Here is a 115,343-nt window from a genome sequence, read left to right as displayed (position 1 = left end):
ATCTCCCGCCACGGAACCCGTGGCAAAGAATAAAAAGGTTATTAAGGATTAACAATGAAGAAACGTGTTTATCTTATTGCCGCCGTAGTGAGTGGCGCTCTGGCGGTATCTGGCTGTACAACTAACCCTTACACCGGCGAACGCGAAGCAGGTAAATCTGCTATCGGCGCAGGTCTGGGCTCTCTCGTTGGCGCGGGTATTGGTGCGCTCTCTTCTTCGAAGAAAGATCGCGGTAAAGGCGCGCTCATTGGCGCAGCAGCAGGCGCAGCTCTGGGCGGCGGCGTTGGTTATTACATGGATGTGCAGGAAGCGAAGCTGCGTGACAAAATGCGCGGCACTGGTGTTAGCGTAACCCGCAGCGGGGATAACATTATCCTCAATATGCCGAACAATGTGACCTTCGACAGCAGCAGCGCAACCCTGAAACCGGCGGGCGCTAACACCCTGACCGGCGTGGCAATGGTACTGAAAGAGTATCCGAAAACGGCGGTTAACGTGATTGGTTATACCGACAGCACGGGGGGTCACGACCTGAACATGCGTCTCTCCCAGCAGCGTGCGGATTCCGTTGCCAGCGCGTTGATCACCCAGGGCGTGGACGCCAGCCGCATCCGTACTCAGGGCCTTGGCCCGGCTAACCCAATCGCCAGCAACAGCACCGCAGAAGGTAAGGCGCAAAACCGCCGTGTAGAAATTACCTTAAGCCCACTGTAATCCCTTTCATGTCAGGTGATGCAGAAATCACCTGGCATTCTTCAGTTTTCCTTCATCATATTTCAGGCTAAGGTGATCGCCTTATCAGTGAATGGAGAGAAGCATGAAGCCGTCCGTTATCCTCTACAAAGCCTTACCTGATGATTTACTGCAACGCCTGCAAGAACATTTCACCGTTCACCAGGTGGCAAACCTCAGCCCACAAACCGTCGAACAAAATGCAGCAATTTTTGCCGAAGCTGAAGGCTTGCTGGGTTCAAATGAGAATGTTGATGCCGCATTGCTGGAAAAAATGCCGAAACTGCGTGCCACATCAACGATCTCCGTCGGCTATGACAATTTTGATGTCGATGCGCTTACCGCCCGAAAAATTCTGCTGATGCACACACCAACCGTATTAACAGAAACCGTCGCCGATACGCTGATGGCGCTGGTGTTGTCTACCGCTCGTCGGGTTGTGGAGGTAGCAGAACGGGTAAAAGCAGGCGAATGGACCGCGAGCATAGGCCCGGACTGGTACGGCACTGACGTTCACCATAAAACACTGGGCATTGTCGGGATGGGACGGATCGGTATGGCGCTGGCACAACGTGCGCACTTTGGTTTCAACATGCCCATCCTCTATAACGCGCGCCGCCACCATAAAGAAGCAGAAGAACGCTTCAACGCCCGCTACTGCGATTTGGATACTCTGTTACAAGAGTCAGATTTCGTTTGCCTGATCCTGCCGTTAACGGATGAGACGCATCATCTGTTTGGCGCAGAACAATTCGCCAAAATGAAATCCTCCGCCATTTTCATTAATGCCGGACGTGGCCCGGTGGTTGATGAAAATGCACTGATTGCTGCATTGCAGAAAGGGGAAATTCACGCCGCCGGGCTGGATGTCTTCGAACAAGAGCCACTGTCCGTAGATTCGCCGTTGCTCTCAATGGCCAACGTCGTCGCAGTACCGCATATTGGATCTGCCACCCATGAGACGCGTTATGGCATGGCCGCCTGTGCCGTGGATAATTTGATTGATGCGTTACAAGGAAAGGTTGAAAAGAACTGTGTGAATCCGCACGTCGCGGACTAAGCCGCGACTGCGTGGAGTAAAGCCCGATAATCGCTCGGGCTTTTACTCTTTATTGGGTTGCAGTAACAGCTGTAGTCCAGGCCTGATTAAACGCCTGATGTTGTGCCGGTAATGGCGCAATCAGTTTGTTATATTCACTTGCCTGCTGTGAAGTCGGGAACTGGATGCCATTTGCGACAAAGCTCACCTGAGTACCTTGCTGAGCAATGTAGTCTCCAACCATCACCAGTTGTTGCGTGAAAGTTTGTGCCGCCGGAATCAACGGTTGCAATGCATCAGCTGGCGTCGTTACCACTTTGGTGAATGCCTGATCAAAGACCGGTTTCAGGTCATCACTCTGTTTTAACGCAGAGTGCGCAGCATCGGCCTGCAACTTCGCATTTTGCAGCTGTTGCGCCAGCACACCCAGCGAACCGTTCATTTCACGCAGCGGACCGCTTTGCGTAACGTAATCCTGCGGTACGCGAATTGCGTTAACGCTGTCTACAACCGGGCGCAGACCGGAATCCATCGCCTGATTCACCTGCTGAGAATAACCATACAGAATCGCGTAATCAGAGACAAAAGGACCAAACTGTTTTTTCTGATCGGCAGTCAGGGTTGGTAGACGTTCACCGCTACGCATCACTGTATTCTGCAGGAAGTCGATAAACGCTTTACGCTGATCGCCTTCTTTATCAAAACACCCACTCAGGCTAACTACCATTAATAACGCCGCAAGAGGCGCAAACCAGCGAGAGCAGGACTTTCCTGTCGCCATTTTCTTACTCCTTTCACCCAAAAAAAGCGCACAACGACACACGCGTGTCTGACGTGACAAGGATAGTCCAGGACAGGCTTGCAGGATACCCTTTCTACGTAATCTTCCTGGTAAAATCATGGAGAAAATGAAACAAGGTTAATTTGTTGTTTCATTGTTAAAAAATGATATTGCCGTTGCCTTTTTTGTAGCCAGAGATTTACGCCTTCGCAGAACGTTAGATTTTCGAAATCTTTACAAACCGGGAGTGGTAAGAGATATATCGGCATTTATCAGATCGTTAGGTGGCTATAAGTCACGCTAAATGACTGGCTGAATCGAATCATAGTCAGAGTATGCCCTGACTACACCCCGCTGTGTCTGTTTTTCCCGACTATTCTTAATGAGCTTCGATGCAATTCACGATCCCGCAGTGTGATTTGAGGAGTTTTCAATGGAATATAAAGATCCAATGCATGAGCTGTTGAGCAGCCTGGAACAGATTGTTTTTAAAGATGAAACGCAGAAAATTACCCTGACGCACAGAACAACGTCCTGTACCGAAATTGAGCAGTTACGAAAAGGGACAGGATTAAAAATCGATGATTTTGCCCGGGTTTTGGGCGTATCAGTCGCCATGGTAAAGGAATGGGAATCCAGACGCGTGAAGCCTTCAAGTGCCGAACTAAAACTGATGCGTTTGATTCAAGCCAACCCGGCATTAAGTAAGCAGTTGATGGAATAGACTTTTATCCACTTTATTTCTGTTTACGGTCCTGATAACAGGACCGTTTTCCAACCGATTAATCATAAATATGAAAAATAATTGTTGCATCACCCACCAATGCGTGGCTTAATGCACATCAACGGTTTGACGTACAGACCATTAAAGCAGTGTAGTAAGGCAAGTCCCTTCAAGAGTTATCGTTGATACCCCTCGTAGTGCACATTCCTTTAACGCTTCAAAATCTGTAAAGCACGCCATATCGCCGAAAGGCACAATTAATTATTAAAGGTAATACACTATGTCCGGTAAAATGACTGGTATCGTAAAATGGTTCAACGCTGACAAAGGCTTCGGCTTCATCACTCCTGACGATGGCTCTAAAGACGTGTTCGTACACTTCTCTGCTATCCAGAACGATGGTTACAAATCTCTGGACGAAGGTCAGAAAGTGTCCTTCACCATCGAAAGCGGCGCTAAAGGCCCGGCAGCTGGTAACGTAACCAGCCTGTAATCTCTGCTTAAAAGCACAGAATCTAAGATCCCTGCCATTTGGCGGGGATTTTTTTATTTGTTTTTCAGGAAATAAATAATCGATCGCGTAATAGAATCTAGTGTTATTTTTGTGAAGAATAAATTTGGGTGCAATGAGAATGCGCAACACCGTAAGAAAGGCGGGAATAATTTCCCGCCGAAGACGCTTACTCTTTCAATTTGCAGGCTAAAAACGCCGCCAGCTCATAACTCTCCTGTTTAATATGCAATTCACACAGTGAATCTCTTATCATCCAGGTGAAAAATAAAAGCGTGAAACAAATCACTATTAAAGAAAGTAATCTATATTTCTGCGGCATTCCCAGCCCCCTGTGTTGATTTCCAACGAGTAAGAGGCTAACCTTATGGTGTCTATGCATAGAGGGGCCTCACTTTGATTTATAGTCAGGTGGGGCTTTTCTCTGTCTGCCTTTCGGTGAATACCTGAGACAAACAGTCTCAAGCACCCGCAGCTATTCTAGCTTAATAAGTTCGTTTCTTCTCCTTGATATAATCCTAAAAAAATCTCATGAAATTAATATATGAGACAATCTTTATTCAGCAGAAGATTATTAAAGGTTGCTGTATTATTTAGCGATAAAAAAAGCCTGCCAGATGGCAGGCTATTTAATAACGGCGTTATTACTGCAACAGCGAAATATCCGCAACGCGCAGGAACAGTTCGCGCAGTTTCTCCAGCATGGTCAGACGGTTGAGACGCAATTCTTTGTCATCAACCATGACCATCACTTTATCGAAGAAAGCATCAACTGGCTCACGCAGCTCTGCCAGTTCGACCAGCGCATCCTGGTAACGACCTTCCGCAAAGTACGGCTCCAGCTTGTCACGTAGCACCACAACCTGCATCGCCAGTTTAATTTCTTCCGGCTCTTTCAGGGTAGAAGCATTCACGCGGTCGCTCAGCACTTCGTCAGATTTCGCCAGAATGTTGGATACACGTTTGTTCGCCGCCGCCAGTGCAGCAGCTGCATCCAGGGTACGGAAATGCGATACCGCCTTCATACGGGCATCGAAATCTGCCGGACGCGTCGGACGACGCGCCAGTACCGCCTGGATGGTATCAACGGTGTAACCTTCGTCCTGATACCAGGCGCGGAAGCGACCGAGCATAAAGTCGATAACATCATCAACCACGTTGGCATTAGTCAGCTTATCGCCATACAGACGCACCGCTTCTTCGGTCAGCGTTTGCAGATCAAGGTTGAGGTTCTTCTCAACGATAATACGCAGCACGCCAAGTGCGGCACGACGCAACGCAAACGGGTCTTTGTCGCCTTTCGGATGCTGACCGATACCGAAGATACCCGCCAGGGTATCCATCTTGTCAGCAATCGCCAGCGCACAGGCTACCGGGTTAGACGGCAGGTCATCACCGGCAAAGCGCGGCTGATACTGCTCATTCAGCGCGACAGCTACGTCTTCCGCTTCGCCATCGTGACGCGCGTAGTGCATCCCCATAACGCCCTGGGTGTCGGTGAACTCGAAGACCATGTTGGTCATCAGGTCACACTTAGACAGCAGGCCCGCACGGGTAGCGTGGTTAACGTCAGCGCCAATCTGCTCAGCAATCCAGCCAGCCAGCGCCTGAATGCGGTCAGTTTTGTCGCGCAGCGTCCCCAACTGTTGCTGGAACAACACGGTTTGCAGGCGCGGCAGGTTATCTTCAAGACGTTTTTTACGGTCGGTATTGAAGAAGAACTCGGCATCCGCCAGACGTGGACGAACGACTTTCTCGTTACCGGAGATAATCTGCTGCGGATCTTTCGATTCGATGTTGGCAACGAAGATAAAGTTCGGCAGCAGTTTGCCGTCGTTCGCATACACCGGGAAGTACTTCTGGTCACCTTTCATGGTGTAAACCAGTGCTTCAGACGGCACCGCGAGGAATTTCTCTTCGAATTTCGCGGTCAGAACGACCGGCCACTCCACCAGCGAAGCCACTTCTTCCAGCAGGCTTTCGCTTAAATCAGCGTTACCGCCAATCTTACGTGCTGCTTCTTCAGCATCGGCTTTAATCTTCGCCTTACGTTCTTCGTAATCGGCGATGACTTTCCCGCGCTCACGCAGAATTTCCGGATACTGATCGGCATTGTCGATAGTAAATTCCGGCTCGCCCATAAAGCGGTGGCCGCGAATCACGCGATCGGACTGAATGCCCAGAATGGTTGCCGGAATGACTTTGTCGCCCAGCAGCAGGGTCACGGTGTGCACCGGACGCACGAAGTGCACGTCGCTTGCGCCCCAACGCATCAGTTTCGGGATCGGCAGTTTCGCCAGCGAAGTCGCAACCATATTCGGCAACAGTGCTTCGGTGCTTTCGCCCTTCACATGGGCGCGATACAGCAGCCATTCGCCTTTATCGGTAGTCAGACGCTCAGCCTGGTCAACGGTAATACCGCAACCACGCGCCCAACCTTCTGCCGCTTTGCTCGGTTTGCCTTCAGCGTCGAACGCCTGGGCAATTGCCGGGCCACGTTTTTCGATTTCACGATCCGGTTGCGCCTCCGCCAAGTTAGCGACTTTCAGCGCCAGACGACGCGGAGCAGCAAACCATTGAACGGTGCCGTGTGCGAGGCCAGCGTTATCCAGCTCCGCAGTAAAGTTCGCAGCAAAGGACTCAGCCAGGCTGCGTAGTGCTTTTGGTGGCAGCTCTTCAGTGCCGATTTCCACCAGAAAAGTTTTCTCAGACATAGCCGCCTCTTACTTATCTTTGTTGCACATCGGGAAGCCGAGGGCTTCACGGGAAGCGTAGTATGCTTCTGCCACTGCTTTGGTCAGGGTGCGAATGCGCAGAATATAGCGCTGACGCTCGGTGACGGAGATGGCTTTACGCGCATCCAGCAGGTTGAAGCTGTGGGCGGCTTTCAGAATACGCTCGTAGGCTGGCAGCGGCAGCGGATTTTCCAGCGCCAGCAGCTGCTGCGCTTCTTTCTCGTACTGCTCGAAGCAGGTGAACAGGAAGTCCACATCCGCGTATTCGAAGTTGTAAGTGGACTGCTCCACTTCGTTCTGATGGAACACGTCGCCGTAGGTGGTTTTACCCAGCGGGCCGTCGCTCCAGACCAGGTCGTAAACGCTGTCTACGCCCTGAATGTACATGGCCAGACGTTCCAGACCGTAGGTGATCTCACCGGTAACCGGTTTACATTCCAGACCACCAACCTGCTGGAAGTAAGTGAACTGCGTCACTTCCATGCCGTTTAGCCACACTTCCCAGCCCAGCCCCCAGGCACCCAGCGTCGGGTTTTCCCAGTTATCTTCCACGAAACGGATGTCGTGGATGGTCGGGTCCATGCCCAGCTCTTTCAGAGAACCGAGGTACAGCTCCTGAATATTGTCCGGCGATGGCTTAATGACCACCTGGAACTGATAGTAGTGCTGTAAACGGTTGGGGTTTTCGCCGTAGCGACCATCGGTCGGGCGACGAGAAGGCTGAACATAAGCAGCCGCCATCGGTTCTGGCCCCAGCGCGCGCAGACAGGTCATTGGGTGAGAGGTTCCCGCGCCGACTTCCATGTCCAATGGTTGAACAATGGTGCAGCCCTGGCGAGCCCAGTAATCCTGTAAGGTCAGGATCAAGCCCTGGAAGGTCCTGGTATCAAACTTTTGCATATTATTTCGTGCTGGATACGTGTGGATTTAAAGGAAGGGATCAGTATACCCGCTGGATGGAAGATATACAGTACGAAACGGGAAAAAGCAGGGCTTAACGCATGGAAAGATGCAAAAAATGGCCATCCGCGTCAAAAGAACAGACAAACTGCTCTTTCCGGAAGGTATAACCGCGCATTTCATAGCTTCCCTGGAACTGTTCGAAGGCGGTGACGTCGATTTTTTGCTCGCCGGTGTTATAACGTTTTGCCGCCTGATCCTTGCATAACGCTTCCATATTCAACGAACGCAGAGGATCAACCTTTACCCGTTGTGCTTTCTGCACGGGTGGCGGTGTAGAACAACCCACTAGCACAATAAGCGCCATTGCCGGAAAGAAAGCGTTCATCATCATTAAATTACCGTCTGGTTTGCAGGTGAGTCTTATTATTTATATCGGTATAGTGGCTGATATCTTACGAATTTCCTTAAGCCTCTATAAGCTGTAGTGATAAAACTCAGATTATTCCAGTGCGCCAACTGAATGATTTATCGGTCAGACTTTTTTTAACCAGATACAGAGACACAGATGCAGCCCAAAATTTACTGGATTGATAACCTGCGAGGGATAGCGTGTTTAATGGTGGTGATGATTCACACCACTACCTGGTATGTGACCAATGCTCATAGTGTTAGCCCCATCACCTGGGATATCGCCAATGTTCTGAATTCTGCCTCTCGTGTCAGCGTGCCGCTATTTTTCATGATTTCCGGCTATCTCTTTTTTGGCGAACGCAGCGCCCAGTCGCGCCATTTCTTGCGTATCGGCTTATGCCTGTTTTTTTATAGCGCAATCGCGCTGCTCTACATTGCGCTGTTTACCTCCATCAATGTGGAGTTAGCGCTGAAAAACCTGCTGCAAAAGCCAGTGTTTTACCATTTATGGTTTTTCTTCGCGATTGCAGTGATTTATCTGGTTTCACCGCTGATTCAGGTGAAGAACGTCGGCGGAAAAATGTTGCTGGTGCTAATGGTGGTGATTGGTATCATCGCTAACCCAAATACTGTGCCGCAGGAAATCGACGGTTTTGAATGGCTGCCAATTAACTTATATATCAATGGCGATACTTTTTACTACATCCTTTATGGCATGTTGGGCCGCGCTATAGGGATGATGGACACACAGCATAAAGCACTGTCGTGGGTGAGCGCCGCACTGTTTGCGACGGGGGTTTTTATTATCTCTCGCGGGACATTATATGAATTACAGTGGCGCGGAAATTTTGCCGATACCTGGTATCTTTACTGTGGGCCGATGGTTTTTATCTGCGCAATCGCGTTATTGACTCTGGTTAAAAACACGCTGTATACGCGTACCATTTGCGGACTTGGCTTAATCTCCCGCCATTCGTTAGGTATATACGGGTTCCATGCATTGATTATCCATGCACTGCGCACCCGGGGGATTGAGCTTAAAAACTGGCCAATACTCGATATTATTTGGATCTTTTGCGCGACGTTGGCAGCGAGTTTGTTACTTTCTATGCTGGTACAACGAATCGACAGAAACAGATTAGTGAGTTAGTAAAAGCCCGGTTACATTGGACTAACCGGGCTTATGTGAATTATTCGCTGTATTCTTCCTGGGTAACCTGTGTTTCTTTTGGTGGGTTTATTCCGGCATCACGAATATTCTTCTGCACCGCTACTGCACCAAACAAGCTTAAGAAGAAAGCCAGCCCATAAAAGCCTTTTTCGCTGAGTAATAACGTTGCATTCCATAGACCTACCAGCAACAACGCAACAGAGATAATAAAGACCGTCAGGCAAGTCATATAATAAATGGGGGTGGTAGGTATGCCTTCATACTTGTCCCGAACGGTCTTTTGATAAGACGCCGCGGAAAACAAACCTAATACCAGTACGGCAAAATAATACCCTTTTTCATTTAACTGCATCTCTGCATTCCATAGTCCTAACAGATAGGTAACAATACCGCCAATAAGGGCTACCCATGAAACAATACTAAATGCCGGAGAATAGGTTGATATTTTGTTGTCCATCACAGTATTCCTTTCATTCCTGAATGTGTAAGAACTTTATGTTGCTCATGCCGAGCGAAACAAACGCATTTGACCAAACAAGCAGACAAAAAAGGCGATGGGATAGATCACCATTTCATAAGCATTGATAGGTGCGTTTAAAACACCGATAAACAAGAGACCGATAGTGATTAACGCTACCAACTGACAGACGTGGATAAAAAAATCATCCAGTTGCCCAAGTTTTTCTGCGCGAAGATATGCATAGTTGCCAAAAGTTGCCGTCATTAACACGCCAAGAAAATAACCTTTTCCACTTAACAATGGGCATGAGATCCATAGCCCAACCAGATAAACCAGCGCCCCGACAACAAATAATAGTTTTGCCACAGTCTTTGAGGTTTTCATAACGATCTCCATATCTACCAGCGATACATTACGAGTAACCAACGAAAGACAAAACTGAAAAATGCCATTAACAAATGATTTTCAGAATAAATTCATACTAAATATTAATTAATTACTGAGATATATAGATGTGAATTATCCCCCACCCGGTCAGGCAGGGGATAACGTTTACGCCATTAATGGCAGAAGTTGCTGATAGAGGCGACGGAACGTTTCTCGTCGTGGCTGATAAGCGGCATAACGCTGCGCATCTGGTAGATGCGACTGTTCTAATGGTAGTTGCGGCAACAACTCAATGAGCGATTTCTCTGGATTCGCCGCAATCTGCGCCAGCCTTGCTGCGCCCAGTGCTGGCCCCACATCGCCACCCGTGCGGTAATCCAGTTGCTGACCGCTGATGTCCGCCAGCATTTGACGCCAGTACTCACTACGCGCCCCGCCACCAATCAACGTAACACTTTGCGGTTTAATGCCGCAGGCATGCACGACATCCATGCCATCTGCCAGCGCATAACCCACGCCTTCCAGCACTGCTCGCGCCAGTTCATTGGGGCCATGTTGATGAGTCAAACCAAAGAAAACCCCTTTCGCCTGGGGATTATTGTGTGGTGTACGCTCGCCGGAAAGATAAGGCAGAAACCAAACTGGCTCGGCACTTTCATCAGCCTGTCGAGCTGCAGTGATTAAAGCAGGGACATTGCTCAGGCCGGTTAATTTCGCGGCCCAATCCAGACACGAAGCCGCACTCAGCATTACAGACATTAAATGCCAACGTTGCGGTAACGCATGGCAAAAGCTATGTACGGCGCTTTCTGGCTTGCTTAAGACCCCTTCGCTGACAGCAAAATAGACCCCCGACGTCCCCAGCGATAACATTGCCTGATTAGCATCAACCATTCCCACACCAACCGCACCAGCTGCATTGTCGCCACCGCCTGCGATAACTGGCACCGCCGCCATACCCCACGCTTTCGCAACTTCAGGTAACAAAGCACCAGTAATTTCGCTGCCTTCGTATAATGCGGGCATCTGGTCACGAGATAAGTGGCAAGCCTGCAGCATGAGATCGCTCCAGTCACGCTTTGCGACATCCAGCCACATAGTGCCAGCTGCGTCAGACATATCGCTGGCAAACTCCCCCGTCATACGCAGACGCAAGTAATCTTTCGGTAATAATACTTTATCGATTTGACGGAATATCTCCGGCTCATGCCGCTGAACCCATAGCAATTTAGGCGCAGTAAATCCGGGCATCATCAGGTTGCCGGTAATCACCCGCGATTGCGGAACTCGCGCTTCCAGCAAAGTGCACTCTTGCGCACAGCGCCCGTCGTTCCACAAAATGGCAGGGCGTAACACCCGTTGCTGAGCATCCAGTAAGGTTGCACCGTGCATCTGTCCGGCAATACCTAATGCTTTAACGTCTTGCAGAGAATGCTGAACGCCCAGAGCTTGCATTGCGCGATCAGTTGCCTGCCACCACTGTTCCGGGTCTTGTTCCGACCAGAGTGGATGCGGGCGCGAAACGGTCAGCTTTTCCGTTTGCGCAGCAACCACCTCACCCTGCTCGTTGAGCAAAATAACTTTTACGCCCGAGGTGCCAAGATCTATCCCGATATACATATCGATCGTTCCTTAAAAAAATGCCCGGTATAGCTACTGATAACCGGGCCAACGGACTGCACAGTTAGCCGTTATTTGTCGAACAGATAATGATTTACCAGATTTTCCAGTTGCTCCTGGCGACCACTCTGATGCACCGGAGACAAATTATGTTCCTGAGCATATTTGGCTAAATCTGCCAGTGACATTTGGCCTTTCAGGATTTGCTGGCCTAATTCACTATTCCAGCCGGAATAACGCTGCGCGATGCGTTTATCCAGCTCGCCATCTTCAATCATGCGCGCTGCAATTTTCAGCGCCAACGCCATTGTATCCATCGCGCCGATATGACCGTAAAACAGATCATATTTATCAGTACTTTGACGACGTACTTTGGCATCGAAGTTCAGACCACCGGTGGTGAAACCGCCTGCTTTGAGAATTTCATACATCACCAGCGCATTCTCTTCCACACTGTTCGGGAACTGGTCGGTGTCCCAGCCCAGTTGCGCATCGCCACGGTTGGCGTCGACAGAACCGAACAGGCCAAGCGCAATGGCGGTGGCTATTTCATGATGGAAAGAGTGACCTGCCAGCGTCGCGTGGTTAGCTTCAATGTTCAGTTTAATCTCTTTTTCCAGACCAAACTGTTTCAGGAAGCCATAGACCGTCGCAGCATCGTAATCATATTGATGTTTTGTCGGTTCTTGCGGTTTCGGTTCGATAAGCAACGTGCCCTGGAAACCGATTTTATGTTTATGCTCAACCACCATCTGCATAAAGCGGCCCAACTGTTCACGCTCCTGACGCAAGTCGGTATTTAACAGCGTTTCGTAACCTTCACGACCGCCCCACAGGACATAGTTTTCACCGCCCAATTTATGGGTTGCTTCCATCGCTGTAACAACTTGCGTTGCCGCCCAACTGAAGACTTCAGGATCTGGGTTCGTCGCCGCACCCGCGCCATAACGAGGGTTTGTAAAGCAGTTAGCGGTTCCCCACAGCAGCTTCACGCCGCTCTCTTCTTGCTTGCCTGCCAGGACATCAACCATTTGCGCAAAATTATTGATGTACTCTTTTAACGACGCGCCCTCAGGGGAAACATCCACATCGTGGAAGCAATAAAATGGCACATGTAACTTGTGGAAAAACTCAAATGCGACATCTGCTTTACGCTTCGCCAACGCCAGTGCCTCACCAGGCTGCTGCCACGGACGATTAAACGCCCCCACACCAAACATATCCGCCCCGTTCCAGCAGAAGGTGTGCCAGTAGCAGGCGGCAAAACGCAAGTGCTCTTCCATACGCTTGCCCAACACCAGTTCGTCGGGATTGTAGTGACGGAATGCTAACGGGTTTGAGGATTTTGAGCCTTCATAACGAACGCGATCGAGCTGGTCAAAATAGGCTTGCATATTGAACTCCATAATCAGGTAATGCCGCGGGTGATGGATGATGTCGTAATATTGGGCACTCCCTTTCAGTTGCTCAATTATGTTATTTCACACTGCTATTGAGATAATTCACAAGTGTGCGCTCGCTCGCAAAATAAAATGGGATGATGAAACTGGGTAATTCCTCAAAGAGAAAAATGCAATAAGTACAATTGCGCAACAAAAGTAAGATCTCGGTCATAAATCAAGAAATAAACCAAAAATCGTAATCGAAAGATAAAAATCTGTAATTGTTTTCCCCTGTTTAGTTGCTAAAAATTGGTTACGTTTATCGCGGTGATTGTTACTTATTAAAGCTGTCCTCTAACTACAGAAGGCCCTACACCATGAAAATAAAGAACATTCTACTCACCCTTTGCACCTCACTTCTGCTTACCAACGTTGCGGCACACGCCAAAGAAGTCAAAATAGGTATGGCGATTGATGATCTCCGTCTTGAACGCTGGCAAAAAGATCGAGATATTTTTGTGAAAAAAGCAGAATCTCTCGGCGCGAAAGTATTTGTACAGTCTGCAAATGGCAATGAAGAAACACAAATGTCGCAGATTGAAAACATGATTAACCGGGGTGTCGATGTTCTTGTCATTATTCCTTATAACGGTCAGGTATTAAGTAACGTTGTAAAAGAAGCCAAACAAGAAGGTATTAAAGTATTAGCTTACGACCGTATGATTAACGATGCGGATATCGATTTTTATATTTCTTTCGATAACGAAAAAGTCGGTGAACTGCAGGCAAAAGCCCTGGTAGATATTGTTCCGCAAGGTAATTACTTCCTGATGGGCGGCTCGCCGGTAGATAACAACGCCAAGCTGTTCCGCGCCGGGCAAATGAAAGTATTAAAACCTTATGTTGATTCCGGAAAAATTAAAGTCGTTGGTGACCAATGGGTTGATGGCTGGTTACCGGAAAACGCATTGAAAATTATGGAAAACGCGCTAACCGCCAATAATAACAAAATTGATGCTGTAGTTGCCTCAAATGATGCCACCGCAGGAGGGGCAATTCAGGCATTAAGCGCGCAAGGTTTATCAGGGAAAGTAGCAATTTCCGGCCAGGATGCGGATCTTGCAGGTATTAAACGTATTGCTGCCGGTACGCAAACTATGACGGTGTATAAACCTATTACATTGTTGGCAAATACTGCCGCAGAAATTGCCGTTGAGTTGGGCAATGGTCAGGAGCCAAAAGCGGATACCACACTGAATAATGGCCTGAAAGATGTTCCCTCCCGCCTGCTGACACCGATCGATGTGAATAAAAACAACATCAAAGATACGGTAGTTAAAGACGGATTCCACAAAGAGAGCGAGCTGTAAGCGTTACGCCCCGGCGCGGAGCGGGGGCGTGATTTCTCTCCATGCCGCGTGAATTAATTGGCTTAGGTGGAGTCGTTATGCCTTATCTACTTGAAATGAAAAATATTACCAAAACCTTCGGCAGTGTGAAGGCGATTGATAACGTCAGCTTGCGGTTGAATGCTGGCGAAATCGTCTCACTCTGTGGGGAAAATGGGTCAGGTAAATCAACGCTGATGAAAGTGCTGTGTGGTATTTATCCCCATGATTCCTACGAAGGCGAAATTATTTTTGCGGGAGAAGAGATTCAGGCGAGTCACATCCGCGATACCGAACGCAAAGGTATCGCCATTATTCACCAGGAATTGGCGCTGGTGAAAGAACTGACCGTGCTGGAAAATATCTTCCTGGGTAACGAAATAACCCATAATGGCATTATGGATTATGACCTGATGACGCTACGCTGTCAGAAGCTGCTCGCACAGGTCAGTTTATCCATTTCACCTGATACCCGCGTTGGCGATTTAGGACTTGGGCAACAACAACTGGTTGAAATTGCCAAGGCACTTAATAAACAGGTGCGTTTGTTAATTCTCGATGAGCCGACAGCCTCATTAACTGAGCAGGAAACGTCGGTTTTACTGGATATTATTCGCGATCTACAACAGCACGGTATCGCCTGTATTTATATTTCGCACAAACTCAACGAAGTCAAAGCGATTTCCGATACGATTTGCGTTATTCGCGACGGTCAGCACATTGGCACGCGTGATGCTGCTGGAATGAGTGAAGACGATATTATCACCATGATGGTCGGGCGAGAGTTAACCGCGCTTTACCCTAATGAACCACATACCACCGGAGATGAAATATTACGTATTGAACATCTGACGGCATGGCATCCGGTTAATCGTCATATTAAACGAGTTAATGATGTCTCGTTTTCCCTGAAACGTGGCGAAATACTGGGTATCGCCGGACTCGTTGGTGCCGGACGTACCGAGACTATTCAGTGCCTGTTTGGTGTGTGGCCCGGACAATGGGAAGGGAAAATTTATATTGATGGCAAACAGGTAGATATTCGTAACTGTCAGCAAGCCATCGCCCAGGGGATTGCGATGGTACCCGAAGACAGAAAGCGCGACGGCATCGTTCCGGTAATGGCGGTTGGTAAAAATATTACCCTCGCCGCACTCAAAAAATTTACCGGTGGCATTAGCCAGCTTGATGACGCGGCAGAGCAAAAATGTATTCTGGAATCAATCCAGCAACTCAAAGTTAAAACGTCGTCCCCCGACCTTGCTATTGGACGTTTGAGCGGCGGCAATCAGCAAAAAGCGATCCTCGCTCGCTGTCTGTTACTTAACCCGCGCATTCTCATTCTTGATGAACCCACCAGGGGTATCGATATTGGCGCGAAATACGAGATCTACAAATTAATTAACCAACTCGTCCAGCAGGGTATTGCCGTTATTGTCATCTCTTCCGAATTACCTGAAGTGCTCGGCCTTAGCGATCGTGTACTGGTGATGCATGAAGGGAAACTAAAAGCCAACCTGATAAATCATAACCTGACTCAGGAGCAGGTGATGGAAGCCGCATTGAGGAGCGAACATCATGTCGAAAAGCAATCCGTCTGAAGTGAAATTAGCCGTACCGACATCCGGTGGCTTTTCCGGGCTGAAATCACTGAATTTGCAGGTCTTCGTGATGATTGCAGCTATCATCGCAATCATGCTGTTCTTTACCTGGACCACCGATGGTGCCTACTTAAGCGCCCGTAACGTCTCCAACCTGTTACGCCAAACCGCGATTACCGGCATCCTCGCGGTAGGAATGGTGTTCGTCATAATTTCTGCTGAAATCGACCTTTCCGTCGGCTCAATGATGGGGCTGTTAGGTGGCGTCGCGGCGATTTGTGACGTCTGGCTAGGCTGGCCTTTGCCACTTACCATCATTGTGACGTTGGTTCTGGGACTGCTTCTCGGAGCCTGGAACGGATGGTGGGTCGCGTACCGCAAAGTCCCTTCATTTATTGTCACCCTCGCGGGCATGTTGGCATTTCGTGGCATACTCATTGGCATCACCAACGGCACGACTGTTTCCCCCACCAGCGCCGCGATGTCACAAATTGGGCAAAGCTATCTACCTGCCAGCACCGGCTTCATCATTGGCACGCTTGGCTTAATGGCTTTTGTTGGCTGGCAATGGCGCGGAAGAATGCGCCGTCAGGCTTTGGGTTTGCAGTCTCCGGCCTCTACCGCAGTAGTCGGTCGCCAGGCTTTAACCGCTATCATCGTATTAGGCGCAATCTGGCTATTGAATGATTACCGTGGTGTTCCCACTCCTGTTCTGCTGCTGACGTTGCTGTTACTCGGCGGAATGTTTATGGCAACGCGGACGGCATTTGGACGACGCATTTATGCCATCGGCGGCAATCTGGAAGCGGCACGTCTCTCCGGGATTAACGTTGAACGCACCAAACTTGCCGTGTTCGCTATTAACGGATTAATGGTAGCCATCGCCGGATTAATCCTCAGTTCTCGACTCGGCGCTGGTTCACCTTCTGCGGGAAATATCGCCGAACTGGACGCAATTGCAGCATGTGTGATTGGCGGCACCAGTCTGGCAGGCGGCGTCGGGAGCGTGGCTGGAGCGGTAATGGGGGCATTCATCATGGCTTCACTGGATAACGGCATGAGTATGATGGATGTACCGACCTTCTGGCAGTATATCGTTAAAGGTGCGATTCTGTTGCTGGCTGTATGGATGGACTCCGCAACCAAACGCCGTTCTTGATTTTGATAAAAATTTTCTCAAAGCCGGTAACGTATTACCGGTTTTGAGTTTTTGCATGATTCAGCAGGAAAAGAACCATGTTTACTAAACGTCACCGCATCACATTACTGTTCAATGCCAATAAAGCCTATGACCGGCAGGTAGTAGAAGGCGTAGGGGAATATTTACAGGCGTCACAATCGGAATGGGATATTTTCATTGAAGAAGATTTCCGCGCCCGCATTGATAAAATCAAGGACTGGTTAGGAGATGGCGTCATTGCCGACTTCGACGACAAACAAATCGAGCAAGCGCTGGCTGATGTCGACGTCCCCATTGTTGGGGTTGGTGGCTCGTATCACCTTGCCGAAAGTTACCCACCCGTTCATTACATTGCCACCGATAACTATGCGCTGGTTGAAAGCGCATTTTTGCATTTAAAAGAGAAAGGCGTTAACCGCTTTGCTTTTTATGGTCTTCCGGAATCAAGCGGTAAACGTTGGGCCACTGAACGCGAATATGCATTTCGTCAGCTTGTCGCCGAAGAAAAGTATCGCGGAGTGGTTTATCAGGGGTTAGAAACCGCGCCAGAGAACTGGCAACACGCGCAAAATCGGCTGGCAGACTGGCTACAAACGCTGCCACCGCAAACCGGGATTATTGCCGTTACTGACGCCCGGGCGCGGCATATTCTGCAAGTATGTGAACATCTACACATCCCCGTACCGGAAAAATTATGCGTGATTGGCATCGATAACGAAGAACTGACCCGCTATCTGTCGCGTGTCGCCCTTTCTTCGGTCGCTCAGGGCGCGCGGCAAATGGGCTATCAGGCGGCAAAACTGTTGCATCGATTATTAGATAAAGAAGAAATGCCGCTACAGCGGATTTTGGTCCCACCAGTTCGCGTCATTGAACGGCGCTCAACAGATTACCGCTCGCTGACCGATCCCGCCGTTATTCAGGCCATGCATTACATTCGTAATCACGCCTGTAAAGGGATTAAAGTGGATCAGGTACTGGATGCGGTGGGCATATCACGCTCCAATCTTGAGAAGCGTTTTAAAGAAGAGGTGGGCGAAACCATTCACGCCATGATTCATGCCGAAAAGCTGGAGAAAGCGCGCAGCCTGCTGATTTCTACTACCTTGTCAATTAACGAGATATCGCAAATGTGCGGTTATCCATCGCTGCAATATTTCTACTCTGTTTTTAAAAAAGCATATGACACAACGCCAAAAGAGTATCGCGATGTAAATAGCGAGGTCATGTTGTAGCGATGATGAGAATTATCGGCGTCGCATCAGGTAACTCAGCACAACCACCTGATACGAGCAAAAGCCTTATCCGCCTGACAAGTCGGATAAGGCTCGAGGAAATGCAATTACATATGCGCCGCGATTAACCGTTGGTTATCCTGGTACATTGCGAACAGGTAGTTGTTATAACTCTTCCCTTTGGTCGAGTAGCCCTTCAGCTTGTGAATCATCGCTGTGGCAGTCACTTCCTGATCCGCTTTACGCAGTTGTGCACGCGATTTACGGAACGAAGAGTAAGCCGGGTGCGTATTGAGGTTAGTGACATAGGCGCTCACCGATTCTTTGACAGAACTAAACTGTGAGTACCCTTTCACTTTACCCGGCGCATTGGTACAACGTCCTTTCATGCATTTCATGCCGAACAGGTTGTTGTTGTTGCGCGCCAGCTTTGACGTTCCCCAACCGCTTTCTGCTGCAGCCATCGTCGCCACCATACTGGTAGGGATAATGTCTACGCGTTCAAGCAAGGTATTCCACGGGATTTTTCGCGTATTACCAGACCACTTCACCTTGTAGCGTTTGGCGATGTCTTTCAGACGCGCACGCTCAGCAGGTGACCATTGGCCCTGATACTGTTTTGAAATCAGCCAGTTACGTTCCGCAGTAATGGCCGCATTTTGGCTGGTAATGTAAGGCATTACAGTCCGGAGAAACGCCTTTTTCCTTGGTGTTCCGGAAGGGTATTTTCGCAAATCAGGAAGTGAACTACTCTTTGCACTATTGCGAGAATACTCTTGTTTACTGCTTACCTGTTTATTACTAGCTTTAGTTAAGTGGGACTTTTGACTCGCTGTTGTTGTGTGCGTCTTCGCTAACACCTCACTCGAAAACACCAGAGTGAGTAACATAAGAATCATCGCCCCATATCGTCGTATGGGAGTCAAAATCATCAGGTCTCCTGGTCGGATTTAATCATTCCAACACCTTATATTTTTCACAAATTTGAGAGTTGAATCCCAAATCATATCAAAAATAGCTGTCAAGAGCACCCCAAGGAATAGTCCAAATCTGAAACTATGTCACGAGTTAACGATTCAGATTGGCGCTAAATCGCAGAAAATGTGGGGTTTATCGCAAAATTCAGCCGTTTTTTGCGCGCGATCGCTCACCCTTGCTTCTCATCCTGTGGACTTACCGCTCAGGGATGAGTTTTGTCTGGCTTATCGCTGGCAAACTGTCTGAAATCGCAGCAATAAGGACTCATCCGCCATGAAACTCGCCGCCTGTTTTCTGACACTCCTTCCTGGCTTCGCCGTTGCCGCCAGCTGGACTTCTCCGGGGTTCCCTGCCTTTAGCGAACAGGGGACGGGAACATTTGTCAGCCACGCGCAGTTGCCCAAAGGTACGCGTCCACTAATGCTAAATTTTGACCAACAGTGCTGGCAGCCTGCGGATGCGATAAAACTCAATCAGATGCTTTCCCTGCAACCTTGTAGCAACACGCCGCCTCAATGGCGATTGTTCAGGGACGGCGAATATACGCTGCAACTAGACACCCGCTCCGGTACGCCAACATTGATGATTTCCATCCAGAACGCCGTCGAACCGGTAGCAAGCCTGGTCCGTGAATGCCCGAAATGGGATGGATTACCGCTCACACTGGATGTCAGCGCCACTTTTCCGGAGGGAGCCGCAGTCCGGGATTATTACAGCCAGCAAATTGCGATAGTGAAGAATGGTCAAATAACGTTACAACCCGCTGCCACCAGCAACGGTTTACTCCTGCTGGAACGGGCAGAAACTGACACATCCGCCCCTTTCGACTGGCATAACGCCACGGTTTACTTTGTGCTGACAGATCGTTTCGAAAACGGCGATCCCAGTAATGACCAGAGTTACGGACGTCATAAAGACGGTATAGCGGAAATTGGCACTTTTCACGGCGGCGATTTACGCGGCCTGACCAACAAACTGGATTACCTCCAGCAACTGGGCGTCAATGCTTTATGGATAAGCGCCCCATTTGAGCAAATTCACGGCTGGGTCGGCGGCGGTACAAAAGGTGATTTCCCGCATTATGCCTATCATGGTTATTACACACAGGACTGGACGAATCTTGATGCCAATATGGGCAGTGAAGCCGATCTACGGACGCTGGTTGATAGCGCGCATCAGCGCGGTATTCGTATTCTCTTTGATGTCGTGATGAACCACACTGGCTATGCCACGCTGGCGGATATGCAGGAGTATCAGTTTGGCGCGTTATATCTTTCTGGTGACGAGCTGAAAAAAACGCTGGGTGAACGCTGGAGCGACTGGAAACCTGCCGCCGGGCAAACCTGGCATAGCTTTAACGATTACATTAATTTCAGCGACAAAACAGGCTGGGATAAATGGTGGGGAAAAAACTGGATCAGAACGGATATCGGCGATTACGACAATCCTGGATTCGACGATCTCACTATGTCGCTGGCCTTTTTGCCGGATATCAAAACCGAATCAACTACCGCTTCTGGTCTGCCAGTGTTCTATAAAAACAAAACGGATACCCACGCTAAAGTCATCGACGGCTTTACCCCTCGCGATTACTTAACCCACTGGTTAAGTCAGTGGGTCCGCGACTATGGGATTGATGGTTTTCGGGTCGATACCGCCAAACATGTTGAGTTGCCCGCCTGGCAGCAACTGAAAACCGAAGCCAGCGCTGCACTTCGCGAATGGAAAAAAGCTAACCCCGACAAAGCATTAGATGACAAACCTTTCTGGATGACCGGTGAAGCCTGGGGCCACGGCGTGATGCAAAGTGACTACTATCGCCACGGCTTCGATGCGATGATCAATTTCGATTATCAGGAGCAGGCGGCGAAAGCAGTCGATTGTCTGGCGCAGATGGATACGACCTGGCAGCAAATGGCGGAGAAATTGCAGGATTTCAACGTGTTGAGCTACCTCTCGTCGCATGATACCCGCCTGTTCCGTGAAGGGGGCGACAAAGCAGCAGAGTTATTATTATTAGCGCCAGGCGCGGTACAAATCTTTTATGGCGATGAATCCTCGCGTCCGTTCGGTCCTACCGGTTCTGATCCGCTGCAAGGTACGCGTTCGGATATGAACTGGCAGGATGTTAGCGGTAAATCTGCCGCCAGCGTCGCGCACTGGCAAAAAATCAGCCAGTTCCGCGCCCGCCATCCCGCAATTGGCGTGGGCAAACAAACGACACTTTCGCTGAAGCAGGGCTACGGCTTTGTTCGTGAGCATGGCGACGATAAAGTGCTGGTCATCTGGGCTGGGCAACAGTGACTTTTCCGGCTTCCCGTTCGTCAGTACCTCGGGAAGCCGCCAACCAGGATAAAATGTCAGCCCTAATCAGCATTGCAGGATAAAGCCCCGCTCACTCTTCAACAGACCGATTTGCACCCCAGCAAATGTAGCGTTATTGTTACCTTCCTTGCTACAGAGTTCGACAGATATCCCGCTATGACATTCTCCCTTTTTGGTGACAAATTTACCCGCCACTCCGGCATTACGCTGCTGATGGAAGATCTGAACGACGGTTTACGCACGCCTGGCGCGATTATGCTCGGCGGCGGTAATCCAGCGCAGATCCCGGAAATGCAGGACTACTTCCAGACGCTACTGACCGACATGCTGGAAAGTGGCAAAGCGACTGATGCACTGTGCAATTACGACGGTCCACAGGGGAAAACGGAGCTACTCACACTGCTTGCCGGAATGCTACGCGAGAAGTTGGGTTGGGATATCGAACCACAGAATATTGCACTAACAAACGGCAGCCAGAGCGCGTTTTTCTACTTATTTAATCTGTTTGCCGGACGCCGTGCCGATGGTCGGGTCAAAAAAGTGCTGTTCCCGCTGGCACCGGAATACATTGGCTACGCTGACGCCGGACTGGAAGAAGATCTGTTTGTCTCTGCGCGTCCGAATATTGAACTGCTGCCGGAAGGCCAGTTTAAATACCACGTCGATTTTGAGCATCTGCATATTGGCGAAGAAACCGGGATGATTTGCGTCTCCCGGCCGACGAATCCAACAGGCAATGTGATTACTGACGAAGAGTTGCTGAAGCTTGACGCGCTGGCGAATCAACACGGCATTCCGCTGGTGATTGATAACGCTTATGGCGTCCCGTTCCCGGGTATCATCTTCAGCGAAGCGCGCCCGCTATGGAATCCGAATATCGTGCTGTGCATGAGTCTTTCCAAGCTGGGGCTACCTGGCTCCCGCTGCGGCATTATCATCGCCAATGAAAAAATCATCACCGCCATCACCAATATGAACGGCATTATCAGCCTGGCACCTGGCGGTATTGGTCCGGCGATGATGTGTGAAATGATTAAGCGTAACGATCTGCTGCGCCTGTCTGAAACAGTCATCAAACCGTTTTACTACCAGCGTGTTCAGGAAACTATCGCCATCATTCGCCGCTATTTACCGGAAGATCGCTGCCTGATTCATAAACCGGAAGGAGCCATTTTCCTCTGGCTATGGTTTAAGGATTTGCCCATTACGACCGAGCAGCTCTACCAGCGCCTGAAAGCACGCGGCGTGCTGATGGTGCCGGGGCACAACTTCTTCCCGGGACTGGATAAACCGTGGCCACATACACATCAATGTATGCGCATGAACTACGTACCAGAGCCGGAGAAAATTGAGGCGGGTGTGAAGATTCTGGCAGAAGAGATAGAAAGAGCCTGGGCTGAAAGTCACTAAAAATTGCCTGATGCGCTACGCTTATCAGGCCTACATGATTTCTGCAATATATTGAATTTGGTAGAATTTGTAGGCCGGATAAGGCGTTTTATCCGCATCCGGCATAAACAAAGCGCACTATCCCTGCGTTGAGAAACGCCGGAAAAACGTTTCAAACAGGCTGCTGCCGTAGCCGATGTCGCTGCACTTTCTCGACATCCATGCACTGCAACGCCTTTGTCGGGCAGGCTTCAACACAGGCCGGCCCCGTCGCCCGATGCCAGCACAGATCGCACTTAATCGCCCTCGCCTTTTTGCGCGAAGAAACGACCTCCATCGCACCAAACGGGCAAGCCAGCATACAGCTTTTACAGCCAATGCAACGTGATTGTTCAACGAAAATATGCCCATGTTCGCGGCTTATCGCGTCAACAGGGCAGACATTCGCGCACGGTGCATCTTCACACTGATGACAGGCTACTGCCGTGGTCCAGCTGTGGTCTTTAATGACACGAATACGGGAAATAAACTCGTCTGGTGACAACGCAGCGCAATCCTGATTCTCCTGATGCGACACTGCGCAAGCCACTTCACAGGTACGGCAACCGATACATTTCGTCGCATCCGCAATAATAAACCGGTTCATGATCACTCCTTTGCACTAAAACAGCAGAGTGCCAGAGAGCGCGTCCCTACTGCTTTGATCCAACGAAGGAAATGTTAAAGTTTTGGCACTTGTCCAAAGGGTTATGTGATCGCGCCCTGGTCGTCCCTGACAGTAAATCCCAGTTCATTAGAAATAGCCTGCGCGGTTTCACGCAGTGGTTTCAGGAGATTTTTCTCTCCCACCTGTTTCAGACGTGATGTCGAAAGCGAAATCGACACGGCGTACGGCACCCGCCCATGAATATCAAACACCGGAACAGCAATACAGGAGACGCCGAGTTCGTTTTCTTCTCTGTCCATCGCCGCTCCACTTTCACGAATGTGCGCCAGTTCGTCGAACATCGCGGGCAGCTCGGTAATGGTATTGCGGGTTAACGGCTGGATCTCATGCTGATGGCTTTCCCAGTATGACTTCACGTAGTCCGGGTGACCAAACGCCATGTAGATCTTGCCCATTGCGGAACAGTAGAGCGGCATATGCTGGCCTATATAGGCACGGGTTCGCAGCATCCCGGTTGTGGGTTCCAGCTTATAAATCAAAATAGCGTGATCGTCTTCGCGGCTGGAGAAGTTAATAGTTTCACCAGTGGCGATGTTCAGAGCCTCAAGATGCGGAGCGGCGATATGAATGATATTCAGCGAAGATAGCGCCTTCTGCCCGACGGCAATAAATTTGGTGGTCAGGCGATAACTCCCTGCGGCGGGCGCGGTGGTCACATAGCCGCAGGACTGTAATCCCTGCAATAAGCGATGGACGGTACTCTTATTTAAACCAGCCAGCTCCGAAAGATGCGCCAACGGACAACCGTTTGGATAGTTGCTCAAAATCTCAATCAGCATCAACCCACGAAACAGACTCTGGCTTCCGGCTGGGCGCTCTTTTTCCTGCGCCATCTCGTTCTCTTTTTTTCCCATCACTTCTTTCCCCATTTTGTCGCGTCCTGATGGTAGCGCAAAGTGTGCCGTAGTTCACGATCTCGACAGATAATTTATAACCACTTGATTTTTAAGTTTTTTGAAATTCATCAATCAGATTGCTTTGTTAAAAAGTGATCGATATATTTGAAATCAAGTTTCGTATATTGAAATTTTAAGCCAAAAAAGCGATCAAAAAAACAAGGAAGCCTGGGATGAAAGTGACATTTGAGCAGTTAAAAGCAGCCTTTAATCGGGTCTTAATTTCACGCGGCGTTGACAACGAAACGGCTGACGCCTGTGCAGAGATGTTCGCCCGCACCACCGAATCCGGCGTTTATTCTCACGGCGTTAATCGTTTCCCTCGTTTCATTCAACAACTGGAAAACGGCGATATCATTCCTGATGCCCAACCCAAACGTATAACCAGCCTCGGCGCAATTGAACAGTGGGACGCCCAGCGTTCGATCGGTAACCTGACAGCGAAAAAGATGATGGATCGCGCCATTGAACTGGCTGCCGATCACGGTATTGGTCTGGTGGCACTACGTAATGCCAACCACTGGATGCGCGGCGGCAGCTACGGCTGGCAGGCGGCGGAAAAAGGCTATATTGGCATTTGCTGGACCAACTCCATCGCCGTAATGCCACCGTGGGGCGCAAAAGAGTGTCGCATCGGCACCAACCCGCTGATCGTCGCCATTCCTTCCACGCCGATCACCATGGTCGATATGTCGATGTCGATGTTCTCTTACGGCATGTTAGAAGTTAATCGCCTGGCAGGTCGTCAGCTCCCGGTAGATGGTGGCTTTGATGATGAGGGCAATTTGACCAAAGAACCTGGCGTTATTGAGAAAAATCGCCGCATTTTGCCGATGGGCTACTGGAAAGGTTCGGGCATGTCGATTGTGCTGGATATGATCGCTACCCTCCTTTCTGACGGCGCATCGGTTGCCGAAGTCACCGAGGACAACAGCGACGAATACGGCATTTCACAAATTTTTATTGCCATTGAAGTGGACAAGCTTATCGACAGTCCCACCCGCGATGCCAAACTGCAACGCATTATGGATTACGTTACCAGTGCCGAGCGTGCTGACGAAAACCAGGCTATTCGTTTACCCGGCCACGAATTTACTACCCTGCTGGCAGAAAACCGCCGTAACGGTATTACCGTTGATGACAGCGTGTGGGCAAAAATCCAGGCGTTATAAGGAGATAAGCCATGATTTTTGGACATATCGCGCAGCCTAATCCGTGCCGTTTGCCCGCCGCCATTGAAAAGGCGCTCGATTTTCTGCGCACCACCGACTTCAACGCCCTGGAACCGGGCGTTGTCGAAATCGACGGCAAGAATATTTATGCGCAAATTATCGATTTAACCACACGCGAGGCGGTAGAAAACCGTCCGGAAGTGCATCGTCGGTATATCGATATTCAGTTTCTGGCGTGGGGTGAAGAGAAAATCGGCATTGCCATTGATACGGGAAACAATAAAGTCAGCGAATCACTATTAGAGCAGCGCGATATTATTTTTTATCACGATAGTGAACATGAATCATTTATAGAAATGATACCGGGTAGTTACGCTATTTTCTTCCCGCAGGATGTACATCGCCCGGCATGTAATAAAAATGCCACTACGGCAATACGCAAGATCGTGGTTAAAGTGGCCCTCGCTGCTTTATAAAAAATGATTACTGGAGCACATAATGAAAACGAATAATGCCGGTTATATTATCGGCGCGTATCCCTGTGCACCTTCTTTTCACCAAAGAAGTGAAGAGGAAGAGAAGGATTTCTGGCGACAATTATCTGAGACTCCAGACATTTTGGGGCTGGAACAACCTTGCCTGGAAAATTTTCACCCGCTGGGCGATCAATGGTTACTCCGTCATACGCCAGAGAGCTGGAAATTTGTCGTCACCGCAGTGATGGAAACCATGCGTCGCCGCAGCGAAAACAGCGGGTTTGGTCTCGCCTCCAGTGATGAAGAACAGCGCCAGGCCTGCGTGGCGTACTATCGCCACCTGTTCAATAAAATCAACGCATTGCAGGCTAATAAAGTGCTCGCACTGGAGCTCCAGGCTGCACCGTTAGCAACGAATCCTAATGTTATGCAGGCGACGGACGCTTTTGCCCACTCATTGAAAGAAATCGCCAGTTGGGACTGGCCGTGCAAGCTGGTGCTGGAACACTGCGACGCCATGACATCTTCTTCCCCCCGAAAAGGCTTTTTGCCTTTAGAAAATGTGCTGGAAGTTATTACCGATTATGACATCAGCATCTGTATCAACTGGGCGCGCTCTGCCATTGAAGGGCGCAATACAACGCTGCCGCTGACCCACACCCAAATGGCGAAACAAGCCGGAAAACTCGGCGCGTTGATGTTCTCTGGTACGACGCTAAACGGGGCATACGGCGAATGGCAGGATTTACACGCACCGTTTGCACCATTCTGCGCAGAAAGCCTGATGACCACAGATCATGTTCGCGAGTTATTTAATGTAGCAGAATCGTCAACATTGCATTTTGCTGGCATCAAGCTACTGGAAATAAATGCGACGGCTGATGTGCACCATCGCATCGAAATATTACGTAACGGCATTCACTCTCTGAATGAATCTCGTTAAATAGTTCCGCTTATATATCACTTTGAATATCTAATTAGCCGTTTTCTGATAATTATTACGAATATTAACAACATTAGCGCATAAAAAATATTGCATAACCAGAAGGACTCGTTATGAAACGGATACTCGAAGGCATTCTTGCGATCATCATCGCAATACTGTCTTGTATTATTTTTATTAATATCATTCTTCGATATGGATTCCACACAAGTATATTATCGATTGATGAATTATCCCGACTTTTATTTGTCTGGTTAACCTTTATTGGCGCAATCGTTGCTTATATGGACAACAGCCATGTGCAGGTTACTTTTTTAGTCGAAAAACTCTCACCGGCTAATCAACAACGTGTTTCGCTGCTAACCCATACGCTCATTTTATTGCTGTGTCTGGGGCTGGCCTGGGGCGCTATAGAAAAAACAGCGCAAGACTGGAGCAACTTATCGCCCATTCTTGGCGTCCCCGTTGGCTTAATGTACGCCGCCGCTATCCCCACCAGTCTGATTATCGCATTGCTGGAATTGCGTCACTTATACCGGCAGTTCACAAATACACCCAGCCGAAACCAACAAGGAGCCTGACGATGACAATCCTTATATTTATTGTCAGTTTGTTAGGGGCTATCGCAATTGGCGTTCCCATCGCCTGGGCATTATTACTGTGCGGCATTTCATTGATGTTCTGGATGGATATCTTTGATGTGCAAATTCTGGCACAAACGTTGGTAAATGGCGCAGACAGCTTCTCCCTGTTAGCCATCCCCTTCTTTGTACTGGCGGGTGAGATCATGAACGCGGGCGGCCTGTCGCAACGTATCGTCGACTTGCCAATGAAACTGGTAGGCCACAGGCCAGGCGGTCTGGGTTACGTGGGCGTGCTGGCAGCGATGATCATGGCAAGCCTGTCCGGTTCTGCGGTTGCTGATACCGCAGCTGTCGCGGCGCTGCTGGTGCCGATGATGCGCCAGGCCAACTATCCGGTAAACCGCGCCGCCGGGCTTATCGGTTCCGGGGGGATTATTGCGGCCATTATCCCGCCTTCCATACCACTCATTATCTTCGGCGTCTCCAGCGGACTCTCCATCAGCAAACTGTTTATGGCGGGCATCGCACCGGGCATCATGATGGGCGTCACGCTGATGGTTACCTGGTGGTGGCAGGCAAAACGACTGAATTTACCTTGTCAGCCGAAAGCCTCACTACGAGAAGTCTGGCAATCCTTAGTTTCCGGTATTTGGGCGCTCTTTTTACCGATAATTATTATTGGCGGTTTCCGTTCGGGGTTATTTACACCGACCGAAGCAGGCGCGGTTGCCGCCTTCTACGCTCTGTTCGTCTCGGTGGTGGTCTATCGCGAGATGACCTTCTCCACGCTTTATCATGTGCTGATTAACGCGGCAAAAACCACATCCGTGGTGATGTTCCTGGTGGCCTCTGCTGCGGTATCTGCATGGCTTATTACGATCGCCGAATTACCCATGATGGTATCGGAGCTATTACAACCGTTGGTTGATTCGCCTCGCTTATTATTCATCGTCATTATGCTCGCTATTATGGTGATCAGTACGGTCATGGACTTAACGCCTACCGTATTAATTCTTACACCAGTATTAATGCCATTAGTGAAAGAAGCGGGAATAGATCCGGTCTATTTCGGCATCATGTTTATTATCAACTGTTCAATATCACTGATTACGCCTCCAGTCGGTAATGTTCTTAACGTGGTATGCGGCGTGGCGAAACTTAAATTTGACGATGCGGTAAAAGGCGTTGCGCCTTACGTCATGGTTTTATTCATGTTGTTAGCATTATTTATTTTTATCCCGGAGCTCATTACCGCTCCTCTTAAATGGATGAGTTAAAAGGAAATCATAATGAAATTACGTTCTGTAACCTACGCTTTATTAATTGCCGGAGTGGCGACGTTCAGCACATCTTCTCTGGCGGCACAATCATTACGTTTCGGTTATGAAACCTCACAAACCGATTCACAACATATTGCGGCGAAAAAATTTAATGAATTACTGCAGGAAAAAACCAAAGGCGAACTGAAATTAAAACTGTTCCCGGATAGCACCCTTGGTAATGCGCAGGCGATGATCAGCGGCGTGCGTGGCGGCACTATTGATATGGAGATGTCTGGCTCTAACAACTTTACGGGACTCTCGCCCGTCATCAACCTGCTCGATGTCCCGTTCCTGTTCCGCGATACCGCTCACGCGCATAAAACGCTCGACGGCAAAGTCGGTGATGACCTGAAAGTCTCCCTTGAAGGTAAGGGGCTGAAAGTACTGGCCTACTGGGAAAACGGCTGGCGCGATGTCACCAACTCGCGTGCACCGGTCAAAACGCCTGCCGACCTGAAAGGGTTGAAAATCCGCACCAACAACAGCCCGATGAATATCGCTGCATTTAAAGTTTTTGGCGCTAACCCGATCCCGATGCCGTTTGCCGAAGTCTATACCGGGCTGGAAACCCGCACTATCGACGCTCAGGAACACCCGATCAACGTCGTCTGGTCAGCAAAATTTTATGAAGTGCAGAAGTACCTTTCCCTGACCCATCACGCCTATTCCCCGCTTCTGGTGGTGATCAACAAAGCGAAGTTTGATGGCTTAACGCCTGAGTTCCAGCAGGCACTGATCTCATCTGCGCAGGAAGCGGGTAGCTATCAGCGCAAACTGGTCGCCGAAGATCAGCAAAAAATCATCGACGGTATGAAAGAAGCGGGCGTGGAAGTCATCACCGATCTCGACCGCAAAGCCTTTAGCGATGCGCTGGGTACCCAGGTCCGTGACATGTTTGTTAAAGATGTTCCGCAGGGTGCTGATCTGCTGAAAGCCGTGGATGAGGTGCAATAAACCATGACGCAATACTGGCTGGGGTTAGATTGTGGCGGTAGCTGGCTGAAAGCCGGGCTGTATGACCGAGAAGGCCGGGAGGCGGGCGTGCAGCGCCTGCCGCTGTGCGCATTAAGTCCACAGCCAGGCTGGGCAGAGCGCGACATGGCAGAACTGTGGCAATGTTGCACTGCTGTCATTCGCGCCCTGCTTACCCATTCTGGCGTCAGCGGGGAACAAATTGTCGGTATCGGCATCTCCGCGCAGGGAAAGGGCTTATTTCTACTTGATAAAAACGACAAACCGCTCGGTAACGCCATTTTGTCCTCGGATCGCCGGGCGATGGAAATCGTTCGTCGCTGGCAGGAAGATGGCATCCCGGAAAAACTCTATCCGCTGACCCGACAAACCTTATGGACCGGGCATCCGGTGTCGCTGTTACGCTGGCTGAAAGAGCACGAACCAGAACGCTACGCGCAAATTGGCTGCGTGATGATGACGCACGACTACCTGCGCTGGTGTTTAACCGGCGTCAAAGGTTGCGAAGAGAGCAATATTTCTGAATCCAATCTCTACAACATGAGTCGCGGGGAATATGACCCGTGCCTTACCGACTGGCTGGGGATTGCTGAAATCAATCACGCCCTGCCGCCTGTTGTCGGATCTGCCGAAATCTGCGGGGAAATCACCGCTCAGACAGCCGTACTGACCGGTCTGAAAGCGGGTACCCCCGTTGTCGGCGGCCTGTTTGATGTGGTTTCCACCGCACTCTGCGCCGGGCTCGAAGACGAATTCACCCTCAATGCGGTGATGGGGACCTGGGCGGTGACCAGCGGCATAACCCACGGTTTACGTGACGGTGAAGCGCATCCGTATGTCTATGGTCGCTACGTTAACGATGGTCAATTTATCGTTCACGAAGCCAGCCCCACCTCTTCCGGCAATCTCGAATGGTTTACCGCACAGTGGGGAGAAATCTCATTTGCTGAGATTAATCAGGCCGTTGCCAGTTTGCCGAAAGCCGGTGGCGATCTCTTTTTCCTGCCGTTCCTGTACGGCAGCAACGCCGGACTCGAAATGACCAGCGGTTTCTACGGGATGCAGGCCATTCACACCCGTGCACACCTCTTACAGGCTATCTATGAAGGGGTGGTGTTCAGCCATATGACCCATCTCAACCGGATGCGCGAACGTTTTACTGATGTGCACACCCTGCGCGTCACTGGCGGCCCGGCGCACTCCGATGTCTGGATGCAAATGCTGGCGGACGTCAGCGGTCTGCGTATCGAGCTGCCGCAGGTGGAAGAAACCGGCTGCTTTGGTGCGGCACTTGCCGCCCGCGTCGGTACCGGGGTTTATCGCGATTTCAGCGAAGCCCAACGTGACTTACAGCACCCGGTACGCACCCTGCTGCCGGATATGGCCGCGCATCAGCTTTACCAACAAAAATACCAACGCTATCAACATCTCATTGCCGCACTTCAGGGTTATCACGCCCACATCAAGGAGCACACATTATGAGTCGACCACTTCTGCAACTGGCCCTCGACCACTCATCACTTGAAGCCGCGCAGCGCGACGTGACGCTGTTAAAAGACAGCGTCGATATTGTCGAAGCAGGCACCATTCTCTGTTTAAACGAAGGGCTTGGCGCAGTGAAAGCCTTGCGCGAACAGTGCCCTGACAAAATCATCGTTGCCGACTGGAAGGTCGCCGACGCGGGTGAAACGCTCGCGCAACAGGCATTTGGCGCAGGCGCTAACTGGATGACCATCATCTGCGCCGCGCCGCTCGCCACGGTGGAAAAAGGCCACGCGATGGCACAGAACTGCGGCGGTGAAATTCAGATCGAGCTATTCGGCAACTGGACGCTGGACGATGCCCGTGACTGGCATCGTATTGGTGTACGACAGGCGATTTATCATCGTGGTCGTGACGCGCAGGCCAGCGGGCAACAGTGGGGCGAGGCCGATCTGGCACGCATGAAGGCGCTTTCCGATATCGGCCTTGAGCTTTCCATTACTGGCGGGATTACCCCTGCTGACCTGCCGCTGTTTAAAGAGATCCGCGTGAAAGCGTTTATTGCCGGACGGGCGCTGGCAGGCGCAGCAAATCCGGCGCAAGTGGCTGGCGATTTCCATGCGCAAATCGACTCCATCTGGGGAGGCAAGCGTGCGTAATCATCCGTTAGGCATTTATGAAAAAGCGCTGGCGAAAGATCTCTCCTGGCCGGAGCGGCTGGTGCTGGCAAAAAGCTGTGGCTTTGATTTTGTCGAAATGTCGGTGGATGAAACCGACGAACGGTTGTCACGTCTTGACTGGAGCGCCGCACAACGTGCTTCGCTGGTCACTGCGATGATCGAAACGGGTGTTGCTATTCCGTCAATGTGCCTGTCCGCACATCGTCGTTTTCCTTTTGGTAGCCGGGACGACGCCGTGCGCCAGCGGGCGCGGGAGATTATGAGTAAAGCGATTCGCCTGGCGCGCGATCTCGGCATTCGTACTATTCAACTGGCAGGTTACGACGTCTATTACGAGGATCATGACGAAGGCACCCAGCAACGGTTTGCTGAAGGGCTGGCGTGGGCGGTTGAACAGGCAGCGGCATCACAAGTCATGCTGGCGGTGGAGATTATGGACACCGCGTTTATGAACTCTATCAGCAAATGGAAAAAGTGGGACGAAATGCTTGCGTCACCGTGGTTCACCGTTTACCCGGACGTAGGCAACCTCAGCGCCTGGGGCAATGATGTTCCCGCCGAACTGAAACTGGGCATCGACCGTATCGCCGCCATCCACCTGAAAGACACTCAACCCGTTACCGAACATAGCCCCGGACAGTTCCGCGATGTGCCGTTTGGCGAAGGCTGTGTCGATTTTGTTGGCATCTTCAAAACGCTGCATGAGCTGAACTATCGCGGATCATTTCTGATTGAAATGTGGACCGAAAAAGCCAAAGAGCCGGTGCTGGAGATTATTCAGGCGCGGCGCTGGATTGAAGCGCGTATGCAGGAGGCCGGATTTATATGTTAGAGCAACTGAAAGCTGACGTGCTGGCGGCAAACCTGGCGCTTCCCGTTCATCATCTGGTGACGTTCACCTGGGGCAATGTCAGCGCGATAGACGAAACGCGGCAATGGATGGTGATTAAGCCTTCCGGCGTTGAGTATGAGGTAATGACCGCCGACGATATGGTGGTGGTTGAGATAGCCAGCGGCAAGGTGGTGGAAGGCAGCAAAAAGCCCTCTTCCGACACGCCAACGCATCTGGCGCTTTACCGTCGCTTTGCGGAGATTGGCGGCATAGTGCATACCCACTCGCGCCACGCCACCATCTGGTCGCAGGCCGGACTTGATCTCCCCGCCTGGGGCACTACTCACGCCGATTATTTTTACGGAGCCATCCCCTGCACGCGCCTGATGACCGCAGAAGAGATCAACGGCGAGTATGAATACCAGACCGGAGAAGTGATCATTAAAACCTTCGAAGAGCGTGGGTTGAACCCGGCACAAATCCCTGCGGTGCTGGTGCATTCTCACGGCCCGTTCGCCTGGGGAAAAAATGCCGCCGATGCGGTGCATAACGCCGTGGTACTGGAAGAGTGCGCCTATATGGGTCTGTTCTCGCGCCAGCTTGCGCCACAGCTCCCTGCGATGCAAAACGAACTGCTGGATAAGCACTACCTGCGTAAGCATGGGGCCAATGCCTATTACGGGCAGTAGCCATGCCTGAGAGTGCCCGGCAATACACGCCGGGCAGCCTTTCACATCAGAACAGCCCCAACGGTTTATCCGAGTAGCTCACCAGCAGGCACTTGGTTTGCTGGTAATGCTCAAGCATCATTTTGTGGGTTTCGCGGCCAATGCCTGATTGTTTGTAGCCGCCAAACGCCGCATGTGCCGGGTAAGCGTGATAACAGTTGGTCCACACGCGCCCAGCCTGAATGCCGCGCCCCATCTTATAGGCCAGATTACCGTTGCGGCTCCAGACGCCCGCGCCCAGGCCATATTGCGTATCGTTCGCCAGCTCCAGCGCTTCTTCTATCGTTTTGAAGGTGGTTACCGCCAGCACCGGGCCAAAAATCTCCTCCTGGAACACGCGCATATTGTTCTGACCAAACAAAATCGTCGGTTCGAGGTAGTAGCCGTCTTTCAGTTCGCCTTCCAGCAGCTTGCGCCGCCCGCCGGTGAGCACATCAGCGCCCTCTTTTTTACCGATATCAATGTAGTTGAGGATGGTTTCCAGTTGCCCGTGAGAAACCTGCGCGCCCATTTGCGTCACGCTGTCGAGCGGGTTACCGCTGCGAATGCTTTCGACACGGCGGATGGCGCGTTCCATAAAGCGTTCGTAGATAGACTCCTGCACTAAAGCACGGCTTGGACAGGTGCAAACTTCGCCCTGGTTAAAGGCAAACAGTGCAAAGCCTTCCAGCGCTTTATCGAAAAAGGCATCTTCTTCATCCATCACATCAGCAAAGAAGATATTTGGCGATTTGCCGCCCAGCTCCAGCGTCACCGGAATAATGTTTTGCGTGGCGTATTGCATAATTTGTTGGCCCACTTCCGTTGAGCCGGTAAACGCCACTTTGGCGATGCGTTTCGAGGTCGCCAGATATTCGCCAATTTCCCCACCTGCGCCGTTGACCACGTTCACCACCCCTGGCGGCAGTAAATCACCGACGATTTCCATTAGCAGCAGTACAGAAAGCGGAGTAAGACGTGCGGGTTTCAGCACCACACAGTTGCCCGCCGCCAGAGCGGGAGCCATTTTCCAGCTCGCCATCAGCAGCGGGAAGTTCCACGGGATAATCTGCCCCACCACGCCTAACGGTTCATGGAAATGATAGGCCACGGTTTCGCTATCCACTTCACTGATCCCACCTTCCTGCGCCCGAATACACGAGGCGAAATAGCGAAAATGATCAATCGCCAGCGGCACGTCGGCAGCACTGGTTTCGCGAATGGGTTTGCCGTTATCCCAGGTTTCTGCCGTCGCTAAAAGTTCAAGGTTTTGTTCCATTCGATCGGCAATCTTAAACAGAATCGCCGCGCGATCCTGCACCGAGGTGTGCGCCCATTTATCTTTCACTTTATGCGCAGCATCCAGCGCCAGATCGATGTCTCGTTTGCCCGAAGACGCCACTTCGCACAGTAGCTGCCCGGTCACCGGCGTCAGGTTCTGGTAATACTCGCCATCGGCAGGCGCTACCCATTCGCCACCGATAAAGTTGTCGTAGCGGGCTTTTAATTTGAGGGGGAAACCATACTCGCCGGGCTTAATCTGTGCTGAAGGGGGATTATTGGTCATGATCGTCTCCTTGCTGTGTGAGGTATAACAAGGGTAGACGTGACTGGCGAAATCTTCGCCAGTCGGTAACAGCTTTACGACGGCTATCACGAATTTACGGGCAAAAGCTACAGCGGGTAGTGTGCGACGTACACTGCTTGCTGGTTATTAATTCTTTTCTCTTGCGCGAATCCTTCTTTAACAATTGTCCGTAAATCGGTCCGCGCCGTATTATCCGAGACGCTCAGACTCACACTAATTTCAGCAACTGTGTACTCTTTCCCCGGATTGGCGAGCATCACATTCAGGAGCGTTACCTGGCGCGGATTCAGGCGTTTAAGCACACCAGAGCTAAACAGCACACTATCGAGTTTTGCGCTTCGTTGTGTAATTTCATCGATATGCTGCTGCCAGTTTTGCAGAGCACGTTTAATGACACCCGCCTGATATTCAAGGAAATAAGTCAGATCCATACCATCTGATTCAGTGTACTGGTAGCTGGCGGCATATTTTACTGGCGCTGCATGAAGCAAACGGCTGATGGAAATATATTTAAAAACATCGTAGCCCGATTTCAGCATATACCAGTAAAACAGCGCCCGACTGGTGCGCCCGTTGCCATCCCGAAACGGATGTTCATGGGCCAGCATAAAATGCAGAATGCAGGCACGGACCAACGGATGAATATACCCTTCATGGCTGTTTAACCACTGGCAAACTTTTTCCAGCCGTTCCGGTAACAATGCCGCAGCGGGCGGTTGATGCACTATATTGCCATCATAGTCGGCGATCACAACATCATCTGTTTCACGAAATTCTCCCGGACGATATTTCGCGTCATTGATTCCACCCATACCAATGGCATGTAACTGGCGAATAAGCGCAGGTGTCAGCGGTTCTGCGAGTAAGTGCGGAATTTCCGCCATCAGCCGGGCATTTCCCGCAATCATATGCTCGTCTTCAGTGCGTGGCGACCGCCCTGTTTCCAGCATTTTTCTCGCCACCAGCGTTGTAGTATTCGCACCTTCCAGCTGGGAGCTGGTGATCGGCTCTTCCAGGCGTAACTGGCTTAACTCGGCTCCGGCCCCGCGTAACCGTTCAGTCTGATCTTTCAGCGCCAGCGCGGTAGCACGTTTGTCGACAAGCTCGCACGCTTCTGCAATCACCGGGGTAATGTTGAATCCGGCCTGTTCACCCGCTTCATTGCAATAATTAATTCGTTGGATCGCCGCGTTGCGCGCCAGACGGGTAAGCGTCCACGCCACATCGACGTTTTCTCCTTTTTTGATGCGGTACTGCAACTCATCAAAAGGCAGATAACGTCCTTTTTCATCGGTGACCCGGTTAAAGCGCAGGTGGGCCAGGAGTTCCTCACCCGATAAGTGTGATAAAGGAATAAGTCCGGGAGGTGATTTGATAGCCATGTGCTTATCTCAAAAAAGCGCAATATTGAGATAGTGTATAGCAGGAAAGAGAAACTATCTCAAAAAAAGCAAGTTTTGAGATAGTTGAAAAAGCGGCTGACAACTCGCCAGCCGTTGTGGGAATGATGATTACATCGCTGCGCGATAAATCGCCACAATTTCTTCGTGAGTTGCCTGGATCGGGTTAGTAAAGCCGCAGGCATCTTTCAGGGCATTAGTCGCCAGAACCGCGAAATCTTCTTCTTTCACGTTCAGGTCGCGTAGGCCTGCCGGGATATCCACTTTCTTCGCCAGTTCACGGATGGCGTTAATGCAGGCTTCAGCACCTTCCGCGTCGTTTTTACCTGTCACGTTCACGCCCATTGCAGCGGCACAATCACGCAGACGTGCAGCGGCGACTTTGCTGTTGAATACCTGAACATGCGGCAGCAAAACGGCGTTACATACACCGTGTGGCAGGTTGTAGAAACCGCCCAGCTGGTGCGCCATCGCATGAACATAACCCAGAGAAGCATTATTGAACGCCATACCGGCGAGGAACTGGGCATAAGCCATTGCTTCACGCGCTTTCGCATTGCTGCCATCTTCAACGGCTAACGGCAGGTTTTCGGCAATCATGGTCACGGCTTTCAGTGCACAAGCGTCAGTGATCGGCGTGGCGGCAATAGAAACATACGCTTCGATAGCGTGCGTTAAGGCATCCATACCCGTTGCAGCGGTCAGTGACTTCGGCATACCGATCATCAGAGAGGAGTCATTGACAGAAAGCAGCGGAGTTACATGTTTATCCACAATCGCCATTTTGATGTGACGCGCTTCGTCAGTGATGATGCAGAAACGGGTCATTTCAGAGGCCGTACCCGCCGTGGTGTTGATGGCGATCATCGGCAGCTGCGGTTTTGCAGAGCGGTCAACGCCTTCGTAATCGCGAATATCGCCGCCATTGGCTGCCACCAGCGCAATACCTTTTGCGCAGTCGTGCGGAGAACCACCGCCTAAGGAGATCACGCTATCGCAATTATTTTCTTTAAGTAATTTCAAACCTGCGGCGACGTTTTCCGTGGTTGGGTTAGGTTGGGTGCCATCATAAATAACGCTAAAAATATTGCGTTCTTCCAGTGCTTTTTGCACATCACCCGCCATACCTAATTTCGTTAACATATTGTCAGTGACAATTAAGGTACGGGTAAATCCATAATCTGCCATCATATTCATTGCATCATTCAATGAATCAGCACCAATAACATTCACGGAAGGAATAAAAAAGGTTGAAGCTGCCATAACACACTCCTGAAAGTGTAAAAAAGGGCGGGCAGCTTACTGAGGATTTTCATTTGAAAATATGATCAACATTACCGTTTATTAAAATATTTTTAATAAAAAGCACGTTACATTCATCAAATAACGTGCCTTCTTAACATTAATAAGAAATTTTGTATTAATTCATATTTATTATGAATTAATCATTTCCTTATTTTTCCGGAAATAATAATGCGTCGCGCAATAAATGATCATTTCCACGACGACGCGTAAAGCCAATGCGGTCAAAATATTCCAAAATCTGAATTGCCAGCTTGCGGCCTACACCTAAGCGATCGCGGAAATCCGCCGCGCAGGTTGAACCACACTCCTGATCGAGATCGCGGATCATATTGGCAAACTCGACAATCCGATCGTTACGGTAATAACGATCTTTAACGATCGCGGTAATTATCCCCTGCTGCGCCGCCTGGCGTAGCGTCAGGCGCATTGCCTGCTCGTCGGTTCCCGTCTCTTTTGCCAGATCACGCACCCACCACGGCTCGTCACCAAACAGCGGCTCTGCTTTTTGCCAGATGGCCTGCTGCTCTTCGCTGAAGCCCGCTTTGTGATCTGGCAGATGCAGCCAACCGTGATGACTGAGGATGTCGCCGCTTTCGCGCATCTTTTCAATCAGCAACAGTACCAGCGCTTCATCTTCCATTGGCAACGCCATACGTCGCAGACGTTCGCGCCCAGGACCAGGTTCATCGCGATGTTGCTCATGATAAGTCGCTAATGTGTCGAGAATTTTCCGTTGCCAGCGAGCGGCAACCGGCGCATTCAACAAGCTATAACCAGCCTGAATATAGCCAGGCTGTTGCAGCAGTTCGCGCATCCCTTCACCGTTGAGCTGCCGTGCCCAGGCGAAATCCGCAAGGTTAACCGCGCCGCGTTCCAGATGAACAGATAACGCATCGGCATCGCTCTGCGCCCGTGCAAGAGACGCCAGCCATTGCAGATATTCCGGCTTACGCTTACCGCGACGCGGCGGGTTAAGCATCACCACACGCGCCCCCGCCAGCGTGTTGCGGGCCGAGATATCGCGCAGCACTAAGCGATCGTTATCCGCCAGCCACAGCGGCGTGTCGAACACCAGCTCGGCAAGGTTATCTTCCAGCAGCGAAACGCGTCCCGTAACGTGGCTGGCGGCGTGGTGAATATGCAGCGGCTGCCACTGGGTCAGCGGTGTATGGGTTTGAAGTTCGACGATCACCCGTGTGAACGGCTCCGGCGGCACATCGGCAAGCAGCCAGTCGCCACGGTTAATCTGCTCTTTTTCCGCATCACCCGCGATGTTAAGCGCGATACGCTGCCCGGCATGGGCAGTTTCTGTTGGCTGATTTTGCGCATGCAGCGCACGCACGCGCATCGGTTTATTTACACCAGTCAGCCAGAGTGAATCGCCTACTTTCACTTCCCCGCTTAACGCCGTACCGGTGACGACCAGCCCGGCACCTTTTACGGTAAATGCGCGGTCGATCGCGAGGCGGAAACTATGTTGGCTGGCGTGTTCACGTTCTGGTAACTGAAGCAGATGCTCGCGCAGGGCATCAATTCCCCGACCTTCGGTTGCTGCGGTGATAAACAGTTTTGCCTCAGCAAAACCGTATTCCCGCAGCACCTCCTTTACCTGGCGTTCAACCTCATCAACACGCGCTTCGTCCACGCGATCGGCTTTGGTCAGCGCCACTGTCAGCATCGGGTTACCGGTCAGCTGCAAAATCGCCAGATGCTCACGGGTCTGTGCCATCACACCGTCATCGCACGCCACCACCAACAGCGCGTGATCGATACCACCAACGCCCGCCAGCATGTTGGAAAGAAACTTTTCATGACCGGGTACGTCGATAAAACCAGGCACGCGACCATCCGGCTGCGGCCAGTAGGCATAGCCGAGATCGATGGTCATGCCGCGCTTTTTTTCTTCCGGCAGACGGTCGGCATTTACGCCCGTAATCGCCTGCAACAAGGTTGTTTTGCCGTGGTCAACGTGTCCGGCAGTCGCAATAATCATTTCAACAACATCTCCAAAAAACGTTGCTCATCTTCAAGGCAGCGTAAATCCAGCCACAATCGTCCGTCATAAATACGACCAATCACCGGCACTGGCAATTCACGCCAGCGGGCGGCTAATGACTCAAGGTGGCTACCGCGTCCATCATGGGGGGTAAACGTTAATGCCGCGCTCGGCAGGCGATCAACCGGCAGCGAACCACTGCCGATCTGCGAAAGACATGGCATAACCTGTACCGCAAACTCCGCGCCGTAATGTGCGGCAAGGGGAGCCTGTAAACGTTGTGCCTGGATTTGAATGGCCTCTGCGCTGCGGGTAAGCAGGCGCAGGGTCGGTAATTTTTCACTCAGAGCTTCAGGGTGTAAATAAAGACGCAACGTGGCTTCCAGCGCCGCGAGGGTCATTTTATCCGCGCGTAATGCACGCTTCAGCGGGTGGCTTTGCAGGCGGGCGATCATCTCTTTTTTACCAACAATAATTCCTGCCTGCGGCCCGCCTAACAGCTTGTCGCCGGAGAAGCTCACCAGACTGACGCCCGCCGCAATCAACTCCTGCGGCATTGGCTCTTTCGGCAAACCGTACTGGCTAAGATCGACCAGCGAGCCACTGCCTAAATCAGTCACCACTGGAACATCCAGTTCTTTGCCGAGCGCCACCAGTTCCGCTTCATCTATCGCTTTGGTGAACCCCTGAATGCTGTAGTTACTGGTATGTACTTTCATCAACAGTGCGGTATTTTCATTCACCGCCTGACGATAATCATTCGCGTGCGTGCGGTTGGTGGTCCCTACTTCGTGTAGGGTGCATCCTGCCTGACGCATAACATCGGGAATACGAAACGCGCCGCCAATCTCCACCAGTTCGCCGCGAGAAACCACCACCTCTTTCCCGCTGGCAGTGGCCGCCAACATCAATAACACCGCCGCCGCATTGTTATTAACGATACAGGCATCTTCCGCCCCCGTAATACGGCACAGCAGCTGCGCCAGCGCCCGATCGCGATGTCCGCGTCCGGCGTCGTCCAGATCGTACTCGAGGGTCACTGGCGAACGCATAGCCTTCGTAACGGCTTCCACCGCGGCTTCCGCCTGTAAAGCTCGCCCAAGGTTGGTATGCAGCACGGTTCCCGTCAGGTTGATTACCGGACGCAGCGCGCTTTGCGCCTCTTTCGTCAACCGGGCATCGACTTCTTGCGCCCAGTTTTCACACCACGCGGGCAGCGTCTGGCTGTCTCGAATCACTTCTCGCGCTTCGTCAAGCATCTGACGCAGCAATTCCACCACGCGGGTGTGACCATAAGTATCACGCAAAGAAAGGAAGGAGCTATCGCGCAATAAGCGATCAATAGCCGGAAGTTGACTATAGAGGGAACGCGTTTCGGTTGTCATAGGAAACCTGGCTGATCAAGGCCCTCTCACACGGAGAAGGGCGTTTAACATAACCACGGATTGTAACGTGAGATGGGTCAGGAGGACATATCGCGCATCAAGCCTTTGGCGGTTCGGTGCGAGCAAAACTTTCGCGGCTAAACAGGTTTTCGACCAGTTTGACTAAGTGTGGGCGGTCGACACACCAGCCTGGCGCAACGCGGCGGAAATTGAGATATCCGACGGCACAGGCAATGGCGATAGTCGCCAGATTGACCGTATCGGTTTTGAGTGTGCCATCGACCAGATATCCTTCCAGCACATCCAGACTGCGGTTGATTTTCTCACGCTGACGTAACAATTCATCTTCAGACTGCTGCGCCGCCGGACGCGCCTGTTCACGCACCGATACCAGCCCGGCATCCATAATGCCATCCGCCAGCGCCTCAATTTTGCGCACCCGCAACGACTCCAGCGGATCACGCGGCAACATCGCCGGAGCAACATTCATTAATTCAATATATTCAGCGATGATCGGCGAATCAAACCAGCATTCGCCCTCTTCGGTCACCAGCACCGGCACTTTTCCTAACGGGTTAAATTGCGCCACGCCGTTATCCGCGTTATAGGGCAGTTCATTAATAAATTCGAACGTTATGCCCTTTTCTAACAACAGAATAGAAAGTTTGCGTACAAACGGGCTGGTGTAGCTACCGACGAGTTTCATGCCGAGTCCTTTGTGCGAGGAAAAATATCAGTATGGCTCAGGCTCGCGCAAAACACAGGTGATACAAGTCTCAATGATCCAAATAAAGATAATGCATCCAACTGGTCATTCTTAGCAGCACTTTCCGCATCACCGAAACATGGCTGAAATGGTCGGAGTAAACTGCCACCTGGGCGTAGATGCCGTCGGGTAAGGCATCGATATCAGCGTTAGGGTCCAGTTCAATGGTTCCCAGCACACCGTCCGTGCCGGGCACGACCGTTAATGATTGCAATACCCCCTGCGCCTGATAAGAACCGCCTGGCACGACAGGTAAAATACTGGTCAGTTTGCCGTGAAACACCTGCCCAGGTAGCGCGTTAAACACCACTTCCGCATCATCGCCGGGTTTCAGACGTAACAGCGAGTTTTGCCGAAATTGGGCGACAATTTGCCGTTTTTGCTCGGGGATGAAGACCATCACCGGACGCAGCGGCAAGGCAGCTGCGTATGTACCTGGGCGGATCAGTACCTGAGTGACGTAGCCATTGCTCGGTGCGCGAATGACAGTCTGCTCAAGGTTATATTTTGCTTCAGTAAGTTGCGCTCTTAAGCTCACAATCTGCGATTGCTCGCCGTTAACCATACTGTCGAGCTGGCTCTGGATCTGCGCCTGCTCCGCCACCGAGCCTTTCACCAGCGCATCCTGCGCGAGGAAATTTTGCCGCGCATCGTCGATGTCACGTTCCGAGAACGGATTCACCGCCGCCTGGCTGCCTTTCAGGTAACGTTGATAATTTTTAAACAGACGGTCGCGCTCCGCTGAAACCTGGGTGGTGTTGGCCTGCGCTTCAGTGAGCTGCGCGCGCAGCGTCTTTATATTATGCGTCGCCGTCATCAGGTCTGCCTGAAGCCTGTCAACTCGCGCCTGGTAACGAACCGGGTCGAGCTTAAAAAGCACCTCGCCCTTCTGAATAAGCTGATTATTTTTGTCGGTGACTTCAGTAACAATTCCCGTCACCTGTGGCGTGATGGGGATCGCTATCACTGCCTTTTGCGCGGTAAAAGTGTAAGGGTGGTTGTAGTTCATCAACAAAATCAAACCACTCACCAGAAACACGCCTCCCAGCGCCGCCGTCGCCAGCGTCCACTGATTCACCGGAATGCGGAAGATTTTAAAGACCGCCCACGCCAGCGCCACGTAAGTTAAAACAATCAATAGATCCATAATTAGATCTCCGGGAACGTGGAATAGTCAGTCTTTTTCTCGGCGGCGAGTTGGTGCTCCAGCCGGGAAATCCGGTCAGAAAGTGCGGCGATTTCCGGGTCTGGCACGTCGCCTTGCGGCGCAACATGTGACTGCATGCCCCAGCCGCGCTCCGGTTGATAGAGCGTCGCCCAGATCCACAGGAACGGCCAGATAACATGCAGAGTAAACAGGCTCACCCAGCCCGCCGTATGAATAGCGTCGGCATGGGGATGGTTGCGCTTTTTGGCAATCAGATAAGGGATGTCATGTATCGCGATGATTCCATAAAAAATCACCAGAAAGACGAAGATCAGCACTCCCAACGCGAAATAGTTTAGAAACATATCTGCCTCGGATTCACGTTTATCAGTGTTGTTTTTTGGCTGGCAGCCAGAAGGGAGTCAGGCTGATATTTTGACAATAATCCGGATTCGCGATTCTCGCCATAACACCAAAGAATAATTTTAAGAGGTGATGAGTTGCTTAGTTACATAACGATTTCATGACGAAGGCATAACATGCTGTAGATCACATCAGGTGAACGCCGTAAGAAAATATCTTGTGATTCAGATCACAAAGATTCAACAAACCATCAAAATAAAAATGTGACATAACTCACATTTAAATGCCATTTTTAGCGAAAATCGCCGCCTTGTTGCTTTTTTACACAAGCATTTTGTGATGAGCATCACGTCAATTACCTCTCTACCCCCTATATTTATGTGATTCATATCACACAAAAAGCCGTCGACTGGACAGTTAACCGATTCAGTGCCAGATTTCGCAGTATCTACAAGGTCCGGCTACCTCTGCCGCCACATTAACAAAAAACCTCGGGCTTCCAGCCTGCGCGACAGCAAACATAAGAAGGGGTGTTTTTATGTCATCCGATATTAAGATCAAAGTGCAAAGCTTTGGTCGTTTCCTCAGCAACATGGTGATGCCAAATATCGGCGCGTTTATCGCGTGGGGTATCATCACCGCGTTATTTATTCCAACAGGGTGGTTACCGAACGAAACGCTGGCGAAGCTGGTCGGGCCGATGATCACTTATCTCCTGCCGCTGCTGATCGGTTATACCGGTGGTAAGCTGGTAGGCGGCGAACGTGGCGGCGTAGTCGGTGCCATCACCACCATGGGCGTTATCGTCGGCGCAGACATGCCGATGTTCCTCGGCTCTATGATTGCAGGTCCGCTGGGCGGCTGGTGCATTAAGCACTTCGACCGCTGGGTAGACGGTAAGATCAAATCCGGTTTTGAAATGCTGGTGAATAACTTCTCCGCAGGCATCATCGGGATGATCCTCGCTATTCTGGCATTTCTCGGCATTGGCCCGGTTGTTGAAGCCCTGTCTAAAATGCTGGCGGCGGGCGTTAACTTCATGGTTGTCCATGACATGCTGCCGCTGGCGTCTATCTTTGTTGAACCGGCGAAAATCCTGTTCCTCAACAACGCCATTAACCACGGTATCTTCTCGCCGCTGGGTATTCAGCAGTCCCATGAACTGGGTAAATCCATCTTCTTCCTGATTGAAGCTAACCCAGGTCCGGGTATGGGCGTGCTGCTGGCGTACATGTTCTTTGGTCGTGGTAGCGCTAAACAGTCTGCGGGCGGTGCGGCAATCATCCACTTCCTGGGCGGTATCCACGAAATCTACTTCCCGTATGTGCTGATGAATCCGCGTCTGATTCTGGCCGTTATCCTCGGTGGTATGACTGGCGTGTTTACGCTGACTATCCTGGGCGGTGGTCTGGTTTCTCCGGCATCTCCGGGTTCTATCCTTGCTGTACTGGCGATGACGCCAAAAGGTGCTTACTTCGCTAACATCGCGGGTGTGTGTGCGGCGATGGCAGTCTCCTTCGTTGTCTCTGCCATTCTGCTGAAAACCAGCAAAGTGAAAGAAGAAGATGATATTGAAGCTGCTGCACGTCGCGTTCAGGAAATGAAAGCTGAGTCTAAAGGCGCATCTCCGCTGTCTGCGGGCGATGTGACTAACGACCTGAGCCACGTACGTAAAATCATCGTTGCCTGTGATGCCGGTATGGGTTCCAGTGCGATGGGCGCAGGCGTGCTGCGTAAGAAAATTCAGGATGCAGGTCTGTCGCAGATTTCGGTCACTAACAGCGCGATCAACAACCTGCCGCCAGATGTGGACCTGGTCATCACTCACCGTGACCTGACCGAACGCGCTATGCGCCAGGTTCCGCAGGCACAGCATATTTCGCTGACCAACTTCCTCGACAGCGGCCTGTACACCAGCCTGACCGAACGTCTGGTTGCTGCCCAGCGCCATACTGAAAACGAAGTGAAAGTGAAAGACAGTCTGAAAGACAGCTTTGACGATTCCAGTGCTAACCTGTTCAAACTGGGCGCGGAGAACATCTTCCTCGGTCGCAAAGCGGCCACCAAAGAAGAAGCGATTCGTTTTGCTGGCGAGCAGCTGGTGAAAGGCGGTTACGTTGAGCCGGAATACGTTCAGGCGATGTTGGATCGTGAAAAACTGACCCCGACTTATCTGGGTGAGTCTATCGCGGTGCCACACGGTACGGTTGAAGCAAAAGATCGCGTGCTGAAAACGGGTGTGGTGTTCTGCCAGTATCCGGAAGGCGTGCGCTTCGGTGAAGAAGAAGATGACATTGCCCGTCTGGTGATTGGTATTGCTGCCCGTAACAACGAGCACATTCAGGTGATCACCAGCCTGACCAACGCACTGGATGATGAGTCCGTTATCGAGCGTCTGGCGCACACCACCAGTGTGGATGAAGTGCTGGAACTGCTGGCAGGTCGTAAGTAATCCATTCCCACCCTCTCCGCATGAAGAAGGTGGGGCTAATTGCCTGATGCGCTTCGCTTATCAGGCCTACAACATAAAGCACAATTTGTTTTGTCGGTCGGATAAGGTGTTTACGCCGCATCCGGCAGTCGGTACACAATGCCTGATGCGACGCTGACGCGTCTTATCAGGCCTACAGGTCGGTGCCAAACACGTAGGCCGGATAAGGCGTTTACGCCGCATCCGGCAAAAAGCCCCTCTCCTCACGGAGAGGGTTTGGGTGAGGGAAAAGCCTCACCCCAGCCCTCTCGGGTAAAAACATTGATGAAGGTTAATACTATGAAAGCATTACATTTTGGCGCAGGTAATATCGGTCGTGGCTTTATCGGTAAACTGCTGGCGGACGCGGGTATCCAACTGACGTTTGCCGATGTAAATCAGGTGGTACTTGATGCCCTGAATGCCCGTCATAGCTATCAGGTTCATGTGGTCGGCGAAACCGAGCAGGTGGATACCGTTTCTGGCGTCGATGCCGTCAGCAGCATTGGCGATGATGTCGTTGATCTGATTGCTCAGGTCGATTTAGTCACTACCGCCGTTGGCCCTGTCGTGCTGGAACGTATTGCTCCGGCCATCGCCAAAGGGCTGGTGAAACGTAAAGAACAAGGTAATGAATCCCCACTGAACATCATCGCCTGTGAAAACATGGTCCGCGGCACCACGCAGCTGAAAGGCCATGTGATGAACGCCCTGCCGGAAGATGCCAAAGCGTGGGTAGAAGAACACGTTGGCTTTGTTGATTCCGCCGTTGACCGCATCGTACCGCCTTCGGCTTCGGCAACTAACGATCCGCTGGAAGTGACGGTAGAAACCTTCAGCGAATGGATTGTCGATAAAACGCAGTTCAAAGGCACGCTGCCAAACATCCCTGGCATGGAATTAACCGACAATCTGATGGCATTTGTCGAACGTAAACTCTTCACCCTGAATACAGGTCATGCTATAACCGCGTACCTCGGAAAACTGGCCGGTCATCAGACCATTCGTGACGCAATTCTCGACGAGAAAATCCGCGCGGTGGTAAAAGGGGCAATGGAAGAAAGCGGCGCGGTACTGATCAAGCGCTACGGCTTTGATGCTGACAAACATGCGGCATACATCCAGAAAATCCTCGGTCGTTTCGAGAACCCGTACCTGAAAGATGATGTAGAACGCGTAGGCCGTCAGCCGCTGCGTAAACTGAGTGCTGGCGACCGTCTGATCAAGCCACTGCTTGGAACCCTGGAATATGGTCTGCCACATAAAAACCTGATTGAAGGTATTGCCGCTGCAATGCACTTCCGCAGTGAAGATGACCCGCAGGCTCAGGAACTGGCAGCGCTGATTGCCGACAAAGGCCCACAAGCCGCGCTGGCACAGATTTCCGGTCTTGATGCCAACAGCGAGGTTGTATCCGAGGCGGTAACCGCTTATAAAGCAATGCAATAATGGTGGACCAGGCGCAGGATACCCTGCGCCCGAATAACAGATTGTCAGATATGCAGGCAACAATGGAACAAACCCAGGCCTTTGAAAACCGTGTGCTTGAGCGTCTGAATGCTGGCAAAACCGTGCGAAGCTTTCTGATCACCGCCGTCGAGCTTTTGACCGAGGCGGTAAATCTTCTGGTGCTTCAGGTATTCCGCAAAGACGATTACGCGGTGAAGTATGCTGTAGAACCGTTACTCGACGGCGATGGTCCGCTGGGCGATCTTTCTGTGCGTTTAAAACTCATTTACGGGTTGGGCGTCATTAACCGCCAGGAATACGAAGATGCGGAACTGCTGATGGCATTGCGTGAAGAGCTAAATCACGACGGCAACGAGTACGCTTTTACCGACGACGAAATACTTGGACCCTTTGGTGAACTGCATTGCGTGGCGGCGTTACCACCGCCGCCACAGTTTGAACCTGCAGACTCCAGTTTGTATGCAATGCAAATTCAGCGTTACCAACAGGCTGTGCGATCAACAATGGTCCTTTCACTGACAGAGCTGATTTCCAAAATCAGCTTAAAAAAAGCCTTTCAAAAGTAAGTACTTTCGCTTACTTCTCCTCTACCTGTTTCGGACGATAAAGCTGACGATAATACTCCAGACGTTGTAGATATAACGGCACGCTTTCATCAGGTATTCCGGACGGAATCGCGTTACGGGGAGGTAGTTTTTTCAGATACTCCCGGAACGCCTGGCTGGATGCCATGAAATCTACGGCTTTATCGATAAGAAGCGGAACGTTTTCACCTAATTTGCCCATGATGATATCTCCGTATTACCCCGCGCCGGGAATGCGCGGCCGCCAATTTTAGTTTAGATCCCGGTATAAATGACATTAAGGAAAACGTGCTCAATCCTCAATAATCACCTGCTTCTGTTGACTATCTTTTTTCTTTAAATTTCTTAACTAATCAATGTATTGGGTGATTTTTTAACGCATAAATGGTTACAATCTGGAACTATTACAATGCCATCAGTTGTGAACAAAGCACCTGGTCGCGCATACTAGAGGCTATAAATTTATCTCTATCAGAAGTCATCACATGAAAGAAGTCGAAAAAAACGAAATCAAACGTCTCAGCGATCGTCTGGACGCCATCCGTCACCAGCAGGCCGATCTATCGCTGGTTGAAGCCGCAGACAAATATGTCGAACTGGAAAAAGAGAAAGCCACGCTGGAAGCAGAAATTGCTCGCCTGCGCGAAGTTCACAGCCAGAAACTCAGCAAAGAAGCGCAGAAACTGATGAAGATGCCGTTCCAGCGTGCAATCACCAAAAAAGAGCAGGCTGATATGGGCAAACTGAAAAAAAGTGTTCGCGGACTGGTGGTTGTGCACCCAATGACCGCGCTGGGCCGCGAAATGGGCCTGCAAGAGATGACAGGGTTCTCAAAGACTGCGTTTTAAGTTCCTTTCTCGTCGCTGTAATCACAGCCTCTCACCATTTACTCGCTCCTGCTGGCACATGCAGGAGCCTGTTTCAGAGATCGAATATTTATAACGTTCTTAACATTATATATTCAATCTCCTCTATTCTTTTTAGCGCACATGCCAGGCTAAATTCTGAAAATCAGGTACAAATTAAAGAACGATGTATCAATATTAACAATGAATTTCCGCATATCAATGCTTGAAACATAATTAATTATTTAAATTTTTCAATCAGCTTCGCAAATTCCACAATAAAACATCACTCAACTGAATATTTATCTTTCCCCGCCCTGTGCCTTTATCCGGTGAAACATTTGACATCGATTGACACCGATCATTAAAATCCGCGCGATTAATATTATTGGCTACAAACTGAAATCGTTTGACATTTAATAAAATATTCGCACAACCAATTAATACAAAAACTCTCTAACAAATTTATTTTGCGGATATGCCCCACTCCAATCATTCATAAAAAAAATGATTGTGCCGTAATTATCAACTGTATCGGGATTATGAAAAGGAATTCATCCTATGAACCTAAAGAAAACACTGTTAAGCGTGTTAATGATATTGCAACTTTGCTTATTGGTAGGGTGTGACTATATTGAAAAAGCGAGTAAGGTCGACGATCTCGTTACACAGCAAGAGTTACAAAAAAGCAAAATTGAGGCGCTTGAAAAACAACAAGAACTCGACAAGCGCAAGATAGAACACTTTGAAAAACAACAAATTACCATCATAAACAGTACCAAAACGCTCGCTGGCGTGGTGAAGGCAGTTAAAGACAAACAGGACGAATTTGTCTTTACAGAATTTAACCCGGCACAAACCCAATACTTCATTTTAAATAACGGTTCTGTTGGTTTGGCAGGGAAAATACTGTCTATTGACGCAGTAGAAAACGGCAGCGTTATTCGTATTTCACTGGTTAACTTATTAAGTGTTCCTGTATCAAATATGGGTTTCTACGCGACATGGGGGGGAGAAAAACCCACCGACATCAACGCATTAGCAAAATGGCAGCAATTGCTATTTAGTACCTCAATGAACTCCTCCCTGAAATTATTACCAGGTCAATGGCAAGACATTAATTTGACGCTAAAAGGTGTCTCGCCCAACAACCTCAAATATCTGAAATTAGCCATCAACATGGCAAATATTCAGTTCGACCGTCTTCAACCTGCTGAATCTCCACAGCGGAAAAACAAAAAATAAATGCAGCTTCTGCGCTTATATCAAGGAATAGAGAGCATCAATAATGAACAAAATATTTAAAGTTATCTGGAATCCGGCGACAGGCAGTTACACCGTTGCCAGTGAAACAGCAAAAAGTCGTGGTAAAAAAAGCGGGCGCAGTAAGCTGTTAATTTCTGCACTGGTTGCGGGTGGGTTGCTGTCTTCTTTTAGCGTATGGGCAAACGCCGGGAATGACGACGGTCAGGGTATTGGAACAGGCACAGGCTGGGTTGCTATTGGTGAAAGCGCAAAGGCAACCGCCTATACAGATAGTAATGGTGCCAGTACTGCGGTCGGTTATAAATCTAACGCCCAGGGAGTCTGGAGTTCCGCTATTGGTGCACTTACCAGTGCACTTGGTGATTCTTCAATGGCCTTCGGTGTTAATGCCGTTTCAACCGGTCAACGAAGTATTGCTATGGGTGCATCATCAAGCTCACTCGGTGAGTATTCAATAGCGCTTGGACGATATGCAAGTTCGGGTGGTATGTTTTCGCTCGCGCAAGGGGACAGATCCAATGCAGCTGGTTTGAACGCCACTGCAGTGGGGAGTAACAGTAATGCGGCGGGCGCGAAAGCTATTGCGCTAGGAAATGCAGCTAAAGCTACTGAAATTATGAGCATTGCTCTTGGTGACACTGCCAATGCCTCGAAAGAATATTCTATGGCGCTGGGAGTAAGTAGCGCCGCATCTGCGGCTAACGCGATTGCCGTAGGCCGCAACAGTGCTGCGGCAGGCGTAGACAGCCTTGCCTTAGGTAGACTATCCGTAGCCAGCGCAGCAAACGCCATTGCTATGGGTGCAGAGAGCGAAGCTGCTGAAAATGCGACGGCTATTGGCAATAACGCGCATGCAAAAGGGGTGAATAGCATCGCGATGGGCTCCGGGAGCATTGCCGATAAAGTCAATACTATCGCGTTGGGTAATGGCAGCCAGTCTCTGGCAGATAACGCAATTGCTATTGGTCAGGGCAACAAGGCTAATGGCACTGATGCTATCGCTCTGGGTAATGCTAGCCTGTCGAGCGGCTTAAACTCGATTGCCCTGGGCAAGACCAGTGTTGTCACTGGCGATAATAGTCTTGCGCTTGGTAGTAATACCAATGCCAATGGTATTAACTCTGTCGCGCTAGGTGCAGATTCCATTGCGGATCAAGACAATTCCGTTTCTGTCGGCAGTAGCTCATTACAACGCAAGATCGTTAATGTAAAAAATGGCGCGATCAAGGCTGACAGCCACGACGCCATTAATGGCTCACAGCTTTATGCCATCAGCGACTCAATAGCCAAAAGGCTTGGAGGAGGCTCATCGGTAAACCCTGACGACGGTACAGTTAACGCACCAACCTACAATTTAAAAAATGGTAACAAAAATAACGTTGGCAGTGCGCTCACTGTACTTGATGAAAACACCCTGCAATGGGACCAAATCAAAGGCAAATACAGCGCCGTTCATGGTAGCTCAACGACCAGCGTAATCACTGATGTGGCGAACGGTACGATTTCAGCAGCCAGTAAAGATGCGGTTAACGGCTCTCAGTTGTATGACCTGCAGCAGGATGCTCTGTTGTGGAACGGCACAGCATTCAGTGCCGCGCACGGCACCGAAGCCACCAGCAAAATCACTAACGTCACCGCTGGCAACCTGACTGCCAGCAGCACTGACGCCGTTAACGGCTCTCAGCTCAAAACCACCAACGACAACGTGACGACCAACACCACCAACATCGCCACTAACACCACCAACATCACCAACCTGACTGACGCTGTTAACGGTCTCGGTGACGACTCCCTGCTGTGGAACAAAACAGCTGGCGCATTCAGCGCCGCTCACGGCACTGACGCCACCAGCAAGATCACCAATGTCAAAGCCGGTGACCTGACAGCTGGCAGCACTGACGCCGTTAACGGCTCCCAGCTCAAAACCACCAACGATAACGTGACGACCAACACCACCAACATCACCAACCTGACTGACGCTGTTGACAGTCTCGGTGACGACTCCCTGCTGTGGAACAAAACAGCTGGCGCATTCAGCGCCGCGCACGGCACTGACGCCACCAGCAAGATCACCAATGTCAAAGCCGGTGACCTGACAGCTGGCAGCACTGACGCCGTTAACGGCTCTCAGCTCAAAACCACCAACGATAACGTGTCGACCAACACCACCAACATCGCCACTAACACCACCAACATCACCAACCTGACTGACGCTGTTAACGGTCTCGGTGACGACTCCCTGCTGTGGAACAAAACAGCTGGCGCATTCAGCGCCGCTCACGGCACTGACGCCACCAGCAAGATCACCAATGTCAAAGCCGGTGACCTGACAGCTGGCAGCACTGACGCCGTTAACGGCTCCCAGCTCAAAACCACCAACGATAACGTGTCGACCAACACCACCAACATCGCCACTAACACCACCAACATCACCAACCTGACGGATTCCGTTGGCGACCTTAAGGACGACTCTCTGCTGTGGAACAAAGCGGCTGGCGCATTCAGCGCCGCGCACGGTACCGAAGCTACCAGCAAGATCACCAACTTACTGGCTGGCAAGATATCTTCTAACAGCACTGATGCCATTAATGGCTCACAACTTTATGGCGTAGCGGATTCATTTACGTCATATCTTGGTGGTGGTGCTGATATCAGCGATACGGGTGTATTAAGTGGGCCAACCTACACTATTGGTGGTACTGACTACACTAACGTCGGTGATGCTCTGGCAGCCATTAACACATCATTTAGCACATCACTCGGCGACGCCCTACTTTGGGATGCAACCGCAGGCAAATTCAGCGCCAAACACGGCATTAATAATGCTCCCAGTGTAATCACTGATGTTGCAAACGGTGCAGTCTCGTCCACCAGCAGCGACGCCATTAACGGTTCACAACTTTATGGTGTTAGTGACTACATTGCCGATGCTCTGGGCGGGAATGCTGTGGTGAACACTGACGGCAGTATCACTACACCGACTTATGCCATCGCTGGCGGCAGTTACAACAACGTCGGTGACGCGCTGGAAGCGATCGATACCACGCTGGATGATGCTCTGCTGTGGGATACAACAGCCAATGGCGGTAACGGTGCATTTAGCGCCGCTCACGGGAAAGATAAAACTGCCAGTGTAATCACTAACGTCGCTAACGGTGCAGTCTCTGCCACCAGCAGCGATGCCATTAATGGCTCACAGCTCTATAGCACCAATAAGTACATCGCTGATGCGCTGGGTGGTGATGCAGAAGTCAACGCTGACGGAACTATCACTGCACCGACTTACACCATTGCAAATACCGATTACAACAACGTCGGTGAAGCCCTGGATGCGCTCGATAATAACGCTCTGCTGTGGGATGCAACAGCCAATAACGGCGCAGGTGCTTACAGCGCCAGTCATGACGGCAAGGCCAGCATTATCACAAACGTTGCTGATGGTAACATTGGTGAAGATAGCACCGACGCTATCAACGGTTCTCAGTTGAATGCAACCAACATGATGATCCAGCAGAACAGCGAAATCATCAATCAGCTTGCCGGTGACACCAGTAAAAACTACATCGCAGATAACGGTGCAGGTATTAACTATGTGCGTACCAATGACACCGGTTTAACCTTCACAGATGCCAGCGCAGCAGGTATTGGCTCTACCGCTGTGGGTTATAACTCTGTTGCCGAAGGCGATAGCAGCGTGGCCATCGGTCAGAACAGCTACAGCAAAGTTGAGACGAGTATTGCGCTGGGTAGCGAATCAGTCTCCAGCCGCGTGATTGTTAAAGGTTCTCGTAACACCCGCGTATAGGAAGAAGGTGTTGTGATTGGTTATGACACCACGGATGGCGAACTGCTTGGTGCGTTGTCAATTGGTGATGATGGTAAATATCGTCAAATCATCAACGTCGCGGATGGTTCTGAAGCCCATGACGCTGTTACGGTTCGCCAGTTGCAGAACGCCATTGGTGCAGTCGCAACCACACCAACCAAATACTATCACGCCAACTCAACGGCTGAAGACTCACTGGCAGTCGGTGAAGACTCGCTGGCAATGGGCGCGAAAACCATCGTTAATGGTAATGCGGGTATTGGTATCGGCCTGAACACTTTAGTTCTGGCTGATGCGATCAACGGTATTGCTATCGGTTCTAACGCACGCGCAAATCATGCCGACAGCATTGCAATGGGTAATGGTTCTCAGACTACCCGTGGTGCACAGACCAACTACACTGCCTACAACATGGATGCACCGCAGAACTCTGTGGGTGAGTTCTCTGTCGGCAGTGAAGACGGTCAACGTCAGATCACCAACGTCGCAGCAGGTTCGGCGGATACCGATGCGGTTAACGTGGGTCAGTTGAAAGTAACGGACGCGCAGGTTTCCCAGAATACCCAGAGCATTACTAACCTGAACACTCAGGTCACTAATCTGGATACTCGCGTGACCAATATCGAAAACGGCATTGGCGATATCGTAACCACCGGTAGCACTAAGTACTTCAAGACCAACACCGATGGCGCAGATGCCAACGCGCAGGGTAAAGACAGTGTTGCGATTGGTTCTGGTTCCATTGCTGCCGCTGACAACAGCGTCGCACTGGGCACGGGTTCCGTAGCAGACGAAGAAAACACCATCTCTGTGGGTTCTTCTACCAACCAGCGTCGTATCACCAACGTTGCTGCCGGTGTTAATGCCACCGATGCGGTTAACGTTTCGCAACTGAAGTCTTCTGAAGCAGGCGGCGTTCGCTACGACACCAAAGCTGATGGCTCTATCGACTACAGCAACATCACTCTCGGTGGCGGCAATAGCGGTACGACTCGCATCAGCAACGTTTCTGCTGGCGTGAACAACAACGACGCAGTGAACTATGCGCAGTTGAAGCAAAGTGTGCAGGAAACGAAGCAATACACCGATCAGCGCATGGTTGAGATGGATAACAAACTGTCCAAAACTGAAAGCAAGCTGAGTGGTGGTATCGCTTCTGCAATGGCAATGACCGGTCTGCCGCAGGCTTACACGCCGGGTGCCAGCATGGCGTCTATTGGTGGCGGTACTTACAACGGTGAATCGGCAGTTGCTTTAGGTGTGTCGATGGTGAGCGCCAATGGTCGTTGGGTCTACAAATTACAAGGTAGTACCAATAGCCAGGGTGAATACTCCGCCGCACTCGGTGCCGGTATTCAGTGGTAATGATCCATTAACGAATGGGTAAACGCCACATTGCCTGATGCGCTACGCTTATCAGGCCTACGGGGTGATTCAGCACTACCCTGTAGGCCGGATAAGGCGTTCACGCCGCATCCGGCAAGATAAGGCGCACCAGATCAACAATCTGAGGGCAATTCTCTGATGGGAATTGCCCTTTTCTTCATTACCTCTCTCCCAGAATTGGCCCTACCAATTCTTCGCTTATCTGACCTCTGGTTCACAATTCCCCAATTAAAACTCACATCAATGTTGCCAATGCATAACATTTAGTTAACTATTTATTGTCATTATCCCTACACAACACAATTGGCAGTGCCACTTTTACACAGCGTGTGACAAGGAGATGAGCAACAGACTCATTACACGATGTGGGTGGACTGCAGGAGACCTGCAATGAATCTCTGGCAACAAAACTATGATCCCGCCGGGAATATCTGGCTTTCCAGCCTGATAGCATCGCTTCCCATCCTGTTTTTCTTCTTTGCGCTGATTAAGCTCAAACTGAAAGGATACGTCGCCGCCTCATGGACGGTGGCAATCGCCCTTGCCGTGGCTTTGCTGTTCTATAAAATGCCGGTCGCTAACGCGCTGGCCTCGGTGGTTTATGGCTTCTTCTACGGGTTGTGGCCCATCGCGTGGATCATTATTGCAGCGGTGTTCGTCTATAAGATCTCGGTGAAAACCGGGCAGTTTGACATCATTCGCTCGTCTATTCTTTCGATAACCCCTGACCAGCGCCTGCAAATGCTGATCGTCGGTTTCTGTTTCGGCGCTTTCCTTGAAGGAGCCGCAGGCTTTGGCGCACCGGTAGCAATTACCGCCGCATTGCTGGTCGGCCTGGGCTTTAAACCGCTGTACGCCGCCGGGCTGTGCCTGATTGTTAACACCGCGCCAGTGGCATTTGGTGCGATGGGTATTCCGATTCTGGTCGCCGGGCAGGTAACAGGCATCGACAGCTTTGAGATTGGTCAGATGGTGGGGCGTCAGCTGCCGTTTATGACCATTATCGTGCTGTTCTGGATCATGGCGATTATGGACGGCTGGCGCGGTATCAAAGAAACCTGGCCTGCGGTCGTGGTTGCGGGCGGCTCATTTGCCATCGCTCAATACCTCAGCTCTAACTTTATTGGGCCGGAACTGCCAGACATTATCTCTTCGCTGGTATCGCTGCTCTGTCTGACACTGTTCCTCAAACGCTGGCAACCAGTTCGCGTATTCCGCTTCGGTGACTTAGGGGCGTCACAGGTTGATATGACGCTGGCTCACACCGGTTACACGGCAGGTCAGGTGCTGCGCGCCTGGACACCGTTCCTGTTCCTGACCGCCACCGTAACGCTGTGGAGTATCCCGCCGTTTAAAGCCCTGTTCGCTTCAGGCGGTGCGCTGTATGAGTGGGTGATCAACATTCCGGTGCCGTACCTCGATAAACTGGTTGCCCGTATGCCGCCAGTGGTCAGCGAAGCGACAGCGTATGCCGCCGTGTTTAAGTTCGACTGGTTCTCTGCCACCGGTACCGCCATTCTGTTTGCTGCCCTGCTCTCGATTGTCTGGCTGAAGATGAAACCATCTGACGCTATCAGCACCTTCGGCAGCACGCTGAAAGAACTGGCTCTGCCTATCTACTCCATCGGCATGGTGCTGGCGTTCGCCTTTATCTCGAACTATTCAGGACTGTCATCAACACTGGCGCTGGCACTGGCGCACACCGGTCATGCATTCACCTTCTTCTCGCCGTTCCTCGGCTGGCTTGGGGTATTCCTGACCGGGTCGGATACGTCATCTAATGCTTTGTTTGCCGCTTTGCAGGCTACCGCCGCACAACAAATTGGCGTTTCTGACCTGTTGCTGGTTGCTGCCAACACCACCGGTGGTGTCACCGGCAAAATGATCTCTCCGCAATCTATCGCTATCGCCTGTGCGGCGGTAGGTCTGGTGGGCAAAGAGTCTGATTTGTTCCGCTTTACTGTCAAACACAGCCTGATCTTCACCTGTATGGTGGGCGTGATCACCACGCTTCAGGCCTATGTCTTAACGTGGATGATTCCTTAATGATTGTTTTACCCAGACGCCTGTCAGACGAGGTTGCCGATCGTGTGCGGGCGCTGATTGATGAAAAAAACCTGGAAGCGGGCATGAAGTTGCCCGCTGAACGTCAACTGGCGATGCAACTCGGCGTGTCGAGAAATTCACTGCGCGAGGCGCTGGCGAAACTGGTAAGCGAAGGTGTGCTGCTCAGTCGACGTGGCGGCGGGACGTTTATTCGCTGGCGTCATGACACATGGTCGGAGCAAAACATCGTCCAGCCGCTGAAAACGCTGATGGCCGATGATCCGGATTACAGTTTCGATATTCTGGAAGCCCGCTACGCCATTGAAGCCAGCACCGCATGGCATGCAGCAATGCGTGCCACGCCTGGCGAAAAAGAAAAGATTCAGCTTTGTTTTGAAGCAACGCTCAGCGAAGACCCGGATCTCGCCTCACAAGCGGACGTTCGTTTTCATCTGGCGATTGCCGAAGCCTCACATAACATCGTGCTGCTGCAAACCATGCGCGGTTTCTTCGATGTCCTGCAATCCTCTGTGAAGCATAGCCGCCAGCGGATGTACCTGGTACCCCCAGTTTTTTCACAGCTGACCGAACAACATCAGGCGGTCATTGACGCCATTTTTGCCGGTGATGCTGACGGGGCGCGTAAAGCAATGATGGCGCACCTTAGCTTTGTTCACACCACCATGAAACGATTCGATGAAGATCAGGCTCGCCATGCACGCATTACCCGCCTGCCTGGTGACCATAATGAGCATTCGAGGGAGAAAAACGCATGATTATTTCCGCAGCCAGCGATTATCGCGCCGCAGCGCAACGCATTCTGCCGCCGTTCCTGTTCCACTATATGGATGGGGGGGCATATTCTGAATACACGCTGCGCCGCAACGTGGAAGATTTGTCAGAAGTGGCGCTGCGCCAGCGTATTCTGAAAAACATGTCTGACTTAAGCCTGGAAACGACGCTGTTTAATGAGAAACTGTCGATGCCGGTGGCGCTAGGTCCGGTAGGTTTGTGTGGCATGTATGCGCGACGCGGCGAAGTTCAGGCTGCCAAAGCCGCGGATGCGCATGGCATTCCGTTTACTCTCTCGACGGTTTCCGTTTGCCCGATTGAAGAAGTCGCTCCAGCTATCAAACGTCCGATGTGGTTCCAGCTTTATGTGCTGCGCGATCGCGGCTTTATGCGTAACGCACTGGAGCGAGCAAAAGCAGCGGGTTGTTCGACACTGGTTTTCACCGTGGATATGCCAACACCGGGAGCGCGTTATCGTGATGCGCATTCTGGGATGAGCGGCCCGAACGCGGCAATGCGCCGCTATTTACAGGCGGTGACGCATCCGCAATGGGCGTGGGATGTGGGCCTGAACGGTCGTCCGCATGATTTAGGTAATATCTCGGCTTACCTCGGCAAACCGACCGGACTGGAAGATTACATCGGTTGGCTGGCCAATAACTTCGATCCGTCCATCTCATGGAAAGACCTTGAGTGGATCCGCGACTTCTGGGATGGCCCGATGGTAATCAAAGGGATACTTGATCCGGAAGATGCGCGGGATGCAGTACGCTTTGGCGCTGACGGAATTGTGGTTTCTAACCACGGCGGTCGTCAGTTGGACGGCGTGCTCTCTTCTGCGCGTGCCCTGCCTGCTATTGCAGATGCCGTGAAAGGTGATATCGCCATTCTGGCAGATAGCGGGATTCGTAACGGGCTGGACGTTGTGCGTATGATCGCGCTCGGTGCTGATACCGTACTGCTGGGCCGCGCTTTCCTGTATGCGCTGGCAACAGCGGGCCAGGCGGGTGTAGCTAATCTGCTAAATCTGATCGAAAAAGAGATGAAAGTGGCGATGACGCTGACTGGCGCGAAATCGATTAGCGAAATTACGCAAGATTCGCTGGTGCAGGTGCTGGGTAAAGAGTTGCCGGCGGCATTGGCTCCGATGGCGAAAGGGAATGCAGCTTAAGGGTTAGACGAATATCTGCTATCCTGCCCCCGCACTAAGGGGGCAGTATGCTAAACATCGTACTTTACGAACCAGAAATTCCGCCAAATACTGGCAACATCATCCGTCTTTGCGCTAATACCGGCTTTCGTCTGCATATCATCGAACCGATGGGATTTGCCTGGGACGATAAGCGCCTGCGCCGCGCGGGGCTGGACTATCACGAGTTTACCGCCGTTACGCGTCATCATGACTATCGCGCGTTTCTCGAAGCAGAAAATCCCCAGCGCCTGTTTGCCCTCACCACGAAAGGTACGCCTGCTCACAGCGCCGTAAGCTATCAGGATGGCGACTATCTAATGTTTGGCCCGGAAACGCGCGGCCTGCCAGCGAGCATTCTTGATGCCCTGCCCGCTGAACAAAAAATTCGTATTCCAATGGTGCCGGACAGCCGCAGCATGAACCTGTCCAATGCGGTGTCGGTGGTGGTGTATGAAGCCTGGCGCCAGCTGGGGTATCCGGGAGCGGTGTTGAGAGATTAAGATGCGGTAGGCCGGATAAGGCGTTCACGCCGCATCCGGCACGATCACAGAATGTCAGATCCCATCACCATACTCAAACGTATGGTTAATGCCGTTGAAATGCTGATCCATATCCATTGACGGTTTATCGCTATCCGGCTTGCCGACAATGCGTGCCGGAACGCCAGCGGCAGTAGTGTGCGGCGGCACCGGTTGCAGCACCACGGAACCTGCGCCAATCTTCGCGCCGCGCCCAACTTCAATATTACCGAGAATTTTCGCGCCTGCGCCAATCATCACGCCTTCACGAATTTTCGGGTGACGGTCTCCGCCAGATTTACCCGTACCGCCAAGGGTAACGGATTGCAGAATCGACACGTCGTTTTCAATCACCGCCGTTTCACCCACAACGATGCCCGTCGCGTGGTCGAGCATGATACCGCGACCAATTTTTGCTGCCGGGTGTATATCAACCTGGAACGTCACAGAGACCTGGTTTTGCAGAAAAATAGCCAGTGCGCGACGGCCCTGATTCCACAGCCAGTGACCGATGCGATAGGCCTGCAAGGCATGAAAACCTTTCAGATATAACAATGGGGTTGAGTATTTATCGACTGCCGGGTCGCGGGTACGCACTGCCTGAATATCACAGGCCGCAGAAGCAATCATTTCCGGGTCGGCGGCGTAGGCTTCTTCCACCACTTCACGGATAGCAATAGCAGGCATAATTGGCGATGACAGCTTGTTCGCCAGCATGTAGCTCAATGCACTGCCAAGGTTTTCATGCTTGAGTAGCGTTGCGTGGTAAAAACTGGCCAGCATTGGCTCACAGTCCGCCAGCGTTCTGGCTTCCGCTTTAATATTGTTCCAGACAATTTCCAGTTCTTCACACGACATTGCTTACTCCACACGATGAGATAATGACCGGCTCGTTCTGCGCGAGCCGGGTCATAGCGGTAACAAAGGTTCCCTGGGTTTAGTGGCTACTGCGCTCGTCCTTGCGTGCACGACCTAATAAAGTCAATGCTGCCTCGCGCGCGTTTTTTCCGCAATATAATACTTGATAAATTTCCTCGGTTATTGGCATTTCAACGCCGAAGCGATGCGCCAGTTCGCGGACTTCTTTCGTATTGCGGTAGCCTTCCACCACTTGACCAATTTTCTCCTGCGCGCTTTGTACATCCATGCCCTGACCGAGCATCATGCCAAAACGGCGGTTACGCGACTGGTTGTCGGTACAGGTCAGCACCAGATCGCCCAGCCCCGCCATGCCCATAAAGGTGGCAGGATCGGCACCCAGCGCCGCGCCAAGACGCGACATCTCAGCCAGCCCACGGGTGATCAGCGCCGTACGCGCATTCGCGCCAAAACCGATACCGTCGGACATCCCCGCGCCAATGGCAATGACGTTTTTCACCGCACCGCCAAGCTGCACACCGATGAAATCCGGGTTGCTGTAAACGCGGAAACTTTTGCCACAGTGCAGCAATTGCTGGAGGTCATCGGCAAAGGTCTGGTCCGTCGAGGCCAGCGAAATGGCCGTCGGTAAACCTGCCGCCAGTTCTTTCGCAAACGTTGGGCCAGAGATAACCGCCAGCGGAATTTGATCGCCTAAGGCCTCACGCGCCACGTCCTGTAACAGACGTCCGGTTTCTGCTTCCAGCCCTTTGGTCGCCCACACCAGACGCGCATCAGGACGCATCAGCGGTTTAATCTGGCGCAGCACTTCACCAAAGACATGGCTGGGTACGACGACGAGAATATTACGGCTGGCTGCCAGCGCAGTGGCGAGATCGCTTTCAAGATGGAGCGTATCGGGAAAAGGCACATCGGGGAGAAACGCGGCGTTACAGCGGTCGCGTTCAAGCGTTGCGATATGTTCAGGGTCATGGCCCCAGAGGACAACCTCGTGGCCATTTCTTGCCAGGGTGATGGCAAGAGCGGTGCCGTACGAGCCGGCACCGATCACAGTCATTGAAGCATTACGTTGGTTCATCAGGCATCCTGATGTTCTTCAGTACCTTCGCCAGCCTGCTGCTGCAAATAGTTCATGAACAGCGCATCGAAGTTAACCGGCGCAAGGTTCAGTTGCGGGAATGTACCGCGGGATACCATGCTGGTGATGCACTCACGAGCATACGGGAACAGAATGTTCGGGCAGTATGCGCCCAGGCAATGTGCCATCTGGGTGCCTTCGATACCCGCGATGGAGAAAATACCGCCCTGCTGAACTTCACACAGGAACGCGGTTTCTTCGCCCAGGGAGGCCGTTACGGTAACACGCAGTACCACTTCGTAAACGTCATCTGCCAGTTGAGTAGATGCCGTATCCAGATCAAGTTTAACTTCTGGTTGCCAATCTTTCTGGAAAACGTGCGGCGCGTTCGGCGCTTCGAAAGAAATATCCTTGGTATAAATACGTTGGATCTGGAAAGTCATTTCGGTGTTGTTTTGTTCTGACATGTGTAGAAAACCCTTAAGTGTTGTCCTTAAAATACTGCGCAATGTAATGCCAACGTTCACACGTTATTTCAGCAGGGGATCCAGTCCACCACGTGCATCCAATGCATACAAGTCATCACAGCCACCAATGTGCTGTGCGTCAATAAAAATCTGTGGAACCGTGGTGCGACCGCTGCGTTTGATCATCTCTTCACGCTTAGCGGCATTGCCATCGATCGGCAACTCCTGAAAACTCACGCCCTTGCTGCTCAGCAGTGCTTTTGCACGATGGCAATACGGGCAGGTTTCTTTGGTATAGATTTCAACATTGGCCATAAATTAGCTCCTGTTTTTTACCCTGAAATTTCATGTTGCAGGGCGGCAGCAAAATGGAGTGTCCCCAGAAGCTTATAACAATAAGTCGCTGGGGGCCTAATTGCAGCTAACGGCCTGCATCATGAAAAACGGCAGGTAAATTATTTGCCGCGCACCAAAGGCAAGTTTTCGCCAGCCCAGCCAGCGACGCCTTCTTTCAGTACGAATACTTGCGCAAAACCAGCTTTCGTCAGCGCGTTTGCAGGCTCCTGGCACTGCATGCCAGAACCATCTACCACGATAACCGGTTTGTCTTTGTGCTTCTCAAGCTCACCAACATTGTTGGCTTTGATTTCGCTCGGCAACAGGTTGATAGAACCTGCGATATGGCCTTTACGGAAGTCATCACGCTGACGTAAATCCACAACCACAGCGTCTTCTTTGTTGATCAGACGCGTAGCTTCACCACGAGTAATCACCTTCACTTTCGAGGTCAGGCTCTTAAACGTAGTCACAAGAACCGCCACCAGTAACGCGATCCAGGCGATACTCAGTATGGGATGACGGCCAACAAATTGCATAATTTCTTGCATGGGGGGTAACAACTCCCGACGTAGTGATTAAAAAACCAGGAAAGGAGTATACCTGCGCGTTGCGGCAAATACAGCCAGCGCGTTAACTGGAATGCAATTTTGCGGGGCGCTACGAAAAAAAAGCGTAAATCTGGCATCTGCTTGCCGCGAGCGGTCGTATATTTTGATCTTCAGAGGCTATTTTATCGATTCAGCTGTAGTAAAATTACGCAAATTTTGACTCTTGAGTATGAGGTTGTCGCAATGTCGGTTTCTAAAAAACCTATGGTACTGGTGATTCTGGATGGCTATGGCTATCGCGAAGAACAGCAGGATAACGCCATTTTTAGTGCTAAAACCCCGGTAATGGATGCACTGTGGGCCAATCGTCCGCATACCCTGATCGACGCTTCCGGTCTGGAAGTCGGTCTGCCTGACCGTCAGATGGGTAACTCCGAAGTAGGCCACGTTAACCTGGGTGCCGGCCGCATCGTGTATCAGGACCTGACTCGTCTGGACGTTGAAATCAAAGATCGCACTTTCTTTGCTAATCCGGTGTTGACTGGTGCGGTAGATAAAGCGAAAAACGCAGGCAAAGCAGTACACATTATGGGTCTGCTCTCCGCAGGTGGTGTACACAGCCACGAAGATCACATCATGGCGATGGTAGAACTGGCAGCTGAACGCGGCGCAGAAAAAATCTACCTACACGCATTCCTTGACGGTCGCGACACTCCGCCGCGCAGTGCTGAATCCTCGCTGAAAAAATTCGAAGAGAAATTTGCCGCGCTGGGTAAAGGCCGCGTAGCGTCCATCATTGGTCGTTACTACGCGATGGACCGCGATAACCGTTGGGATCGCGTTGAAAAAGCTTATGACCTGCTGACTCTGGCGCAAGGTGAGTTCCAGGCCGATACCGCCGTTGCCGGTTTGCAGGCTGCTTATGCTCGCGACGAAAACGACGAGTTCGTGAAAGCGACCGTTATTCGTGCAGAAGGTCAGCCAGATGCGGCAATGGAAGACGGCGATGCGCTGATTTTCATGAACTTCCGTGCTGACCGCGCACGTGAAATCACTCGTGCATTCGTAAATGCCGATTTTGACGGCTTCGCGCGTAAGAAAGTGGTTAACGTCGATTTCGTGATGCTGACCGAATACGCTGCCGACATCAAAACCGCAGTGGCTTACCCACCCGCTTCCCTGGTTAACACCTTCGGCGAGTGGATGGCGAAAAACGACAAAACTCAGCTGCGTATTTCCGAAACCGAAAAATATGCCCACGTTACTTTCTTCTTCAACGGTGGCGTAGAAGAGTCGTTCAAAGGCGAAGATCGCATTCTGATCAACTCACCGAAAGTGGCTACCTACGATCTGCAACCGGAAATGAGCTCCGCAGAGCTGACCGAAAAACTGGTTGCGGCAATCAAGAGCGGCAAATACGACACCATTATCTGTAACTATCCGAACGGCGACATGGTAGGTCACACCGGGGTGATGGAAGCGGCGGTTAAAGCGGTTGAAGCGCTGGATCACTGCGTGGAAGAAGTCGCGAAAGCGGTTGAGTCCGTGGGTGGACAACTGCTGATCACCGCTGACCACGGTAACGCTGAACAGATGCGCGATCCGGCAACGGGTCAGGCACACACAGCACACACCAACCTGCCAGTTCCGCTGATTTACGTTGGTGATAAGAACGTGAAAGCGGTTGAAGGCGGCAAACTTTCTGACATCGCGCCGACCATGTTGTCGCTGATGGGTATGGAAATCCCGCAAGAGATGACTGGTAAGCCGCTGTTCATCGTGGAATAATCCCTCCCCATGAGGGGAAAGGCGATTAATACTATGACACGGGCCGTGAAACCGCGCAGGTTTGCAATCAGGCCCATCATCTACGCCAGCGTTCTGAGCGCTGGCGTATTGTTGTGCGCCTTTTCCGCCCACGCGGATGAGCGTGACCAACTCAAATCCATTCAGGCTGACATCGCCGCGAAAGAGCGCGCGGTACGCCAAAAGCAACAACAACGCGCAAGCCTGCTCGCACAATTGAAAAAGCAGGAAGAAGCGATCTCTGAAGCCACCCGTAAACTGCGCGAAACGCAAAACACGCTTAATCAACTGAATAAACAGATTGATGAGATGAACGCGTCGATTGCCAAACTGGAGCAGCAAAAAGCCGCCCAGGAGCGCAGCCTCGCCGCGCAACTGGATGCCGCGTTTCGTCAGGGTGAACATACCGGTATTCAGCTGATTCTCAGCGGTGAAGAAAGCCAGCGTGGGCAGCGGTTACAGGCTTATTTCGGCTATCTCAACCAGGCGCGACAAGAAACCATTGCTCAGTTGAAACAAACGCGTGAAGAAGTCGCTATGCAGCGTGCCGAACTGGAAGAGAAACAGAGCGAGCAACAAACGCTTTTATATGAGCAGCGCGCCCAACAGGCGAAGCTGACCCAGGCGTTGAGCGAGCGTAAAAAGACGCTGGCAGGGCTGGAGTCTTCCATCCAGCAAGGTCAGCAACAGTTGAGCGAGCTGCGCGCCAACGAATCCCGCCTGCGTAACAGCATTGCCCGTGCGGAAGCTGCGGCGAAAGCGCGTGCTGAACGTGAAGCGCGCGAAGCCCAGGCGGTTCGCGACCGCCAGAAAGAAGCGACGCGCAAAGGCACCACCTACAAGCCGACCGAAAGCGAAAAATCGCTGATGTCCCGTACCGGTGGTCTGGGCGCACCGCGCGGTCAGGCATTCTGGCCAGTTCGCGGGCCAACGCTGCATCGCTATGGCGAACAGCTACAGGGTGAATTACGCTGGAAAGGGATGGTGATTGGTGCCTCTGAAGGTACTGAGGTTAAAGCGATTGCCGACGGTCGGGTGATTCTGGCTGACTGGCTGCAAGGCTACGGTCTGGTGGTGGTGGTTGAGCATGGTAAAGGCGACATGAGTCTTTACGGCTATAATCAGAGCGCACTGGTGAGCGTTGGTTCGCAGGTTCGCGCGGGCCAGCCAATTGCACTGGTGGGCAGCAGTGGCGGTCAGGGTCGGCCTTCACTCTATTTCGAAATTCGCCGCCAGGGTCAGGCGGTCAATCCACAGCCGTGGTTGGGAAGATAAGTTTTGTTTCCATTTCGTCGTAACGTTCTTGCATTTGCCGCCCTGTTGGCGCTCTCCTCCCCCGTAATTGCTGGCAAACTTGCCATCGTCATTGATGATTTTGGGTATCGCCCGCACAACGAAAACCAGGTGCTGGCGATGCCTTCCGCTATCTCCGTCGCTGTATTACCCGATTCACCGCACGCCAGAGAGATGGCGACCAAAGCACATAACAGCGGTCACGAAGTGTTGATTCATCTACCGATGGCACCACTGAGTAAACAGCCGCTGGAGAAAAATACGCTACGCCCGGAGATGAGCAGCGACGAAATTGAGCGCATTATTCGTAGTGCGGTCAATAACGTGCCCTATGCCGTGGGGATCAACAACCACATGGGCAGCAAGATGACCTCTAACCTGTTTGGTATGCAGAAAGTGATGCAGGCGCTGGAGCGTTACAATCTTTACTTCCTCGACAGCGTAACCATCGGTAATACCCAGGCGATGCGCGCCGCGCAAGGCACTGGCGTGAAGGTGATCAAACGGAAGGTGTTCCTCGACGATTCGCAAAATGAAGCGGACATCCGTATGCAATTTAATCGCGCAATTGACCTGGCACGTCGCAACGGTTCAACCATTGCCATTGGACATCCTCACCCTTCAACGGTACGCGTGCTACAACAGATGGTTTATAACCTGCCGCCAGACATTACGCTGGTGAAAGCCAGCAGCTTGTTGAATGAACCGCAGGTTGATACGTCTACACCGCCGAAAAACACTGTGCCCGACACACCGCGTAATCCATTCCGTGGCGTGAAGCTGTGCAAACCGAAGAAGCCGATAGAACCTGTTTATGCTAATCGCTTCTTTGAAGTATTAAGCGAAAGCATCAGACAGAGCACGCTGATCGTTTACTTCCAGCATCAGTGGCAAGGCTGGGGCAAACAGCCCGAAGCGGCAAAACTTAACGCTAGCGCAAATTAAAGGCGCTACGCGTAATGCGATGGTGCGACCGCGTTTTGTCGCGCCATTGCCATAAGCGGAAAGACCACAGTAACGCCTGGTAACCCACCTTCACGCTGCGCACATTGGTAATCAGGCGCTTATACATACCGGAAGTAAATATCTCAGCAATCATCCGTTGGCGGGTAATAATATCCGGCTCTTTGCGCACCGCATGGCAAACACGCAATGCTTCGTAGGTTATTTGCTGATGAAATTCCGGATAAATCGTAATTTTGTCAGCATAATTTCGATTTAATTTCTCCAGCAGGCGGGTAATCTTAATATAGTGACGTTGATAATTAAGGTTTTTGTTCCCTTGTCTATGCAACCGACTCACTGACGTATTATGCAGATAATATTTATATAATGATTGCTCGGTATATCGCGCACGCAGCGCGTTAAACATAAATTCTGTTGTCCAGACAATATCCTGATGATGTAATCCGGCAATAAATCTAATGTTATTTTTAACAATAACATCGCGGCGATAAACCCCCATCCAGACCACGTGTGTCCAACGGCGGGAAGAAAGTCCCATCCGCAGCCAGTCCGGACCAGTTAATACACCGGTTGAGCGAAGGCGATCGGTAGGGATGGATTGCCAGGTTTCACCCGTTTCACGAAAACACCAATCAGCGTTGCACTGCGCCACGTCGAGGTCGTCCTCTAACGCCATGGTCATCAGCGTTTCGTACATGGTGGGATAGACCTCATCGTCAGCATCGACAAAAGCGACATATTTTCCCGTTGCCACTTCAATCCCACGATTACGCGCCACCGATGCGCCAGCATTCGCCTGATGCAACAAACGAACGTGCGGATAGTTTTCTGCGTAATGCTTTGCTATTTCAACAGAATTATCCGTTGAACCATCGTTAATAATAATGATTTCCAGAGCAGTCCATGTTTGCGTAATTAAAGATTCCATACAAGTGCGGAAATCATTGCCCGCATTATATAACGGAATAATAACACTAAGTTTATTGGTGCTGTTCATCATAAATTACCGACGATCTCTGAAGTTATCCTGACGTTTTACAGGCTTTGTATTAAGAAACTATTAAGCCTGTGAGATATTATTTTTACCGGTGAGAGAGTCACGTCAGGGTAGAGAGATAATGAGAGCAGCTATATAAGAGATCAGCGCAATTACGATATCTTGATTACACTGACAGGATTTTACATATTTAACGGATTATCCTCAGGCAAAAGGGCTGGAATACCAGCCCTTGTTCGTGTTAATCCCAGCTCAGAATAACTTTCCCGGACTGGCCCGAACGCATGGCATCAAAGCCCTTCTGGAAATCATCGATAGAGAAACGATGGGTAATGATCGGCGAGAGATCGAGGCCAGACTGAATCAGCGCCGCCATCTTGTACCAGGTTTCAAACATCTCACGACCGTAAATACCTTTAATGAACAAGCCTTTAAAGATTACTTTGGTCCAGTCGATAGACATATCGGACGGTGGAATACCCAGCATCGCAATACGACCGCCGTGGTTCATGGTGTCGAGCATGGTACGAAACGCTGGCGGCGCACCGGACATTTCCAGACCGACATCAAAGCCTTCGGTCATGCCCAGTTCTGTCATCACATCATTAAGGTTTTCTTTAGCGACGTTAACCGCACGGGTGATACCCATTTTGCGTGCCAGCTCAAGGCGGTATTCGTTAACATCAGTGATCACCACATTGCGTGCACCAACGTGTTTCGCCACCGCCGCAGCCATAATACCTATCGGACCTGCACCAGAGACCAGCACATCCTCGCCAACCAGATCGAACGACAGCGCGGTATGCACAGCGTTACCGAAGGGATCAAAAATGGAAGCCAGGTCGTCGGAGATATTGTCCGGAATTTTGAAGGCGTTGAACGCCGGAATCACCAGATACTCGGCGAAGCAGCCCGGACGGTTAACACCGACGCCGATCGTGTTGCGGCACAGATGGGTACGACCGCCACGACAGTTGCGACAGTGACCGCAGGTGATATGGCCTTCGCCAGAAACGCGATCGCCAATCTTGAAGCCTTTCACTTCCTGACCAATACCTACCACTTCACCGACATATTCATGGCCCACGACCATCGGCACCGGGATGGTTTTTTGCGACCACTCATCCCAGTTATAGATGTGAACGTCAGTCCCGCAGATGGCTGTTTTACGGATTTTAATCAGCAGATCGTTATGCCCGAGTTCCGGTACAGGAACGTCGGTCATCCAGATGCCCTCTTCCGCTTTCAGTTTGGATAACGCTTTCATCTCACACCCTCAGGCGATAACGCCCAGTTGTTTACCAATACGCGTGAATGCTTCTACTGCACGCGTAATTTGCTCAGGGGTATGCGCCGCAGACATCTGGGTACGAATACGCGCCTGACCTTTAGGAACGACCGGATAGAAGAAACCGGTGACGTAAATGCCCTCTTTTTGCAGCTCACGGGCAAATTTCTGCGCCACTACCGCATCGCCAAGCATGACGGGAATAATGGCGTGATCGGCTCCCGCCAGGGTAAAGCCCGCCGCCGACATTTGCTCACGGAACTGACGCGCGTTCGCCCACAGACGGTCACGCAGCTCGCTACCCGCTTCAACCATCTCCAGCACTTTGATGGAAGCGGCAACAATGGCCGGTGCCAGCGAGTTGGAGAACAGGTACGGACGAGAACGCTGGCGCAGCCACTCAACCACTTCTTTGCGCGCCGCCGTGTAGCCGCCAGAAGCGCCACCCAGCGCTTTACCGAGCGTGCCGGTGATAATATCGACCCGGCCCATCACATCGCAGTATTCATGGGAACCACGACCGTTTTCACCGACAAAACCGACCGCGTGGGAGTCGTCTACCATCACCAGGGCATCGTATTTATCTGCCAGATCGCAAACGCCCTTCAGGTTGGCAATCACACCGTCCATCGAGAACACACCATCGGTGGCAATCAGCACATGACGCGCACCGGCTTCACGCGCTTCTTTCAGACGTGCTTCCAGCTCCTGCATATCGTTGTTGGCATAACGATAGCGTTTGGCTTTACACAGACGCACACCATCAATAATAGACGCGTGGTTCAGTGCGTCGGAGATAATGGCGTCCTCCGCGCTCAGCAGCGTTTCAAACAGGCCGCCGTTAGCATCAAAGCAGGAAGAGTAGAGAATCGCATCTTCCATCCCCAGAAACGCCGCCAGTTTTTGTTCAAGCTCTTTATGGCTGTCCTGAGTGCCGCAAATAAAACGCACCGAAGCCATGCCGAAACCGTGAGAATCCATTCCCGCCTTTGCCGCCGCAATCAGATCCGGATGATTCGCCAGTCCGAGATAGTTGTTGGCACAAAAGTTAATGACGTGGCTTCCATCAGCCACAGTGATATCTGCTTGCTGCGCAGACGTAATAATGCGCTCTTCTTTAAACAACCCTTCCGCCCGTGCGGTTTCCAGATCGTTGGTTAACTGCTGATAAAATTCTCCACGCATTGCGATTCTCCAGACAGGGCAAATTCCAGCACATATTACCCAAACTTATAGGTCGCGACGAGATGACGCGTTAACACTTCTGCAAAATTCAGGATAAATAACGTCCAGCCCCCTCACTTTTGGTGAATGGCTGAAGCCAACGTCATGTAGTGATATGATAGAAGTATTCGTGTCTGAGATTGTCTCTGACTCCATAATTCGAAGGTTACAGTTATGATCATCGTTACCGGCGGCGCGGGCTTTATCGGAAGCAACATCGTTAAAGCCCTGAATGATAAAGGCATCACCGATATTCTGGTGGTGGACAACCTGAAAGACGGCACCAAGTTTGTGAACCTGGTGGATCTGGATATCGCGGACTATATGGATAAGGAAGACTTCCTGATCCAGATTATGGCTGGCGAAGAGTTCGGCGATGTCGAAGCGATTTTCCACGAAGGCGCGTGCTCTTCCACCACCGAGTGGGACGGCAAGTATATGATGGATAACAACTATCAATACTCCAAAGAGCTGCTGCACTACTGTCTGGAGCGCGAAATCCCGTTCCTGTATGCCTCTTCCGCAGCCACTTACGGTGGACGCACCTCCGACTTTATTGAATCCCGCGAATATGAAAAACCGTTGAATGTCTACGGTTACTCAAAATTCCTGTTTGATGAATATGTTCGCCAAATCCTGCCTGAAGCGAACTCACAGATTGTTGGCTTCCGTTATTTCAACGTTTATGGACCGCGTGAAGGCCATAAAGGCAGCATGGCGAGCGTCGCTTTCCATCTCAACACCCAGCTTAATAACGGTGAATCACCGAAGCTGTTCGAAGGTAGCGAGAACTTTAAACGTGACTTCGTCTATGTGGGCGACGTGGCAGATGTAAACCTGTGGTTCCTGGAAAATGGCGTTTCCGGCATCTTCAACCTCGGCACCGGTCATGCGGAATCCTTCCAGGCAGTAGCAGATGCTACGCTTGCTTATCACAAGAAAGGCCAAATCGAATACATTCCGTTCCCGGATAAACTGAAAGGCCGCTACCAGGCGTTCACTCAGGCAGATCTGACGAATCTGCGCGCGGCGGGTTACGATAAACCGTTCAAAACCGTTGCCGAAGGCGTAACGGAATACATGGCCTGGCTGAATCGTGACGCATAAGAGCTCTGCATGAAAATACTGGTGATCGGCCCGTCTTGGGTTGGCGACATGATGATGTCGCAAAGTCTCTATCGCACGCTCCAGGCGCGCTATCCCCAGGCGATAATCGACGTGATGGCACCGGCATGGTGCCGTCCATTATTATCGCGGATGCCGGAAGTTAACGAAGCGATCCCTATGCCTCTCGGTCACGGAGCGCTGGAAATCGGCGAACGCCGCAAACTGGGTCATAGTCTGCGTGAAAAGCGCTACGACCGCGCCTACGTCTTACCTAACTCCTTCAAATCCGCATTAGTGCCTTTCTTCGCAGGTATTCCTCATCGCACCGGCTGGCGCGGCGAGATGCGCTACGGTTTACTCAACGATGTACGCGTGCTCGATAAAGAAGCCTGGCCGCTAATGGTGGAACGCTATGTCGCGCTGGCCTATGACAAAGGTATTATGCGTACCGCACAAGATCTGCCGCAGCCATTGTTATGGCCGCAGTTGCAGGTGAGCGAAGGTGAAAAATCATATACCTGTAATCAATTTTCGCTTTCATCAGAACGTCCGATGATTGGTTTTTGCCCGGGTGCGGAGTTTGGTCCGGCAAAACGCTGGCCACACTACCACTATGCGGAGCTGGCAAAGCAGCTGATTGATGAAGGTTATCAGGTGGTTCTGTTTGGCTCGGCGAAAGATCATGAGGCGGGCAATGAGATTCTTGCCGCTTTGAATACAGAGCAGCAGGCATGGTGTCGGAATCTGGCGGGAGAAACACAGCTTGATCAAGCGGTTATCCTGATTGCAGCCTGTAAAGCCATTGTTACTAACGATTCTGGTCTGATGCACGTTGCGGCGGCGCTCAATCGTCCGCTGGTTGCCCTGTATGGACCAAGCAGCCCGGACTTCACACCACCGCTATCCCATAAAGCACGCGTGATCCGCCTGATTACCGGCTATCACAAAGTGCGTAAAGGTGACGCTGCGGAGGGTTATCACCAGAGCTTGATCGACATTACTCCCCAGCGCGTACTGGAAGAACTCAACGCGCTATTGTTACAAGAGGAAGCCTGACGGATGCGGGTTCTGATCGTTAAAACATCGTCGATGGGCGATGTTCTCCACACGCTGCCCGCACTCACTGATGCCCAGCAGGCAATCCCAGGGATTAAGTTTGACTGGGTGGTGGAAGAAGGGTTCGCACAGATTCCTTCCTGGCACGCTGCCGTTGAGCGAGTTATTCCTGTGGCAATACGTCGCTGGCGTAAAGCCTGGTTCTCGGCTCCCATAAAAGCTGAACGCAAAGCGTTTCGTGAAGCGCTACAAGCAAAGAACTATGACGCAGTTATCGACGCCCAGGGGCTGGTAAAAAGCGCGGCGCTGGTGACGCGTCTGGCGCATGGCGTAAAGCATGGAATGGACTGGCAAACCGCTCGCGAACCGTTAGCCAGCCTGTTTTACAATCGTAAACATCATATTGCAAAACAGCAGCACGCCGTAGAACGCACCCGCGAACTGTTTGCCAAAAGTCTGGGCTATAGCAAACCACAAACCCAGGGCGATTATGCTATCGCACAGCATTTCCTGACGAACCTGCCTACAGATGCTGGCGAATATGCCGTATTTCTTCATGCAACAACCCGAGATGATAAACACTGGCCGGAAGAACACTGGCGAGAATTGATTGGTTTACTGGCTGATTCAGGAATACGGATTAAACTTCCGTGGGGCGCGCCGCATGAGGAAGAACGGGCGAAACGACTGGCGGAAGGATTTGCTTATGTTGAAGTATTGCCGAAGATGAGTCTGGAAGGCGTTGCCCGCGTACTGGCTGGGGCTAAATTTGTAGTGTCGGTGGATACGGGGTTAAGCCATTTAACGGCGGCACTGGATAGACCCAATATCACGGTTTATGGACCTACCGATCCGGGATTAATTGGTGGGTATGGGAAGAATCAGATGGTTTGTAGGGCTCCGGGGAATGAGTTGTCTCAATTGACAGCAAATGCTGTTAAGCAATTCATTGAAGAAAACGCTGAAAAAGCTGCCATGATTTAAATTACAACTCTTTAATAGATAATTTTGAAATAAAATCAGCTTCCTTGCTGATTTTATTTCACATATTCATTACTTATCTAATAAACATTGGTCCGATTGTGCTTTAAAATAAGCACAAAGCAATATTATGGTGACAAACACAGCAGTCGGAACCGGTTTAGAAAAGAGTATTACATCACTTAGGCCTACTACCAGTAGTGAAAAAAGCAAGATTAAAATATAAGGTTCTTTAGCAGTTCTTAAGGCATATATGAATATTGCTGAAAAGGCTAAAATTGTTAATACTACTCCAGGAATACCACGCGTTGATAACGTATCTATGAGATCGTTATGCAAATGAGAATCTACAAAGGGTAAAGCGCCACTTAATCTAGGCTCTTTCTCTTCTAGTTCATGTATTTTTTCCGCGCGTTTTTCCAGTGATTGTCCTATTGGAGAATATGTTTTTAAACCAACTTCATACATTGCCAGACGGGCACCGACTGAAGTTCTGGTGTTATCATGCGAATAATTAACTAAATCCCTATTTAAGTCATTCATTCTCGTAAGTAATGTATCTTTAAAAGAAAATACACCTGCTAATAATGCAATCGCAATAAAACAGTATAACTTATAATTAATTCGCTTATTAATATAACTATCCATTACGATTAATAGTAACGCAAAGAATGGAAACACTAATATGGCTGCACGCGTTTCAGTTACTATAACAGCACATAAGCTAAGCATGAAGTTAATTGTATATAATGTTGTTTTATGTCTAAAGTCGGATTTTAAAATGAGAATTGATGCCAGTAAAGAAGGGAAAAGGATGATGTAGCCTGCTGTTGTAGCGTGGGAAGCTGATAATGCAACACGGTCGACGTTTAAATAGAAATGTTGCCACATGGCATGCGCAAAAAAAAGTAACTGCGTTGCCAAGGATGCGAACAGAATTAGTTTCCCAAATTTTATTTTGGTTCTCATCTCATCTTTAGCAAAAAGAACTAAGAAAATAAAAGCACTACACAAGGCAATTTTTCCAGTTTCCATCGGGCCACGATATGCATTGGTATAAACCGAGCCTGAAACTTTATAATGTGAATACCAGATGATATTAACGATACCCAAAAGACATAATGAGATGAAAATTAACAAAGTAGGATTATTAGTTATTGTTTTTTTTGGTGACGCTAGAAAATATAATGCAGATATAATTCCAGCTGCATGAAGAAACTTTGTTGCAACATCATCCCACAAAGACAAAGTCATTAAAGACAACATACATAATATGAGAATTAAAGACTTGACACCAGAGTTAATTTCATTCCAACAAAACGACATATAATTTCAACCTATGTTACGAGGATGGGTTATTTAATGCAAGACCTAACGTTTATTCTTTTTTCTATTTACCAGTCTTACCATCCCCCAGAGAATATAGTTTTTTGATGCTAATATTTTTGCTCGCCTCTTATCTCTCTTGCCAAGAAGATTACAATCTTTCAATTCTTTTTCATTGCTTTCAACTAATTGATTTAATAATTCAAAATCGCCATTAAGTAGAACATTCCATAAATAACGAGTTTTATGATAAGTTCTATTTTTACTCAATAATGTATGAATTTCTTCTTTCCGGTTACCTTTGTATAACTGCATCACAGAAGAGTAGATTCTTTCGTGCGCAAATGACTCATGTCGATAATGAGTGATGGTTCTACATGAGTTCATTAAGGAATTCTCTCTATAGTTATGCTTATACATATAATATGGAACCGCATACATATCGCATGTAATTAGCAGTCGATAGATAAAATCCAGATCTTCTCCTAGTCGTAAATCTTCATCAAAAAAAAGATTATTATCTTCCAGGAGTTGTTTTCTTATAAACAAGCACCCTATATGGAATCTGACCTTTTTATAAAAAAAATCGAAAAGTAAAGACCCTTCATTAAAATCTGTATTTATAGGTGAGTAAGTAACACCTTTTTTTATATGATGGCCATAAAGCCCACAATAAATCGCATCCCCTCCCGTCTCATGTTGTCTGGAATACATCTTCAGCAGATAGTTAGGATCTATCTCATCATCATCATCCATAAAACATATAAACTGTCCTTGCGCCTTGCGGATACCTGTATTCCTGGCAGACGAAACACCGCCATTTTCTTTATTGATAATAATTAATCGAGAGTGGGTTAACCCATACTCTCTCAAAACACTTGATGTGTTATCTTTAGAACCATCATTAACAATAACAATTTCAAAATTTGGGTAAGTTTGTTTTTCTAATTTCGTTAGAGTTTCAGTAATGTAATCAGATGAATTATACGTCGGTATTATTATGGATACTAAAGGGTAATCATTGCTCATCGTGTTCTCTTGCCTGAACTAATAAAATATTATAGTACTCATCCTTAATTATTATTGTAACTCAGACATCCATGATTTTTATTATTGCCCAAATAGTTTTCTTTTATACTTATTTAATTTGAATTTAATGAAGTAAATAAAAGCGTTAAACGTATCACCATTTTTCTTTGCATGTTGGTATTTCACTTGATACTGCTTTTCATTCGTGGCTGGAATAAACGCCACATCATTCCAGCAAGAAACCTGATAAGCCTCATTAAAATACTTCTGGCAGGGATAATTCGTCCAGTCGTTCCAGGGCTTCGTTACGCCAACATAATGAATCAGCTTAGTATCATCGGTAATGGTCTTTTTATAATCTTCATCGCTTTTATTTTTTAACTCATAGTCAATGCCATAAAAGCAATCATAATCGCCGCTAATAAAAATACAATGACTAAAGAACAGAATATTTAAAATATCCTGATCAAGGCATTTATATTTCGTGTGCTGCGGGTCACTTGCCAGCATAGCAATGGCTTTATTCATAAAATCATTTTTCGCCCATGCTTCAAGCTGCAGATATACTACACCGGCGTTGAAATAATTCCCTGGAAGTCCCTCTATAGCCAGACGCTTCGCAGGTTTTTCCTGCATAAAAGGCACATCTTTAATAACAGCCGCGAACTTATCGCCATCAAAATTAATATCAAGCAATCCAGCTAATGAGCCTTTACATATGACATCAGCATCGATATATAACAGATTTTCAATAGTTTCACTCAGATACTGGAACGCAACTAAACGGAAGAATGTTGCATAAGACCACTGTTTCAGGCTGGGGAAGATATCAATAAAGGTACTGGATACTTTATAAATTCTTACTTCAACGTTAGCATTTTTGCTGGTAAAAGCATTAACACGTTGTAGATAATCTTCATCAATGTAGTCAGTAAAGAGATGAAACTTAACCGCAAGGTCCGGGTTATGCATAACAACTGATTGCATAGATACTGCCGCACCAAATAAAAAGTTGCGGTCAATACCGTAAGCGATATTTAACACACGATCGGTGTTAGCAATTTCCCCAGAGACAGCGACTTCAGTAATACTCTCAGCTAATAAATCCATGTTGGTTCCGTTTTGACTGTGTGGTTTACGCTTTGCCTTTTAATTTTTTAATAAATTTGCGTAGTTTGGTTCTGTAGATTACTGAATAGTAGCCATAATCTTTTATTTCGTTGGCAATACCCAGGTGACGTTCCATGGCCAGACGATCACGGGCTTTCCGCTCTGCCGTACAGCTTTTACCGGATAGGTCAATTATCCTGACACCATCTTTACTAACGATAAAGTTACCCCGGTGTGGGTCGCCCGATAGCATATTTAAGGCATGCAATTTTTCCATTGAAGCCTTAATTTCTGCTTTAACATCTTCTGGAATAATCGGCATATCATTGAGCTCTACGCCCTCGACATACTCGATAAGCATGATAAAAACACTGGCATAGTTGAAAATTTTACGCTCAGCCAGAAAATAAAAATCATTAGGAAAAGTAAGACCTGCACTTCTGACACGATCGGTTTCAACGATCAAATTCTGATAGTAGTCACCTTTTACAAAAGATTTTAAAAAACGTTCATTCCTTTTCGTTTTCGGGGCAAAGACTTTAAAAACATAGCGACCATATTTCGTATCAATCAACGATACTTTGGTATCATCAATATTACGTAATACTTTTACTGTTTTAAAATTATAGGCCAGTATTTCATCAAAGATTTCTTTATATTTATTATCGTTATCTTTGTAATAAAATGAGAAGCCGCGATAGCGTATACTTGTAATCATAAGAGTAATTTATTTCTTAAGCTTGTACTTAATTAATGAAGTTATACCTTTAATATACTCACCATGGGCAAACAGATGCTTATATTGTTTCTGCATTTCTGCAACAGTCCGCGCCTCTTTAAGAGGATATTTCTTCCAGGGAGATTGTTCACGCGCGATATTAAAGTATGATGCAGACGGATATCCAGCCCAGCTATGCCATGGTTTAGTTATCCCTGTATAGTGAATCAATACTGTTTTATCGGTAATGGTTTGCTGATACTTTCGATGACTACGATCATGAAGTTCGTTTTTCAGGGTATAAATAGTATCAAAATCCTTCGCGAGGTAGATATTATTCATATTAAATGCGATATTCAACGCATCCTGATCTAAATATTTAAGAGAGCCATATTTAGTTTCCCCTCGTAAAAGCGTGAGTAAATACGGTGTCAAATTTGCTTCATGCCATTTTTTAAGATTGACATAGATAACGCCTGCATTGAAATAACGTCCATTCATTTCGGGAATGTTAAGACGTTTTGCACATGCCGCCTGAGTACTATCATTGTCAGGAATAACCGCAGCAAACTCATCTTTAAATATAATTTTTGTGAGAGGTTTCAGACTTCCTTTACAAACGACATCGGCATCCAGATACAGCAGTGTGGAAATACTTTCACTCAGATATTCAAAGGACAATACCCTGAAGTATGTCGCGTACGACCAAAACTGTGACGTCGGCAGATCAGCAAAGTATTTTGGGTCAATTAAATATACAATAATTGAGGTATTAAATTGTTTTGCTGTTTCATTAAATGACTTTAAATAATCATCATCCACATAATCAGTGAAAACATGAAAGACAAAATTAATATCTGAATTATTAATCAAAACGGAAGAAATTGAAACGCCAGCACCATACAAAAAATTCTTATCGATACCGTAGGAAACATTTAGCTCTGGGACGTTTTCTTTTTTATTATCTGCTAAATACGAAAACCGTTCTTTTATAAATTCACTCATTTAACTTTTCTCAATATCATTTTATTATCTTTAAATAAAAATAATAAATATAATTCATTATCCCGTTAATTGGTTTGTTTTGTTTAAAATTATGCTTAGCGCAATAACGAGCATAATTTGAGTTAACTGGCCGCATTAACGGTTCATTTTTCCAGGGCGATGCTTCTTTGGCTTTGATAAAAGGTTGCGCACTTGGATAACCGGCCCAGTAATGCCAGGGTTTTGTCGGGCCGACATAATGAATTAATACGGTTTCATCATTAATTGGACAAACAAATGATTTTTTTAATTCATAATTTAAACTAAACTGCGTATTGTATTTAGCATCAATGAATTTAACTTTCCCTAACAGGATAAGATTAAGGATATCTTGATCCATATAGGTTAAACGGGAAACGATGGCTTTATCAGCAAGCATCGACATCGCTTTAGCAGAAACGGACTCCTGCGCCCACGCTAGTGTATTAATTAACAGGACACCTGAATTAAAGTAACCCTTTTCAAGTTCATTACACTGCAGACTTTGAGCCCGTAACGACCACCAGTTAGCATCGCGTTCAGTAACAACAGCAGCAACGTTATTGGCAAGATCCATTGTTATCAGCGGTTTTAAGGTTCCCTGACAGGCGATATCAGCATCCAGGTACAGGATCTTATCTTGTTGATCAATAAAGTAATCTGCAATTACAAAACGGAAATACATGGCAATAGACCAATTTTTGGTCGTCGGTAATACCTTAAGCCGTTCACAATTTACCAGATGGATCTGGATACAGGTATGATAGCTTTTCGCCAATTGGGATAAACGCTGGATATCGGCGTCAGGGATATCATCAATAAAAACGTGGAAAACAAAACTCACGTCGTTGTTATGTAACAAAACTGACGTGATTGAAACACCACAACCAAAAAGAAAGTTCTGATCAATGCCATAAGCAACATGGAATGATGATGCCACTGACGCCTCTGGCCTTTCATCGAAGATGATTGTCTTATTGATCATCTCTTGTGGATTAAAATAGTGGGCACTCATATTTCTCTCCGGAAATTACAACGATTTTCGAATCGTTCTTTCCCTGATTTTTGTGGCTTTTGCTTCTGCTTGCGACAGCAGCCCTTGTTCCTGCTTGAGAATGTCTTTAAGCGGGGCGACAAAATACACTTTCATAAACCGCCAGATATCCCGCTGAGTCAGGCCAATATTCATCGAAGAAAAATAAAGTCCAATAAGATCTTTATCGCGCCAACGACGTGGAACGCGCGTGCGAAGCTGCGCCCGGTGCAGGTCAATTACTGAAATTTTTAACTCCTCTTCCTTACCGGAAAAAGGCAAGTGCAGCAGGAAATGACAGATATAACAGTCACGGTGGTTAATGCCCGCAGCATGCATATCGCGCACCATCGTCGCGACACGCTTAATAAGCATACGCTTTACGCGAACATCTGGTGGGTTGGTCGCCCAGTCAGCACAGTAATCTTCCAGACTGATGGTTGGTGTCAGATCTTCGGTAATAATAAACGAGGTTCTGGTCAGCGGATTAATGCCTTTTTCGCCGAATGCCACCCCATACATAGTATCAACGCCGACATCCCGCAGTCGATGAATCGCATTCCATTCGCGGTCTGCGCCTAATACTGGCATCCGCAATGAGAGTAAATTTTTGATTATCTCTTTCAGGGTCGTGCCGCGATGCCATTTGAGAAAATAGCTTTTGCCCGCCATTTCAAAGCGCAGAGTGCGGCGAGTTTCCAGTTCACGAAATACCTCACCCTGCAAGGTTTTAACTTCCTCAAAAGGATCTTTACCGCGCCATAACGTGGCAAACGGCTCTTTAAGTTCAACCATCCAGACCACCCGTTATGATGTCCGCCGCTTTCTCTGGCAGACTGTATAAATCTTGTGTATCAGCATAATGTCGCGCATTTTCCGCCCAGGCCTGGCGCAATGAAGATTGCGTTAACGCTTTGCGTAAAATCTCATTCAATGTTTCCTGGCGGAATGGCTCAGCAATAGCCTCGCCGCAATTGGCGTCGACAATATAATGCGCATAGCCACAAACGGCTGTTGTTAGTACCGGTAATCCTGCAGTTATCGCTTCCAGCAGTACAATTCCCGCGGCTTCCTGGTAGGCAGGATGAAGTAATAAATCCGCCGCCGCCATTAATTCCGAGACATCGTTGCGCCCCGAGAAGAAGTGAACATTACTGCGCACGCCGCGTTTTTCTGCCAGCGCCTCAAATTTTCGCGGTTTATCCTGCCCAACAACATATAGTAATGTGTTGTGGCGCAGCGAATCCGGTAACGAAGCAAGTGCTTCAATGGAACGATCGACACCTTTACGCGTGAAGTCTGAACCAACCTGCAACAATAAATATTGTTGTTCGGTTATTCCATTCTTCTTACGGAAGATTTCACGGCTATTGGCTGGCTGCTGGCTATATTTACGATCAGGATAAATCCCCGGAGGCAGAATATGAAAACGCTCCGCTTCAGTCTGATAATGTTTCTGGAAATCGGCGATTTGCTTATCTGTCAGCATCAGCAGCTGTGTCGGCTTGCCCTGTTCGAAGGTTGCCCGCTCAAAGGCGGCATAATGGCGATAACGTGACGTCAGGCGATAGAAAAAGCCTTTCTCCTGCGCTACTTTCTCGGCATAACAAACATCAGCGGCATAATAAACGTCCAGCCCCGGCATTTTATTAAATCCAACGACTCTATCGACGGGGTGTTCACGTAAATGTTTTTGCACCCAGGCAAAATATTCCGCATTGCGCCCGTGATTGGTATGCGATTTAACCGGCACTTTGATCAGTTCAAATACATCAGGGCATTCGCCTTCCCACGACTGGGTATAAACCCGAACATGATGACCTCGGGCGGCAACTGTCTGAGCAATACGCATAAAATCGCGCTGCAAACCGCCAAAGGGAAAATATTTATATAAACAAAAAGCAACGATCATAACGACGTACCTGTCGTGGAGGAGGGAAGTAATTTATCGACAGCTGCAATGACATCTGCCGCCGGAATAACCGAAAGATACATCTCATTTCGGTCACGCTGATCGCGCGTTGGCATTTCCCGGTAATCTCCCGCCCAGAATTGAATCATGTTATTTGACCAGGGACGCCAGAAAATATGGTCTGTCGCACCAAACAGCGATATCAGCGGCGTATTAACTGCAGCGGCAATATGCGCCGGTGCGGAATCAACGCCAATAAACAGCTGCGCATGATCGATTAACGCACCAAGTTCCGGGAAGGTCACCTTTCCGGCCAGCGCCGTTACTGGTGGCGTCTGGCATCCCTGCGCAATTTCATTGACGCAGGCCAGATCGTCTTTATCTGGGCCGGACGTCAGAACGACTTCATAACCACGAGCATGTAAGGCATCAATCACAGCGGAAAACTTGGCGTTGTCCCAGCATTTGAAGATTTGCCGCGCCGTAGGTTGGATAACCACATAATTTTGTCCAACACCAGCGTGATCAAGTTCGCGACGCATACGTTTCCAGCTTGCAGGCGGGTAACTCATGGTTGTCTGCTTCACCAACGATTCAAGTCCCAATGGCGTCAGCACGGATAAGTTACTTTCCACCACATTTCCACCCTGCAACGGCACCAAATGAGTGAAACTATTACGCCAAAAAGCAGACTGCCGATGATGATAATCCTGGGAAATTTTCACACGGGCATTTAATAAGCGAACCAGTATAGCAACCATCCATTGATCGGTAAGATTAACGATAAGGTCATACTTATTGGCACGTAATACCTTGATGAGATGAAAAAAGTTGGTAATTTTTTCTGAAGCTTTTGCTTTTTTATTTTTTATGCCGTAGAGCGCGTTAATCTCTGGATTTTCAGACAGGATCGGGATGGTGTCCTGATAAAGCAGCACATCGATTTTTGCGTCAGGGTAATTTTTTTTCAGCGAACTAATGACGGGAGTAGTTAATAACATATCCCCATGAAAACGCATCTTAATGAGCAAAATTCTTCGAAATGGCTTATCCACAAGTAACTCTTTTTGTTGAGATTATCCGATTAAGGTGAAGCAGAAAAAGCACGCTACCGCCCCAGGCTCAACAGCTACCTGAATACTGATACCGCACTGATATTGACGCGCTAGTGTATCACTTCTTTCGCGGCAATCCGACCCGAATGATTTTTAAGCACATTGTTGATTTTCAATAAAGAAATCAATCAAATAAAATCATTAGCAACCATATTCTTTTACTGTTGCTCTGCGATTCCTTCCTGCACGTACTGCAGAAATCAATGAATCGCATAAAAATACAAAAAAAGTATAGATGTTCAGCAAGAATTGGCGGGTAAATTGCTATTTAAGTCAAAAACGGGAAAAGTAATGGTAAAGCCACAGCTAAATACATAGAATCCCCAGCACATCCATAAGTCAGCTATTTACTATGCTCGAATTGCTTTACACCGCCCTTCTCTACCTTATTCAGCCGCTGATCTGGATACGGCTCTGGGTGCGCGGACGTAAGGCTCCGGCCTATCGAAAACGCTGGGGTGAACGTTACGGTTTTTACCGCCATCCGCTAAAACCAGGCGGCATTATGCTGCACTCCGTCTCCGTCGGTGAAACTCTGGCGGCGATCCCGTTGGTGCGCGCGCTGCGTCATCGTTATCCTGATTTACCGATTACCGTTACAACCATGACGCCAACAGGTTCGGAGCGCGTACAATCGGCTTTCGGGAAGGATGTTCAGCACGTTTATCTGCCGTACGACCTGCCCGATGCGCTTAATCGTTTCCTGAATAAAGTCGACCCTAAACTGGTGTTGATTATGGAAACCGAACTATGGCCTAACCTGATTGCGGCGCTACATAAACGTAAAATTCCGCTGGTGATCGCTAACGCGCGACTCTCTGCCCGCTCGGCCGCAGGTTATGCCAAACTGGGTAAATTCGTCCGTCGCTTGCTGCGTCGTATTACGCTGATTGCTGCGCAAAATGAAGAAGATGGTGCACGTTTTGTATCACTGGGCGCAAAAAATAATCAGGTGACCGTTACCGGTAGCCTGAAATTCGATATTTCTGTAACGCCGCAACTGGCTGCTAAAGCAGTGACGCTGCGCCGCCAGTGGGCACCACACCGCCCGGTATGGATTGCCACCAGCACTCACGAAGGCGAAGAGAGTGTGGTGATCGCCGCACATCAGGCATTGTTACAGCAATTCCCGAATTTATTGCTCATCCTGGTACCCCGTCATCCGGAACGCTTCCCGGATGCGATTAACCTTGTCCGCCAGGCTGGACTAAGCTATATCACACGCTCTTCAGGGGAAGTCCCCTCCACCAGCACGCAGGTTGTGGTTGGCGATACGATGGGCGAGTTGATGTTACTGTATGGCATTGCCGATCTCGCCTTTGTTGGCGGTTCACTGGTTGAACGTGGTGGGCATAATCCGCTGGAAGCTGCCGCACACGCTATTCCGGTATTGATGGGGCCGCATACTTTTAACTTTAAAGACATTTGCGCGCGGCTGGAGCAGGCAAGCGGGCTGATTACCGTTACCGATGCCACTACGCTTGCAAAAGAGGTTTCCTCTTTACTCACCGACGCCGATTACCGTAGTTTCTATGGCCGTCATGCCGTTGAAGTGCTGTATCAAAACCAGGGCGCACTACAGCGTCTGCTTCAACTGCTGGAACCTTACCTGCCACCGAAAACGCATTGAGGTTGTTATGCAAAAACGGGCGATTTATCCGGGTACTTTCGATCCTATTACCAATGGTCATATCGATATCGTGACGCGCGCCACGCAAATGTTCGATCACGTTATTCTGGCGATTGCCGCTAGTCCCAGTAAAAAACCGATGTTTACCCTGGAAGAGCGTGTGGAGCTGGCACAGCAGGCAACCGCGCATCTGGGGAACGTGGAAGTGGTCGGGTTTAGTGATTTGATGGCGAACTTCGCCCGTAATCAACACGCTACGGTGCTGATTCGTGGCCTGCGTGCGGTGGCGGATTTTGAATATGAAATGCAGCTGGCGCATATGAATCGCCACTTAATGCCGGAACTGGAAAGTGTGTTTCTTATGCCGTCGAAAGAGTGGTCGTTTATCTCTTCATCGTTGGTGAAAGAGGTGGCGCGCCATCAGGGCGATGTCACCCATTTCCTGCCGGAGAATGTCCATCAGGCGCTGATGGCGAAGTTAGCGTAGCGTTTATGCCGGATGGTATGCCATCCGGCTCGCATCAATTACTTCTGGCACTGCCGACAATAAAACGTTGCCCGCTGCGCATGTTTAGTCGCCACAATCGGCGTACCGCACACCCGACACGGCTCGCCTTTTCGCCCGTAAACCTGCAATTCCTGCGCGAAATAGCCCGGTTTACCATCACTTTGCAGAAAATCTTTCAGAGTTGTACCACCCTGCTCAATCGAACGCAGCAACACCGCTTTAATCACCCGAGCTAACAATTCACACTCTGCCAGCGACAGTGATGACGCCAGCCGATCCGGATGGATCCCCGCAGCAAACAGAGATTCGCTGGCATAGATATTCCCTACGCCTACCACCAGCTTGTTATCCATCAGCCATGGTTTAATCGCCGTTTTTTTCTTCGCGCACTTCTGATGCAGGTACTCACCGTTGAAATCGTCGCTAAGCGGCTCCGGTCCAAGATGGGCCAGCACGTTGTGCCCTTCCAGCTCTTTGGTCCACAACCAGGCACCAAAGCGGCGCGGATCGGTGTAGCGCAGCACTTTACCGTTGCTCATCACCAAATCAACATGGTCATGCTTTTCAGGGGGAAGTTCTTCTGGAAGGATGCGCAGGCTGCCAGACATCCCCAAATGAATGATAATCCAGCCCTCAGGCAGCTCCAGCAGCAGATATTTAGCCCGCCGCTGCACGCTAAGCACTGGTTGGTCGCTTAAACGGTAGATCTCTTCTGAAACCGGCCAGCGCAAGCGTCCGTTGCGCACCACCGCATGAAGAATGGTTGCACCAACGAGATGCGGTTCTATGCCGCGACGGCTGGTTTCAACTTCGGGTAATTCAGGCATAGCATCTCCAGGAATGAACAGATGCAGTCAATATGGGGGCAAGCAGATAACAAAAAACCCCGCCGGGGCGAGGTTTTTTGTTACATCAAAGCGAGAATTATTTGATTTTCGCTTCTTTGTAGATCACGTGCTGGCGAACAACTGGATCGAATTTTTTCAGTTCCAGTTTTTCCGGCTTAGTACGTTTGTTCTTCGTAGTGGTATAGAAGTGACCAGTACCAGCAGAAGAAACCAGCTTGATTTTCTCACGAATACCTTTAGCCATGATTTATTTCCTCTAAGTACTTAGTACTTTTCGCCACGGGCACGCAGTTCAGCCAGAACTGTATCGATGCCTTTTTTATCGATTACACGCATACCTTTAGCAGATACGCGCAGGGTGACAAAACGCTTCTCGCTCTCAACCCAGAAACGGTGAGAGTGCAGGTTCGGCAGGAAACGGCGTTTAGTCGCGTTCAGTGCGTGGGAACGGTTGTTACCGGTCACCGGACGCTTGCCAGTAACTTGGCAGACTCGGGACATGTCTATTCTCCAAAAATCAAATTAGCTCGAGCTTCGTATGGGGTATTGGCGCCTCGTCAGGCTTTACAGCCCGGTCATCGCAGTTCTATGTGAACTCTCGATTGCCAGGCCCAAATGCCAAACCCGAGATTCTCAAAGGTGGCGTAGTATACGCTGACTCAGCGATGTGCTCAAGTCCCGAACAGACAAAGATCCCGAAGGATCGCGCATAGCGGGTTAAATCCAGCCGCGTTCGGCAAAAGAAACATACTCTCCACGCCCAATCACGATATGGTCGAGCACGCGTAAATCCATGAACTGACAACTCTTTATTATCCGTTCAGTAATGAGTTTATCCGCTTTACTGGGTTCAGCACAACCCGAAGGGTGATTATGCGCAAGGATCAGCGCCGAGGCGTTTATTTTTATCGCTTCGCGGATAATTTCCCGAGGATGGACTTCAACATGGTTTAGCGTGCCGGAAAAAAGACGGCTATGCGTTATAACCCTGTGTTGGGAGTCGAGAAAGATCACCATAAAGATCTCCCGCTCCTCGCCCGTGAGCTGGCTTTGTAAAAATTCCCTCGTCATCTCCGGGCTGAGTAAAGGGCTTTCTTCACGCATCCGTACGTTGTAGTAACGCCGCGCCAGTTCGGCAATCCCCTTTAACTGGGCGAATTTCGCCACGCCAATTCCATGAACGCCACTAAATTGCTCATATTCAGAGGTTAACAAGCCATAAAGAGAGCCGAAATTCTCCAGCATCTCTTTTGCCAGGGTTAATACATCTTTACCGCGCGTTCCGGTACGCAGAAATAGCGCCAGCAGCTCGACATCCGTTAAGGCGCTAATACCAAACTTCAGCATTTTTTCGCGCGGCATCAACAGCTGTGCATTGTTTTTCACCTTCACCTCCTTTGTGGTGCTCGCATCCTGTCATAGCCGTTCCTTTAAATCGACGGCCAGTTTTCAATCCTGGAAAGCGCCTCGCAAAGTGAATCTCAGGTGAAGGCACGACAACAAAAGTATTGTGATAAAATCGCCAACTTCTGGTGTCACCCAACAGGAAAAATCATCATGAGCCTGGCCGGTAAAAAAATCGTTCTCGGCGTTAGCGGCGGTATTGCTGCCTATAAAACCCCTGAACTGGTGCGTCGTTTGCGCGATCGCGGGGCCGATGTCCGCGTAGCCATGACCGAAGCGGCAAAAGCCTTTATCACCCCACTTAGCTTGCAGGCGGTTTCTGGTTATCCCGTTTCCGACAGTCTGCTGGACCCGGCAGCCGAAGCCGCTATGGGCCATATTGAGCTGGGTAAATGGGCTGATTTAGTGATTCTCGCCCCTGCCACGGCAGATTTAATTGCCCGTGTTGCTGCCGGAATGGCGAATGACCTGGTATCGACGATTTGTCTGGCTACACCTGCGCCTGTAGCCGTGCTCCCCGCCATGAACCAGCAGATGTACCGTGCCGCTGCCACGCAGCATAATTTAGAGGTGCTTGCCTCACGTGGTTTGCTCATCTGGGGGCCAGACAGCGGCAGTCAGGCTTGTGGTGATATCGGCCCAGGACGAATGCTCGATCCGTTAACTATTGTGGATATGGCGGTAGCGCATTTTTCGCCCGTCAACGACCTGAAACATCTGAACATTATGATTACCGCCGGTCCGACGCGTGAACCGCTCGATCCCGTGCGTTATATCTCTAATCACAGCTCCGGCAAGATGGGTTTTGCTATCGCCGCCGCCGCAGCCCGTCGTGGCGCGAACGTCACGCTGGTATCAGGTCCGGTTTCACTACCGACGCCACCGTTTGTTAACCGTGTTGATGTGATGACCGCGCTGGAAATGGAAGCCGCCGTGAATGCTTCTGTACAGCAGCAAAATATTTTTATCGGTTGCGCCGCCGTGGCGGATTATCGCGCAGCTACCGTGGCCCCAGAAAAAATCAAAAAGCAGGCCACGCAGGGTGATGAATTAACAATAAAAATGGTTAAAAACCCCGATATCGTCGCAGGCGTTGCCGCACTAAAAGACCATCGACCCTACGTCGTTGGATTTGCCGCCGAAACAAATAATGTGGAAGAATACGCCCGGCAAAAACGTATCCGTAAAAACCTTGATCTGATCTGCGCGAACGATGTTTCCCAGCCAACTCAAGGATTTAACAGCGACAACAACGCATTACACCTTTTCTGGCAGGACGGAGATAAAGTCTTACCGCTTGAGCGCAAAGAGCTCCTTGGCCAATTATTACTCGACGAGATCGTGACCCGTTATGATGAAAAAAATCGACGTTAAGATTCTGGACCCGCGCGTTGGGAAGGAATTTCCGCTCCCGACTTATGCCACCTCTGGCTCTGCCGGACTTGACCTGCGTGCCTGTCTCGACGACGCCGTAGAACTGGCTCCGGGTGACACTACGCTGGTTCCGACCGGGCTGGCGATTCATATTGCCGATCCTTCACTGGCGGCAATGATGCTGCCGCGCTCCGGATTGGGACATAAGCACGGTATCGTGCTTGGTAACCTGGTAGGATTGATCGATTCTGACTATCAGGGCCAGTTGATGATTTCCGTGTGGAACCGTGGTCAGGACAGCTTCACCATTCAACCTGGCGAACGCATCGCCCAGATGATTTTTGTTCCGGTAGTACAGGCTGAATTTAATCTGGTGGAAGATTTCGACGCCACCGACCGCGGTGAAGGCGGCTTTGGTCACTCTGGTCGTCAGTAACACATACGCATCCGAATAACGTCATAACATAGCCGCAAACATTTCGTTTGCGGTCATAGCGTGGGTGCCGCCTGGCAAGTGCTTATTTTCAGGGGTATTTTGTAACATGGCAGAAAAACAAACTGCGAAAAGGAACCGTCGCGAGGAAATACTTCAGTCTCTGGCGCTGATGCTGGAATCCAGCGATGGAAGCCAACGTATCACGACGGCAAAACTGGCCGCCTCTGTCGGCGTTTCCGAAGCGGCACTGTATCGCCACTTCCCCAGTAAGACCCGCATGTTCGATAGCCTGATTGAGTTTATCGAAGATAGCCTGATTACTCGTATCAACCTGATTCTGAAAGATGAGAAAGACACCACAGCGCGCCTGCGTCTGATCGTGTTGTTGCTCCTCGGTTTTGGTGAGCGTAATCCTGGCCTGACTCGCATCCTCACTGGTCATGCGCTAATGTTCGAACAGGATCGTCTGCAAGGGCGCATCAACCAGCTGTTCGAGCGTATTGAAGCGCAGTTGCGTCAGGTATTGCGTGAAAAGAGAATGCGTGAGGGTGAAGGTTACACCACCGATGAAACCCTGCTGGCAAGCCAGTTGCTGGCATTTTGTGAAGGTATGCTGTCACGATTTGTCCGCAGCGAGTTTAAATACCGCCCGACGGATGATTTTGACGCCCGCTGGCCGCTAATTGCCGCACAGTTGCAGTAATATGACGCCGGATGACTTTTCATCCGGCGAGTTTCGTTAAACGCCAAACTCTTCGCGATAGGCCTTAACCGCCGCCAGATGTTCCGCCATTTCTGGCTTCTCTTCCAGGTAAGCAATCAGGTCTTTCAGGGTGATGATAGAGATCACCTTGCAGTTGTAATCACGCTCAACTTCCTGAATCGCCGAAATTTCGCCGCGCCCGCGTTCCTGACGATCAAGCGAAATCAACACGCCTGCAAGCGTCGCGCCATTGGCCTGAATAATTTCCATCGACTCGCGAATCGCCGTTCCGGCGGTGATCACATCATCTACCAGCATTACGCGTCCTTGTAACGCGCTACCAACCAGATTACCGCCTTCACCGTGGTCTTTTGCCTCTTTGCGGTTAAAGCAGTACGGCAGGTCAAGGTCATGATGCTCCGCCAGCGCCACGGCGGTAGTGGTGGCAATCGGGATCCCTTTGTAAGCAGGGCCAAACAGCAGATCGAACTCAATGCCGGAATCCACCAATGCTTCAGCGTAAAAACGGCCTAACAGTGCCAGATCGCGCCCGGTATTAAACAGCCCGGCGTTGAAGAAATAGGGGCTTTTGCGCCCGGATTTCAGCGTGAACTCGCCAAACTTTAACACCTGCTTGCTAAGCGCAAATTCAATAAACTGGCGCTGATATGGTTTCATGCCTTCGCTCCTCATCTTACTTTTCTACAGACAAAAAAAAGGCGACTCATCAGTCGCCTTAAAAATCAGTTTGCCAGCGCCGCCTTCTGCGTCGCTACAATGGATTCGATTCCCCCTCGGGCCAGCGCCAACAAGGTGAGTAACTCTTCGTGGGTGAACGGTTCGCCTTCTGCCGTCCCCTGCACTTCAATGATACGCCCGTCTTCGGTCATCACTACGTTCATGTCGGTCTCTGCGGCAGAGTCTTCAACATATTCCAGATCGCAAACCGCTTCGCCGTTCACAATCCCGACAGAGACCGCGGCTACCATCCCTTTCATTGGATTAGTTTTCAGCTTGCCGTTTTCCACCAGCTTCTGTAGCGCATCTGCCAGCGCCACGCAGGCACCCGTAATCGAAGCGGTACGCGTGCCACCATCAGCCTGAAGCACGTCGCAGTCCAGCGTAATGGTGAACTCACCCAGTGCTTTCAAATCTACTGCCGCGCGAAGAGCACGGGCGATCAGACGCTGGATTTCCATTGTGCGTCCACCCTGCTTACCTTTCGCCGCTTCACGCGCGTTACGGGTATGGGTAGAACGCGGCAGCATACCGTACTCTGCGGTGATCCAGCCCTGGCCCTGACCTTTCAGGAAGCGCGGCACGCCTTCTTCAATAGAGGCGGTACACAATACTTTGGTATCGCCAAATTCGACCAGCACCGAGCCTTCTGCATGTTTTGTATAGTTACGAGTCAGGGTAACGGGACGCACCTGATTATTGCTACGGCCTGCTGGACGCATATTGAAATCTCCGGCTTGAAACAAATGTGGCTGCGCATTATACGGACTTCCGGCGGTTATTCCTATCCTGACAAGGCATCGATGGCTATAATCCTTCCACCTCTCCTTTTATAAACAGGAACGTCTATGATCCGCAGTATGACCGCCTACGCCCGGCGTGAAATCAAGGGTGAATGGGGGAGCGCAACCTGGGAAATGCGCTCGGTAAACCAGCGTTATCTGGAAACTTACTTTCGTCTGCCGGAGCAGTTCCGTAGCCTTGAACCTGTCGTTCGCGAGCGTATTCGTTCTCGCCTGACGCGCGGTAAAGTGGAATGTACCCTGCGCTATGAGCCAGATGTTAGCGCGCAAGGTGAGCTGATCCTCAACGAAAAACTGGCTAAACAGCTGGTAACTGCCGCGAACTGGGTAAAAATGCAGAGCGACGAAGGAGAAATCAACCCGGTTGATATTCTACGCTGGCCGGGCGTGATGGCAGCCCAGGAGCAAGATCTCGACGCGATTGCAGCTGAAATTCTCGCGGCGTTGGATGGCACCCTGGATGACTTTATCATCGCGCGCGAAACCGAAGGTCAGGCGCTGAAAGTGTTGATTGAGCAGCGTCTGGAAGGCGTCACCGCCGAAGTGGTCAAAGTCCGCGCCCATATGCCGGAAATCCTGCAATGGCAGCGTGAGCGTCTGGTAGCGAAGCTGGAAGATGCTCAGGTGCAACTGGAAAACAACCGTCTGGAGCAGGAGTTGGTTCTGCTGGCACAACGAATTGACGTTGCCGAAGAACTGGACCGCCTCGAAGCGCATGTCAAAGAGACCTACAACATTCTGAAGAAAAAAGAAGCCGTTGGTCGTCGTCTGGACTTTATGATGCAGGAGTTCAACCGCGAGTCGAACACTCTTGCGTCGAAATCTATCAACGCCGAAGTGACAAACTCCGCCATCGAGCTGAAAGTGTTGATTGAGCAGATGCGCGAGCAGATTCAGAATATCGAGTAAGCGACATATCTCCGTAGGCCGTTGTTAATTACAGCGGCGCTACGCATATAGTTTCGTCCTCATATTTATTTACTCCATACTTTTTCTAATGCATTTTACTTATCACAAAATCAGAAAAATGCATTCTTACTACAGAAAATAGCGATTTCACATAACTACAAGTTATCAATTTCCTCTCACCTTAAAAAATCTCAATCGTGACAATACGCACAAATCGCTACCCTGCCAGACAGATTTTTAGGGAGAGAACCATGCTGTTACACATTTTGTATTTGGTTGGCATTACTGCCGAAGCCATGACGGGGGCGCTGGCGGCCGGACGACGGCGCATGGATACATTTGGCGTAATTATTATTGCGACCGCCACCGCAATTGGCGGAGGGTCAGTGCGCGATATTCTGCTGGGCCACTATCCGCTCGGCTGGGTCAAACACCCGGAATATGTGATTATCGTCGCTACCGCCGCAGTACTCACCACTATCGTTGCTCCTGTAATGCCTTACCTGCGCAAAGTGTTTCTGGTGCTCGATGCGCTCGGACTGGTGGTCTTTTCTATCATCGGCGCACAGGTTGCACTGGATATGGGGCACGGCCCGATTATTGCCGTTGTAGCGGCGGTAACCACCGGCGTGTTTGGCGGCGTTTTGCGCGATATGTTCTGTAAACGCATTCCACTGGTATTCCAGAAAGAGTTGTATGCCGGTGTCTCATTTGCCTCCGCCGTGCTGTACATCGCGCTGCAACACTATGTTTCTAACCATGATGTGGTGATTATCTCCACCCTGGTATTCGGCTTTTTTGCCCGTTTACTGGCGCTACGTCTTAAGCTGGGATTACCGGTCTTTTACTACAGCCACGAAGGTCACTAAGGTTCAAAACCTGTGATCTGCTGGGCAGACAGCCAACTGCCCAGCTTCTTGATTTGCGCATTTTCCTTCCATTCAATAACCTGTCTGGCGCGCCCCGATCCAGTCCCCGGCAGCTGCTGCCAGAACTGTTCCGTGCTAAATAAAAGTTGCGACCAGGACCGTTCATCACTGGCATTAAGCGCCGCCCGGGTTAGCGGTATTCCCATTGCCATCACCCAGCGAGTAAAAGGCTGCTGACGAGCCAGATTAAACTGATGCCATAACTGCGCACTTTTACTTTTCGCGATCCCCGGCGTGTTCTGTAATTGCTCTGGCGTTAATAAAAGCCAGGAAAAGATATGCTCAAAGCGATGAGTCTGATGCAGGGCGCGCCAGCCGGCCTCACCAATGCCATCAAGCCCCAGAACCTGTTTTGACCCCAGCCAGACTAAGCGTGAAATGAACTGTTCCTGACAAACATCAGAAGCAAAGTAGCAGGTCAACGAGTTAAAGCGGTTTTCTGGTGGTGTCGGTTTTGTACGTTCTGCTCCGCGCCAGACTACATCATCAATGCGAGGAATCCCCTGACCGGCAAGGCTGACGAGGATCTGATCACCAGGCGCAATATCCCACTCCTGCCAGCGCCTGACGGAACCAATATTCACCCGCTGGACTTTTTTATCATCCAGCATGACAGGTACAAGTGACGCAACCACCGATATTTTACCGCTCTTACCCACCGCAAACTGAATCGCCTTCACTTCGGCAACCTGAGCTACAGGTTGATATTTCCAGGCCACCAGCCACTCCGCCTGGCCCGGTAGCCAATGACGGGATTCGGGTTCTTTCGCCGCTCGCACAACCACGCCATCGGTGACGAAGGGTAATTTTGCTTTCCACCACTCATTGCGTACGTGCGCAACCTCATCAGTATTTTTAACCGCACGGGTATACGTCTGCGTTAGAGTAAAACCTGCGGTAGCCAGATCCTTTAAACGATCGGTCATTAACTGCGGTCCATCCGGCCATGCCCAGACAAAAACAGCCAGTGAGTTTAGCGTATCGCTATTCCCCTGGCGCATCATCAGGCCAGCAACTTTTGCGCGGGCATTTATTCCCCCCATTTGTTGTTGGATATGCCCCTTACGCTTGAGAAATATTTCCCCCTGAAGCGTACTGTTGGCTAAAGGCCCGCTAACGGTTTGCGGCACAGCGGAAATTAAGCGAACTTTCTGCGTCCAGTCCTCGCCTTTCAGGCCATTACCGCGACTGATTGCTTTGTTCAGTTTCCCGTCCCGATAAACCAGGGTTACCGCAACGCCATCAACTTTTGGCTGCACCCAAAGATCGCTACGTTCTCGCATCCACAGACTTAATGCGTTTTTATCCACCATTTTGCGTACACCCGTATGGGCAACCGGATGCATAACCGCACCGTTTAAAGGCGGCATCATCACGTCGTGGGTCTCGTTCCCAAAACAGCGTTGCCACTGTGTAAGACGGGCGCTTAACTGATCGTAAACCCCGTCTTCCACCTCACTTTTCCCTTCTTTCCAGTAGTCATCGTCCCACTGTTTTATTTGCTGTTGCAGGCGGGAAATTTCTTCCTGTGCTCGGGCTGGCGACCAGGCCGGACAGACAGCCCACGACGATGATTGCCAGCACAAGATACTTATTAATATCGCCATCCATACTTTCATCATCACCTCCGCTGTAGATAGTCAGGCAGATATACAACGTGATGAAAGCAAAGCCGAGTGGCAAAAACGGAGTCTGCGAGAACGCTTCCTGAGAACCGTCTTTATTGCAGTGAATGACAGGTAAATGCGGAAGCAGCTACGCAAAATGCAACAACTTTGCGCAAAAAGTGTGAGCGAGGGCTACGTCACATGGCCGCGCCGTGTATAATAAGCTCGTATGTAGGCTTTATTTCGCTAATCACATACGAAAGATACTCATGGCTCAAGGCACGCTTTATATTGTTTCTGCCCCCAGTGGCGCGGGTAAATCCAGCCTGATTCAGGCTTTATTAAAAACCCAACCGTTGTATGACACCCAGGTTTCTGTTTCACACACCACACGCCAACCGCGTCCTGGTGAAGTCCACGGTGAACATTATTTCTTTGTTAATCATGATGAATTTAAAGAAATGATTAGTAGAGATGCGTTCCTCGAACACGCAGAAGTTTTTGGTAATTACTATGGCACTTCGCGTGAGGCCATTGAGCAAGTACTGGCGACCGGTGTCGATGTTTTTCTCGATATCGACTGGCAGGGTGCGCAGCAAATTCGCCAGAAGATGCCGCACGCGCGGAGTATCTTTATTTTACCGCCGTCTAAAATCGAACTGGACCGCCGTCTACGCGGTCGCGGTCAGGACAGCGAAGAGGTCATTGCAAAGCGTATGGCGCAAGCTGTTGCAGAAATGAGCCATTACGCCGAATATGATTACCTGATTGTGAATGATGACTTCGATACCGCGTTGACCGATTTGAAGACCATTATTCGCGCCGAACGTCTGCGCATGAGCCGCCAAAAGCAGCGTCATGACGCTTTAATCAGCAAATTGTTGGCAGACTGAACCTGATTTCAGTATCATGCCCAGTCATTTCTTCACCTGTGGAGCTTTTTAAGTATGGCACGCGTAACTGTTCAGGACGCTGTAGAGAAAATTGGTAACCGTTTTGACCTGGTACTGGTCGCCGCGCGTCGCGCTCGTCAGATGCAGGTAGGCGGAAAGGATCCGCTGGTACCGGAAGAAAACGATAAAACCACTGTAATCGCGCTGCGCGAAATCGAAGAAGGTCTGATCAACAACCAGATCCTCGACGTTCGCGAACGCCAGGAACAGCAAGAGCAGGAAGCCGCTGAATTACAAGCCGTTACCGCTATTGCTGAAGGTCGTCGTTAATCACAAAGCGGGTCGCCCTTGTATCTGTTTGAAAGCCTGAATCAGCTGATTCAAAACTACCTGCCGGAAGACCAAATCAAGCGTCTGCGGCAGGCGTATCTCGTTGCACGTGATGCTCACGAGGGGCAAACACGTTCAAGCGGTGAACCCTATATCACGCACCCGGTGGCGGTTGCCTGCATTCTGGCCGAGATGAAACTCGACTATGAAACGCTGATGGCGGCGCTGCTGCATGATGTGATTGAAGATACACCCGCCACCTACCAGGACATGGAGCAGCTTTTTGGTAAAAGCGTCGCCGAGCTGGTAGAGGGGGTGTCGAAACTTGATAAACTCAAGTTCCGCGATAAGAAAGAGGCGCAGGCCGAAAACTTTCGCAAGATGATTATGGCGATGGTGCAGGATATCCGCGTCATTCTCATCAAACTTGCCGACCGTACCCACAACATGCGCACGCTGGGCTCACTTCGCCCGGACAAACGTCGCCGCATCGCCCGTGAAACTCTCGAAATTTACAGTCCGCTGGCGCACCGTTTAGGTATCCACCACATTAAAACCGAACTCGAAGAGCTGGGTTTTGAGGCGCTGTATCCCAACCGTTATCGCGTAATCAAAGAAGTGGTGAAAGCCGCGCGCGGCAACCGTAAAGAGATGATCCAGAAGATTCTTTCTGAAATCGAAGGGCGTTTGCAGGAAGCGGGAATACCGTGCCGCGTCAGTGGTCGCGAAAAGCATCTTTATTCGATTTACTGCAAAATGGTGCTCAAAGAGCAGCGTTTTCACTCAATCATGGACATCTACGCTTTCCGCGTGATCGTCAATGATTCTGACACCTGTTATCGCGTGCTGGGCCAGATGCACAGCCTGTACAAGCCGCGTCCGGGCCGCGTGAAAGACTATATCGCCATTCCAAAAGCGAACGGCTATCAGTCTTTGCACACCTCGATGATTGGCCCGCACGGCGTGCCGGTTGAGGTCCAGATCCGTACCGAAGATATGGATCAGATGGCGGAGATGGGTGTTGCCGCGCACTGGGCTTATAAAGAGCACGGCGAAACCAGCACTACCGCGCAAATACGCGCCCAGCGCTGGATGCAAAGCCTGCTGGAGCTGCAACAGAGTGCCGGTAGCTCGTTTGAATTTATCGAGAGCGTTAAATCCGATCTCTTCCCGGATGAGATTTACGTTTTCACACCAGAAGGGCGCATTGTCGAACTGCCTGCCGGTGCAACGCCCGTCGACTTCGCTTATGCGGTGCATACCGATATCGGCCATGCCTGCGTGGGCGCACGCGTCGACCGCCAGCCTTACCCGCTGTCGCAGCCGCTTACTAGCGGTCAAACCGTTGAAATCATTACCGCACCGGGTGCTCGCCCGAATGCCGCGTGGCTGAACTTTGTCGTCAGCTCGAAAGCGCGCGCCAAAATTCGTCAGTTGCTGAAAAACCTCAAGCGTGATGATTCTGTAAGCCTGGGCCGTCGTCTGCTCAACCATGCGTTGGGTGGTAGCCGTAAGCTCAATGAAATCCCGCAGGAAAATATTCAGCGCGAGCTGGACCGCATGAAGCTGGCAACGCTTGACGATCTGCTGGCAGAAATAGGCCTTGGTAACGCAATGAGCGTGGTGGTCGCGAAAAATCTGCAACATGGGGACGCCTCCATTCCACCGGCAACCCAAAGTCACGGACATCTGCCCATTAAAGGTGCCGATGGCGTGCTGATCACCTTTGCGAAATGCTGCCGCCCAATTCCTGGCGACCCGATTATCGCCCACGTCAGCCCCGGTAAAGGTCTGGTGATCCACCATGAATCCTGCCGTAACATCCGTGGCTACCAGAAAGAGCCAGAGAAGTTTATGGCTGTTGAATGGGATAAAGAGACGGCGCAGGAATTCATCACCGAAATCAAGGTGGAGATGTTCAATCATCAGGGCGCGCTGGCAAACCTGACGGCGGCAATTAACACCACGACCTCGAATATTCAAAGTTTGAATACGGAAGAGAAAGATGGTCGCGTCTATAGCGCCTTTATTCGTCTGACCGCCCGTGACCGTGTGCATCTGGCGAATATCATGCGCAAAATCCGCGTGATGCCAGACGTGATTAAAGTCACCCGAAACCGAAATTAATGTTTTATGAACCCAACACGTTATGCACGCATCTGCGAAATGCTCGCCAAGCGGCAGCCTGATCTGACCGTCTGCATGGAGCAGGTCCACAAACCTCATAACGTTTCTGCGATTATTCGTACCGCAGATGCCGTTGGCGTACATGAAGTTCATGCTGTCTGGCCTGGCAGCCGGATGCGCACCATGGCTTCGGCAGCTGCGGGTAGTAACAGCTGGGTACAGGTGAAAACGCACCGCACCATTGGCGATGCCGTCGCTCATCTGAAAGGCCAGGGCATGCAGATTCTGGCAACCCATCTTTCTGATAACGCTGTTGATTTCCGCGAAATTGATTACACTCGCCCGACCTGTATTTTGATGGGACAGGAGAAAACGGGCATCACGCAGGAAGCGTTGGCCCTGGCGGATCAGGATATCATCATTCCGATGATCGGCATGGTGCAGTCGCTGAATGTTTCCGTTGCCTCAGCCCTCATTCTTTACGAAGCCCAGCGCCAGCGGCAAAATGCGGGCATGTACCTGCGTGAAAACAGCATGTTGCCGGAAGCCGAGCAACAACGCCTGCTGTTTGAAGGCGGCTATCCGGTGCTGGCGAAAGTCGCAAAACGCAAAGGTCTGCCCTACCCCCACGTTAATCAGCAAGGCGAGATTGAAGCCGATGCTGACTGGTGGTCCACCATGCAGGCCGCAGGGTAAGCGCGATGAAAGGTCGCCTGTTAGATGCTGTCCCGCTCAGTTCCCTAACGGGCGTTGGCGCAGCGCTTAGTAACAAGCTGGCGAAAATCAACCTGCATACCGTACAGGATTTGCTCTTACACCTTCCTCTGCGCTACGAAGATCGCACACATCTCTACCCCATCGGTGAACTACTGCCGGGTGTTTATGCCACGGTGGAAGGCGAAGTGCTGAACTGCAATATCTCCTTCGGCGGTCGGCGGATGATGACCTGCCAGATCAGCGACGGTTCCGGCATTCTCACTATGCGCTTTTTCAACTTCAATGCGGCAATGAAAAATAGCCTGGCGACAGGCCGCCGCGTGCTGGCCTATGGCGAAGCAAAGCGCGGCAAATATGGTGCGGAGATGATCCACCCGGAATACCGCGTACAGGGCGATCTCAGCACGCCAGAGTTACAGGAAACGCTCACACCGGTTTATCCAACTACGGAAGGCGTAAAGCAGGCTACGCTGCGTAAATTAACCGACCAGGCGCTGGATCTGCTCGACACATGCGCCATTGAAGAACTCCTGCCGCCGGAACTGTCACAAGGAATGATGACGCTACCGGAAGCGTTGCGCACTTTGCACCGCCCGCCGCCGACGCTACAGCTTAGCGATCTCGAAACCGGGCAGCATCCGGCACAACGCCGGCTGATTCTCGAAGAGTTGCTGGCGCACAACCTCAGCATGTTGGCGTTACGTGCCGGTGCACAACGTTTTCATGCTCAGCCGCTGAGCGCCAATGACGCGCTGAAAAATAAACTCCTCGCCGCCTTACCGTTCAAGCCAACGGGCGCACAGGCACGCGTAGTGGCGGAGATCGAGCGCGATATGGCGCTGGATGTGCCGATGATGCGTCTGGTGCAGGGCGATGTAGGTTCCGGTAAAACGCTGGTCGCCGCCCTCGCCGCGTTGCGTGCGGTTGCCCACGGCAAACAGGTGGCACTGATGGCACCAACCGAATTACTCGCCGAGCAGCACGCCAATAACTTCCGTAACTGGTTTGCACCGCTCGGTATCGAAGTAGGCTGGCTCGCCGGAAAACAGAAAGGTAAAGCACGACTGGCTCAGCAAGAAGCCATCGCCAGCGGTCAGGTGCAGATGATTGTTGGTACGCACGCCATTTTCCAGGAACAGGTGCAGTTTAACGGCCTGGCGCTGGTGATTATCGACGAACAGCATCGTTTTGGCGTACATCAGCGTCTGGCGTTATGGGAGAAAGGCCAGCAGCAGGGCTTCCATCCGCATCAGTTGATCATGACCGCCACGCCCATCCCCCGCACGCTGGCGATGACTGCGTATGCCGATCTCGATACCTCGGTGATAGATGAGCTGCCACCAGGCCGCACGCCAGTGACTACGGTCGCTATTCCTGATACCCGCCGTATCGATATCATTGACCGCGTGCGCCACGCCTGTATGACTGAAGGGCGTCAGGCGTACTGGGTTTGTACGTTGATTGAAGAGTCGGAATTACTGGAAGCGCAGGCGGCGGAAGCGACCTGGGAAGAGTTGAAACTGGCGCTACCAGAGTTGAATGTTGGCCTGGTTCACGGACGGATGAAACCCGCCGAGAAACAGGCGGTGATGACATCGTTTAAACAAGGCGAGCTACACCTGCTGGTTGCCACTACTGTCATTGAAGTCGGTGTTGATGTACCCAATGCCAGTCTGATGATTATCGAAAACCCGGAGCGTCTGGGTCTGGCGCAGTTACACCAGTTACGTGGCCGCGTGGGTCGTGGCGCGGTGGCCTCTCACTGCGTGCTGCTCTACAAAACGCCGCTCTCCAAAACCGCGCAAATCCGCCTGCAGGTACTACGCGACAGCAACGATGGTTTTGTGATTGCACAGAAAGATCTGGAGATTCGCGGCCCTGGCGAATTGTTAGGTACACGTCAGACGGGGAATGCTGAATTTAAAGTGGCGAATTTACTGCGCGATCAGGCGATGATCCCGGAAGTTCAGCGCCTGGCGCGACATATTCACGAACGTTACCCACAACAGGCAAAAGCCCTGATAGAACGCTGGATGCCAGAAACAGAACGCTACTCGAATGCGTAAAAGGCGGCGGTGAGAAGACCGCCGCTTCATCGGTTAACCCGTAAAAATCGGCAACATCAAATACAGCTTAATCACCAGCGCATTGACGATATCGATAAAGAACGCACCGACCATCGGCACGACCAGGAACGCCATGTGCGACGGGCCAAAGCGTTCAGTGATCGCCTGCATGTTGGCGATTGCCGTTGGCGTTGCACCGAGGCCAAAACCACAGTGACCCGCAGCCAGCACTGCCGCATCGTAGTTTTTGCCCATCATGCGCCAGGTAACGAAGATGGCATACAACGCCATGAAGATGGTCTGTACCACCAGAATCGCCAGCATCGGCAACGCCAGCGAAGCCAGCTCCCACAGTTTCAGCCCCATCAGCGCCATCGCCAGGAACAACGACAGGCTTACGTTACCCAGCACGGATACCGCTCGCTCAAAGACGCGGTAAAAGCCCATCATTGACAGACCGTTGCTCAGAATCACGCCAACAAATAGTACACAGACGAAGGTCGGTAGTTCAAAAGCAGTACCAGCCAAAAGTTGCGCAACAATTTTCCCCACCGTCAGGCAGATAGCAATCAGCGCGATAGTTTCAATCAGCACCAGCGAGGTGATCATGCGGCCCACATCCGGCTTTTCGAACGCAGTCGGAACTTCCTGGTCATCCGGAATACCGTTCGGTGTGGTGGAGTGTTTCACCAGATAGCGCGCCACCGGACCGCCAATCAAGCCGCCCAGCACCAAACCGAACGTTGCACAGGCCATCGCCACTTCTGTCGCGTTGGTGAAGCCATAACGTTCAATGAACAATTTACTCCATGCAGCACCCGTACCGTGACCGCCGGAAAGCGTAATAGAACCGGCCAGCAGCCCCATCAGCGGATCAAGCCCTAACAGGCTAGCCATACCAATGCCAATGGCATTTTGCATCACCAACAGGCCAACAACCACAATCAGGAAAACCCCCACCACACGCCCACCAGCTCGCAGACTGGCAAGGTTGGCGTTCAGGCCAATGGTGGCGAAGAAAGCCAGCATCAACGGATCGCGCAGGGACATATCAAAGTTGACTTCCCAGCCCATGCTTTTTTTCAGTATCAGCAGCGCCAGCGCCACTAATAAACCACCCGCAACAGGTTCCGGTATGGTGTATTTTTTCAAAAAGGAGACGGAATGGACCAACTTGCGCCCGAGCAGCAACGTCAGCGTTGCGGCAACAAGCGTTGCTAAAGTATCGAGATGAAACATAGTTACTCCTTTGTGTCCGCATCACTCTTTCATACTCGTCATACTTCATCGCGCATTTGCAGTAAGGCGAAATATGACGAGTATCGAGTCATGCTTTCCTGGTTCGAATTCTTAGCTGAAACTAGAAAAATGGCATGGATTTTAAGCAGAAAACAACTAAAAGTTATATAAAAAAGTACATTTATCTCATTTAAATATTTAGATGAGGATGTGGCAAACGTTTGCTTTTCTCTTTCGGTCAGCTAAAATGCCCGCTTTGCTACCACGGGATTGTTTTCGATGTCTGTTTCCACCCTCGAGTCAGAAAATGCGCAACCGGTTGCGCAGACTCAAAACAGCGAACTGATTTACCGTCTTGAAGATCGTCCGCCGCTTCCTCAAACCCTGTTTGCCGCCTGTCAGCATTTGCTGGCGATGTTCGTTGCGGTGATCACGCCAGCGCTATTAATCTGCCAGGCGCTGGGTTTACCGGCACAAGACACGCAACACATTATTAGTATGTCGCTGTTTGCCTCCGGTGTGGCATCGATTATTCAAATTAAGGCCTGGGGTCCGGTTGGCTCCGGGTTGTTGTCTATTCAGGGCACCAGCTTCAACTTTGTTGCTCCGCTGATTATGGGCGGCACAGCGCTGAAGACCGGTGGTGCTGATGTTCCTACCATGATGGCAGCTTTGTTCGGCACGTTGATGCTGGCAAGTTGTACCGAGATGGTGATCTCCCGCGTTCTGCATCTGGCGCGCCGCATTATTACGCCACTGGTTTCTGGCGTTGTGGTGATGATTATCGGCCTGTCGCTAATTCAGGTTGGACTGACCTCCATTGGCGGCGGTTACGCAGCCATGAGCGATAACACCTTCGGCGCACCGAAAAATCTGCTGCTGGCAGGCGTGGTCTTAGCCTTAATTATCCTGCTTAACCGTCAACGTAACCCTTACTTACGCGTGGCCTCACTGGTCATTGCGATGGCGGCCGGATATGCGCTGGCGTGGTTTATGGGCATGTTGCCAGAAAGCAACGAACCGAGGACACAAGAACTGATTATGGTGCCAACGCCGCTCTATTACGGTCTTGGCATTGAATGGAGTCTGCTGCTGCCGCTGATGCTGGTCTTTATGATCACTTCGCTGGAAACCATTGGCGATATCACGGCGACCTCTGACGTTTCCGAACAGCCGGTTTCCGGTCCGCTGTACATGAAACGCCTGAAAGGCGGCGTGCTGGCAAACGGCCTGAACTCGTTTGTCTCGGCGGTATTTAATACCTTCCCGAACTCCTGCTTCGGGCAGAACAACGGGGTGATCCAGTTAACCGGTGTTGCCAGCCGCTATGTCGGTTTTGTCGTCGCGCTGATGTTGATCGTGCTGGGTCTGTTCCCGGCAGTGAGCGGTTTTGTACAACACATTCCAGAACCGGTTCTGGGCGGCGCAACGCTTGTAATGTTTGGCACCATCGCCGCCTCCGGTGTGCGTATCGTTTCTCGTGAGCCGCTGAACCGCCGGGCAATTCTGATTATCGCGCTGTCGCTGGCGGTCGGTCTGGGCGTGTCTCAGCAGCCGCTGATTTTGCAGTTTGCCCCTGAATGGCTGAAAAACCTACTCTCCTCCGGGATTGCCGCGGGCGGTATTACTGCCATCGTGCTGAATCTGATTTTCCCACCAGAAAAACAGTAATTCACTGGCGGCGGTAAGATAATTACCGCCGCAGTCTCACCTCTTTCACCATTCCCGCCTTGAGGATTGCGCGTAAATCGTGCATAACTCCCTTATGTGCATTTCACGGGATGGAAGACCATGAAATTTATTGGGAAGCTGCTTCTCTACATTTTCATCGCTCTGTTAGTGGTGATCGCTGGCCTCTATTTTCTTCTGCAAACCCGCTGGGGAGCAGAACATATCAGCGCATGGGTTTCCGAGAATAGCGACTATCATCTGGCCTTCGGGGCGATGGATCACCGTTTTTCCGCGCCATCTCATATCGTGCTGGAGAACGTCACGTTTGGCCGTGATGGCCAGCCCGCGACCCTGGTAGCAAAAAGTGTCGACATTGCGCTAAGCAGTCGGCAACTGACCGAACCACGCCATGTCGATACCATCCTGCTGGAAAACGGGACGCTGAATCTCACCGACCAGACCGCGCCGCTACCGTTCAAAGCCGATCGTCTGCAACTGCGTGATATGGCGTTTAATAGCCCGAATAGCGAATGGAAACTGAGCGCGCAGCGGGTAAATGGCGGCGTGGTTCCGTGGTCACCAGAAGCCGGTAAAGTGCTGGGTACGAAGGCGCAGATTCAGTTTAGTGCCGGATCGCTTTCGCTCAATGATGTTCCTGCCACCAATGTACTGATTGAAGGCAGTATTGATAACGATCGCGTTACGCTGACTAACCTGGGTGCCGACATCGCCCGCGGGACATTAACCGGAAACGCGCAGCGTAACGCTGACGGCAGCTGGCAAGTGGAAAACCTGCGCCTGGCGGATATCCGTCTACAAAGCGAAAAATCGCTAACCGACTTCTTTGCGCCATTACGCTCTGTCCCGTCGTTGCAGATTGGTCGCCTGGAAGTCATCGATGCTCGTTTGCAAGGTCCGGACTGGGCGGTGACCGACCTCGATCTCAGCTTGCGCAACATGACCTTCAGTAAAGATGACTGGCAGACACAGGAAGGCAAACTGTCGATGAACGCCAGCGAGTTTATTTATGGCTCGCTGCATTTATTTGATCCGATTATAAACGCAGAATTTTCCCCGCAGGGCGTAGCACTGCGCCAGTTCACCAGCCGCTGGGAAGGGGGTATGGTCAGAACGTCAGGAAACTGGCAACGCGACGGGAAAACGCTGATCCTCGATGATGCGGCAATTGCCGGACTGGAATATACCTTGCCAAAAAACTGGCAACAGTTGTGGATGGAAACGACACCCGGTTGGTTAAACAGCCTGCAACTGAAGAGATTTAGCGCCAGCCGCAATCTGATCATTGATATCGACCCTGACTTCCCGTGGCAGCTCACCGCGCTCGATGGTTACGGTGCCAATCTGACGCTGGTTACCGATCATAAATGGGGCGTCTGGAGTGGCTCGGCGAATCTGAATGCCGCCGCCGCAACGTTTAATCGTGTTGATGTCCGTCGTCCGTCGCTGGCGCTAACTGCCAACAGCAGCACGGTGAATATCAGCGAACTGAGTGCATTTACTGAAAAAGGCATTCTGGAAGCCACCGCCAGTGTTTCACAAACGCCACAACGTCAGACCCATATCAGCCTGAATGGACGCGGTGTGCCGGTGAATATTTTGCAACATTGGGGATGGCCTGAATTACCGTTGACTGGCGACGGCAATATTCAGCTTACCGCCAGTGGCGATATTCAGGCCAATGTCCCGCTGAAACCTACGGTTAGCGGGCAATTGCATGCCGTGAATGCCGCAAAGCAGCAAGTGACTCAAACCATGAATGCGGGCGTAGTTTCCAGTGGTGAAGTTACGTCGACGGAGCCGGTGCAGTAAAAATAAGGACGCTAGCGGATATCAGCGCTAGCGTTCCCCGTTATTAGCGCAAAATTCCATACTCACTGCACAATAACCATTTCACCGGTTCATCTTCTTCTATCGCCGGAAAACGTCCTCCCGGCTCAAGAAAATAATTATCGTGTTGGTCATCATTTACCATCGAGATTTCCCAGCCGAGAACAAACGCTTTTTCCGCCCAGAAGCGATGATACAGACGCGGCGGCAGGCAAATGCCCTGCCCCGGCTTTAGCACCAGCGTTTCACCAGGTTTCATGGTACGCCGCTGACCATCAACACTCACGGTAATGACTCGTTGATCATCACAGAGATTGGCTTCGTTGGCCCAGGCCAACTGCATGCATAAGTCTCCACCGCCCCGATTGAGGATATCTTCCATTTTGTGGGTGTGAAAATGCCAGGGAGTCTGCTGATCTTGTTGGATCTGCAACATTTTCTCAGCATACGGTTTTGGATATGCCGCCGACCCCAGCGCGCCGTTGCGCATCGTTAGCAGTGTTAGTCCCGTTTGGTTGAAATCACCACGACCAAAATCGGTGATATCCCAACCGAGCTGTAAGTCGACCACTTCTTGCCAGTTATCCCGTTCCCGCTGCAGCCAGTCATCCACCGTAAAATAGGCGAACTCTGGCAAACAAACGCGGAAGGTCTGCGCAATGGCATGTGCTTTATCAATAACATAATTAATTTGTGAACGTTTCATTGGCTTCTCCGTTGCGCATAGCAAGCCAGGCAGCGCCACGCATTCCGCTACTGTCGCCGTGCTGTGCTTTTACAATGGGAGTGGTGAATTGATCGGTGAAAACCAGTGGAGCGACTTCTGCGTTCAGATCGGTGATAAGCAGTTCCACATTCGAAAGCCCGCCGCCGATCACAATCACGCCAGGGTCAACAACGTTAACGATGGTTGCCAGCGTGCGGGCAAGCTGTTGGCGAAAACGTGCCACCTGCTGCATGGCACAAGCATCACCACGTTGTGCCAGGGTGACAATCGCCGCAGGAGTGAGCAAGTTACCAGTCAGCTGTTGATAGCGTTCACTAAAACCGCTGCCGGAAACAAACGACTCCACGCAGTTGTGTTTGCCGCAATAGCAACTGACTGATGGACCATCTTCCTGCTCCGTATAGCCTGGCAACGTGATATGACCGCATTCGGCAGCATTTCCCCAGGCCCCTATAAACGGTCGTTGCTTGATGGCAATGCCACCGCCGCAGCCCGTACCAAGCGTAATACCAAATACCACGTCATAATCTTGCCCGGCACCGTCGCAAGCTTCTGATAGCGCGAAACAGTTACCATCATTGGCTATCACCACCGGTTGCCCAAGCAATTGCTGCAAATCAGCCTGTAACGCATGACCGTTAATCACCTGAATATTCGCGTTTTTAATCAGGCCAGTGAGTGGCGAGATACTGCCGGGTAAGGCGATCCCTGTCAGCATCGGTCGTTGAACGTCCCGCCTAATCTGCTCGATAAGCGCCACAACGCATGAGACAAATTGTTGATATGTCGACTTTTGCGTCGGGCAGCGGTAACGGCGAATCTCCCAGCCATGCGCATCCATGACAACGGCGGCGATTTTGGTCCCACCAATATCCAACCCCAGATAGTGCATATCTCGTTCCTTGTTGCGTAAAAGGCGGGTCACCCCGCCCTTCTGGCTTAGTACAGTGATGCTTTACCGAGCGAACCGAACAGTTTCATTTTGTGGCGAATGACTTCCCGCGCCGCGTTAATCGCATCCGGATAGATGACGTTCGGGTCCCACCAGCTCTCTTTAGCGAGAATTTCACGCACTTTCTGGAAATAGGCGTATTTCATATCGCTGGAGATATTGATTTTGCCGACGCCGAGCGTAACTGATTCAGCAATCTCCGCGTCCGGGTTTGCCGAACCACCGTGTAGTACCAGCGGAATATCAATACGTCCGGCAATGTCGCGCAAAATGTCCATTTGCAGCTTCGGTTGCATCCCTTTTGGATAGATGCCATGCGCTGTACCAATCGCCACAGCCAGTGTGTCGGCACCTGTACGAGCAATAAAATCGGCGGCCTGCGCCGGATCTGTGTAGGTCACTTGTGAAACACCACCTTCTACCGACGTTCCTGTTTGTCCGATGGTTCCCAGTTCACCCTCAACCGACACGCCAACCGCGTGAGCGAGGCGAACCACTTCTGCGGTCAGCGCCACGTTTTCTTCATACGGCAGCAGCGAACCGTCGATCATTACTGAGGTAAATCCGCAGCGAATCGCACGCAAAACATGCTCTACAGAGGCACCATGATCGAGGTGCAGTACAAACGGGACCGGACTACGCTGGGTAATTTCGCGAACGTGAGCGAAAAAGGCATCGCCCACAAAATCATGTTCGCTGGGATGGATGGCAATAATCGCCGGAGTATTTGTCGCTTCTGCTTCATCCACGACTGCGCGAAGGAAACAGTTATCCGCCACATTAAATGCGCCAATGGCAAAGCCGTGCTGGCGGGTAGGTTGCAGTAATTCTTTCATCGAAACTAACATGTTAAATCTCCAGTTTCAGCGTGTAGTCCGCCCTGCCGGTGCGTTATTGCACTGGCATAAAGGCCATGACAGAAAATGAATCAGGCTTTGCCGATAGAGCCGCTCGCCTGTAAATACGGTGTAATCGCTTCTTCGAAGGCCAGTTCCATAGCTTTCAGCGCGTCCACCAGTTCAATGGATATATCGTGACAGAGGGTATGCAGGAGCGCGGATTTCCCCCGTTCAAAAATGGCCGCCCCCACGTTGATTTTTGCTACCCCCAGCGTCGTACAGAGCTGGAGCTGATCGAACGGCGTACCGCTACCGCCATGTAATGCCAGAGGCACGCTCGAGCAGTGGAAAATCTCCGCCAGACGCTGAAAATCAATAGCAGGTACAACACCAGGCGCGTACATGCCGTGCGCCGTGCCTACCGAGACGGCCAGTAGATCAATGCCTGTCTGCGCGATAAACGTTTCCACATCAGTGGGTTGCGTCATCAGGTCTGCATTGGCGGCCTGGTCGTAACGCGGCGCATCTGCCAGATGGCCCAGTTCGCCTTCCACGCAGAGCTGCGCGCTGGCGGCGAGTTCCACCACCGCCCTGGTCTGGCGCACGTTTTCCTCCAGGGGAAAAGCAGAAGCATCAATCATTAATCCGCTGAAACCAGCACGAAACGCCTGACGAATACAGTCCGGATTTTTGCCATGATCAAGCGCCAGAGTGACCGGTACTGAGGCAGATTCCGCGAGCGTTTTAACCACTGCCGCCGCGACGGGTGCAGGAAAATGCGCCAGATGCCCCTGATAGAGATTGAGAATGATCGGAGCGCGATTCTTCTCCGCCACGCGGATAGCTGCGTGAGCACTTTCCAGATTCATACAGTTGATCGCCAGCAAGGCGTAATGTTCATGCCAGGCTTTCATCACCATACTTTTCATATCGGCAAACATAGGGCCTCCGGTTATTCGAGGGTGAAAGTGATCTCTTCATCTTTCAGCTTTTGATCGCTCAGTTCGTCAAACTCTTCGTCGCGTTCCGTTACCGGTTTCTTCCAGAGTGAAAGCATCACGCCACAAATCACCGTGCCTATACCCAGCGCCAGGCAAAACAGCAGAGGATGGGTGAACAGAGGCACAACAAACATGCCGCCATGCGGAACCGGACTCTCCACGCCCCACACCATGATTAAGCCGCCCGCGACCGCCGATGCCACCACACAAGATCCCACTACTCGCAGCAGGTCACGCGCGGCGATCGGAATGACTCCTTCAGTGATCATGCAGATCCCCATCGGAAACGCGGCTTTCAGCGCCTCGCGCTCCGCACGGGTATATTTATGGCGTGTCAGTAAGAACGAAAGTGTGATGCCAAACGGAGGGATGATTGAGCCGACAAATTTCACGGCTTCTGGTCCGTAGACGCCACTGACCAGCAAGCCATCGGAAAACAGCGACATGGTTTTGTTGACCGGACCACCGAAATCGAAGGTTGCCATCGCGCCAAGTATGGCCCCCATCAGGAAGCGCGATCCGCCCTGCATCGACTCGAGCAAATGAATCAGTGCTTCTTGTAACCAGGCGATGGGTTTACCAATCAGCGTCATCATTAACAGCCCACCGATAATGGTGCTTAATACCGGCAACACCATGATTGGCATGAGTCCTTGCATCGACTGCGGCAGGCGGATATAGCGTTTAAGTAGCAAAATGGTGTAGCCCACCAGGAAACCACCCAACATACCGCCAATAAATCCGGTATGGATTTGCCCGCAGAGAAAGCCGACAATCAGGCCCGGGGCAAATCCGGGACGATCGGCAATAGAATAGGCAATTGCCGCGCTAATCAGCGGCACAATCAGCCCCATTCCCCAGCCGCCAATCTGATTAAGCATCCACGGGATTGTTCCTGTTTTTTCACCAACATCTGTACCGCCAAGAACTTGCCCCAACGCAATACATATCCCGGCGGCCACAATAAGGGGTATCATCCACGAGATGCCGGTTAATAAATGTTTTTTAATTTCCTGTGAAACCGGAATTTTATTGTCTTTCATATTAAGATCCCTCCAGTATAAGGATCATTTGTTTCCCAGTGATTTTTCGACCTTTTCAAGAAATTGAACGGGCGATTTAATGACGATCTCTGTCTTTACTCGCACAATACGTTTATTGGTGAAGCGTTCTTCTCCTTTTATTTTCACATCTACAGCAAGAATCACGACGTCAGCAGCAGAGATATCTGCCGCCTGTAATTCATTTTCTGTACCAATGGTTCCCTGGGTTTCAACTTTAATGGTATGGCCCAGAGCTTTTGCTCCTTTGATTAACTTTTCACGAGCAATATAGGTATGAGCAATACCCGCCGTACAGGCGGCAACACAGACAATATTCATGACATACTCCCTGTTATTTAGCAGACATCGGATTGTGCATACTGACTAAAGAGATCAATGATTTTTTGCGGACTCGTCTCAACTAACAATTGTTCTATGATGTCATCATCCGCCAGCGCGCCCGCGACCTGGGAAAGTAAACGGATATGGGTGGTATTTTGATCTTCAAGACGTACCGCAAATAAAATAATACAGCGCACGCTACTGCCATCCAGCGTTTCCCAGGGAATATCCTGGCGGGTACGGCCAATTGCCAGCGTAGTATTAATCACAGCTGAAGATTTACCATGCGGGATCGCAATATGATTTTCAAAACCAGTCGAGCCTTCCGCTTCGCGCTGCCAGACATCTTTAATAAAGGTTTCCCGACAATCGATCGCACCATCTTTTTTGAGAAGATTAGTTAATTCTTCAATCGCCTCCGCTTTATTCGTCGCTTGCATATCTAAAATAACGCGATTCGTATTCAGGATTTTTGTTATGTCCATTCGTCATACCTCATAAAATTCTGACATTAAATTTCAACGACCCGAGACGTCGCATGATGTAATTTTTCCGTAATCACCATTTCAGTGACCCGCTTAATATCGGCATCATTAAAAAAAGCGGTAACATAAGCGACCGGCATAGTGACTGTAGGCAAATTAATGGTCGAAATAATCAGTTCGATATTGTCAGGCAAAACCTGTGATAAATTCGCTGCTGAAATAACATCAACAATCGTCCATTCAGGAAATGCTCGCAGAATACGGCTTTTCAGTAGATGCGAAGTTCCGATTCCGGTTGAACAGACCAGTAATACACGTTTACGGGCAATTTGCCGCTCCATCGCAGCCTGAAAATGAACGGTCAGGTAACCCACTTCATCCTCGCTCACTGCATTCTCACCCCAGGTTTTAAATACCTGATTCACCACATATTGCGTCAACCGCCAGACATCCGCTAATTCTGCTTTAATATCTTCCAGCAATGGATTACGGATATGAATGCGATAATTTAGACGGTTAATCAGCGGCTTAATATGCACCAATAAGCCATCATATAATGCGCTGTCTTCACTAAAATCGCAGTCCACGATGTCACTGAATACCGTAATTAAACGCCAGGTAATCAGACGCGCTTCATTGCTGGCCTGCATATGTGAAATAATGCTAACATCTTTTTGTCCATCAATCGCCACACCTGATGAAATGATATATTGATAAATAAACCAGACTTCATCATCGGGCAATGTATGTGCAATTCGTTGTTCTATCTTATGAATCATCTGACTGGCAACATTAAAGATATTTTCATCATATTGTCTGGTTTGATCTTCTTCTCTTGATAACGCATTCCCGTGCGTGTTGCGATACATCATAATAAGGATGTGAGTAAAAATGTTAACGTAATAAGGTTCTCCCAAAGACCAACTTAATTCATTTTCCATATCCAGTAACAATGACTGGACAAATAACACCTCTTCTTCTCCAAAATAATGGACTAATGCTTTATAGCTTCCGGGATCCAGACGTGAATACACGACACCTTGCGGCTCATTATGGTTAATAATGCCGTTAATCAGTAATGCCATTGCCTGTCGGACTTGCCCTTCACTACCTTCAATATGCGTACCACTTGGACTGCGGATCAACGATAACCCCAACGGCGCAAGCCAGGACTCAATTACTCTCAGGTCATTAACAATAGAGGCTCCGCTGATAAAGTAGCGTTCTGACAATTTACTGATCGACGTTTCATTCGGTGTTTCACTTAATAACTGCGACGCTATTTTAACGCGCCTGGCATTATTCATTACACCATCAATCTCTTCACATTCTGCCACCAACAAATGATCAAGATGCAGCAAATCAGCAATATTCTCCGCACTTAACATCACACCCGCGCCAGCACGCTTCTCAACATTTATTCTCCATTGTCCCAGCCATTGCTCAAGTAAACGTAAATCACGTTGAATGGTTTTTTCCGAAACATTTAAATAGCCGGCAATCGTAACAATAGTCGTATATTCCCTTCGAGGTAAAAGGAATCGTAATAATCTGTTTTGTCGCGAGGTAATCATTTGCATTTTTTACCCTTATCACAGATTAAGAAGCCCCATATGGAAGAGCTTCAGTTGCCATCTCTGAGGGTAAATATAAAGCAGAATAATTTCACAACAATACTAAAATCTGTCCGTAATCCGGACAGTGATAAAACAAAGCAAGGCGGTTAAGGGATATTTTTCAGCACAGATCACATTTTCGTGATGAATAATCGTGATCATGCTCGCAAATACGATGGAAGAAATATTTATTACCAGATGTGAGATTATTTACCGGATACGACACAAAACCATTCGTATCCGGCATTCTTCAATAGATTACAACGTAATTGTCAGCGCATTCCCTTGAGGAGTCACCACCAGTCCCTGCTCACTTTCAGCCTGCGAACCGCCTTGCAGACCATTTACTTTCACAATATTGCGCAAGCACAGTGTCCAGTTCTTCGCCTCGCCCGTACCAGTCACAGTAATCGTGTTGCCAGTACGTGCTGCTTTTAAAGTAAAGATCACCGAACCGTCAGCATCGGGCACTTCACAGACGGCTTCATGCCCGTCTTGCAGATTAAAGAGGTGGAATGCCGTACCTTCGTGCCACGCGTAATCGGGACGTTGATCGTTGTTGCCCAGCGCCAGTAGGGTGCTATCACGCACATAAACGGGCAGACTCAGGAAGCTGTGCTGCTGTTTATGCCAGCGACTACCGTCGAGTTCATCGTTGTGCCACAGGTGTGTCCAGCGACCTTCCGGCAGGTAGAACTGCACATCGCCCGCTTCTGTGAACACAGGCGCAACCATCACGTTGTCGCCTAACATATATTGACGGTCAAGGTAATCACAAGCCGGATCGTCCGGGAACTCCATCATCATGGCCCGCATCATCGGCGTACCCCGGGCGTTTGCACGTGCAGCTTCACGATACAGATACGGCATCATGCGGCATTTCAGTTGCGTGAAGAAGCGCACCACATCACAGGACTCATCATCGTAGGCCCACGGCACACGATAAGATTTGCTGCCATGTAAACGGCTATGGCTGGAAAGCAAACCAAACGCGCACCAGCGTTTGTAAACGTGCGCCGGAGCGGTATTTTCAAAGCCGCCGATATCGTGGCTCCAGAAGCCAAAACCTGAAAGGCCAATAGACAAACCACCGCGCAGGCTTTCCGCCATTGATTCGTAGTTAGCGTAACAGTCGCCACCCCAGTGTACCGGAAATTTCTGCGCACCAACGGAGGCCGAGCGGGCAAACAAGACGGCTTCTTCCTCACCAACGGTGTCCTTGAGCACGTTCCACACCAGTTCGTTGTAGATGTACGCATAATGGTTATGCATTTTCTGCGGATCGGAACCATCAAACCACTGAACATCGGTTGGAATACGTTCGCCAAAGTCGGTCTTAAAGCAATCAACGCCCATCGCGACCAGACCTTTCAGTTTGTCGGCGTACCATTTGCAGGCATCCGGATTGGTAAAGTCATAAATCGCCAGACCTGGCTGCCATTTATCCCACTGCCACAGCGAACCGTCCGGGCGTTTGAGTAAATAACCTTTCTCTTGTAACTCTTTAAAGACGGGGGATTTTTGCCCAATATAGGGGTTAATCCAGACGCAGATTTTCAGCCCTTTCGCTTTCAGACGGCGGATCATCCCCTCCGGGTCCGGAAAAGTCAGCGGGTCCCACTCAAAATCGCACCACTGGAAGGCTTTCATCCAGAAACAGTCAAAGTGGAAAACATGCAGCGGCAGATTGCGTTCCGCCATACCATCGATAAAGCTGTTTACCGTCGCTTCGTCGTAGTTGGTGGTAAATGAAGTGGTTAGCCACAGACCGAAGGACCACGCGGGCGGCAGCGCCGGACGGCCAGTAAAACGGGTATAACGATCAAGTACCGCTTTCGGCGTCGGGCCGTCGATAACAAAGTATTCGAGATATTCACTCTCAACGCTGAACTGTACTTTGGAGACTTTCTCTGCTCCCACTTCAAAAGAGACGCATTGAGGATGATTGACCAGTACCCCATAACCACGGTTAGTCATATAAAACGGGATATTTTTATACGCCTGTTCAGTACTTGTGCCGCCGTCCCGGTTCCAGGTCTCTACCGTCTGGCCATTGCGCACCAGGGCAGTAAAGCGCTCTCCCAGACCGTAAACTGTTTCGCCAACGCCAAGATCCAGCCGCTCAAACATATAATTTCGTTGATTATTCGTGTCCTGCACGTAGCCGTTATTT

General features: G+C 50.4%; 106 protein-coding genes and 1 pseudogene (1 of these 107 only partly in view). 52 read left to right on the top strand and 55 right to left on the bottom strand.

The genetic code is table 11. The features are described from left to right. Positions 1 to 54 precede the first annotated feature (54 nt). Complete coding sequence (locus tag ACJHYO_RS13055; protein WP_000747625.1) at positions 55 to 714, top strand: OmpA family lipoprotein; 660 nt, start codon at positions 55 to 57, stop codon at positions 712 to 714. A gap of 103 nt (positions 715 to 817) precedes the next feature. Further along, positions 818 to 1,792: a glyoxylate/hydroxypyruvate reductase GhrB gene (gene ghrB, locus ACJHYO_RS13050; protein WP_000805027.1), complete on the top strand. Its 975-nt coding sequence runs from the start codon at positions 818 to 820 to the stop codon at positions 1,790 to 1,792. A 49-nt stretch (positions 1,793 to 1,841) separates the two neighbouring features. Here the strand turns inward: ghrB and ACJHYO_RS13045 are convergent, their stop codons facing one another. Continuing rightward, positions 1,842 to 2,552: a DUF3053 domain-containing protein gene (locus tag ACJHYO_RS13045; RefSeq protein ID WP_000190516.1), complete on the bottom strand. Its 711-nt coding sequence runs from the start codon at positions 2,550 to 2,552 to the stop codon at positions 1,842 to 1,844. Positions 2,553 to 2,985: 433 nt separating this feature from the next. Here ACJHYO_RS13045 and ACJHYO_RS13040 point away from each other — a divergent pair, with 433 nt between their 5' ends. The 3 genes from ACJHYO_RS13040 to ACJHYO_RS13030 all read left to right on the top strand — a co-directional run bounded on the left by ACJHYO_RS13040 (position 2,986) and on the right by ACJHYO_RS13030 (position 3,980). Further along, entirely contained in the window at positions 2,986 to 3,276 is a 291-nt protein-coding gene (locus ACJHYO_RS13040) for an HTH-type transcriptional regulator (protein ID WP_000455798.1), read from the top strand. Positions 3,277 to 3,556: 280 nt separating this feature from the next. After that, a complete protein-coding gene (gene cspA / locus ACJHYO_RS13035; RefSeq protein WP_000014594.1) occupies positions 3,557 to 3,769 on the top strand; it encodes an RNA chaperone/antiterminator CspA in 213 nt (70 codons plus the stop codon). 139 nt (positions 3,770 to 3,908) lie between these two features. Then, a complete protein-coding gene (locus tag ACJHYO_RS13030) occupies positions 3,909 to 3,980 on the top strand; it encodes a hypothetical protein (RefSeq protein ID WP_212734239.1) in 72 nt (23 codons plus the stop codon). On the opposite strand, the gene hokA is transcribed toward ACJHYO_RS13030, so the two are convergent. The 4 genes from hokA to ACJHYO_RS13010 all read right to left on the bottom strand — a co-directional run bounded on the left by hokA (position 3,957) and on the right by ACJHYO_RS13010 (position 7,816). Next, the gene (gene hokA, locus ACJHYO_RS13025; RefSeq protein ID WP_001135732.1) at positions 3,957 to 4,109 is read right to left on the bottom strand and encodes a type I toxin-antitoxin system toxin HokA; all 153 of its coding nucleotides are present in this window, start codon (positions 4,107 to 4,109) and stop codon (positions 3,957 to 3,959) included. The two genes, ACJHYO_RS13030 and hokA, sit on opposite strands and share 24 nt — an antisense overlap. Positions 4,110 to 4,431: 322 nt before the next feature. Next, positions 4,432 to 6,501, bottom strand: coding sequence for a glycine--tRNA ligase subunit beta (glyS, locus tag ACJHYO_RS13020; RefSeq protein WP_001357942.1), 2,070 nt, complete (start codon positions 6,499 to 6,501; stop codon positions 4,432 to 4,434). A gap of 9 nt (positions 6,502 to 6,510) precedes the next feature. Beyond that, positions 6,511 to 7,422 carry a glycine--tRNA ligase subunit alpha gene (glyQ, locus tag ACJHYO_RS13015; RefSeq protein ID WP_001168544.1) on the bottom strand — a complete coding sequence of 304 codons (912 nt, stop codon included), beginning with the start codon at positions 7,420 to 7,422 and terminating at the stop codon, positions 6,511 to 6,513. Between the two features lie 94 nt (positions 7,423 to 7,516). After that, entirely contained in the window at positions 7,517 to 7,816 is a 300-nt protein-coding gene (locus ACJHYO_RS13010) for a YsaB family lipoprotein (protein WP_000980102.1), read from the bottom strand. Between the two features lie 174 nt (positions 7,817 to 7,990). Here ACJHYO_RS13010 and wecH point away from each other — a divergent pair, with 174 nt between their 5' ends. Then, positions 7,991 to 8,986, top strand: coding sequence for an O-acetyltransferase WecH (wecH, locus tag ACJHYO_RS13005; protein ID WP_021560082.1), 996 nt, complete (start codon positions 7,991 to 7,993; stop codon positions 8,984 to 8,986). Between the two features lie 40 nt (positions 8,987 to 9,026). Here the strand turns inward: wecH and yiaA are convergent, their stop codons facing one another. The 4 genes from yiaA to xylA all read right to left on the bottom strand — a co-directional run bounded on the left by yiaA (position 9,027) and on the right by xylA (position 12,868). Continuing rightward, a complete protein-coding gene (gene yiaA / locus ACJHYO_RS13000) occupies positions 9,027 to 9,464 on the bottom strand; it encodes an inner membrane protein YiaA (protein ID WP_001296516.1) in 438 nt (145 codons plus the stop codon). Between the two features lie 45 nt (positions 9,465 to 9,509). Then, positions 9,510 to 9,851 carry an inner membrane protein YiaB gene (gene yiaB / locus ACJHYO_RS12995; RefSeq protein ID WP_001296517.1) on the bottom strand — a complete coding sequence of 114 codons (342 nt, stop codon included), beginning with the start codon at positions 9,849 to 9,851 and terminating at the stop codon, positions 9,510 to 9,512. A 168-nt stretch (positions 9,852 to 10,019) separates the two neighbouring features. After that, on the bottom strand, positions 10,020 to 11,474 hold the full coding sequence (gene xylB / locus ACJHYO_RS12990) for a xylulokinase (RefSeq protein ID WP_085455592.1): 1,455 nt from the start codon (positions 11,472 to 11,474) through the stop codon (positions 10,020 to 10,022). A gap of 71 nt (positions 11,475 to 11,545) precedes the next feature. After that, positions 11,546 to 12,868: a xylose isomerase gene (xylA, locus tag ACJHYO_RS12985; RefSeq protein ID WP_001149592.1), complete on the bottom strand. Its 1,323-nt coding sequence runs from the start codon at positions 12,866 to 12,868 to the stop codon at positions 11,546 to 11,548. Between the two features lie 365 nt (positions 12,869 to 13,233). Between xylA and xylF the strand changes: the two genes are divergently transcribed. The 4 genes from xylF to xylR all read left to right on the top strand — a co-directional run bounded on the left by xylF (position 13,234) and on the right by xylR (position 18,260). Further along, positions 13,234 to 14,226 (top strand): D-xylose ABC transporter substrate-binding protein, encoded by a 993-nt coding sequence (gene xylF, locus ACJHYO_RS12980; protein ID WP_001296518.1) that lies wholly within the window; start codon positions 13,234 to 13,236, stop codon positions 14,224 to 14,226. 77 nt (positions 14,227 to 14,303) lie between these two features. Then, positions 14,304 to 15,845, top strand: coding sequence for a D-xylose ABC transporter ATP-binding protein (gene xylG / locus ACJHYO_RS12975; RefSeq protein WP_410232482.1), 1,542 nt, complete (start codon positions 14,304 to 14,306; stop codon positions 15,843 to 15,845). Further along, positions 15,823 to 17,004: a xylose ABC transporter permease XylH gene (xylH, locus tag ACJHYO_RS12970; RefSeq protein WP_000045989.1), complete on the top strand. Its 1,182-nt coding sequence runs from the start codon at positions 15,823 to 15,825 to the stop codon at positions 17,002 to 17,004. Before xylG ends, xylH begins: the two co-directional genes overlap by 23 nt. Before the next feature lie 77 nt (positions 17,005 to 17,081). Next, on the top strand, positions 17,082 to 18,260 hold the full coding sequence (xylR, locus tag ACJHYO_RS12965; RefSeq protein WP_000494484.1) for a D-xylose utilization transcriptional activator XylR: 1,179 nt from the start codon (positions 17,082 to 17,084) through the stop codon (positions 18,258 to 18,260). Positions 18,261 to 18,367: 107 nt separating this feature from the next. On the opposite strand, the gene ACJHYO_RS12960 is transcribed toward xylR, so the two are convergent. Further along, on the bottom strand, positions 18,368 to 19,192 hold the full coding sequence (locus ACJHYO_RS12960) for a protein bax (protein WP_001297957.1): 825 nt from the start codon (positions 19,190 to 19,192) through the stop codon (positions 18,368 to 18,370). 319 nt (positions 19,193 to 19,511) lie between these two features. On the opposite strand from ACJHYO_RS12960, the gene malS reads away from it, so the two are divergent. Further along, positions 19,512 to 21,542, top strand: a complete 2,031-nt coding sequence (gene malS / locus ACJHYO_RS12955; protein ID WP_085455594.1) for an alpha-amylase — start codon at positions 19,512 to 19,514, stop codon at positions 21,540 to 21,542. A gap of 177 nt (positions 21,543 to 21,719) precedes the next feature. After that, positions 21,720 to 22,973 carry a valine--pyruvate transaminase gene (avtA, locus tag ACJHYO_RS12950; protein ID WP_000144359.1) on the top strand — a complete coding sequence of 418 codons (1,254 nt, stop codon included), beginning with the start codon at positions 21,720 to 21,722 and terminating at the stop codon, positions 22,971 to 22,973. A gap of 151 nt (positions 22,974 to 23,124) precedes the next feature. Here the strand turns inward: avtA and ACJHYO_RS12945 are convergent, their stop codons facing one another. Then, a complete protein-coding gene (locus ACJHYO_RS12945) occupies positions 23,125 to 23,598 on the bottom strand; it encodes a 4Fe-4S binding protein (RefSeq protein WP_001296520.1) in 474 nt (157 codons plus the stop codon). A gap of 101 nt (positions 23,599 to 23,699) precedes the next feature. Further along, positions 23,700 to 24,548 (bottom strand): IclR family transcriptional regulator YiaJ, encoded by an 849-nt coding sequence (gene yiaJ, locus ACJHYO_RS12940; RefSeq protein ID WP_000514241.1) that lies wholly within the window; start codon positions 24,546 to 24,548, stop codon positions 23,700 to 23,702. Between the two features lie 200 nt (positions 24,549 to 24,748). Between yiaJ and yiaK the strand changes: the two genes are divergently transcribed. The 10 genes from yiaK to araD all read left to right on the top strand — a co-directional run bounded on the left by yiaK (position 24,749) and on the right by araD (position 33,727). Next, positions 24,749 to 25,747, top strand: a complete 999-nt coding sequence (gene yiaK, locus ACJHYO_RS12935) for a 3-dehydro-L-gulonate 2-dehydrogenase (RefSeq protein WP_410232481.1) — start codon at positions 24,749 to 24,751, stop codon at positions 25,745 to 25,747. A gap of 11 nt (positions 25,748 to 25,758) precedes the next feature. Next, a complete protein-coding gene (locus ACJHYO_RS12930; RefSeq protein WP_000576092.1) occupies positions 25,759 to 26,223 on the top strand; it encodes a YhcH/YjgK/YiaL family protein in 465 nt (154 codons plus the stop codon). A 22-nt stretch (positions 26,224 to 26,245) separates the two neighbouring features. Next, complete coding sequence (locus ACJHYO_RS12925; RefSeq protein ID WP_001357937.1) at positions 26,246 to 27,166, top strand: DUF4862 family protein; 921 nt, start codon at positions 26,246 to 26,248, stop codon at positions 27,164 to 27,166. Positions 27,167 to 27,279: 113 nt separating this feature from the next. Then, a complete protein-coding gene (gene yiaM, locus ACJHYO_RS12920) occupies positions 27,280 to 27,747 on the top strand; it encodes a 2,3-diketo-L-gulonate TRAP transporter small permease YiaM (protein ID WP_000821446.1) in 468 nt (155 codons plus the stop codon). Positions 27,748 to 27,749: 2 nt separating this feature from the next. Beyond that, positions 27,750 to 29,027, top strand: a complete 1,278-nt coding sequence (gene yiaN / locus ACJHYO_RS12915) for a 2,3-diketo-L-gulonate TRAP transporter large permease YiaN (protein ID WP_000153839.1) — start codon at positions 27,750 to 27,752, stop codon at positions 29,025 to 29,027. Between the two features lie 12 nt (positions 29,028 to 29,039). Continuing rightward, the gene (gene yiaO / locus ACJHYO_RS12910) at positions 29,040 to 30,026 is read left to right on the top strand and encodes a 2,3-diketo-L-gulonate TRAP transporter substrate-binding protein YiaO (protein ID WP_000776928.1); all 987 of its coding nucleotides are present in this window, start codon (positions 29,040 to 29,042) and stop codon (positions 30,024 to 30,026) included. A 3-nt stretch (positions 30,027 to 30,029) separates the two neighbouring features. Then, positions 30,030 to 31,526 carry an L-xylulokinase gene (gene lyxK / locus ACJHYO_RS12905; RefSeq protein ID WP_000196103.1) on the top strand — a complete coding sequence of 499 codons (1,497 nt, stop codon included), beginning with the start codon at positions 30,030 to 30,032 and terminating at the stop codon, positions 31,524 to 31,526. Then, on the top strand, positions 31,523 to 32,185 hold the full coding sequence (gene ulaD / locus ACJHYO_RS12900) for a 3-keto-L-gulonate-6-phosphate decarboxylase UlaD (protein WP_000089474.1): 663 nt from the start codon (positions 31,523 to 31,525) through the stop codon (positions 32,183 to 32,185). Before lyxK ends, ulaD begins: the two co-directional genes overlap by 4 nt. After that, positions 32,178 to 33,038: an L-ribulose-5-phosphate 3-epimerase gene (locus ACJHYO_RS12895; RefSeq protein ID WP_001297963.1), complete on the top strand. Its 861-nt coding sequence runs from the start codon at positions 32,178 to 32,180 to the stop codon at positions 33,036 to 33,038. The genes ulaD and ACJHYO_RS12895 overlap by 8 nt, the downstream gene beginning before the upstream one ends. Further along, entirely contained in the window at positions 33,032 to 33,727 is a 696-nt protein-coding gene (gene araD / locus ACJHYO_RS12890; RefSeq protein WP_000893156.1) for an L-ribulose-5-phosphate 4-epimerase, read from the top strand. The genes ACJHYO_RS12895 and araD overlap by 7 nt, the downstream gene beginning before the upstream one ends. A gap of 46 nt (positions 33,728 to 33,773) precedes the next feature. On the opposite strand, the gene aldB is transcribed toward araD, so the two are convergent. The 8 genes from aldB to ACJHYO_RS12850 form a co-directional block, all read right to left on the bottom strand. Further along, entirely contained in the window at positions 33,774 to 35,312 is a 1,539-nt protein-coding gene (gene aldB, locus ACJHYO_RS12885; RefSeq protein WP_001318108.1) for an aldehyde dehydrogenase AldB, read from the bottom strand. A 107-nt stretch (positions 35,313 to 35,419) separates the two neighbouring features. Then, positions 35,420 to 36,715: a Fic family protein gene (locus ACJHYO_RS12880; RefSeq protein WP_000985738.1), complete on the bottom strand. Its 1,296-nt coding sequence runs from the start codon at positions 36,713 to 36,715 to the stop codon at positions 35,420 to 35,422. 129 nt (positions 36,716 to 36,844) lie between these two features. Further along, positions 36,845 to 37,996, bottom strand: a complete 1,152-nt coding sequence (yiaY, locus tag ACJHYO_RS12875) for an L-threonine dehydrogenase (RefSeq protein WP_000741500.1) — start codon at positions 37,994 to 37,996, stop codon at positions 36,845 to 36,847. A 190-nt stretch (positions 37,997 to 38,186) separates the two neighbouring features. Then, positions 38,187 to 40,031 (bottom strand): selenocysteine-specific translation elongation factor, encoded by a 1,845-nt coding sequence (gene selB / locus ACJHYO_RS12870; protein WP_000582436.1) that lies wholly within the window; start codon positions 40,029 to 40,031, stop codon positions 38,187 to 38,189. Continuing rightward, positions 40,028 to 41,419 carry an L-seryl-tRNA(Sec) selenium transferase gene (gene selA / locus ACJHYO_RS12865; RefSeq protein ID WP_085455596.1) on the bottom strand — a complete coding sequence of 464 codons (1,392 nt, stop codon included), beginning with the start codon at positions 41,417 to 41,419 and terminating at the stop codon, positions 40,028 to 40,030. The genes selB and selA overlap by 4 nt, the downstream gene beginning before the upstream one ends. A 97-nt stretch (positions 41,420 to 41,516) precedes the next feature. Beyond that, the gene (locus ACJHYO_RS12860) at positions 41,517 to 42,125 is read right to left on the bottom strand and encodes a glutathione S-transferase (protein WP_000779792.1); all 609 of its coding nucleotides are present in this window, start codon (positions 42,123 to 42,125) and stop codon (positions 41,517 to 41,519) included. 70 nt (positions 42,126 to 42,195) lie between these two features. After that, positions 42,196 to 43,332: an HlyD family secretion protein gene (locus tag ACJHYO_RS12855; RefSeq protein WP_000364934.1), complete on the bottom strand. Its 1,137-nt coding sequence runs from the start codon at positions 43,330 to 43,332 to the stop codon at positions 42,196 to 42,198. A gap of 2 nt (positions 43,333 to 43,334) precedes the next feature. After that, entirely contained in the window at positions 43,335 to 43,697 is a 363-nt protein-coding gene (locus ACJHYO_RS12850) for a DUF3302 domain-containing protein (RefSeq protein ID WP_000479618.1), read from the bottom strand. Positions 43,698 to 44,233: 536 nt separating this feature from the next. On the opposite strand from ACJHYO_RS12850, the gene mtlA reads away from it, so the two are divergent. From mtlA to mtlR, 3 genes are all read left to right on the top strand, one after another. Beyond that, on the top strand, positions 44,234 to 46,147 hold the full coding sequence (mtlA, locus tag ACJHYO_RS12845) for a PTS mannitol transporter subunit IICBA (protein ID WP_000093271.1): 1,914 nt from the start codon (positions 44,234 to 44,236) through the stop codon (positions 46,145 to 46,147). A gap of 318 nt (positions 46,148 to 46,465) precedes the next feature. Then, a complete protein-coding gene (gene mtlD, locus ACJHYO_RS12840; RefSeq protein ID WP_000645408.1) occupies positions 46,466 to 47,614 on the top strand; it encodes a mannitol-1-phosphate 5-dehydrogenase in 1,149 nt (382 codons plus the stop codon). Then, positions 47,614 to 48,201, top strand: a complete 588-nt coding sequence (mtlR, locus tag ACJHYO_RS12835) for a mannitol operon repressor MtlR (RefSeq protein ID WP_000228269.1) — start codon at positions 47,614 to 47,616, stop codon at positions 48,199 to 48,201. The genes mtlD and mtlR overlap by 1 nt, the downstream gene beginning before the upstream one ends. A 10-nt stretch (positions 48,202 to 48,211) precedes the next feature. Here the strand turns inward: mtlR and yibT are convergent, their stop codons facing one another. Beyond that, a complete protein-coding gene (gene yibT, locus ACJHYO_RS12830) occupies positions 48,212 to 48,421 on the bottom strand; it encodes a protein YibT (protein ID WP_000517097.1) in 210 nt (69 codons plus the stop codon). Positions 48,422 to 48,704: 283 nt separating this feature from the next. Here yibT and ACJHYO_RS12825 point away from each other — a divergent pair, with 283 nt between their 5' ends. The 7 genes and pseudogenes from ACJHYO_RS12825 (at position 48,705) to trmL (ending at position 60,072) form a co-directional block, all read left to right on the top strand. Next, positions 48,705 to 49,067, top strand: a complete 363-nt coding sequence (locus ACJHYO_RS12825) for a YibL family ribosome-associated protein (protein ID WP_001564933.1) — start codon at positions 48,705 to 48,707, stop codon at positions 49,065 to 49,067. A 558-nt stretch (positions 49,068 to 49,625) separates the two neighbouring features. Further along, positions 49,626 to 50,309, top strand: coding sequence for a DUF3251 domain-containing protein (locus tag ACJHYO_RS12820; RefSeq protein ID WP_001049691.1), 684 nt, complete (start codon positions 49,626 to 49,628; stop codon positions 50,307 to 50,309). A 43-nt stretch (positions 50,310 to 50,352) separates the two neighbouring features. After that, positions 50,353 to 55,521, top strand: a pseudogene (locus ACJHYO_RS12815) (YadA-like family protein). Positions 55,522 to 55,932: 411 nt separating this feature from the next. Then, positions 55,933 to 57,588: an L-lactate permease gene (lldP, locus tag ACJHYO_RS12810; RefSeq protein ID WP_001297977.1), complete on the top strand. Its 1,656-nt coding sequence runs from the start codon at positions 55,933 to 55,935 to the stop codon at positions 57,586 to 57,588. Next, entirely contained in the window at positions 57,588 to 58,364 is a 777-nt protein-coding gene (lldR, locus tag ACJHYO_RS12805) for a transcriptional regulator LldR (RefSeq protein WP_001304974.1), read from the top strand. The genes lldP and lldR overlap by 1 nt, the downstream gene beginning before the upstream one ends. Further along, entirely contained in the window at positions 58,361 to 59,551 is a 1,191-nt protein-coding gene (gene lldD / locus ACJHYO_RS12800; protein ID WP_000586970.1) for a quinone-dependent L-lactate dehydrogenase, read from the top strand. Before lldR ends, lldD begins: the two co-directional genes overlap by 4 nt. A gap of 47 nt (positions 59,552 to 59,598) precedes the next feature. Beyond that, positions 59,599 to 60,072, top strand: coding sequence for a tRNA (uridine(34)/cytosine(34)/5-carboxymethylaminomethyluridine(34)-2'-O)-methyltransferase TrmL (gene trmL, locus ACJHYO_RS12795; RefSeq protein ID WP_000932347.1), 474 nt, complete (start codon positions 59,599 to 59,601; stop codon positions 60,070 to 60,072). 54 nt (positions 60,073 to 60,126) lie between these two features. On the opposite strand, the gene cysE is transcribed toward trmL, so the two are convergent. The 5 genes from cysE to ACJHYO_RS12770 all read right to left on the bottom strand — a co-directional run bounded on the left by cysE (position 60,127) and on the right by ACJHYO_RS12770 (position 63,401). Then, complete coding sequence (cysE, locus tag ACJHYO_RS12790) at positions 60,127 to 60,948, bottom strand: serine O-acetyltransferase (protein WP_001277561.1); 822 nt, start codon at positions 60,946 to 60,948, stop codon at positions 60,127 to 60,129. Positions 60,949 to 61,027: 79 nt separating this feature from the next. Next, entirely contained in the window at positions 61,028 to 62,047 is a 1,020-nt protein-coding gene (gene gpsA, locus ACJHYO_RS12785) for an NAD(P)H-dependent glycerol-3-phosphate dehydrogenase (RefSeq protein WP_001076194.1), read from the bottom strand. Next, positions 62,047 to 62,514 carry a protein-export chaperone SecB gene (gene secB / locus ACJHYO_RS12780; protein ID WP_000003382.1) on the bottom strand — a complete coding sequence of 156 codons (468 nt, stop codon included), beginning with the start codon at positions 62,512 to 62,514 and terminating at the stop codon, positions 62,047 to 62,049. The genes gpsA and secB overlap by 1 nt, the downstream gene beginning before the upstream one ends. Before the next feature lie 63 nt (positions 62,515 to 62,577). Continuing rightward, positions 62,578 to 62,829 carry a glutaredoxin 3 gene (grxC, locus tag ACJHYO_RS12775; RefSeq protein ID WP_000024392.1) on the bottom strand — a complete coding sequence of 84 codons (252 nt, stop codon included), beginning with the start codon at positions 62,827 to 62,829 and terminating at the stop codon, positions 62,578 to 62,580. 140 nt (positions 62,830 to 62,969) lie between these two features. Next, entirely contained in the window at positions 62,970 to 63,401 is a 432-nt protein-coding gene (locus ACJHYO_RS12770; protein WP_001156181.1) for a rhodanese-like domain-containing protein, read from the bottom strand. A gap of 243 nt (positions 63,402 to 63,644) precedes the next feature. On the opposite strand from ACJHYO_RS12770, the gene gpmM reads away from it, so the two are divergent. Genes gpmM through ACJHYO_RS12755 form a run of 3 tightly spaced genes read left to right on the top strand, consistent with a single transcriptional unit; the run spans position 63,645 to position 67,445 of the window. Continuing rightward, entirely contained in the window at positions 63,645 to 65,189 is a 1,545-nt protein-coding gene (gene gpmM, locus ACJHYO_RS12765) for a 2,3-bisphosphoglycerate-independent phosphoglycerate mutase (protein WP_001296527.1), read from the top strand. A gap of 33 nt (positions 65,190 to 65,222) precedes the next feature. Further along, on the top strand, positions 65,223 to 66,482 hold the full coding sequence (gene envC, locus ACJHYO_RS12760) for a murein hydrolase activator EnvC (RefSeq protein ID WP_000196261.1): 1,260 nt from the start codon (positions 65,223 to 65,225) through the stop codon (positions 66,480 to 66,482). 3 nt (positions 66,483 to 66,485) lie between these two features. Beyond that, on the top strand, positions 66,486 to 67,445 hold the full coding sequence (locus ACJHYO_RS12755) for a divergent polysaccharide deacetylase family protein (RefSeq protein WP_410232479.1): 960 nt from the start codon (positions 66,486 to 66,488) through the stop codon (positions 67,443 to 67,445). Here the strand turns inward: ACJHYO_RS12755 and waaH are convergent. The 3 genes from waaH to kbl all read right to left on the bottom strand — a co-directional run bounded on the left by waaH (position 67,432) and on the right by kbl (position 70,936). Further along, positions 67,432 to 68,466, bottom strand: coding sequence for a UDP-glucuronate:LPS(HepIII) glycosyltransferase (gene waaH / locus ACJHYO_RS12750; RefSeq protein ID WP_000982125.1), 1,035 nt, complete (start codon positions 68,464 to 68,466; stop codon positions 67,432 to 67,434). The genes ACJHYO_RS12755 and waaH overlap by 14 nt on opposite strands. 238 nt (positions 68,467 to 68,704) lie before the next feature. Next, on the bottom strand, positions 68,705 to 69,730 hold the full coding sequence (tdh, locus tag ACJHYO_RS12745; RefSeq protein ID WP_000646018.1) for an L-threonine 3-dehydrogenase: 1,026 nt from the start codon (positions 69,728 to 69,730) through the stop codon (positions 68,705 to 68,707). 9 nt (positions 69,731 to 69,739) lie between these two features. Further along, positions 69,740 to 70,936 carry a glycine C-acetyltransferase gene (gene kbl / locus ACJHYO_RS12740; RefSeq protein WP_001213845.1) on the bottom strand — a complete coding sequence of 399 codons (1,197 nt, stop codon included), beginning with the start codon at positions 70,934 to 70,936 and terminating at the stop codon, positions 69,740 to 69,742. A 213-nt stretch (positions 70,937 to 71,149) separates the two neighbouring features. Between kbl and rfaD the strand changes: the two genes are divergently transcribed. The 3 genes from rfaD to rfaC are packed head-to-tail and all read left to right on the top strand — an operon-like array spanning position 71,150 to position 74,122. Next, positions 71,150 to 72,082 carry an ADP-glyceromanno-heptose 6-epimerase gene (gene rfaD, locus ACJHYO_RS12735; protein WP_001357924.1) on the top strand — a complete coding sequence of 311 codons (933 nt, stop codon included), beginning with the start codon at positions 71,150 to 71,152 and terminating at the stop codon, positions 72,080 to 72,082. Between the two features lie 9 nt (positions 72,083 to 72,091). Further along, positions 72,092 to 73,138, top strand: coding sequence for an ADP-heptose--LPS heptosyltransferase RfaF (gene rfaF / locus ACJHYO_RS12730; RefSeq protein ID WP_000699228.1), 1,047 nt, complete (start codon positions 72,092 to 72,094; stop codon positions 73,136 to 73,138). Between the two features lie 3 nt (positions 73,139 to 73,141). Then, complete coding sequence (rfaC, locus tag ACJHYO_RS12725) at positions 73,142 to 74,122, top strand: lipopolysaccharide heptosyltransferase RfaC (protein WP_001264595.1); 981 nt, start codon at positions 73,142 to 73,144, stop codon at positions 74,120 to 74,122. 69 nt (positions 74,123 to 74,191) lie between these two features. Here rfaC and ACJHYO_RS12720 read toward each other — a convergent pair whose 3' ends face one another. The 9 genes from ACJHYO_RS12720 to rfaQ form a co-directional block, all read right to left on the bottom strand. After that, on the bottom strand, positions 74,192 to 75,445 hold the full coding sequence (locus ACJHYO_RS12720; RefSeq protein ID WP_001357923.1) for an O-antigen ligase family protein: 1,254 nt from the start codon (positions 75,443 to 75,445) through the stop codon (positions 74,192 to 74,194). Between the two features lie 45 nt (positions 75,446 to 75,490). Then, positions 75,491 to 76,474 (bottom strand): glycosyltransferase family 2 protein, encoded by a 984-nt coding sequence (locus ACJHYO_RS12715; protein WP_001357921.1) that lies wholly within the window; start codon positions 76,472 to 76,474, stop codon positions 75,491 to 75,493. Between the two features lie 81 nt (positions 76,475 to 76,555). Next, positions 76,556 to 77,584, bottom strand: a complete 1,029-nt coding sequence (locus ACJHYO_RS12710; RefSeq protein ID WP_049595499.1) for a glycosyltransferase family 8 protein — start codon at positions 77,582 to 77,584, stop codon at positions 76,556 to 76,558. Positions 77,585 to 77,609: 25 nt separating this feature from the next. After that, on the bottom strand, positions 77,610 to 78,302 hold the full coding sequence (gene rfaY, locus ACJHYO_RS12705; protein WP_000633082.1) for a lipopolysaccharide core heptose(II) kinase RfaY: 693 nt from the start codon (positions 78,300 to 78,302) through the stop codon (positions 77,610 to 77,612). A gap of 9 nt (positions 78,303 to 78,311) precedes the next feature. Continuing rightward, entirely contained in the window at positions 78,312 to 79,307 is a 996-nt protein-coding gene (locus tag ACJHYO_RS12700) for a glycosyltransferase family 8 protein (protein WP_410232478.1), read from the bottom strand. Between the two features lie 16 nt (positions 79,308 to 79,323). After that, positions 79,324 to 80,340, bottom strand: coding sequence for a lipopolysaccharide 3-alpha-galactosyltransferase (gene waaO, locus ACJHYO_RS12695; RefSeq protein WP_001272749.1), 1,017 nt, complete (start codon positions 80,338 to 80,340; stop codon positions 79,324 to 79,326). Positions 80,341 to 80,355: 15 nt separating this feature from the next. Further along, positions 80,356 to 81,153 (bottom strand): lipopolysaccharide core heptose(I) kinase RfaP, encoded by a 798-nt coding sequence (gene rfaP / locus ACJHYO_RS12690; RefSeq protein ID WP_001357918.1) that lies wholly within the window; start codon positions 81,151 to 81,153, stop codon positions 80,356 to 80,358. After that, positions 81,146 to 82,270: a glycosyltransferase family 4 protein gene (locus ACJHYO_RS12685; RefSeq protein ID WP_000634259.1), complete on the bottom strand. Its 1,125-nt coding sequence runs from the start codon at positions 82,268 to 82,270 to the stop codon at positions 81,146 to 81,148. The genes rfaP and ACJHYO_RS12685 overlap by 8 nt, the downstream gene beginning before the upstream one ends. After that, complete coding sequence (gene rfaQ / locus ACJHYO_RS12680) at positions 82,267 to 83,325, bottom strand: lipopolysaccharide core heptosyltransferase RfaQ (protein ID WP_000360417.1); 1,059 nt, start codon at positions 83,323 to 83,325, stop codon at positions 82,267 to 82,269. Before rfaQ ends, ACJHYO_RS12685 begins: the two co-directional genes overlap by 4 nt. 412 nt (positions 83,326 to 83,737) lie before the next feature. Between rfaQ and waaA the strand changes: the two genes are divergently transcribed. Continuing rightward, the gene (gene waaA / locus ACJHYO_RS12675; protein ID WP_000891574.1) at positions 83,738 to 85,015 is read left to right on the top strand and encodes a lipid IV(A) 3-deoxy-D-manno-octulosonic acid transferase; all 1,278 of its coding nucleotides are present in this window, start codon (positions 83,738 to 83,740) and stop codon (positions 85,013 to 85,015) included. A gap of 7 nt (positions 85,016 to 85,022) precedes the next feature. Beyond that, positions 85,023 to 85,502 carry a pantetheine-phosphate adenylyltransferase gene (gene coaD / locus ACJHYO_RS12670; protein WP_001171873.1) on the top strand — a complete coding sequence of 160 codons (480 nt, stop codon included), beginning with the start codon at positions 85,023 to 85,025 and terminating at the stop codon, positions 85,500 to 85,502. A gap of 38 nt (positions 85,503 to 85,540) precedes the next feature. Here the strand turns inward: coaD and mutM are convergent, their stop codons facing one another. From mutM to radC, 4 genes are all read right to left on the bottom strand, one after another. Further along, a complete protein-coding gene (gene mutM, locus ACJHYO_RS12665; protein WP_001114533.1) occupies positions 85,541 to 86,350 on the bottom strand; it encodes a bifunctional DNA-formamidopyrimidine glycosylase/DNA-(apurinic or apyrimidinic site) lyase in 810 nt (269 codons plus the stop codon). 97 nt (positions 86,351 to 86,447) lie between these two features. After that, positions 86,448 to 86,615, bottom strand: coding sequence for a 50S ribosomal protein L33 (rpmG, locus tag ACJHYO_RS12660; protein WP_001051798.1), 168 nt, complete (start codon positions 86,613 to 86,615; stop codon positions 86,448 to 86,450). 20 nt (positions 86,616 to 86,635) lie between these two features. Beyond that, a complete protein-coding gene (gene rpmB, locus ACJHYO_RS12655; RefSeq protein ID WP_000091955.1) occupies positions 86,636 to 86,872 on the bottom strand; it encodes a 50S ribosomal protein L28 in 237 nt (78 codons plus the stop codon). 216 nt (positions 86,873 to 87,088) lie between these two features. Next, positions 87,089 to 87,757: a RadC family protein gene (gene radC, locus ACJHYO_RS12650; protein WP_001297375.1), complete on the bottom strand. Its 669-nt coding sequence runs from the start codon at positions 87,755 to 87,757 to the stop codon at positions 87,089 to 87,091. Positions 87,758 to 87,928: 171 nt separating this feature from the next. On the opposite strand from radC, the gene coaBC reads away from it, so the two are divergent. From coaBC to slmA, 3 genes are all read left to right on the top strand, one after another. Further along, the gene (gene coaBC, locus ACJHYO_RS12645) at positions 87,929 to 89,149 is read left to right on the top strand and encodes a bifunctional phosphopantothenoylcysteine decarboxylase/phosphopantothenate--cysteine ligase CoaBC (RefSeq protein ID WP_000050149.1); all 1,221 of its coding nucleotides are present in this window, start codon (positions 87,929 to 87,931) and stop codon (positions 89,147 to 89,149) included. Continuing rightward, a complete protein-coding gene (gene dut / locus ACJHYO_RS12640) occupies positions 89,127 to 89,585 on the top strand; it encodes a dUTP diphosphatase (protein ID WP_000976070.1) in 459 nt (152 codons plus the stop codon). Before coaBC ends, dut begins: the two co-directional genes overlap by 23 nt. A gap of 106 nt (positions 89,586 to 89,691) precedes the next feature. Beyond that, complete coding sequence (gene slmA, locus ACJHYO_RS12635) at positions 89,692 to 90,288, top strand: nucleoid occlusion factor SlmA (protein WP_000818603.1); 597 nt, start codon at positions 89,692 to 89,694, stop codon at positions 90,286 to 90,288. 36 nt (positions 90,289 to 90,324) lie between these two features. Here the strand turns inward: slmA and pyrE are convergent, their stop codons facing one another. After that, positions 90,325 to 90,966 (bottom strand): orotate phosphoribosyltransferase, encoded by a 642-nt coding sequence (gene pyrE, locus ACJHYO_RS12630; protein WP_000806177.1) that lies wholly within the window; start codon positions 90,964 to 90,966, stop codon positions 90,325 to 90,327. A 65-nt stretch (positions 90,967 to 91,031) separates the two neighbouring features. Further along, a complete protein-coding gene (gene rph / locus ACJHYO_RS12625) occupies positions 91,032 to 91,748 on the bottom strand; it encodes a ribonuclease PH (protein WP_001247093.1) in 717 nt (238 codons plus the stop codon). Positions 91,749 to 91,874: 126 nt separating this feature from the next. Between rph and ACJHYO_RS12620 the strand changes: the two genes are divergently transcribed. Continuing rightward, entirely contained in the window at positions 91,875 to 92,738 is an 864-nt protein-coding gene (locus ACJHYO_RS12620) for a YicC/YloC family endoribonuclease (RefSeq protein WP_000621332.1), read from the top strand. A gap of 251 nt (positions 92,739 to 92,989) precedes the next feature. Further along, positions 92,990 to 93,607 (top strand): trimeric intracellular cation channel family protein, encoded by a 618-nt coding sequence (locus ACJHYO_RS12615; protein ID WP_000924289.1) that lies wholly within the window; start codon positions 92,990 to 92,992, stop codon positions 93,605 to 93,607. On the opposite strand, the gene ligB is transcribed toward ACJHYO_RS12615, so the two are convergent. After that, the gene (gene ligB / locus ACJHYO_RS12610) at positions 93,604 to 95,286 is read right to left on the bottom strand and encodes an NAD-dependent DNA ligase LigB (protein WP_085455599.1); all 1,683 of its coding nucleotides are present in this window, start codon (positions 95,284 to 95,286) and stop codon (positions 93,604 to 93,606) included. The genes ACJHYO_RS12615 and ligB overlap by 4 nt on opposite strands. 257 nt (positions 95,287 to 95,543) lie before the next feature. Here ligB and gmk point away from each other — a divergent pair, with 257 nt between their 5' ends. The 5 genes from gmk to recG are packed head-to-tail and all read left to right on the top strand — an operon-like array spanning position 95,544 to position 101,407. After that, the gene (gmk, locus tag ACJHYO_RS12605) at positions 95,544 to 96,167 is read left to right on the top strand and encodes a guanylate kinase (RefSeq protein WP_001295237.1); all 624 of its coding nucleotides are present in this window, start codon (positions 95,544 to 95,546) and stop codon (positions 96,165 to 96,167) included. Between the two features lie 54 nt (positions 96,168 to 96,221). After that, on the top strand, positions 96,222 to 96,497 hold the full coding sequence (gene rpoZ, locus ACJHYO_RS12600) for a DNA-directed RNA polymerase subunit omega (protein WP_000135058.1): 276 nt from the start codon (positions 96,222 to 96,224) through the stop codon (positions 96,495 to 96,497). A gap of 18 nt (positions 96,498 to 96,515) precedes the next feature. Then, positions 96,516 to 98,624, top strand: a complete 2,109-nt coding sequence (gene spoT / locus ACJHYO_RS12595; protein ID WP_000280473.1) for a bifunctional GTP diphosphokinase/guanosine-3',5'-bis pyrophosphate 3'-pyrophosphohydrolase — start codon at positions 96,516 to 96,518, stop codon at positions 98,622 to 98,624. Positions 98,625 to 98,630: 6 nt separating this feature from the next. Then, the gene (trmH, locus tag ACJHYO_RS12590; protein WP_096949706.1) at positions 98,631 to 99,320 is read left to right on the top strand and encodes a tRNA (guanosine(18)-2'-O)-methyltransferase TrmH; all 690 of its coding nucleotides are present in this window, start codon (positions 98,631 to 98,633) and stop codon (positions 99,318 to 99,320) included. Positions 99,321 to 99,325: 5 nt separating this feature from the next. Continuing rightward, a complete protein-coding gene (gene recG, locus ACJHYO_RS12585) occupies positions 99,326 to 101,407 on the top strand; it encodes an ATP-dependent DNA helicase RecG (protein ID WP_000678407.1) in 2,082 nt (693 codons plus the stop codon). Positions 101,408 to 101,440: 33 nt separating this feature from the next. On the opposite strand, the gene gltS is transcribed toward recG, so the two are convergent. After that, positions 101,441 to 102,646, bottom strand: coding sequence for a sodium/glutamate symporter (gltS, locus tag ACJHYO_RS12580; protein WP_000468827.1), 1,206 nt, complete (start codon positions 102,644 to 102,646; stop codon positions 101,441 to 101,443). A gap of 279 nt (positions 102,647 to 102,925) precedes the next feature. On the opposite strand from gltS, the gene xanP reads away from it, so the two are divergent. Together xanP and ACJHYO_RS12570 are read left to right on the top strand one after the other, a co-directional pair. Next, positions 102,926 to 104,317, top strand: coding sequence for a xanthine/proton symporter XanP (gene xanP, locus ACJHYO_RS12575; protein ID WP_012601796.1), 1,392 nt, complete (start codon positions 102,926 to 102,928; stop codon positions 104,315 to 104,317). Between the two features lie 120 nt (positions 104,318 to 104,437). Beyond that, entirely contained in the window at positions 104,438 to 106,147 is a 1,710-nt protein-coding gene (locus tag ACJHYO_RS12570; protein WP_085455600.1) for an AsmA family protein, read from the top strand. 43 nt (positions 106,148 to 106,190) lie between these two features. On the opposite strand, the gene ACJHYO_RS12565 is transcribed toward ACJHYO_RS12570, so the two are convergent. The 9 genes from ACJHYO_RS12565 to yicI form a co-directional block, all read right to left on the bottom strand. After that, positions 106,191 to 106,871, bottom strand: coding sequence for a D-lyxose/D-mannose family sugar isomerase (locus ACJHYO_RS12565; RefSeq protein ID WP_001297961.1), 681 nt, complete (start codon positions 106,869 to 106,871; stop codon positions 106,191 to 106,193). Next, positions 106,852 to 107,784: an ROK family protein gene (locus ACJHYO_RS12560; RefSeq protein ID WP_085455601.1), complete on the bottom strand. Its 933-nt coding sequence runs from the start codon at positions 107,782 to 107,784 to the stop codon at positions 106,852 to 106,854. Before ACJHYO_RS12560 ends, ACJHYO_RS12565 begins: the two co-directional genes overlap by 20 nt. 47 nt (positions 107,785 to 107,831) lie before the next feature. After that, positions 107,832 to 108,692: a ketose-bisphosphate aldolase gene (locus ACJHYO_RS12555; protein ID WP_000961378.1), complete on the bottom strand. Its 861-nt coding sequence runs from the start codon at positions 108,690 to 108,692 to the stop codon at positions 107,832 to 107,834. A gap of 80 nt (positions 108,693 to 108,772) precedes the next feature. Next, on the bottom strand, positions 108,773 to 109,624 hold the full coding sequence (locus ACJHYO_RS12550; protein WP_000457132.1) for a class II fructose-bisphosphate aldolase: 852 nt from the start codon (positions 109,622 to 109,624) through the stop codon (positions 108,773 to 108,775). 11 nt (positions 109,625 to 109,635) lie between these two features. Further along, positions 109,636 to 110,727, bottom strand: coding sequence for a PTS fructose transporter subunit IIC (locus ACJHYO_RS12545; protein ID WP_000654324.1), 1,092 nt, complete (start codon positions 110,725 to 110,727; stop codon positions 109,636 to 109,638). A 24-nt stretch (positions 110,728 to 110,751) separates the two neighbouring features. Beyond that, entirely contained in the window at positions 110,752 to 111,066 is a 315-nt protein-coding gene (locus ACJHYO_RS12540; RefSeq protein ID WP_001028073.1) for a PTS fructose transporter subunit IIB, read from the bottom strand. 17 nt (positions 111,067 to 111,083) lie between these two features. Next, positions 111,084 to 111,554, bottom strand: a complete 471-nt coding sequence (locus tag ACJHYO_RS12535; RefSeq protein ID WP_000355546.1) for a PTS sugar transporter subunit IIA — start codon at positions 111,552 to 111,554, stop codon at positions 111,084 to 111,086. Between the two features lie 26 nt (positions 111,555 to 111,580). After that, positions 111,581 to 113,134 carry a BglG family transcription antiterminator gene (locus tag ACJHYO_RS12530; protein WP_001314234.1) on the bottom strand — a complete coding sequence of 518 codons (1,554 nt, stop codon included), beginning with the start codon at positions 113,132 to 113,134 and terminating at the stop codon, positions 111,581 to 111,583. A 294-nt stretch (positions 113,135 to 113,428) separates the two neighbouring features. After that, positions 113,429 to 115,343 carry the 3' portion of an alpha-xylosidase gene (yicI, locus tag ACJHYO_RS12525; protein WP_000702873.1) on the bottom strand. 404 nt of this gene lie beyond the right edge of the window, so 1,915 of the gene's 2,319 nt are visible here — the last part of the coding sequence; its start codon lies beyond the right edge, outside the window; it ends in the stop codon at positions 113,429 to 113,431.

The sequence above is a fragment of the Escherichia sp. WS1118 genome (genome assembly GCF_046487695.1).
Taxonomy (GTDB): domain Bacteria; phylum Pseudomonadota; class Gammaproteobacteria; order Enterobacterales; family Enterobacteriaceae; genus Escherichia; species Escherichia coli.
Note: the sequence above shows the minus strand (reverse complement) of the source record. Positions and strands in the feature narration are given on the sequence as shown.

Excerpts from the sequence above, each read along its gene's own strand:
- yiaM (WP_000821446.1), top strand. The coding sequence starts at position 27,280 with ATGAAACGGATACTCGAAGGCATTCTTGCGATCATCATCGCAATACTG.
- ACJHYO_RS12710 (WP_049595499.1), bottom strand. The coding sequence starts at position 77,584 with ATGGATTTATTAGCTGAGAGTATTACTGAAGTCGCTGTCTCTGGGGAA.
- waaO (WP_001272749.1), bottom strand. The coding sequence starts at position 80,340 with ATGAGTGCCCACTATTTTAATCCACAAGAGATGATCAATAAGACAATC.
- coaD (WP_001171873.1), top strand. The coding sequence starts at position 85,023 with ATGCAAAAACGGGCGATTTATCCGGGTACTTTCGATCCTATTACCAAT.
- ACJHYO_RS12715 (WP_001357921.1), bottom strand. The coding sequence starts at position 76,474 with ATGAGCAATGATTACCCTTTAGTATCCATAATAATACCGACGTATAAT.
- yibT (WP_000517097.1), bottom strand. The coding sequence starts at position 48,421 with ATGGGCAAATTAGGTGAAAACGTTCCGCTTCTTATCGATAAAGCCGTA.
- gpsA (WP_001076194.1), bottom strand. The coding sequence starts at position 62,047 with ATGAACCAACGTAATGCTTCAATGACTGTGATCGGTGCCGGCTCGTAC.
- ACJHYO_RS12545 (WP_000654324.1), bottom strand. The coding sequence starts at position 110,727 with ATGAAAGACAATAAAATTCCGGTTTCACAGGAAATTAAAAAACATTTA.
- ACJHYO_RS12960 (WP_001297957.1), bottom strand. The coding sequence starts at position 19,192 with ATGATTTTGACTCCCATACGACGATATGGGGCGATGATTCTTATGTTA.
- yiaY (WP_000741500.1), bottom strand. The coding sequence starts at position 37,996 with ATGGCAGCTTCAACCTTTTTTATTCCTTCCGTGAATGTTATTGGTGCT.
- glyS (WP_001357942.1), bottom strand. The coding sequence starts at position 6,501 with ATGTCTGAGAAAACTTTTCTGGTGGAAATCGGCACTGAAGAGCTGCCA.
- ACJHYO_RS13040 (WP_000455798.1), top strand. The coding sequence starts at position 2,986 with ATGGAATATAAAGATCCAATGCATGAGCTGTTGAGCAGCCTGGAACAG.
- rfaF (WP_000699228.1), top strand. The coding sequence starts at position 72,092 with ATGAAAATACTGGTGATCGGCCCGTCTTGGGTTGGCGACATGATGATG.
- xylA (WP_001149592.1), bottom strand. The coding sequence starts at position 12,868 with ATGCAAGCCTATTTTGACCAGCTCGATCGCGTTCGTTATGAAGGCTCA.
- ACJHYO_RS12720 (WP_001357923.1), bottom strand. The coding sequence starts at position 75,445 with ATGTCGTTTTGTTGGAATGAAATTAACTCTGGTGTCAAGTCTTTAATT.
- xylB (WP_085455592.1), bottom strand. The coding sequence starts at position 11,474 with ATGTATATCGGGATAGATCTTGGCACCTCGGGCGTAAAAGTTATTTTG.
- waaA (WP_000891574.1), top strand. The coding sequence starts at position 83,738 with ATGCTCGAATTGCTTTACACCGCCCTTCTCTACCTTATTCAGCCGCTG.
- kbl (WP_001213845.1), bottom strand. The coding sequence starts at position 70,936 with ATGCGTGGAGAATTTTATCAGCAGTTAACCAACGATCTGGAAACCGCA.
- ACJHYO_RS12880 (WP_000985738.1), bottom strand. The coding sequence starts at position 36,715 with ATGGCTATCAAATCACCTCCCGGACTTATTCCTTTATCACACTTATCG.
- ACJHYO_RS12620 (WP_000621332.1), top strand. The coding sequence starts at position 91,875 with ATGATCCGCAGTATGACCGCCTACGCCCGGCGTGAAATCAAGGGTGAA.
- glyQ (WP_001168544.1), bottom strand. The coding sequence starts at position 7,422 with ATGCAAAAGTTTGATACCAGGACCTTCCAGGGCTTGATCCTGACCTTA.
- secB (WP_000003382.1), bottom strand. The coding sequence starts at position 62,514 with ATGTCAGAACAAAACAACACCGAAATGACTTTCCAGATCCAACGTATT.
- ACJHYO_RS12570 (WP_085455600.1), top strand. The coding sequence starts at position 104,438 with ATGAAATTTATTGGGAAGCTGCTTCTCTACATTTTCATCGCTCTGTTA.
- xanP (WP_012601796.1), top strand. The coding sequence starts at position 102,926 with ATGTCTGTTTCCACCCTCGAGTCAGAAAATGCGCAACCGGTTGCGCAG.
- ACJHYO_RS12685 (WP_000634259.1), bottom strand. The coding sequence starts at position 82,270 with ATGATCGTTGCTTTTTGTTTATATAAATATTTTCCCTTTGGCGGTTTG.
- yiaN (WP_000153839.1), top strand. The coding sequence starts at position 27,750 with ATGACAATCCTTATATTTATTGTCAGTTTGTTAGGGGCTATCGCAATT.
- mutM (WP_001114533.1), bottom strand. The coding sequence starts at position 86,350 with ATGCCTGAATTACCCGAAGTTGAAACCAGCCGTCGCGGCATAGAACCG.
- waaH (WP_000982125.1), bottom strand. The coding sequence starts at position 68,466 with ATGATGAACAGCACCAATAAACTTAGTGTTATTATTCCGTTATATAAT.
- ACJHYO_RS12530 (WP_001314234.1), bottom strand. The coding sequence starts at position 113,134 with ATGCAAATGATTACCTCGCGACAAAACAGATTATTACGATTCCTTTTA.
- envC (WP_000196261.1), top strand. The coding sequence starts at position 65,223 with ATGACACGGGCCGTGAAACCGCGCAGGTTTGCAATCAGGCCCATCATC.
- grxC (WP_000024392.1), bottom strand. The coding sequence starts at position 62,829 with ATGGCCAATGTTGAAATCTATACCAAAGAAACCTGCCCGTATTGCCAT.
- rfaY (WP_000633082.1), bottom strand. The coding sequence starts at position 78,302 with ATGATTACAAGTATACGCTATCGCGGCTTCTCATTTTATTACAAAGAT.
- rfaP (WP_001357918.1), bottom strand. The coding sequence starts at position 81,153 with ATGGTTGAACTTAAAGAGCCGTTTGCCACGTTATGGCGCGGTAAAGAT.
- yiaK (WP_410232481.1), top strand. The coding sequence starts at position 24,749 with ATGAAAGTGACATTTGAGCAGTTAAAAGCAGCCTTTAATCGGGTCTTA.
- yiaO (WP_000776928.1), top strand. The coding sequence starts at position 29,040 with ATGAAATTACGTTCTGTAACCTACGCTTTATTAATTGCCGGAGTGGCG.
- ACJHYO_RS12825 (WP_001564933.1), top strand. The coding sequence starts at position 48,705 with ATGAAAGAAGTCGAAAAAAACGAAATCAAACGTCTCAGCGATCGTCTG.
- ACJHYO_RS12930 (WP_000576092.1), top strand. The coding sequence starts at position 25,759 with ATGATTTTTGGACATATCGCGCAGCCTAATCCGTGCCGTTTGCCCGCC.
- aldB (WP_001318108.1), bottom strand. The coding sequence starts at position 35,312 with ATGACCAATAATCCCCCTTCAGCACAGATTAAGCCCGGCGAGTATGGT.
- xylF (WP_001296518.1), top strand. The coding sequence starts at position 13,234 with ATGAAAATAAAGAACATTCTACTCACCCTTTGCACCTCACTTCTGCTT.
- rph (WP_001247093.1), bottom strand. The coding sequence starts at position 91,748 with ATGCGTCCAGCAGGCCGTAGCAATAATCAGGTGCGTCCCGTTACCCTG.
- selA (WP_085455596.1), bottom strand. The coding sequence starts at position 41,419 with ATGACAACCGAAACGCGTTCCCTCTATAGTCAACTTCCGGCTATTGAT.
- recG (WP_000678407.1), top strand. The coding sequence starts at position 99,326 with ATGAAAGGTCGCCTGTTAGATGCTGTCCCGCTCAGTTCCCTAACGGGC.
- yiaB (WP_001296517.1), bottom strand. The coding sequence starts at position 9,851 with ATGAAAACCTCAAAGACTGTGGCAAAACTATTATTTGTTGTCGGGGCG.
- gmk (WP_001295237.1), top strand. The coding sequence starts at position 95,544 with ATGGCTCAAGGCACGCTTTATATTGTTTCTGCCCCCAGTGGCGCGGGT.
- yiaA (WP_001296516.1), bottom strand. The coding sequence starts at position 9,464 with ATGGACAACAAAATATCAACCTATTCTCCGGCATTTAGTATTGTTTCA.
- ACJHYO_RS13010 (WP_000980102.1), bottom strand. The coding sequence starts at position 7,816 with ATGATGATGAACGCTTTCTTTCCGGCAATGGCGCTTATTGTGCTAGTG.
- lldR (WP_001304974.1), top strand. The coding sequence starts at position 57,588 with ATGATTGTTTTACCCAGACGCCTGTCAGACGAGGTTGCCGATCGTGTG.
- ACJHYO_RS12850 (WP_000479618.1), bottom strand. The coding sequence starts at position 43,697 with ATGTTTCTAAACTATTTCGCGTTGGGAGTGCTGATCTTCGTCTTTCTG.
- ACJHYO_RS12535 (WP_000355546.1), bottom strand. The coding sequence starts at position 111,554 with ATGGACATAACAAAAATCCTGAATACGAATCGCGTTATTTTAGATATG.
- mtlA (WP_000093271.1), top strand. The coding sequence starts at position 44,234 with ATGTCATCCGATATTAAGATCAAAGTGCAAAGCTTTGGTCGTTTCCTC.
- ACJHYO_RS12555 (WP_000961378.1), bottom strand. The coding sequence starts at position 108,692 with ATGTTAGTTTCGATGAAAGAATTACTGCAACCTACCCGCCAGCACGGC.
- pyrE (WP_000806177.1), bottom strand. The coding sequence starts at position 90,966 with ATGAAACCATATCAGCGCCAGTTTATTGAATTTGCGCTTAGCAAGCAG.
- trmL (WP_000932347.1), top strand. The coding sequence starts at position 59,599 with ATGCTAAACATCGTACTTTACGAACCAGAAATTCCGCCAAATACTGGC.
- yiaJ (WP_000514241.1), bottom strand. The coding sequence starts at position 24,548 with ATGGGGAAAGAAGTGATGGGAAAAAAAGAGAACGAGATGGCGCAGGAA.
- mtlD (WP_000645408.1), top strand. The coding sequence starts at position 46,466 with ATGAAAGCATTACATTTTGGCGCAGGTAATATCGGTCGTGGCTTTATC.
- rpmG (WP_001051798.1), bottom strand. The coding sequence starts at position 86,615 with ATGGCTAAAGGTATTCGTGAGAAAATCAAGCTGGTTTCTTCTGCTGGT.
- ligB (WP_085455599.1), bottom strand. The coding sequence starts at position 95,286 with ATGAAAGTATGGATGGCGATATTAATAAGTATCTTGTGCTGGCAATCA.
- ACJHYO_RS12855 (WP_000364934.1), bottom strand. The coding sequence starts at position 43,332 with ATGGATCTATTGATTGTTTTAACTTACGTGGCGCTGGCGTGGGCGGTC.
- trmH (WP_096949706.1), top strand. The coding sequence starts at position 98,631 with ATGAACCCAACACGTTATGCACGCATCTGCGAAATGCTCGCCAAGCGG.
- malS (WP_085455594.1), top strand. The coding sequence starts at position 19,512 with ATGAAACTCGCCGCCTGTTTTCTGACACTCCTTCCTGGCTTCGCCGTT.
- lldP (WP_001297977.1), top strand. The coding sequence starts at position 55,933 with ATGAATCTCTGGCAACAAAACTATGATCCCGCCGGGAATATCTGGCTT.
- dut (WP_000976070.1), top strand. The coding sequence starts at position 89,127 with ATGATGAAAAAAATCGACGTTAAGATTCTGGACCCGCGCGTTGGGAAG.
- ACJHYO_RS12565 (WP_001297961.1), bottom strand. The coding sequence starts at position 106,871 with ATGAAACGTTCACAAATTAATTATGTTATTGATAAAGCACATGCCATT.
- ghrB (WP_000805027.1), top strand. The coding sequence starts at position 818 with ATGAAGCCGTCCGTTATCCTCTACAAAGCCTTACCTGATGATTTACTG.
- ACJHYO_RS12700 (WP_410232478.1), bottom strand. The coding sequence starts at position 79,307 with ATGAGTGAATTTATAAAAGAACGGTTTTCGTATTTAGCAGATAATAAA.
- ACJHYO_RS12925 (WP_001357937.1), top strand. The coding sequence starts at position 26,246 with ATGAAAACGAATAATGCCGGTTATATTATCGGCGCGTATCCCTGTGCA.
- ACJHYO_RS12820 (WP_001049691.1), top strand. The coding sequence starts at position 49,626 with ATGAACCTAAAGAAAACACTGTTAAGCGTGTTAATGATATTGCAACTT.
- ACJHYO_RS12770 (WP_001156181.1), bottom strand. The coding sequence starts at position 63,401 with ATGCAAGAAATTATGCAATTTGTTGGCCGTCATCCCATACTGAGTATC.
- lyxK (WP_000196103.1), top strand. The coding sequence starts at position 30,030 with ATGACGCAATACTGGCTGGGGTTAGATTGTGGCGGTAGCTGGCTGAAA.
- gltS (WP_000468827.1), bottom strand. The coding sequence starts at position 102,646 with ATGTTTCATCTCGATACTTTAGCAACGCTTGTTGCCGCAACGCTGACG.
- wecH (WP_021560082.1), top strand. The coding sequence starts at position 7,991 with ATGCAGCCCAAAATTTACTGGATTGATAACCTGCGAGGGATAGCGTGT.
- xylH (WP_000045989.1), top strand. The coding sequence starts at position 15,823 with ATGTCGAAAAGCAATCCGTCTGAAGTGAAATTAGCCGTACCGACATCC.
- rpoZ (WP_000135058.1), top strand. The coding sequence starts at position 96,222 with ATGGCACGCGTAACTGTTCAGGACGCTGTAGAGAAAATTGGTAACCGT.
- rfaD (WP_001357924.1), top strand. The coding sequence starts at position 71,150 with ATGATCATCGTTACCGGCGGCGCGGGCTTTATCGGAAGCAACATCGTT.
- slmA (WP_000818603.1), top strand. The coding sequence starts at position 89,692 with ATGGCAGAAAAACAAACTGCGAAAAGGAACCGTCGCGAGGAAATACTT.
- cspA (WP_000014594.1), top strand. The coding sequence starts at position 3,557 with ATGTCCGGTAAAATGACTGGTATCGTAAAATGGTTCAACGCTGACAAA.
- coaBC (WP_000050149.1), top strand. The coding sequence starts at position 87,929 with ATGAGCCTGGCCGGTAAAAAAATCGTTCTCGGCGTTAGCGGCGGTATT.
- ACJHYO_RS12560 (WP_085455601.1), bottom strand. The coding sequence starts at position 107,784 with ATGCACTATCTGGGGTTGGATATTGGTGGGACCAAAATCGCCGCCGTT.
- rfaC (WP_001264595.1), top strand. The coding sequence starts at position 73,142 with ATGCGGGTTCTGATCGTTAAAACATCGTCGATGGGCGATGTTCTCCAC.
- ACJHYO_RS13045 (WP_000190516.1), bottom strand. The coding sequence starts at position 2,552 with ATGGCGACAGGAAAGTCCTGCTCTCGCTGGTTTGCGCCTCTTGCGGCG.
- cysE (WP_001277561.1), bottom strand. The coding sequence starts at position 60,948 with ATGTCGTGTGAAGAACTGGAAATTGTCTGGAACAATATTAAAGCGGAA.
- ACJHYO_RS13055 (WP_000747625.1), top strand. The coding sequence starts at position 55 with ATGAAGAAACGTGTTTATCTTATTGCCGCCGTAGTGAGTGGCGCTCTG.
- mtlR (WP_000228269.1), top strand. The coding sequence starts at position 47,614 with ATGGTGGACCAGGCGCAGGATACCCTGCGCCCGAATAACAGATTGTCA.
- xylG (WP_410232482.1), top strand. The coding sequence starts at position 14,304 with ATGCCTTATCTACTTGAAATGAAAAATATTACCAAAACCTTCGGCAGT.
- xylR (WP_000494484.1), top strand. The coding sequence starts at position 17,082 with ATGTTTACTAAACGTCACCGCATCACATTACTGTTCAATGCCAATAAA.
- hokA (WP_001135732.1), bottom strand. The coding sequence starts at position 4,109 with ATGCCGCAGAAATATAGATTACTTTCTTTAATAGTGATTTGTTTCACG.
- gpmM (WP_001296527.1), top strand. The coding sequence starts at position 63,645 with ATGTCGGTTTCTAAAAAACCTATGGTACTGGTGATTCTGGATGGCTAT.
- rpmB (WP_000091955.1), bottom strand. The coding sequence starts at position 86,872 with ATGTCCCGAGTCTGCCAAGTTACTGGCAAGCGTCCGGTGACCGGTAAC.
- ACJHYO_RS12945 (WP_001296520.1), bottom strand. The coding sequence starts at position 23,598 with ATGAACCGGTTTATTATTGCGGATGCGACGAAATGTATCGGTTGCCGT.
- tdh (WP_000646018.1), bottom strand. The coding sequence starts at position 69,730 with ATGAAAGCGTTATCCAAACTGAAAGCGGAAGAGGGCATCTGGATGACC.
- ACJHYO_RS12540 (WP_001028073.1), bottom strand. The coding sequence starts at position 111,066 with ATGAATATTGTCTGTGTTGCCGCCTGTACGGCGGGTATTGCTCATACC.
- ACJHYO_RS12550 (WP_000457132.1), bottom strand. The coding sequence starts at position 109,624 with ATGTTTGCCGATATGAAAAGTATGGTGATGAAAGCCTGGCATGAACAT.
- ACJHYO_RS12860 (WP_000779792.1), bottom strand. The coding sequence starts at position 42,125 with ATGAAACTCGTCGGTAGCTACACCAGCCCGTTTGTACGCAAACTTTCT.
- selB (WP_000582436.1), bottom strand. The coding sequence starts at position 40,031 with ATGATTATTGCGACTGCCGGACACGTTGACCACGGCAAAACAACCTTG.
- araD (WP_000893156.1), top strand. The coding sequence starts at position 33,032 with ATGTTAGAGCAACTGAAAGCTGACGTGCTGGCGGCAAACCTGGCGCTT.
- ulaD (WP_000089474.1), top strand. The coding sequence starts at position 31,523 with ATGAGTCGACCACTTCTGCAACTGGCCCTCGACCACTCATCACTTGAA.
- avtA (WP_000144359.1), top strand. The coding sequence starts at position 21,720 with ATGACATTCTCCCTTTTTGGTGACAAATTTACCCGCCACTCCGGCATT.
- ACJHYO_RS12615 (WP_000924289.1), top strand. The coding sequence starts at position 92,990 with ATGCTGTTACACATTTTGTATTTGGTTGGCATTACTGCCGAAGCCATG.
- lldD (WP_000586970.1), top strand. The coding sequence starts at position 58,361 with ATGATTATTTCCGCAGCCAGCGATTATCGCGCCGCAGCGCAACGCATT.